The organism is Chitinolyticbacter meiyuanensis (assembly GCF_008033135.1).
GTDB lineage: Bacteria > Pseudomonadota > Gammaproteobacteria > Burkholderiales > Chitinibacteraceae > Chitinolyticbacter > Chitinolyticbacter meiyuanensis.
On the sequence record NZ_CP041335.1, the window covers coordinates 2,658,473 to 2,768,779 of the forward strand.

General features: G+C 64.7%; 117 protein-coding genes (1 of these 117 running past the window's edge). 66 read left to right on the forward strand and 51 right to left on the reverse strand.

Features of this window, described 5'->3' with window-relative positions; all coding sequences use genetic code 11:
• Window positions 1-1,167 carry the 5' portion of a carbohydrate-binding protein gene (locus FLM21_RS12600; RefSeq protein WP_187359887.1) on the reverse strand. Its footprint begins 516 nt before the window's first position, so only the first 1,167 of its 1,683 coding nucleotides appear in the window; it begins with the start codon at window positions 1,165-1,167; its stop codon lies beyond the left edge, outside the window.
• A 172-nt stretch (window positions 1,168-1,339) separates the two neighbouring features.
• The gene (locus FLM21_RS12610) at window positions 1,340-1,666 is read right to left on the reverse strand and encodes a hypothetical protein (RefSeq protein ID WP_148715899.1); all 327 of its coding nucleotides are present in this window, start codon (window positions 1,664-1,666) and stop codon (window positions 1,340-1,342) included.
• A 193-nt stretch (window positions 1,667-1,859) separates the two neighbouring features.
• Between FLM21_RS12610 and FLM21_RS12615 the strand changes: the two genes are divergently transcribed.
• Complete coding sequence (locus FLM21_RS12615) at window positions 1,860-2,090, forward strand: DUF2789 domain-containing protein (RefSeq protein ID WP_148715900.1); 231 nt, start codon at window positions 1,860-1,862, stop codon at window positions 2,088-2,090.
• A gap of 5 nt (window positions 2,091-2,095) precedes the next feature.
• Here FLM21_RS12615 and FLM21_RS12620 read toward each other — a convergent pair whose 3' ends face one another.
• Window positions 2,096-2,566: a hotdog fold domain-containing protein gene (locus tag FLM21_RS12620; RefSeq protein ID WP_148715901.1), complete on the reverse strand. Its 471-nt coding sequence runs from the start codon at window positions 2,564-2,566 to the stop codon at window positions 2,096-2,098.
• Window positions 2,567-2,752: 186 nt separating this feature from the next.
• Between FLM21_RS12620 and FLM21_RS12625 the strand changes: the two genes are divergently transcribed.
• The 3 genes from FLM21_RS12625 to FLM21_RS12635 are packed head-to-tail and all read left to right on the forward strand — an operon-like array spanning window position 2,753 to window position 4,730.
• Window positions 2,753-3,349: a LemA family protein gene (locus FLM21_RS12625; RefSeq protein WP_148715902.1), complete on the forward strand. Its 597-nt coding sequence runs from the start codon at window positions 2,753-2,755 to the stop codon at window positions 3,347-3,349.
• Window positions 3,349-4,233 (forward strand): TPM domain-containing protein, encoded by an 885-nt coding sequence (locus tag FLM21_RS12630; RefSeq protein ID WP_148715903.1) that lies wholly within the window; start codon window positions 3,349-3,351, stop codon window positions 4,231-4,233. The genes FLM21_RS12625 and FLM21_RS12630 overlap by 1 nt, the downstream gene beginning before the upstream one ends.
• Window positions 4,233-4,730 carry a TPM domain-containing protein gene (locus FLM21_RS12635; protein ID WP_187359888.1) on the forward strand — a complete coding sequence of 166 codons (498 nt, stop codon included), beginning with the start codon at window positions 4,233-4,235 and terminating at the stop codon, window positions 4,728-4,730. The genes FLM21_RS12630 and FLM21_RS12635 overlap by 1 nt, the downstream gene beginning before the upstream one ends.
• A gap of 1 nt (window position 4,731) precedes the next feature.
• Here the strand turns inward: FLM21_RS12635 and FLM21_RS12640 are convergent, their stop codons facing one another.
• On the reverse strand, window positions 4,732-5,022 hold the full coding sequence (locus tag FLM21_RS12640) for a hypothetical protein (RefSeq protein ID WP_148715905.1): 291 nt from the start codon (window positions 5,020-5,022) through the stop codon (window positions 4,732-4,734).
• Window positions 5,023-5,279: 257 nt separating this feature from the next.
• Between FLM21_RS12640 and FLM21_RS12650 the strand changes: the two genes are divergently transcribed.
• A complete protein-coding gene (locus FLM21_RS12650; RefSeq protein ID WP_246120721.1) occupies window positions 5,280-6,662 on the forward strand; it encodes a glycoside hydrolase family 19 protein in 1,383 nt (460 codons plus the stop codon).
• 56 nt (window positions 6,663-6,718) lie between these two features.
• Here the strand turns inward: FLM21_RS12650 and FLM21_RS12655 are convergent, their stop codons facing one another.
• Both FLM21_RS12655 and FLM21_RS12660 read right to left on the reverse strand, forming a co-directional pair.
• Window positions 6,719-6,949: a hypothetical protein gene (locus FLM21_RS12655; RefSeq protein ID WP_148715907.1), complete on the reverse strand. Its 231-nt coding sequence runs from the start codon at window positions 6,947-6,949 to the stop codon at window positions 6,719-6,721.
• A gap of 146 nt (window positions 6,950-7,095) precedes the next feature.
• Window positions 7,096-7,500, reverse strand: coding sequence for a hypothetical protein (locus tag FLM21_RS12660; protein WP_148715908.1), 405 nt, complete (start codon window positions 7,498-7,500; stop codon window positions 7,096-7,098).
• 152 nt (window positions 7,501-7,652) lie between these two features.
• Between FLM21_RS12660 and FLM21_RS12665 the strand changes: the two genes are divergently transcribed.
• The 4 genes from FLM21_RS12665 (at window position 7,653) to FLM21_RS12680 (ending at window position 10,594) form a co-directional block, all read left to right on the forward strand.
• Window positions 7,653-8,555, forward strand: coding sequence for a Gfo/Idh/MocA family oxidoreductase (locus FLM21_RS12665; RefSeq protein WP_148715909.1), 903 nt, complete (start codon window positions 7,653-7,655; stop codon window positions 8,553-8,555).
• Entirely contained in the window at window positions 8,552-9,520 is a 969-nt protein-coding gene (locus FLM21_RS12670) for a Gfo/Idh/MocA family protein (RefSeq protein WP_148715910.1), read from the forward strand. Before FLM21_RS12665 ends, FLM21_RS12670 begins: the two co-directional genes overlap by 4 nt.
• A 98-nt stretch (window positions 9,521-9,618) precedes the next feature.
• On the forward strand, window positions 9,619-9,795 hold the full coding sequence (locus tag FLM21_RS12675) for a DUF1328 domain-containing protein (RefSeq protein WP_148715911.1): 177 nt from the start codon (window positions 9,619-9,621) through the stop codon (window positions 9,793-9,795).
• Between the two features lie 172 nt (window positions 9,796-9,967).
• Window positions 9,968-10,594 carry a DUF2239 family protein gene (locus FLM21_RS12680; protein WP_148715912.1) on the forward strand — a complete coding sequence of 209 codons (627 nt, stop codon included), beginning with the start codon at window positions 9,968-9,970 and terminating at the stop codon, window positions 10,592-10,594.
• A gap of 41 nt (window positions 10,595-10,635) precedes the next feature.
• On the opposite strand, the gene FLM21_RS12685 is transcribed toward FLM21_RS12680, so the two are convergent.
• Window positions 10,636-10,899, reverse strand: coding sequence for a hypothetical protein (locus FLM21_RS12685; RefSeq protein WP_148715913.1), 264 nt, complete (start codon window positions 10,897-10,899; stop codon window positions 10,636-10,638).
• Window positions 10,896-11,816, reverse strand: a complete 921-nt coding sequence (locus FLM21_RS12690; RefSeq protein WP_148715914.1) for a LysR family transcriptional regulator — start codon at window positions 11,814-11,816, stop codon at window positions 10,896-10,898. Before FLM21_RS12690 ends, FLM21_RS12685 begins: the two co-directional genes overlap by 4 nt.
• 110 nt (window positions 11,817-11,926) lie before the next feature.
• Between FLM21_RS12690 and FLM21_RS12695 the strand changes: the two genes are divergently transcribed.
• Window positions 11,927-13,030: an aldo/keto reductase gene (locus FLM21_RS12695; RefSeq protein ID WP_148715915.1), complete on the forward strand. Its 1,104-nt coding sequence runs from the start codon at window positions 11,927-11,929 to the stop codon at window positions 13,028-13,030.
• A gap of 65 nt (window positions 13,031-13,095) precedes the next feature.
• On the opposite strand, the gene leuB is transcribed toward FLM21_RS12695, so the two are convergent.
• The 6 genes from leuB to leuC form a co-directional block, all read right to left on the reverse strand.
• Window positions 13,096-14,160, reverse strand: coding sequence for a 3-isopropylmalate dehydrogenase (leuB, locus tag FLM21_RS12700; protein WP_148715916.1), 1,065 nt, complete (start codon window positions 14,158-14,160; stop codon window positions 13,096-13,098).
• 46 nt (window positions 14,161-14,206) lie between these two features.
• Window positions 14,207-15,031 carry a hypothetical protein gene (locus FLM21_RS12705; RefSeq protein ID WP_148715917.1) on the reverse strand — a complete coding sequence of 275 codons (825 nt, stop codon included), beginning with the start codon at window positions 15,029-15,031 and terminating at the stop codon, window positions 14,207-14,209.
• Window positions 15,032-15,133: 102 nt separating this feature from the next.
• On the reverse strand, window positions 15,134-15,865 hold the full coding sequence (nagB, locus tag FLM21_RS12710) for a glucosamine-6-phosphate deaminase (protein WP_148715918.1): 732 nt from the start codon (window positions 15,863-15,865) through the stop codon (window positions 15,134-15,136).
• A 100-nt stretch (window positions 15,866-15,965) separates the two neighbouring features.
• Window positions 15,966-16,607, reverse strand: a complete 642-nt coding sequence (leuD, locus tag FLM21_RS12715) for a 3-isopropylmalate dehydratase small subunit (protein WP_148715919.1) — start codon at window positions 16,605-16,607, stop codon at window positions 15,966-15,968.
• 10 nt (window positions 16,608-16,617) lie between these two features.
• Window positions 16,618-16,749: an entericidin A/B family lipoprotein gene (locus tag FLM21_RS12720; RefSeq protein ID WP_148715920.1), complete on the reverse strand. Its 132-nt coding sequence runs from the start codon at window positions 16,747-16,749 to the stop codon at window positions 16,618-16,620.
• Window positions 16,750-16,759: 10 nt separating this feature from the next.
• Window positions 16,760-18,169, reverse strand: a complete 1,410-nt coding sequence (leuC, locus tag FLM21_RS12725) for a 3-isopropylmalate dehydratase large subunit (RefSeq protein WP_148715921.1) — start codon at window positions 18,167-18,169, stop codon at window positions 16,760-16,762.
• Between the two features lie 130 nt (window positions 18,170-18,299).
• Between leuC and FLM21_RS12730 the strand changes: the two genes are divergently transcribed.
• From FLM21_RS12730 to FLM21_RS12740, 3 genes are all read left to right on the forward strand, one after another.
• Window positions 18,300-19,079, forward strand: a complete 780-nt coding sequence (locus FLM21_RS12730) for a helix-turn-helix transcriptional regulator (protein WP_148715922.1) — start codon at window positions 18,300-18,302, stop codon at window positions 19,077-19,079.
• 58 nt (window positions 19,080-19,137) lie between these two features.
• Complete coding sequence (locus FLM21_RS12735; RefSeq protein ID WP_148715923.1) at window positions 19,138-19,563, forward strand: ribonuclease domain-containing protein; 426 nt, start codon at window positions 19,138-19,140, stop codon at window positions 19,561-19,563.
• 72 nt (window positions 19,564-19,635) lie between these two features.
• Entirely contained in the window at window positions 19,636-19,914 is a 279-nt protein-coding gene (locus tag FLM21_RS12740) for a barstar family protein (RefSeq protein ID WP_148715924.1), read from the forward strand.
• 39 nt (window positions 19,915-19,953) lie between these two features.
• On the opposite strand, the gene FLM21_RS21710 is transcribed toward FLM21_RS12740, so the two are convergent.
• Both FLM21_RS21710 and FLM21_RS12750 read right to left on the reverse strand, forming a co-directional pair.
• Window positions 19,954-20,283: a CPCC family cysteine-rich protein gene (locus tag FLM21_RS21710; RefSeq protein WP_148715925.1), complete on the reverse strand. Its 330-nt coding sequence runs from the start codon at window positions 20,281-20,283 to the stop codon at window positions 19,954-19,956.
• Window positions 20,284-20,291: 8 nt separating this feature from the next.
• Window positions 20,292-21,044 (reverse strand): ferritin-like domain-containing protein, encoded by a 753-nt coding sequence (locus tag FLM21_RS12750; RefSeq protein ID WP_246120722.1) that lies wholly within the window; start codon window positions 21,042-21,044, stop codon window positions 20,292-20,294.
• A gap of 213 nt (window positions 21,045-21,257) precedes the next feature.
• On the opposite strand from FLM21_RS12750, the gene FLM21_RS12755 reads away from it, so the two are divergent.
• Window positions 21,258-21,587 carry a helix-turn-helix domain-containing protein gene (locus tag FLM21_RS12755; RefSeq protein WP_148715927.1) on the forward strand — a complete coding sequence of 110 codons (330 nt, stop codon included), beginning with the start codon at window positions 21,258-21,260 and terminating at the stop codon, window positions 21,585-21,587.
• A 51-nt stretch (window positions 21,588-21,638) separates the two neighbouring features.
• On the opposite strand, the gene FLM21_RS12760 is transcribed toward FLM21_RS12755, so the two are convergent.
• Together FLM21_RS12760 and FLM21_RS12765 are read right to left on the reverse strand one after the other, a co-directional pair.
• Window positions 21,639-22,496: a radical SAM protein gene (locus tag FLM21_RS12760; RefSeq protein WP_187359889.1), complete on the reverse strand. Its 858-nt coding sequence runs from the start codon at window positions 22,494-22,496 to the stop codon at window positions 21,639-21,641.
• Window positions 22,486-22,941 carry a universal stress protein gene (locus tag FLM21_RS12765; protein ID WP_148715928.1) on the reverse strand — a complete coding sequence of 152 codons (456 nt, stop codon included), beginning with the start codon at window positions 22,939-22,941 and terminating at the stop codon, window positions 22,486-22,488. Before FLM21_RS12765 ends, FLM21_RS12760 begins: the two co-directional genes overlap by 11 nt.
• Window positions 22,942-23,052: 111 nt before the next feature.
• Here FLM21_RS12765 and FLM21_RS12770 point away from each other — a divergent pair, with 111 nt between their 5' ends.
• The 11 genes from FLM21_RS12770 to FLM21_RS12820 all read left to right on the forward strand — a co-directional run bounded on the left by FLM21_RS12770 (window position 23,053) and on the right by FLM21_RS12820 (window position 34,371).
• Window positions 23,053-23,520 (forward strand): acyl-CoA thioesterase, encoded by a 468-nt coding sequence (locus FLM21_RS12770; protein WP_148715929.1) that lies wholly within the window; start codon window positions 23,053-23,055, stop codon window positions 23,518-23,520.
• Entirely contained in the window at window positions 23,517-23,930 is a 414-nt protein-coding gene (locus tag FLM21_RS12775; RefSeq protein ID WP_148715930.1) for a tellurite resistance TerB family protein, read from the forward strand. Before FLM21_RS12770 ends, FLM21_RS12775 begins: the two co-directional genes overlap by 4 nt.
• A gap of 85 nt (window positions 23,931-24,015) precedes the next feature.
• Window positions 24,016-25,746, forward strand: coding sequence for a methyl-accepting chemotaxis protein (locus FLM21_RS12780; RefSeq protein ID WP_148715931.1), 1,731 nt, complete (start codon window positions 24,016-24,018; stop codon window positions 25,744-25,746).
• A 251-nt stretch (window positions 25,747-25,997) separates the two neighbouring features.
• Window positions 25,998-26,489, forward strand: a complete 492-nt coding sequence (locus FLM21_RS12785) for a DNA-deoxyinosine glycosylase (RefSeq protein ID WP_148715932.1) — start codon at window positions 25,998-26,000, stop codon at window positions 26,487-26,489.
• 48 nt (window positions 26,490-26,537) lie between these two features.
• Window positions 26,538-27,377 carry an SDR family NAD(P)-dependent oxidoreductase gene (locus FLM21_RS12790; protein WP_148715933.1) on the forward strand — a complete coding sequence of 280 codons (840 nt, stop codon included), beginning with the start codon at window positions 26,538-26,540 and terminating at the stop codon, window positions 27,375-27,377.
• A 94-nt stretch (window positions 27,378-27,471) separates the two neighbouring features.
• Window positions 27,472-28,557 carry a hypothetical protein gene (locus FLM21_RS12795; RefSeq protein ID WP_148715934.1) on the forward strand — a complete coding sequence of 362 codons (1,086 nt, stop codon included), beginning with the start codon at window positions 27,472-27,474 and terminating at the stop codon, window positions 28,555-28,557.
• Between the two features lie 295 nt (window positions 28,558-28,852).
• Window positions 28,853-29,506, forward strand: a complete 654-nt coding sequence (locus FLM21_RS12800) for a ceramidase domain-containing protein (RefSeq protein ID WP_148715935.1) — start codon at window positions 28,853-28,855, stop codon at window positions 29,504-29,506.
• A 28-nt stretch (window positions 29,507-29,534) separates the two neighbouring features.
• Window positions 29,535-30,620 (forward strand): DUF3616 domain-containing protein, encoded by a 1,086-nt coding sequence (locus tag FLM21_RS12805; RefSeq protein WP_148715936.1) that lies wholly within the window; start codon window positions 29,535-29,537, stop codon window positions 30,618-30,620.
• Between the two features lie 82 nt (window positions 30,621-30,702).
• The gene (locus tag FLM21_RS12810) at window positions 30,703-31,929 is read left to right on the forward strand and encodes an MFS transporter (RefSeq protein WP_148715937.1); all 1,227 of its coding nucleotides are present in this window, start codon (window positions 30,703-30,705) and stop codon (window positions 31,927-31,929) included.
• A gap of 29 nt (window positions 31,930-31,958) precedes the next feature.
• Window positions 31,959-33,842 (forward strand): bifunctional tRNA (5-methylaminomethyl-2-thiouridine)(34)-methyltransferase MnmC2/FAD-dependent 5-carboxymethylaminomethyl-2-thiouridine(34) oxidoreductase MnmC1, encoded by a 1,884-nt coding sequence (gene mnmC, locus FLM21_RS12815; RefSeq protein WP_148715938.1) that lies wholly within the window; start codon window positions 31,959-31,961, stop codon window positions 33,840-33,842.
• Between the two features lie 136 nt (window positions 33,843-33,978).
• Complete coding sequence (locus tag FLM21_RS12820) at window positions 33,979-34,371, forward strand: lysozyme inhibitor LprI family protein (RefSeq protein ID WP_148715939.1); 393 nt, start codon at window positions 33,979-33,981, stop codon at window positions 34,369-34,371.
• 153 nt (window positions 34,372-34,524) lie between these two features.
• On the opposite strand, the gene FLM21_RS12825 is transcribed toward FLM21_RS12820, so the two are convergent.
• Entirely contained in the window at window positions 34,525-36,045 is a 1,521-nt protein-coding gene (locus tag FLM21_RS12825) for a fumarate hydratase (RefSeq protein WP_148715940.1), read from the reverse strand.
• Between the two features lie 62 nt (window positions 36,046-36,107).
• A complete protein-coding gene (locus FLM21_RS12830; protein ID WP_148715941.1) occupies window positions 36,108-36,836 on the reverse strand; it encodes a substrate-binding periplasmic protein in 729 nt (242 codons plus the stop codon).
• Window positions 36,837-36,996: 160 nt separating this feature from the next.
• Between FLM21_RS12830 and phnF the strand changes: the two genes are divergently transcribed.
• Genes phnF through FLM21_RS12850 form a run of 4 tightly spaced genes read left to right on the forward strand, consistent with a single transcriptional unit; the run spans window position 36,997 to window position 39,595 of the window.
• Window positions 36,997-37,731, forward strand: coding sequence for a phosphonate metabolism transcriptional regulator PhnF (gene phnF / locus FLM21_RS12835; RefSeq protein ID WP_148715942.1), 735 nt, complete (start codon window positions 36,997-36,999; stop codon window positions 37,729-37,731).
• A gap of 6 nt (window positions 37,732-37,737) precedes the next feature.
• Window positions 37,738-38,538, forward strand: a complete 801-nt coding sequence (locus FLM21_RS12840; protein WP_148715943.1) for an NUDIX hydrolase — start codon at window positions 37,738-37,740, stop codon at window positions 38,536-38,538.
• Complete coding sequence (thpR, locus tag FLM21_RS12845; RefSeq protein WP_187359890.1) at window positions 38,528-39,103, forward strand: RNA 2',3'-cyclic phosphodiesterase; 576 nt, start codon at window positions 38,528-38,530, stop codon at window positions 39,101-39,103. Before FLM21_RS12840 ends, thpR begins: the two co-directional genes overlap by 11 nt.
• A complete protein-coding gene (locus FLM21_RS12850) occupies window positions 39,104-39,595 on the forward strand; it encodes a hypothetical protein (protein ID WP_148715945.1) in 492 nt (163 codons plus the stop codon).
• Window positions 39,596-39,598: 3 nt separating this feature from the next.
• Here FLM21_RS12850 and FLM21_RS12855 read toward each other — a convergent pair whose 3' ends face one another.
• Window positions 39,599-40,357, reverse strand: coding sequence for a sporulation protein (locus tag FLM21_RS12855; protein ID WP_148715946.1), 759 nt, complete (start codon window positions 40,355-40,357; stop codon window positions 39,599-39,601).
• A gap of 405 nt (window positions 40,358-40,762) precedes the next feature.
• Here FLM21_RS12855 and FLM21_RS12860 point away from each other — a divergent pair, with 405 nt between their 5' ends.
• From FLM21_RS12860 to FLM21_RS20850, 4 genes are all read left to right on the forward strand, one after another.
• A complete protein-coding gene (locus FLM21_RS12860) occupies window positions 40,763-41,968 on the forward strand; it encodes an RtcB family protein (RefSeq protein ID WP_148715947.1) in 1,206 nt (401 codons plus the stop codon).
• Window positions 41,969-41,995: 27 nt separating this feature from the next.
• Window positions 41,996-42,481, forward strand: coding sequence for an ASCH domain-containing protein (locus FLM21_RS12865; protein WP_148715948.1), 486 nt, complete (start codon window positions 41,996-41,998; stop codon window positions 42,479-42,481).
• Window positions 42,482-42,634: 153 nt separating this feature from the next.
• Window positions 42,635-43,534 (forward strand): hypothetical protein, encoded by a 900-nt coding sequence (locus FLM21_RS12870; protein ID WP_148715949.1) that lies wholly within the window; start codon window positions 42,635-42,637, stop codon window positions 43,532-43,534.
• Window positions 43,531-43,686 carry a hypothetical protein gene (locus FLM21_RS20850; protein WP_187359891.1) on the forward strand — a complete coding sequence of 52 codons (156 nt, stop codon included), beginning with the start codon at window positions 43,531-43,533 and terminating at the stop codon, window positions 43,684-43,686. The genes FLM21_RS12870 and FLM21_RS20850 overlap by 4 nt, the downstream gene beginning before the upstream one ends.
• A 101-nt stretch (window positions 43,687-43,787) precedes the next feature.
• Here the strand turns inward: FLM21_RS20850 and FLM21_RS12875 are convergent, their stop codons facing one another.
• From FLM21_RS12875 to ybaK, 6 genes are all read right to left on the reverse strand, one after another.
• Window positions 43,788-44,342 (reverse strand): cob(I)yrinic acid a,c-diamide adenosyltransferase, encoded by a 555-nt coding sequence (locus FLM21_RS12875; protein WP_148715950.1) that lies wholly within the window; start codon window positions 44,340-44,342, stop codon window positions 43,788-43,790.
• A gap of 52 nt (window positions 44,343-44,394) precedes the next feature.
• A complete protein-coding gene (locus FLM21_RS12880) occupies window positions 44,395-44,712 on the reverse strand; it encodes a hypothetical protein (protein WP_148715951.1) in 318 nt (105 codons plus the stop codon).
• A gap of 197 nt (window positions 44,713-44,909) precedes the next feature.
• A complete protein-coding gene (locus tag FLM21_RS12885; RefSeq protein ID WP_148715952.1) occupies window positions 44,910-45,143 on the reverse strand; it encodes a hypothetical protein in 234 nt (77 codons plus the stop codon).
• A 20-nt stretch (window positions 45,144-45,163) separates the two neighbouring features.
• The gene (locus tag FLM21_RS12890; RefSeq protein ID WP_148715953.1) at window positions 45,164-45,559 is read right to left on the reverse strand and encodes a hypothetical protein; all 396 of its coding nucleotides are present in this window, start codon (window positions 45,557-45,559) and stop codon (window positions 45,164-45,166) included.
• Entirely contained in the window at window positions 45,559-45,990 is a 432-nt protein-coding gene (locus FLM21_RS12895; protein WP_148715954.1) for a tetratricopeptide repeat protein, read from the reverse strand. The genes FLM21_RS12890 and FLM21_RS12895 overlap by 1 nt, the downstream gene beginning before the upstream one ends.
• A gap of 103 nt (window positions 45,991-46,093) precedes the next feature.
• On the reverse strand, window positions 46,094-46,582 hold the full coding sequence (ybaK, locus tag FLM21_RS12900; RefSeq protein ID WP_148715955.1) for a Cys-tRNA(Pro) deacylase: 489 nt from the start codon (window positions 46,580-46,582) through the stop codon (window positions 46,094-46,096).
• A gap of 104 nt (window positions 46,583-46,686) precedes the next feature.
• Here ybaK and FLM21_RS12905 point away from each other — a divergent pair, with 104 nt between their 5' ends.
• The 7 genes from FLM21_RS12905 (at window position 46,687) to FLM21_RS12935 (ending at window position 57,028) form a co-directional block, all read left to right on the forward strand.
• Window positions 46,687-48,138, forward strand: coding sequence for a protein adenylyltransferase SelO (locus FLM21_RS12905; protein ID WP_148715956.1), 1,452 nt, complete (start codon window positions 46,687-46,689; stop codon window positions 48,136-48,138).
• Between the two features lie 127 nt (window positions 48,139-48,265).
• Window positions 48,266-49,630 carry an efflux RND transporter periplasmic adaptor subunit gene (locus FLM21_RS12910; RefSeq protein ID WP_148715957.1) on the forward strand — a complete coding sequence of 455 codons (1,365 nt, stop codon included), beginning with the start codon at window positions 48,266-48,268 and terminating at the stop codon, window positions 49,628-49,630.
• Between the two features lie 2 nt (window positions 49,631-49,632).
• On the forward strand, window positions 49,633-51,582 hold the full coding sequence (locus FLM21_RS12915; RefSeq protein ID WP_148715958.1) for a MacB family efflux pump subunit: 1,950 nt from the start codon (window positions 49,633-49,635) through the stop codon (window positions 51,580-51,582).
• Between the two features lie 11 nt (window positions 51,583-51,593).
• Window positions 51,594-52,982 (forward strand): efflux transporter outer membrane subunit, encoded by a 1,389-nt coding sequence (locus FLM21_RS12920; protein WP_187359892.1) that lies wholly within the window; start codon window positions 51,594-51,596, stop codon window positions 52,980-52,982.
• 132 nt (window positions 52,983-53,114) lie between these two features.
• A complete protein-coding gene (locus tag FLM21_RS12925) occupies window positions 53,115-54,350 on the forward strand; it encodes a lipoprotein-releasing ABC transporter permease subunit (RefSeq protein WP_148715960.1) in 1,236 nt (411 codons plus the stop codon).
• Window positions 54,343-55,035 carry a lipoprotein-releasing ABC transporter ATP-binding protein LolD gene (lolD, locus tag FLM21_RS12930; RefSeq protein WP_148715961.1) on the forward strand — a complete coding sequence of 231 codons (693 nt, stop codon included), beginning with the start codon at window positions 54,343-54,345 and terminating at the stop codon, window positions 55,033-55,035. The genes FLM21_RS12925 and lolD overlap by 8 nt, the downstream gene beginning before the upstream one ends.
• 253 nt (window positions 55,036-55,288) lie before the next feature.
• The gene (locus FLM21_RS12935; RefSeq protein WP_148715962.1) at window positions 55,289-57,028 is read left to right on the forward strand and encodes a DEAD/DEAH box helicase; all 1,740 of its coding nucleotides are present in this window, start codon (window positions 55,289-55,291) and stop codon (window positions 57,026-57,028) included.
• A gap of 83 nt (window positions 57,029-57,111) precedes the next feature.
• On the opposite strand, the gene FLM21_RS12940 is transcribed toward FLM21_RS12935, so the two are convergent.
• Window positions 57,112-57,453 (reverse strand): YkgJ family cysteine cluster protein, encoded by a 342-nt coding sequence (locus FLM21_RS12940; RefSeq protein ID WP_148715963.1) that lies wholly within the window; start codon window positions 57,451-57,453, stop codon window positions 57,112-57,114.
• A gap of 104 nt (window positions 57,454-57,557) precedes the next feature.
• Between FLM21_RS12940 and FLM21_RS12945 the strand changes: the two genes are divergently transcribed.
• The 3 genes from FLM21_RS12945 (at window position 57,558) to FLM21_RS12955 (ending at window position 59,727) form a co-directional block, all read left to right on the forward strand.
• A complete protein-coding gene (locus FLM21_RS12945; RefSeq protein WP_148715964.1) occupies window positions 57,558-58,052 on the forward strand; it encodes a GNAT family N-acetyltransferase in 495 nt (164 codons plus the stop codon).
• Window positions 58,053-58,120: 68 nt separating this feature from the next.
• Window positions 58,121-58,498, forward strand: coding sequence for a nucleoside diphosphate kinase regulator (rnk, locus tag FLM21_RS12950; RefSeq protein ID WP_148715965.1), 378 nt, complete (start codon window positions 58,121-58,123; stop codon window positions 58,496-58,498).
• 50 nt (window positions 58,499-58,548) lie between these two features.
• On the forward strand, window positions 58,549-59,727 hold the full coding sequence (locus FLM21_RS12955; protein ID WP_148715966.1) for a DUF2863 family protein: 1,179 nt from the start codon (window positions 58,549-58,551) through the stop codon (window positions 59,725-59,727).
• 57 nt (window positions 59,728-59,784) lie between these two features.
• On the opposite strand, the gene FLM21_RS12960 is transcribed toward FLM21_RS12955, so the two are convergent.
• The 6 genes from FLM21_RS12960 to FLM21_RS12985 form a co-directional block, all read right to left on the reverse strand.
• Window positions 59,785-60,930, reverse strand: coding sequence for a Gfo/Idh/MocA family protein (locus FLM21_RS12960; RefSeq protein ID WP_148715967.1), 1,146 nt, complete (start codon window positions 60,928-60,930; stop codon window positions 59,785-59,787).
• A complete protein-coding gene (locus tag FLM21_RS12965; RefSeq protein ID WP_148715968.1) occupies window positions 60,927-61,991 on the reverse strand; it encodes a sugar phosphate isomerase/epimerase family protein in 1,065 nt (354 codons plus the stop codon). Before FLM21_RS12965 ends, FLM21_RS12960 begins: the two co-directional genes overlap by 4 nt.
• Before the next feature lie 203 nt (window positions 61,992-62,194).
• Window positions 62,195-63,148, reverse strand: a complete 954-nt coding sequence (locus FLM21_RS12970) for a substrate-binding domain-containing protein (protein WP_148715969.1) — start codon at window positions 63,146-63,148, stop codon at window positions 62,195-62,197.
• Window positions 63,149-63,243: 95 nt separating this feature from the next.
• Complete coding sequence (locus FLM21_RS12975) at window positions 63,244-64,245, reverse strand: ABC transporter permease (protein ID WP_148715970.1); 1,002 nt, start codon at window positions 64,243-64,245, stop codon at window positions 63,244-63,246.
• Entirely contained in the window at window positions 64,226-65,713 is a 1,488-nt protein-coding gene (locus FLM21_RS12980) for a sugar ABC transporter ATP-binding protein (RefSeq protein ID WP_148715971.1), read from the reverse strand. Before FLM21_RS12980 ends, FLM21_RS12975 begins: the two co-directional genes overlap by 20 nt.
• Entirely contained in the window at window positions 65,713-66,729 is a 1,017-nt protein-coding gene (locus tag FLM21_RS12985; RefSeq protein ID WP_148715972.1) for a LacI family DNA-binding transcriptional regulator, read from the reverse strand. Before FLM21_RS12985 ends, FLM21_RS12980 begins: the two co-directional genes overlap by 1 nt.
• A 378-nt stretch (window positions 66,730-67,107) precedes the next feature.
• Between FLM21_RS12985 and FLM21_RS12990 the strand changes: the two genes are divergently transcribed.
• The 3 genes from FLM21_RS12990 to ettA all read left to right on the forward strand — a co-directional run bounded on the left by FLM21_RS12990 (window position 67,108) and on the right by ettA (window position 73,024).
• Window positions 67,108-68,865 carry a sensor histidine kinase gene (locus tag FLM21_RS12990; RefSeq protein WP_148715973.1) on the forward strand — a complete coding sequence of 586 codons (1,758 nt, stop codon included), beginning with the start codon at window positions 67,108-67,110 and terminating at the stop codon, window positions 68,863-68,865.
• Window positions 68,862-71,276 carry a two-component system response regulator gene (locus tag FLM21_RS12995; protein WP_148715974.1) on the forward strand — a complete coding sequence of 805 codons (2,415 nt, stop codon included), beginning with the start codon at window positions 68,862-68,864 and terminating at the stop codon, window positions 71,274-71,276. The genes FLM21_RS12990 and FLM21_RS12995 overlap by 4 nt, the downstream gene beginning before the upstream one ends.
• 80 nt (window positions 71,277-71,356) lie before the next feature.
• A complete protein-coding gene (ettA, locus tag FLM21_RS13000; protein ID WP_148715975.1) occupies window positions 71,357-73,024 on the forward strand; it encodes an energy-dependent translational throttle protein EttA in 1,668 nt (555 codons plus the stop codon).
• 82 nt (window positions 73,025-73,106) lie between these two features.
• Here the strand turns inward: ettA and FLM21_RS13005 are convergent, their stop codons facing one another.
• A complete protein-coding gene (locus tag FLM21_RS13005; protein ID WP_187359893.1) occupies window positions 73,107-73,586 on the reverse strand; it encodes a DUF2314 domain-containing protein in 480 nt (159 codons plus the stop codon).
• Window positions 73,587-73,773: 187 nt separating this feature from the next.
• Here FLM21_RS13005 and FLM21_RS13010 point away from each other — a divergent pair, with 187 nt between their 5' ends.
• Window positions 73,774-74,958 carry an alkaline phosphatase family protein gene (locus FLM21_RS13010; protein ID WP_148715977.1) on the forward strand — a complete coding sequence of 395 codons (1,185 nt, stop codon included), beginning with the start codon at window positions 73,774-73,776 and terminating at the stop codon, window positions 74,956-74,958.
• A gap of 16 nt (window positions 74,959-74,974) precedes the next feature.
• On the opposite strand, the gene FLM21_RS13015 is transcribed toward FLM21_RS13010, so the two are convergent.
• From FLM21_RS13015 to coq7, 3 genes are all read right to left on the reverse strand, one after another.
• Window positions 74,975-75,589, reverse strand: a complete 615-nt coding sequence (locus tag FLM21_RS13015; RefSeq protein ID WP_148715978.1) for a histidine phosphatase family protein — start codon at window positions 75,587-75,589, stop codon at window positions 74,975-74,977.
• 63 nt (window positions 75,590-75,652) lie between these two features.
• Complete coding sequence (locus FLM21_RS13020) at window positions 75,653-76,516, reverse strand: formate/nitrite transporter family protein (protein ID WP_148715979.1); 864 nt, start codon at window positions 76,514-76,516, stop codon at window positions 75,653-75,655.
• Window positions 76,517-76,652: 136 nt separating this feature from the next.
• On the reverse strand, window positions 76,653-77,291 hold the full coding sequence (gene coq7, locus FLM21_RS13025; RefSeq protein WP_148715980.1) for a 2-polyprenyl-3-methyl-6-methoxy-1,4-benzoquinone monooxygenase: 639 nt from the start codon (window positions 77,289-77,291) through the stop codon (window positions 76,653-76,655).
• Window positions 77,292-77,374: 83 nt separating this feature from the next.
• Between coq7 and FLM21_RS13030 the strand changes: the two genes are divergently transcribed.
• From FLM21_RS13030 to FLM21_RS13040, 3 genes are read left to right on the forward strand one after another with little or no spacing between them, the layout of a single operon-like run.
• A complete protein-coding gene (locus FLM21_RS13030) occupies window positions 77,375-77,971 on the forward strand; it encodes a peptidylprolyl isomerase (RefSeq protein ID WP_148715981.1) in 597 nt (198 codons plus the stop codon).
• A gap of 18 nt (window positions 77,972-77,989) precedes the next feature.
• Complete coding sequence (locus FLM21_RS13035) at window positions 77,990-78,490, forward strand: peptidylprolyl isomerase (protein WP_148715982.1); 501 nt, start codon at window positions 77,990-77,992, stop codon at window positions 78,488-78,490.
• Window positions 78,491-78,550: 60 nt separating this feature from the next.
• Entirely contained in the window at window positions 78,551-79,318 is a 768-nt protein-coding gene (locus tag FLM21_RS13040) for a UDP-2,3-diacylglucosamine diphosphatase (RefSeq protein ID WP_148715983.1), read from the forward strand.
• Here the strand turns inward: FLM21_RS13040 and FLM21_RS13045 are convergent.
• The 4 genes from FLM21_RS13045 to gloB all read right to left on the reverse strand — a co-directional run bounded on the left by FLM21_RS13045 (window position 79,305) and on the right by gloB (window position 83,292).
• The gene (locus tag FLM21_RS13045) at window positions 79,305-80,144 is read right to left on the reverse strand and encodes a hypothetical protein (protein WP_148715984.1); all 840 of its coding nucleotides are present in this window, start codon (window positions 80,142-80,144) and stop codon (window positions 79,305-79,307) included. The genes FLM21_RS13040 and FLM21_RS13045 overlap by 14 nt on opposite strands.
• Window positions 80,141-80,779, reverse strand: a complete 639-nt coding sequence (locus FLM21_RS13050; protein ID WP_187359894.1) for a GAD-like domain-containing protein — start codon at window positions 80,777-80,779, stop codon at window positions 80,141-80,143. Before FLM21_RS13050 ends, FLM21_RS13045 begins: the two co-directional genes overlap by 4 nt.
• A gap of 123 nt (window positions 80,780-80,902) precedes the next feature.
• A complete protein-coding gene (locus FLM21_RS13055; RefSeq protein WP_148715986.1) occupies window positions 80,903-82,456 on the reverse strand; it encodes a lytic transglycosylase in 1,554 nt (517 codons plus the stop codon).
• Window positions 82,457-82,548: 92 nt separating this feature from the next.
• Window positions 82,549-83,292: a hydroxyacylglutathione hydrolase gene (gene gloB, locus FLM21_RS13060; RefSeq protein WP_148715987.1), complete on the reverse strand. Its 744-nt coding sequence runs from the start codon at window positions 83,290-83,292 to the stop codon at window positions 82,549-82,551.
• Between gloB and FLM21_RS13065 the strand changes: the two genes are divergently transcribed.
• Both FLM21_RS13065 and FLM21_RS13070 read left to right on the forward strand, forming a co-directional pair.
• Window positions 83,291-84,055 carry a class I SAM-dependent methyltransferase gene (locus FLM21_RS13065; RefSeq protein WP_148715988.1) on the forward strand — a complete coding sequence of 255 codons (765 nt, stop codon included), beginning with the start codon at window positions 83,291-83,293 and terminating at the stop codon, window positions 84,053-84,055. The genes gloB and FLM21_RS13065 overlap by 2 nt on opposite strands.
• On the forward strand, window positions 84,043-84,516 hold the full coding sequence (locus tag FLM21_RS13070) for a GNAT family N-acetyltransferase (protein ID WP_148715989.1): 474 nt from the start codon (window positions 84,043-84,045) through the stop codon (window positions 84,514-84,516). The genes FLM21_RS13065 and FLM21_RS13070 overlap by 13 nt, the downstream gene beginning before the upstream one ends.
• Here the strand turns inward: FLM21_RS13070 and FLM21_RS13075 are convergent.
• Window positions 84,509-84,814 (reverse strand): hypothetical protein, encoded by a 306-nt coding sequence (locus FLM21_RS13075; RefSeq protein WP_187359895.1) that lies wholly within the window; start codon window positions 84,812-84,814, stop codon window positions 84,509-84,511. The genes FLM21_RS13070 and FLM21_RS13075 overlap by 8 nt on opposite strands.
• A gap of 34 nt (window positions 84,815-84,848) precedes the next feature.
• A complete protein-coding gene (locus tag FLM21_RS13080) occupies window positions 84,849-85,292 on the reverse strand; it encodes a host attachment protein (protein WP_187359896.1) in 444 nt (147 codons plus the stop codon).
• Window positions 85,293-85,462: 170 nt separating this feature from the next.
• Here FLM21_RS13080 and rnhA point away from each other — a divergent pair, with 170 nt between their 5' ends.
• The 8 genes from rnhA to FLM21_RS13120 all read left to right on the forward strand — a co-directional run bounded on the left by rnhA (window position 85,463) and on the right by FLM21_RS13120 (window position 91,113).
• A complete protein-coding gene (gene rnhA, locus FLM21_RS13085) occupies window positions 85,463-85,915 on the forward strand; it encodes a ribonuclease HI (RefSeq protein WP_148715992.1) in 453 nt (150 codons plus the stop codon).
• A gap of 139 nt (window positions 85,916-86,054) precedes the next feature.
• Window positions 86,055-86,798, forward strand: coding sequence for a DNA polymerase III subunit epsilon (dnaQ, locus tag FLM21_RS13090; protein WP_148715993.1), 744 nt, complete (start codon window positions 86,055-86,057; stop codon window positions 86,796-86,798).
• Entirely contained in the window at window positions 86,795-87,493 is a 699-nt protein-coding gene (gene ispD / locus FLM21_RS13095) for a 2-C-methyl-D-erythritol 4-phosphate cytidylyltransferase (RefSeq protein WP_148715994.1), read from the forward strand. The genes dnaQ and ispD overlap by 4 nt, the downstream gene beginning before the upstream one ends.
• A 14-nt stretch (window positions 87,494-87,507) precedes the next feature.
• Complete coding sequence (gene ispF, locus FLM21_RS13100; RefSeq protein WP_148715995.1) at window positions 87,508-88,014, forward strand: 2-C-methyl-D-erythritol 2,4-cyclodiphosphate synthase; 507 nt, start codon at window positions 87,508-87,510, stop codon at window positions 88,012-88,014.
• Window positions 88,011-88,310: a hypothetical protein gene (locus tag FLM21_RS13105; protein ID WP_148715996.1), complete on the forward strand. Its 300-nt coding sequence runs from the start codon at window positions 88,011-88,013 to the stop codon at window positions 88,308-88,310. The genes ispF and FLM21_RS13105 overlap by 4 nt, the downstream gene beginning before the upstream one ends.
• Before the next feature lie 123 nt (window positions 88,311-88,433).
• A complete protein-coding gene (gene sstT / locus FLM21_RS13110) occupies window positions 88,434-89,648 on the forward strand; it encodes a serine/threonine transporter SstT (protein ID WP_148715997.1) in 1,215 nt (404 codons plus the stop codon).
• Window positions 89,649-89,741: 93 nt separating this feature from the next.
• A complete protein-coding gene (locus FLM21_RS13115; RefSeq protein ID WP_148715998.1) occupies window positions 89,742-90,518 on the forward strand; it encodes a hypothetical protein in 777 nt (258 codons plus the stop codon).
• Between the two features lie 13 nt (window positions 90,519-90,531).
• Window positions 90,532-91,113: an isochorismatase family protein gene (locus tag FLM21_RS13120; protein ID WP_148715999.1), complete on the forward strand. Its 582-nt coding sequence runs from the start codon at window positions 90,532-90,534 to the stop codon at window positions 91,111-91,113.
• A gap of 3 nt (window positions 91,114-91,116) precedes the next feature.
• Here the strand turns inward: FLM21_RS13120 and FLM21_RS13125 are convergent, their stop codons facing one another.
• Window positions 91,117-91,836, reverse strand: coding sequence for an LOG family protein (locus FLM21_RS13125; RefSeq protein WP_148716000.1), 720 nt, complete (start codon window positions 91,834-91,836; stop codon window positions 91,117-91,119).
• Window positions 91,837-91,965: 129 nt separating this feature from the next.
• Window positions 91,966-92,097 (reverse strand): hypothetical protein, encoded by a 132-nt coding sequence (locus FLM21_RS21535; RefSeq protein ID WP_281284946.1) that lies wholly within the window; start codon window positions 92,095-92,097, stop codon window positions 91,966-91,968.
• Between the two features lie 84 nt (window positions 92,098-92,181).
• On the opposite strand from FLM21_RS21535, the gene FLM21_RS13130 reads away from it, so the two are divergent.
• Entirely contained in the window at window positions 92,182-93,756 is a 1,575-nt protein-coding gene (locus tag FLM21_RS13130; protein ID WP_148716001.1) for a cellulase family glycosylhydrolase, read from the forward strand.
• Window positions 93,757-94,441: 685 nt separating this feature from the next.
• A complete protein-coding gene (locus FLM21_RS13135) occupies window positions 94,442-96,274 on the forward strand; it encodes a choice-of-anchor I family protein (RefSeq protein WP_148716002.1) in 1,833 nt (610 codons plus the stop codon).
• 63 nt (window positions 96,275-96,337) lie between these two features.
• Here the strand turns inward: FLM21_RS13135 and FLM21_RS13140 are convergent, their stop codons facing one another.
• Complete coding sequence (locus tag FLM21_RS13140) at window positions 96,338-96,766, reverse strand: nuclear transport factor 2 family protein (RefSeq protein WP_148716003.1); 429 nt, start codon at window positions 96,764-96,766, stop codon at window positions 96,338-96,340.
• A 126-nt stretch (window positions 96,767-96,892) separates the two neighbouring features.
• Between FLM21_RS13140 and FLM21_RS13145 the strand changes: the two genes are divergently transcribed.
• Complete coding sequence (locus FLM21_RS13145) at window positions 96,893-97,453, forward strand: TetR/AcrR family transcriptional regulator (protein ID WP_148716004.1); 561 nt, start codon at window positions 96,893-96,895, stop codon at window positions 97,451-97,453.
• Here FLM21_RS13145 and recD read toward each other — a convergent pair.
• The 4 genes from recD to FLM21_RS13165 form a co-directional block, all read right to left on the reverse strand.
• Window positions 97,440-99,470, reverse strand: a complete 2,031-nt coding sequence (gene recD / locus FLM21_RS13150) for an exodeoxyribonuclease V subunit alpha (protein ID WP_148716005.1) — start codon at window positions 99,468-99,470, stop codon at window positions 97,440-97,442. The two genes, FLM21_RS13145 and recD, sit on opposite strands and share 14 nt — an antisense overlap.
• The gene (gene recB / locus FLM21_RS13155; RefSeq protein ID WP_148716006.1) at window positions 99,467-103,084 is read right to left on the reverse strand and encodes an exodeoxyribonuclease V subunit beta; all 3,618 of its coding nucleotides are present in this window, start codon (window positions 103,082-103,084) and stop codon (window positions 99,467-99,469) included. The genes recD and recB overlap by 4 nt, the downstream gene beginning before the upstream one ends.
• A complete protein-coding gene (recC, locus tag FLM21_RS13160; RefSeq protein WP_148716007.1) occupies window positions 103,081-106,512 on the reverse strand; it encodes an exodeoxyribonuclease V subunit gamma in 3,432 nt (1,143 codons plus the stop codon). The genes recB and recC overlap by 4 nt, the downstream gene beginning before the upstream one ends.
• 70 nt (window positions 106,513-106,582) lie before the next feature.
• Window positions 106,583-107,329: a competence/damage-inducible protein A gene (locus FLM21_RS13165; protein ID WP_148716008.1), complete on the reverse strand. Its 747-nt coding sequence runs from the start codon at window positions 107,327-107,329 to the stop codon at window positions 106,583-106,585.
• A 126-nt stretch (window positions 107,330-107,455) separates the two neighbouring features.
• On the opposite strand from FLM21_RS13165, the gene FLM21_RS13170 reads away from it, so the two are divergent.
• The 3 genes from FLM21_RS13170 (at window position 107,456) to FLM21_RS13180 (ending at window position 110,274) form a co-directional block, all read left to right on the forward strand.
• Complete coding sequence (locus FLM21_RS13170) at window positions 107,456-108,283, forward strand: ferritin family protein (protein WP_148716009.1); 828 nt, start codon at window positions 107,456-107,458, stop codon at window positions 108,281-108,283.
• A 133-nt stretch (window positions 108,284-108,416) separates the two neighbouring features.
• Entirely contained in the window at window positions 108,417-108,908 is a 492-nt protein-coding gene (gene rfaE2, locus FLM21_RS13175) for a D-glycero-beta-D-manno-heptose 1-phosphate adenylyltransferase (RefSeq protein WP_148716010.1), read from the forward strand.
• A 13-nt stretch (window positions 108,909-108,921) separates the two neighbouring features.
• Window positions 108,922-110,274, forward strand: a complete 1,353-nt coding sequence (locus tag FLM21_RS13180; protein ID WP_148716011.1) for a mechanosensitive ion channel family protein — start codon at window positions 108,922-108,924, stop codon at window positions 110,272-110,274.
• Window positions 110,275-110,307: the final 33 nt, after the last annotated feature.

Consider the following 110,307-nt stretch of genomic DNA (forward strand, 5'->3'; position numbering starts at 1 on the left):
GTAGTACGCGCCCGTGGACCAGCCAGCGATCGAGATCTTCAACCCGGCATTGCGGTTGTGGATTTCGTTGTAGAGGCTGCTGATGATGTTGGCGATCTCGCCATCCTTGGAGCAGCTGAAGCTTGCTGCGTCGCCCTTGTTGCAATTGCTGCCGGACGATTCCCAATCGATGTCCACGCCCGAAGCGCCCAGGTCGACGGCCAGATCGACGATATGCGGTGCGTTGAAACTGTTCCACTGGCTGCCCTGGCTGTACGACCAGCCGCCCACCGAGATGAACACCTTGGTGCCGCGCGCCTTCAGTGCCGCGATGTTGTTGCGCAGATCCTGCGACTGCTGGGCCGTGAATTTCTTCTGGCCGTTCGGCGTGGCCGCCCCCTCGGCGAATTCGAAGCCGGCGATTTCCTGGTCGAACGCGTAGGAACCCTTGACGTACTTGGTATCCGGACGCACGAACGCGAGGTTCACGTGGGTGAAGTAGCTCGGGATGTTGGTGGTGGAGAGATCGTACAGGCTGGTGTTCCAGCTGCTGGCGTAGCCGACGTACATGCGCGGGCCGCTCGGGCTCGGTGTCACCGGGGTGACCGGCGTCGGCGACACCGGCGTCGGGCCAGGCGTGACCGGGGTCGGGGTATTGCCACCGCAGTTGTCGAGCTTCTTCCACGGGCCCCAATCACCGGATTGCGCCGGGTTGTCGCCTTGGGTCCACCAGCGGGCTTCGTAATTGACACCGTTATGGGTGACGCGGGTACCGCCGGTATAGACACCACCACTGGTCCAGGTGGCGTAGCAGGTGGATGGCGGCGGTGTAACTGGAACCGGAGTGACCGGTACAGGTGTGACGGGCACTGGCGTGACCGGCGTCGGCGTGTTGCTCACCGGCGTGGGTGTGGCGGTGGGGGTATTGCCGCAGCTGCCGCCAGCGCTCCACAGCGTTGGCGTGGCTGCCGGGTTCCAGTTGGTGCCAACATAGGCGGTGTGGGTGACCAGCGCGGTATAGCTCGCGCCGTTATAGCTCACCACAGTACCAGCGGCGTAGGTGACGCCTTCGGCCCAGGTGGCGCAGGCGGCTTGGGCACCTGCCATCGGCAGCGCATAGGCGCCGCCCGCGATCAGCGCTGCCGTCAGCCAGCTGGCCGGGCGACGCGTCAGTTGCTTGCGTTGCATCCTCTTGCTCCTCGTCTTGTTCTCGAAAGATCGGCCGGCCGACGTCATACCGGCACGACCGGGAGAATTTGAACTGCGGAACAAGGAGTTACAAGACACCCCCCACGGCACACCGGTGGAATCCAGACAAACGTCGCGCTAAGCCTGATGCAAGGACAGCGCTTTCATAAACTTACGCGACGATCGCATCGACCCGGTCGGAATTCGGCGCGATGGTGGGCGACTTCATGGTCCAGCGGGCTTCGCGTGCCAGCGGATCGAAGCGCTGGCTCCAGCCCTGGCCGCAGTCGACGCAACGATAGTGGCGATATTCCAGGCCAGCCTCGAAGTGGCGCGGTCGTTCCTGCTTGAGGCCTAGGTGTGCATCGAGCTGGCAAGGCTGGCGCAGCAGGCGCACGCATTGCAGGCACAGGTGAGCGCGTGCTTGATGCTGGGCAAGTGCGAGATGACGCAATGCTGCACGGTGCTGTTCGGGTCGGGACATGATGGCTTGCGACATGGTGAGGACTCCTGCGGTTGGCCCTTGAAAACATGACAGGAGCTTATGACTGACGCGTCGCGAGCCGAATCAGCGCTTCGCGCGAGCGATTGCCAGAATCCGCCTACACGGCGATTGACACCGGCAAAGTCGCCCTTGCCCTCCTCCCGGCGGCGGGCTATGCCCGTAGCAGGCACCACCCCGGAGCGCCATCATGGATACCACCCCGCATACCTTGACCACGCTGTTTGCCCAGCTCGGTCTGCCGATGGACAAGGATGGCATCGAGGCCTTTCTTGCCAGCCACAGCCTGCCCGCAGGCCAGAGCCTGCCCGATGCCAGCTTCTGGAACAGCAGCCAGGCGAGTTTCCTGCGCGAAGCACTGGCGGCCGATGCCGAATGGGCCGAGGACGTGGACGAGCTCGCCGCCCGCCTTACCCACTGAGCCGCTCAGCCGCGCTTGCGGCTGACCCACATGGTGATGACGGTGCGCAGCACCGGCTCGCCGTTGCGATCGAGCACCTCCACCGTCACCGGCAGATCGGCAGCGTCGTCGGGCCAGGTCGACGGCAATGTGGCCCGGGCATGCGCCACCAGATCGGTCTGTGCCTTCTTCAGGTATTCGACCTGCATGCCCTTAGGAATCCAGCGATGGCTGGCCGGAATGGAAATGTCGGTCATGGTGCCGGCGGCAAGCTCGGCGATATTGCACATCGCGATCGCATGCACGGTGCCGATGTGGTTCTGTACCGCACGGCGCTTCTTCATCGCCACCGCTGCATAGCCGGGCTGCAGTTCAACGAAAAGCGGCCGCACCGAACCGAAGTACGGCGCCTTGAAGCACACCAGCCGGGAAAACAGCCAGCGCCCCGCAGGCAGGTGGTGCAGTCGTTGCCAGGCGGCGGCAATCGCGTTGGACATAACGGCACTCCGATGAATTTACGTGCCGCCAGCTTGGCAGGGCGGCGCTGCACTCCCTATTGCGGCTAACCCGCAGCGCACCGTTTCAAGCGCAGCGCAACGCCTACGGCCATGCAATTTTCTGCAGGCTGACCCAGTCCCCCAATCCAGCTAACATGCGTGCATTCCCGCTCCAGGAGGTTCCCGATGAAACGACTGCTGATCCTATTCGTTCTGCTGTTCACCTTGTCCGGCTGTGGCTACAACACGCTGCAAGCGCAGGACGAAGCGGTCAACGCGGCTTGGTCCGAAGTGCTCAACCAGTATCAGCGCCGGGCCGACCTGGTGCCCAACCTCGTCAACGTGGTCAAGGGCTACGCCGCGCACGAGAAGGAAGTCCTGACCGAGGTGACCGAGGCCCGCGCCCGCGTCGGCAGCGTGCAGGCCACGCCGGAACTGGTGAACGATGAAGCCGCCTTTGCCAAGTACCAGGAAGCCCAGGCCGGCATGACCTCCGCGCTGTCGCGCCTGATGGTGGTGGTCGAGCGCTACCCGGATCTGAAGGCCAACGAGAACTTCCGCGATCTCGCCTCGCAGCTCGAGGGCACCGAGAACCGCATCACCGTGGCCCGCAACCGCTATATCGAGCGGGTTCGCGAGTATAACACCACCGTGCGCTCATTCCCGAGCAATCTCACCGCGATGGCATTCAGCCTCAAGGCCAAACCCAACTTCAGCGTGGAGAACGAGAAAGCCATCTCGACCGCGCCCAAGGTCGATTTCGGCAGCGGCAAAACCAAGTGATGCATCGCGCCTGCGCCCTGCTGTTGCTGCTCTGCTGCTGGCTGGTGCCAGCGTGGGCGGAGGTCGCCGTGCCGACGCTGACCGCCAGGGTCACCGACCAGACCGGTACGCTGCGCGCCGGCGAAATCGCCGCGCTGGAGGGCAAACTTGCTGCCTTCGAAGCGCGCAAGGGCAGCCAGATCGCCGTGCTGATCGTGCCGAGCACCCAGACCGAAAGCATCGAGCAATACGCGATCCGGGTAGTCGAGCGTTGGCGGCTGGGCCGCAAGGGCGTCGACGATGGCGTGCTGCTGCTGGTGGCGAAAGACGATCGCAAGGTGCGCATCGAAGTCGGTTACGGCCTGGAAGGCGCGCTGACCGACGCCCGCAGCAGCCGCATCATCCGCAACGTGATCCAGCCCGCATTTCGCGCCGGTGATTTCTACGGCGGCCTCGATGCGGCGGCGGACCAACTGATCGCTGTCATCGACGGCGAGCCGCTGCCGGAAGCGGAGCGGGATCGGGCTGCAGTCGGCCATGATCTCTCGCTGTTCGGCCTGCATCCCATCGTGCTGCTGGGCATCCTGTTCGGCGGGGTGATCCTGTCGAAGGTCGCCGGCAACTGGATTGGCAGCGGCGGCGTGGCGGGGGTCAGCGCGCTGGCCGCATTGAGCGGCGGTCAATCGCTGCTGGCGGCGGGCGGATTGATTGCGCTGATGGTGATCGCGCTGATGGTGGTACGCACGGGGCTCTTCATCGACCTTCTGGGCATGCTGTTCAGTCATAGCCGCAGCGGCACCCGCATCGGGGGCGGCGATGGCTTCGGCGGGGGTGGCTTCGGTGGTGGCGGGTTTTCCGGCGGTGGCGGCGGATTTGGTGGCGGCGGCGCCTCGGGAGGATGGTGATGGACCAGCGTCGACTTTGGTTGAACCTCAAACCCTGCCTCGCATCGCGGCATTTCGACGATACGTCGATGGCGCAATTGGAAGCCGCAATCGCCGCTGCGGAAAGCGGTCACCGTGGCGAACTGCGACTGGTGGTCGAGCGGCGGCTGCCACTGGCTGCAGCCTGGCATGGCCTGGCCGTGCGTGACCGCGCGGTGCAATGGTTTTCAGACCTGCACGTGTGGGATACCGAGTACAACACCGGCGTGCTGCTCTACTTGCTGCTGTCGGAGCGGCGCATCGAGCTGATTGCCGATCGCGGCATCGCCGGCGCAGTGCCGGACGCACAATGGCAAGCGATCTGCGCCGATCTGATCGGTGCCCTGGCAGCAAACCGTTACGTGGAAGGTGTGCAGCAGGCGATCAACCAGCTCGGCGGACTCCTGGCGACCCACCGCCCTTTGGAAGCGAATGCGGCCGATCGGGACGAGCTGCCCAATCGGCCGGTGATACGCTGATCTACCAGCGGTCGTCCGCCCGCCGGCCGACCGCTGCCCGGCGTTCGTTGCCGTTCAATACCATGTTCATCCAGCGCCACAATTCCTCGTCATTGGCCGGCGTCTCGCGTCGATCGTCGGTGCGGCGCTCGGCCTCCTGGCGCGCTTGCCCCAACGGGTTTTGCCTTTCGTCCATCGCTGTTGCCCTCGCGTTGTCGCCACCGGCCTGCATCCGGCAGCTCCTGAGGCCGGTGTAGCCGCCAGTGCTGCCCTTACCCTGCGGCTTACCATGGCTGGCGCGACGGACGGCCACCAGCGCCTCTTGTCGGCCACTTCCCGCGCTTCATCGACATGACATATTTCGTCAGAAAATCACTTACACCACGTCCGCATTGGCTTCCATTCATATCCCCGCCAACGCATCCAACGCAATTAAGAAAGCGCTTACATTGACGCGCCACGCCGCGTTAGCCAAGACTGCGGCATCGTCCGCACAATTCCGGTGCGGCGACGCGCCAGCTGTCGTGTGTTGGCAGCGGCGGTAACCATAAATCGGATGGAGAGTTCAACGTGGATGCACAAAAGAAGAACAGCCGCCGCGCGGCCGTTCCGGCACTGCTGCTTTGCGGCCTGCTGGGTGGCGCCGGTCTGATCGTCGCCCTGCCCGCCCACGCGGCGCCGGCCTGGGCCGAAGGCAACACCTACACCGCGGGCACCGTGGTGACCTACAACGGCAAGGACTACAAGGCGCTGGTCACCCACTCCGCCTATGTCGGCACCAATTGGAACCCGGCCGCAACACCGACGCTGTGGGCTCCGACCGGTGGCTCATCCCCTTCGCCTTCCAATCCGACCCCGGCTCCGAACCCGACCCCGGCGCCGAGCACGGGTGGCGGCGGCAGCTGCAGTGCCACTACCTGGGCCCGCGGCGTGAACTACAGCCTGGGCACCGTGGTGCGCTACACCAATGGCAACTACTACAAGGTGGTGAACGTTGGCGCCAACGGTAGCGATGGCACCGATCCGACCATCAGCACCTGGTACTGGCAACCCACCAGCTGCTCCGGCGGCGGTACCCCCAACCCGACCCCCGCACCGAACCCGACTCCGAGCCCCAGCGGCGGCTGCAATGCCGCCAATTGGTCCGCTGGCGTGAACTACAGCCTGGGCACCGTGGTGCGCTACACCAACGGCAATTACTACAAGGTGGTGAATGCCGGCGCCAACGGCAGCGATGGCACCGATCCGACCATCAGCACTTGGTACTGGCAGCCGACCAGCTGCTCCGGCGGCGGCACACCGAACCCGACACCGACCCCAGGTACCGGTGGCGGCAACTTCCTGCTCAGCGAGTCCGACTTCAACCGCATGTTCCCGGGCCGCAACTCGTTCTACACCTATCAAGGCCTGGTGAACGCGCTGTCCGCCTACCCGCAGTTTGCCAACACCGGCAGCGACACCACCAAGCGTCAGGAAGTCGCAGCCTTCCTGGCGAACATCGACCACGAAACCGGTGGCCTCGTCCACATCGAGGAAATCGCCAAGGGTGAGTACTGCGATCGTGGTGCTTGGGGCGCGCCTTACCCCTGCGCACCGGGCAAGCGTTACTACGGCCGTGGCCCGATGCAGCTGAGCTGGAATCCGAACTACGCCATGGCCGGTGCTGCACTGGGCCTGAACCTGCTGGCCGATCCGGACCTGGTTGCGCGCGACGCCACCGTGGCTTGGAAGACGGCGATCTGGTACTGGATGACCCAGTTCGGTCCGGGTAGCTCGCAGACTGCGCATACCGGTATCGTGAATGGCCTGGGCTTTGGCGCAACCATCCGCAGTATCAATGGCTCGGTCGAGTGCGATGGCAAGCGGCCTGACCAGGTGCAAAGCCGCATCACCAAGTATCTGAGCTTCACTCAGATCCTTGGCGTGACCTCGGGCAACAACCTCGGCTGCTGATCCCAGCCAACACGGAAACGGCCACCCTAGGGTGGCCGTTTTTGTTTGAGGTGATTTCAGCCCAGCTGCGCGTGGGCGTCCGGCAGATCAAGCAGCTCGATGAGTTGCTCCACCGAATAACCGCGTTCGGCCGCCAGCTGTACCAGCTGATCGCGCAGCTCGCGCTTCTTGCGCGTTACGGCGATCTTGTCCTGCGTTTCGCGCTCAGACTGGGCGCGCAGCATTTGCCAGTTTTCATCCTGGTTGACGAACAATTCGGAGGGATGGGAGTACGCCCCTTCAGTCATCGAGCAATCCTGTGCATTGGTATAGGTTCGGTTAGGCTGTAAGGTAAGGGTGAAAGCTTACCATTTCAAGTCCACCATCACTCTTATGCGTTGTCGCCCAAGATTGCAATGAGACAACGTGAATCTTTACCTGGCAGCGGCAACGCTCAATCATGCTTGCCCTTACCCTTACCGTGGCCTTTTCCATGGTGCCCATGATCCTCATCGTGAGGATCGCGGTCGGGATGGGCCTCGCGATAGCGCGGCACATATACATCGTTGTACCAACGGTCCTGCACGAAATAAACCGGGCGATTGCAGGCGTTGTAGTGGCCGCAGTGTTTTTTCCAGTTCTTGGCATGGCCCGGCGGCACGCGTAGGTAAATCGGCGTATAGCGCTGCGGTTGCTGCACCACCACGATAGGCTGCGGATAGATAAGCGCCGGGCTCGGGTAGTTGCCGATTTCGATGTGGCCGTAGAAATTCGGATCTCCCAATGTTACCGATACGCCCACTTCTGCTTGGGCCCATTGGCCGGCAAGCAATGCGCACACCATCCAGATTCGTTTCATGTTGATGCACTCCCGCCGCAGTTTCAGGGCGTCGCCCGCTGATATCCGTGCAATATTAGTATCCGATCGAACACTGAAATGGCAGTGCGATAGTTCACATTGCACACTCGGGTAATGGCAACGCAGCCCCCGACGAAACCAGGGAGAGAGGCATGAGCAATGCACTTCGTATCGGCATCATCGGCTGTGCTGACTACACCCACGGCAGGATGTGGGCTCGACAATGGCATCAGGAAGCTCAGCATGGCCTCGTTGCCGCGCGGGTGTGGGATGCGGATGCGAGTGTTGCCGTTGCACTGGCCAACGAGATCGGCGCCGAGGTGGTGTCCACGCCGCAGGCCGTGGCCGAAGGCTGCGATGGCGTGGTGATCGCCACGCTGCAGCCTGCCGACTATCTGGCACTGGCCGCGCCACATCTGGCTGCCGGACGACGTGTCTTCCTCAACCGGCCGCTTGCCGGCAGCGTGGCCGATGCCCGCTCGGTGTTCGCGCTGGCCGATGCACACAGCGCGGCGGTCTACTCTGCCTCAGCCCTGTTGCACACGCGGGCCGCTTCGCGCATCCGTGCCACCCTGGCCGAGATCGGTGCCTTGCGCTACTTCTCGCTGGTTGGTCCCACCGACACCGCGGACTGGTACCTGCCACATCTCTATGCCTGCCTCGCCAGCACGCTGGGCCCCGGATTGGCACGCGTGGTCCAAGCCGACCTGCCAAGCCTGTCGGGTGACCCGCACCGCCTGAGGGGCCCCGCCACGGTAATGGTCGAATACGCAGCCGACAGCCCGGTGGGCGCAGCCCGCGGCACGCTGACACTGCTCGGGCCCGGTAGTGACTGGTATGGTTTCACCCTCAAGCTGTACGGCAGCAGTGGGGTCTCGGCCGAACTCGATTTCGACGTTGGATACGAGTTGCTGTTCGCCGCAATGCGGCGCTTCTTCCTCGACGGCACGGCACCTACGCCACGTGCACTGATGCTGGAACAGGTTGCTGCTCACTACGCCACCTTGCAGGCTGCAGCAAGCGGGCAAGCCGTGGCGTTAGAGGCCGTGCGATGAACCCTGCCTCATTCGCCATTGGCCTGATCGGCTGCGGCCAGTTCGGCCGCTTCCTGGCCCAAGCCGCCATGGGAACCGGCCGCATAGGTCTCAAAGCAGTTTGCGACCAGGATCAGCAGCGCGCTGCTCACCTAGCCACCGAACTAGATGCCGAAGCATGCGACGGCGTTTCGGCACTCTGCGCTCGGCCGGACATCGAGGCGGTGCTGATCGCGACACCGCCTGCCCACCACGCGGCGCATGCAATCGCAGCGCTGCAAGCGGGCAAGCACGTGTTCCTGGAAAAGCCGATGGCGCTCAGTGAGGCCGATTGCACCACCATCAATCACGCATGCGCCGAATCGGGACGGCAACTGATGGTGGGTCACGTGCTGCGCTGGTTCGAGCCCTATCGTGCCATTGCTGCGGCCTACCATGCCGGGCTGCTGGGGCGAGCATTGCACGGCAGCTTCTGGCGGCTGGAACACGACTTTCTCAAGATCGCGCCGTGGAAGGGGCAGCGTGCCGGCAGCGGTGGCTATCTGTTCGAGGTCGCCGCCCACGAACTGGACTGGCTGCGCAGCGTGTTCGGTGAAGTGCAGTTCATTGCCGCCGGGATCGACAAGCGCCAGCCCTCAACGCATCAGCTGGAGGATCGGGTCGCCCTGCAACTGGGCTTCGCCGACGGATTCTGTGTGCATTACCTCGGCGGGACCGGCTTCCCAGCCAACAGCCACGGTTTCTGCTTGCGATTCGAGCATGCCACCATCGAAAGCGATGCAGCGTTCGATCCTGCACGGGTCCGCATCACTGAGCATGGTCCCCACCCGATCACACTCGCCTTCAGCGCCATTGATCCCTATCGGGCCGAGCTTGATGCCTGGCTGGACTGCCTGGCAACGCAGCAAACGATGCCAGTTACCGGCGAGGATGCCGCTGCCACCGTGGCGCTGATCGCCAGCACGTACCGGCACGCCGGCTGGTAAATGCCGGATTCAACCTACAGCACGGTGCAGCAGCGCCCGGACAGCGGTATATCAGGCTTGGGCTTAGGCTGGCTCTACCGCCTACCCGGAGAACCGCCATGCTGAAATGGGCCTTGATTTTCTTTGTCGTTTCGCTGATCGCCGGCCTCTTCGGCTTTACCGGCATCGCCAGCGGTGCCGCAGCAATCGCACAGGTGTTGTTCTACATCGCCATCGTCCTGTTCCTGATCTTCCTGGTGCTGGGGCTGACCGTGTTCAAGAGCATCACCAAGTAGCAGAGCACTCCCGAACGGCGGCCTTGGGCCGCCGTTTTTCCTGGACGCAGCTGCCGTATCGCCCTCGATGCGCTGGTACAAATAATTTTACAAATAATTTTACCCGTATTAAATTGACGATTAATTTTATCCGGGCAATAATCAGTCATCGCCTACGACTCGGACAACTGCCGTGCCAGACAACTCGCTCCCCACCTTCACCTGCTTTGATGGCCATCACCGTGTGGCCACCGGGACTATCCAGCTTGCAGCACACACGTTGAAAAGGCTGCAGATCGAAGCCGTACCGGGCCCGTTGCTGGTATTCGACGATACGACGGGGCGCACGATCGATATCGATACCCGTGGCAGCGACGAGCAAATGCTGGCGCACCTCATGCCGCATGTTCCCGCTTCTGCCAACAAGGAAACGGATACCTCCACAGCGCTCGATGAAGTCGCACCGACCGACGCTCGCGGCCGTGGTCGCCCCAGGCTCGGCGTCGTCGCCAAGGAGGTGACGCTATTGCCCCGGCATTGGGAATGGCTGGGGGCGCAACCAGGCGGCGCGTCCGTCGCCTTGCGCAAGCTGGTGGAAGAGGCGCGGCGCACCGGCGTGGAGAAGGAACACATGCGTCTGGCACACGAACGGGCCTACAACTTCATGTCCGCCATTGCCGGCGACTTCGCCGGCTTCGAAGAAGCAAGCCGGGCGTTGTTTGCGAACGACAGGCAGAAATTCGACAGCATCACGGCCGGCTGGCCTGCCGATGTGCGCCATCACGCCGTGTTACTCGGCTTTGGCGAGCCGATGCGATAACGATCCAGGGAACGGACTCGGGATAGCAAACGACTCGGCGACTAGTCGTAGACCTTGCCGCTGTAAAGCAGCATGGCGCAGCGTTTCCACGGCGAGGCATCGCGCAGGCCTTGGGTGCGACCAAGCTGGGTGGTCTCGCCCCAGGTCAGCGCCGCCTCGAGAAAGGCGGCGATGCCTTGGGCCTGCCAGCCGGTATTCTCGCCCTGCTCCTGGACCAGGCGGTCCGCATGCAGGGCGGCAACGAAGGCAAGGAAACTCGCCTCATCGGTGACAGCTTGCAGCTGGTCATACAGCGTTGCGCTCATGCTTGCTCCTGCAGTGAGGGCGGCGTGCGCTGCCATTCGCGCCAGAAGTCGATCAGGCAGCGCAACTTGGCCGGCAGTTGCCGCCGCGAAGGGTAATAGAGGTAGAAGCCCGGCCAAGTCGGGCAGGCCGCCTGCAACACCGGGATCAGCCGCCCCTGCGCCACTGCCGCTTCGACCAGACCGGAAAACGTGTAGGCTAAACCAAAGCCGTGTTCGGCGAGCCAGGGCATGGAGGCGCTATCGCTGACGGTGAGCGGCCCGTCGATCTCCACTTCCACCTCGCGCCCGTTGCGCAGCAGTTCCCAGCGATAGATGGCGCCGGTGGACTGAAAGCGGTAGCGGATGCAGCGATGCTGCCGCAGATCCTCGATGCGGCGGGGTGGCACATGCTGCGCGAAATAACCTGGGCTGCCGACGATGGCGACCTGCTGCGTCGCCATCAGCGGCATGGCCACCATATCCCCCTCGACCGATTCGCCGAGCCGGATGCCCGCATCGAAGCCCTGCGCTGCGATATCGACAAAACGATCCTCCTGGCTCAACTCCAGCCGGATCTGCGGATAACGCGCCATGAATTCGCGCAACCCTTCCGCCAGCAGCGGCAGCGTGCTGCGTGGCAAGGTCAGGCGCAGTGTGCCAGCTGGTTGATCACGAAACTCATCGAGTGCCACGCCAGCCGCCAGCACGTCGGCCATCGCCGGCGCCACCTGCGCATAGTAGCGCTCGCCCGCCTCAGTCAGCCCCACACTGCGGGTGGTTCGATGCAAGAGGCGCACGCCCAGCCGCGCCTCCAGCGATTTCACCGCCAGGCTGACCGCCGGTGGCGTCACCTCCAGCTGTGCCGCCGCCGCGGTGAAGCTGCGCTTTTGCGCCACGGTGACAAAAGCGACGATGCCATCGAGTTGATCCAGCCTCATTGATAAACACCGCTTAACAAGTTGAGAAGATTATGGCCATTTTTCCTCACAGTGTGGCGAACTAAGCTGCGCAGGTGTTCCAGCCCATCCAACTTTCCAGGAGCAACACCATGGCCATCGATCGTTACTACACCCTGGGCCGCACTGGCCTGCGCGTCAGCCGCCTCTCGCTCGGCGTCATGACTTTCGGCACCGAATGGGGCTGGGGGTCGGACAAGGCCGCAGCACAGCGTGTGTTCGATCTCTACCTCGATGCCGGCGGCAATTTCTTCGATACCGCCGATGCCTACACCAACGGCACCAGTGAATCCTGGCTCGGCGAATTCGTCGCCGCCCGCCAGGCACGCGATCAGGTGGTGCTGGCCAGCAAGTTCACCTTCAACCTGGGCGAGCGCAATGCGAACGGCGGCGGTAACGGTCGCAAGAACATCCTGCGCGCGGTGGAGGGCTCGCTGAAACGGCTCGGCACCGATTACCTCGATGTCTATTACCTGCATGCCTGGGATCAGATCACCCCGGCCGAGGAGGTAATCCGCACGCTGGACGACCTGGTCCGCTCGGGCAAAGTACGCCATATCGGTCTGTCGGATGTGCCAGCCTGGTACGCCGCGCGGATGCAGACACTGGCGGAATGGCGCGGTTACGAGCCGATTGCCGCGCTGCAGCTGCAATATTCGCTGGTGGAACGCAACCTCGAGCACGAATACACCCGGCTCGCTACCGAATTGGGCATGGGCATCACCGTGTGGAGCCCGCTGGCAAGCGGCCTCCTCTCGGGCAAGTATCGGCCCGGTGCGATTCCTGAAGGGCGACTCGCCGTGATGCAGGGCAACGGCAACCCGGCATTCCAGCACCTGACCGAGCGCAACTGGGCCATCGTTGCCAAGCTGGAGCAGGTGGCCAACGAGATCGACCGACCGATGAACCAGGTGGCGCTCAACTGGGTGGCCAACCGCCCTGGCATTGCCAGCGTGATCGCCGGAGCAAGCAAACCCGAGCAACTGCAATCGAACCTGCAGGCACTCGATTTCACGCTGCCAGCCGAGCTTGTCGCACGGCTCGACGCGATCAGCGCCCCCAACGTGCCCTTCCCTTACTACTTCTTCACCAATGCCATGCAAGGCATGATCTACGGCGGCGCCACGGTGGGTGACAAACCGGAAGGCTATCGCGCACCGGTGCTGGTGAGCGGCTCCGGCAGCGGCGTGAGCTGAAGCCATCGCCTCCAAGTAAAAACGGCACCGCTCACGCGGTGCCGTTTTATCGATGCCGACGTGGATTACAGCGCGGCAACCACGGCGTCGCCCATTGCCGAGCAGCTCACCTTCTCGGTGCCCGCCTCGTAGATGTCGGCCGTACGCAGGCCACGGGCCAGCACCGCCTTCACGGCGTTCTCCACCCGCACCGCCCGTGCCTCGTCGTTCAGGCTGTAACGCAGCAGCATCGCCAGCGACAGGATGGTCGCCAGCGGGTTGGCCACATCCTTGCCGGCGATATCGGGCGCCGAACCATGGCTGGGTTCGTACAGGCCCTTGTTGTTGGCGTCGAGCGACGCACTCGGCAACATACCGATCGAGCCGGTCAGCATCGAGGCCTCGTCCGACAGGATGTCACCGAAGATATTGCCGGTAACCATCACATCGAACTGCTTGGGCGCGCGCACCAGCTGCATTGCGGCGTTGTCGACGTACATATGACTGAGCTCGACGTCCGGGTATTCCTTCGCAACGTCGGTGACGATCTCCTTCCAGAACTCGGTGGTTTCCAGCACGTTGGCCTTGTCGACCGAGCACAGTTTCTTGCCACGCTTTTGTGCCGCCTGGAAAGCCACATGCGCAATGCGACGGATTTCCGATTCGGCGTAGAGCATGGTGTTGAAGCCTTCGCGCTCGCCGTTGTCGTTGACGCGCACGCCGCGCGGCTGGCCAAAATAGATGTCGCCGGTCAGTTCACGCACGATCAGGATATCGAGCCCGCTGACCACTTCCGGCTTCAGCGTCGAGGCATTGGCCAGTTCAGGGTAGAGAATGGCCGGGCGCAGATTGGCAAACAGGCCCAAATCCTTGCGGATGGCCAACAGGCCACGCTCCGGGCGCAGCGGCCGGTCGAGCTTGTCATACTGCGGACCGCCCACGGCGCCCAAGAGGATGGCATCGGCTTCACGCGCCAGCTTCTGGGTGAACTCCGGGTACGGCGCGCCATACGCGTCATAAGCTGCGCCGCCGAGCGGCGCTTCGCTGATCTCAACGGCCAGGCCTTCGGCAATCAGCTGGTTCAACACTTTCTTGGCTTGGGCGACGATTTCCGGGCCGATACCATCGCCGGGAAGAATAAGGACTTTCATAACTTATCTCTTAAATTGGAAATTCAATTGCACTAGTGACGGGGCTTTATTGCACCAAGGTCACCTCGCATTCGTAGCGCCTACCCGCAGAATTGCTCTGAACCGTCTTCGCAGATGTAATCACATTACGGTTGCGATCAATCACGATGGAAAACGCCAGCCTGATCGGATCATTGTGGCCATACAAACTATGCCCTTCCTCACGGCCCTTGGCCGAAATAGAGGTGATGGCGCCATTGTCCGAACGCTGGGTATAGCTGAGGCTCATCGCTACCTCTTCGCCATCCTTGCCCATAATCCTGCGTTTGTAGTCCGCCCTTCCGCTGCCGGCTTCAGACAAGACACGTGCGACATCAAGAACCCGATCACCCTGGCTCACGTCCGTCATTGCACCAAGCAAGCAATCGTGCACATCGGCACCGGAATTGATCAGGCTCCAACCGGTGCCATTCGGTCGCAATTTCACCTCGCCCTTGCTGTTACCCAAAGCACGAACTCGATAGCGGATCTCTGCAGAAGGCGACAACGTTGGAACAGGCGAAGGCGTGACCGTCGCCACTACGGCCTTCGTTGTCGGCTGCGGGACCACACTAGGCACAGGCGGTGGTGCAACGGCTGCTGCAGGCCGTTGCAAACGCGCAAGTTTGATCTTTGCCAGTTCGGAGTACACACCATCCGGATAGCGCTCCAGATAGGCACGAAACTCGGCCTCATCCTTGCTATCTTTGATCGTCTCCCAAAACAAGATCTGCGCCTCTTCCGAATCCCCTACACGTGAGGACTTTGGAGCGGCATAGCTGGACGTGACGAGACACAATCCGGCAAAAATTGCGATCAACGCTCTCAACACGCGCTCGAATGCAAACTTCATTCCGATATTCCACCAACACAGAACACTGCCTGAATGTTTAAGAGCAGCAGACATGATAAAAGAGGGGCAAGCCCCTCTTTACGAGATCAAGCACAGCTGAGTTTAGGGCTGGCTCTTGTATTCAACGTCGCAATCGGTCATCACGATCACGCGCGGGTGGGTTTGCAGCAGGGAGGCTGGCACCTGGGTGGTGATCGGGCCATTCAACGTACGGTCAAGGATCTCGGCCTTTTCCTGGCCCTTCACCACCAGCAGGATCGCGCGCGCCTGCATGATGGAGCCCATGCCCATGGTTACGGCGTGGGTCGGTACTTCGTCGATGCTGTTGAAGAAGCGCTTGTTCGCCTCGCGCGTCTCGGCCTTGAGCGTGACCTGATAAGTGAAGCGCGACAGCTCGGTATCCGGCTCGTTGAAACCGATATGGCCATTGTGGCCGATACCCAGCAGTTGCAGATCCACAGGACCTTGCTGGTACATCAGCTCATCGTAGCGACGGCATTCGGCGTCGACATCAGCGGCGTTGCCATTGGGCACATGGGTGTTTTCGGCCTTGATATCGATATGGTCGAACAGGTTGCGCTGCATGAAGGCGCGATAGCTTTCCGGGTGCGTTACCGGCAGGCCGACGTATTCATCGAGGTTGAAGGTGCGGGCTTCCTTGAAGCTCACGAGACCGGCCTGATAGGTCTTGACGATTTCCTTGTACAACCCGACCGGAGTGCCACCGGTGGCCATGCCGAGCACGGCATTGGGTTTGCTGCGCACCACCGAAATGATGAGGTCGGCGGCGGCGCGGTCGAGATCGCTTTGGTTCTTGAATTTATGCAGGATCATGTCTTGTACGCTTTCCAGGCTGGCTAGGTAATAAACCTTATTAGTATAAATGGGCTTGGGCAAGGCCGGTTGACCTTGCCCAAGAAACCGCTGGCTCGCCTTATTGGACGAACAGCCAGGGCTGCCGATCGCGATGCGCGGCTTCGAATGTCTTGATCTCGTCCGCGTGCTGCAAGGTCAAGCCGATCTCATCAAGGCCATTGAGCAGGCAATGCTTGCGATGGGCGGTGATGTCAAAACCGAACGATGCACCGGATGGCGTCATCACAGTCTGCGTAGCCAGATCGACGTTGAGCCGGTAGCCATCGTTCGCCGCACACTCGTTGAACAGCTGGTCGACCACTGCCGCGTCGAGCACGATGGGTAGCAGACCGTTCTTGAAGCAGTTGTTGAAGAAGATATCGGCAAAGCTCGGCGCGATCACGACGCGGAAACCGTAGTCGTCGATGGCCCACGGCGCGTGCTCGCGCGAAGAGCCGCAGCCAAAGTTCTCCCGTGCAAGCAGCACCTGCGCACCGGCATAGCGCGGGAAATTCAGCACGAACTCCGGATTGATCGGCCGGCCACTGTTGTCCATGCCCGGCTCGCCATGATCCAGATAGCGCCACTCGTCGAACAGGTTGGGCCCGAAGCCCGAGCGCTTGATCGACTTGAGGAATTGCTTGGGAATGATGGCATCGGTGTCGACGTTGGCCCGGTCGAGCGGACAGACAATGCCGTTGAGTTGGGTGAATGCTTTCATCTGTTTGCCTTTATTTCGCCGACTTTTCTTCGATCTGGTCGCCCAGTTTTTTGAGATCCTTGCCAAAACCGTTGACCGTGTTGCAGCCCGGCAGCGCTGCCAATGCGGCACACGCGGCCAGAATCAGGGCAAAACGCCTCATCGTCGTGCTCCTATTGCCATTGGCGCACGTCGACGAAATGACCTGCAATCGCCGCCGCCGCCGCCATCGCCGGACTGACCAAGTGAGTGCGACCACCCTGCCCTTGCCGGCCTTCGAAGTTGCGGTTGCTGGTCGAGGCACACCGCTCGCCCGGCTCCAGCCGGTCGGCATTCATCGCCAGGCACATCGAGCAACCCGGCTCGCGCCATTCGAAGCCAGCCTCGGTGAACACCTTGTCGAGGCCTTCGGCTTCGGCCTGCGCCTTCACCAGGCCAGAGCCCGGCACCACCAATGCCAATTTCACGTTGTCCGCTTTCTTGCGGCCGCGGGCAATCGCCGCCGCAGCGCGCAAGTCCTCGATCCGGCTATTGGTACAGGAGCCGATGAACACCTTGTCGATGGCGATCTCGGTGATCGGCGTCTCGGCAGTAAGGCCCATGTACTGCAACGCGCGCTCGGCGCTGTTCTTCTTCACCGCGTCGGATTCGGCTACCGGGTTCGGCACACGGGCACCTACCGCCACCACCTGCTCCGGGCTGGTACCCCAGGTGACCTGCGGCTCGATCTCGCTGGCAGCGAGCTCAACCACGGCATCGAATGTTGCGCCCTCGTCCGAGACCAGTGTCTTCCAGTACGCAACGGCGGCATCCCACGTCGCACCGGTCGGCGCAAATGGGCGGCCTTGCACATAGTCGATGGTGGTCTGGTCGACCGCCACCATGCCGGCACGGGCACCGGCCTCGATTGCCATATTGCACAGCGTCATCCGGCCTTCCATCGACAGCGAACGGATGGCGCTGCCGCCGAACTCGACCGCATAGCCGGTACCACCGGCGGTGCCGATCTTGCCGATGATGGCGAGCGCGACATCCTTGGCGGTGACGCCGTTGCCAAGCTTGCCTTCCACTTTGATCAGCATGGCCTTGGACTTCTTGGCAACCAGTGTCTGCGTGGCCAGCACATGCTCCACTTCGGAAGTGCCGATGCCATGAGCCAAGGCGCCGAAGGCACCATGGGTGGAGGTGTGACTGTCACCGCACACCACCGTCATGCCTGGCAGGGTGGCACCGTTTTCCGGGCCGACCACGTGCACGATGCCCTGTTTCTTGTCCTTGAACGGGAAATAGGCCAAGGCACCGAAGAACTTGATGTTGGCATCCAGCGTTTCCACCTGCTGGCGCGAGATTGGATCCTTGATGCCTTCGTCCCAGTGATCGGTCGGCGTATTGTGATCGGCCGTAGCCACCACCGAACTGACGCGCCACGGCTGGCGCTGCGCCAAGCGCAAGCCTTCGAACGCCTGCGGACTCGTGACCTCGTGGATCAGGTGGCGATCGATATAGATCAGACAGGTGCCGTCTTCTTCCTGACGCACCACATGCGAATTCCAGAGTTTGTCGTACAGCGTTTGCGCGCTCATGGCCGGTTTCCGTAGCTGAAAAGGGCGAGGTGCCTATGGGATGCGAGATTATGCGCAACGTGCCACGACAACAAGACCAGTGTTTATACTGGTATCAATAGTAATTGGTAACAGGATAATCGGATCATCCATGCCCACCATCCGCCGCAAGGAACTCGGTGATTTCCTCGCCGCTCAACGTCGCAAATGCGAGCCGGCCGCCTTCGGCTTTCCAGCAGGCATGCGGCGCCGTACTACCGGGTTGCGGCGCGAGGAAGTGGCACAACTCGCCGATATCAGCCCCACCTGGTATGCCTGGATCGAACAGGGGCGTGATATCAATGTGTCCAGCGATGCGCTCGACCGACTGGCCACCGCCCTGCGGCTCGACCGCACCCAGCGTGCCTACCTGTTCGAGCTCGCCGGTCGGGTGGATATTCGCGCCGTGCCATCCGAGCAGAGCCTGCCCACACCCTTGTTCGAGCAATTACTGGGCGACATCCACACGCCGGCCTACGTGCTCGGGCGCTTATGGGAAGTGGTGGCGTTCAATGCCCCGGCGGCCCAGCTATTCACCGGCTGGCTGGATCAGGATGGCCCGCACAACCTGCTCGACTACGTCTTCCTCAATCCCAGCGCCCGCGAGCTGGTCGAGGATTGGGAGGCACGGGCGCGGCGACTGGTTGCCGAGTTCCGTGCCGACCGCCGCAGTCACCTCGACGATCCGGCATTGCAGGAATTCGTTGCACGCCTGGCCGCAGCGAGCACACCGTTTGCCGAATTCTGGCGCCGCCACGACGTGCTCGAACGCCAGGGCGGGCTACGTGGCTTCAACCACCCCACGCTCGGCCAGCTCAGCTATCAGCAGCTCACCTTCCGCCTGGTCGACCATGAGGAGCTCAAGCTGGTGGTGCTGACCCGCGCTGGCTGACTCAGGAGTCGACATGCTGGCAGAATCCCCACCGCTATCGTTCACCGGGAAATCAGCCATGCGTACCTTTATCGCCCTGTTGCTCGCCGTTTGCGGCTCACCAGCAGTCGCCACGGATTGCCGCAACGTCGCTGATGAGCTCGCCACCCGCTACCGTTTGGACGGCAAGGAATTGACCGAGGTATTGCAAACGCTGGCTCGCGAACAGCGGCTGCCGGCGCACTTTGTCACCAAACAGCAGGCACGCAAGGCAGGCTGGCAACCGGGCCAGGATTTGTGGCGGGTGCTGCCCCGCCACAGCATCGGCGGCGACCGCTTTGGCAATCGCGAACGACGGCTACCGGCCGGGGAATATCGCGAAGCCGATCTCGACTACAAGGGCGGCAGGCGCAACGCCAAACGCCTCGTCTACCAACCAACGGGGCGTCGCTACCTGACCGTCGATCACTACGAGCGCTTCTTCGAGATTCCCGCCTGCCGTTGATGGCGCGAATCGCGTTACAGTAGCCCTGCCGGGCCATAGGCACCGGTCACAAAACGACAAGGAGGATGGAACATGGCTGAACCTCGCCGCGTGGTGCTGAACAACATCCGCAGCATGAACGATATCTACGACCAGTTGGCGCGCCAGCTGGATTTCCCGGCCGACTTCGGCCGCAACCTCGACGCCCTGCACGATGTGTTGACCGGCAGCCTGGAAGGTCCGGTGCAAATCGTCTGGCGCGGTTGTGTACAGACACTGCCATTATTGGGCCAGCAGCAGTTCGAGGCGCTGCTCGCCACCTTTAACGATGTGGCCGGCGAGCGCAGTGATATCGAGGTGATGATCGGCTAAGCCAACGCAAAACGCGCAACAGAAGTTGCGCGTTTTCACTTACTCGCCTTTCGAATCACACCGATAAACACATGTCTTATCAGGCACCGGGGAGCTTCTACGCCCGGTGTGCTTTTCTAGCTGCGCCATGCCGATCTCCTGCGGCAGCAAGGGGCGCCAGTTTCGTCCCCGTCGATATCCGTGCGCAAGTTCGATGAACGCGGCAGTTTGCGCTTGAGCCAGCGAGAGATGATTGGCCCCGCCTGCGACGGTTGGATGCGCAAGCTGCAAATCATCATCCTCCCAACCACAGACGGGGCAGATCGTGTAGCAGCCATAGGCTTCCTCGAACGTCAGAAAGCCGCAACACGGGCACGGCAATTCGAGCAAAATGGCCCTCAGCTTTCCTTCAATGATTCGATCAGCGCCAGCTCTTCCTCGCTGAAACCCGCCGCGCGCCGCGCCGGATAGTTGAGTCGCCCCTTGAGCCGAGGCGCTTCGTGCTCGCGCAGCAAACGCACGAACGTGGCAATGGGATCAAGACCGCGCAAGGTACAGCAGTAGTGGTACCAGCGATTGCCTACCCGCACGTGGCCTACTTCGTCTCGCAGGATTACATCGAGGATTTCGCAGGCGCGTGCATCGCCCGACTGCTTGAGCTTCTCGCGGATGCCCGGCGTGACATCCAGCCCGCGCGCCTCCAGGATGCGCGGCACCAGCGCCATGCGCACCATCACGTCGCCATCGGTCTTGACCGCCATCTCCCACAGACCGTTGTGCGCGGGAAAATCGCCATAGCGATAACCCATGCCGTAAAGGTGCTCGACCAACAGCGAAAAATGCAAAGCCTCCTCACGCGCGACCTGTAGCCAGTCACGGTAATACTCGTCCGGCATGCCCGCAAAGCGATAGATCGCATCAAGCGCCAGGTTGATCGCATTGAACTCGATGTGGGCGATGGCGTGCAGCAAGGCGGCACGACCTTCGATAGCCGTCGCATTGCGCTGCACCAACGCGGATGGCGCCACCAGCTCCGGCAGCTCCGGCCGGCCGGGAATCGGCACGGCCACCACATCGAGCTCGGTTTCCACAGGCGCCTGCGGCGCAATGGCCGCAACCATTGCCAGCTTGGACGCCGGATCATCCTGCATCAATGCGCTGCAGGCTGCTGCACGCAAGCCCGGCGCGAATGCCAAATCGATAGAAGTTCCCATGGGATGAGGTGCTGTTTACGTTTTTGCTGTGGGAATAGTCACGTGTGATTGACCTGTTCGCCCCGATAAGATGGCGGCATACGTTGTCACGCGCGGACCGGGAGCGTCCCGGATTGTAGCTGCAGCGGCAACACCCAGGAGTAAAGCCACATGACCGAAGAAACCCTCAACCCCCGCGAAATCCGCCGTCGTCTCGGCCTCAACCAGCAACAATTCTGGGGCCGCATCGGCGTGACCCAGAGTGGTGGCTCCCGTTACGAGAGCGGTCGCGCCATGCCCAAGCCGGTGCGCGAACTGCTGCGTGTGGTGCATGTCGAGGAAATCGACCTCGCCGACCTCACTCGAGAGGACATGCGCATTCTGCAGTACCTGCGCAAGCAGAAGCCGGAGCTCTACGAGACACTCAAGGCCGCCGCCCGTGAACAGGGCCATCCGGTGGAGAAAAGCGCCGCTGCCGGCAGCTACGCCCGCCAAGCCTGATCAGATAGAGCCGCATCATCGCGGCTCTTTCTTCATCTGCTACGCACCAGCCTAAAGGCTGAGCCTGACCGGCATGCCAGTCGCCTCGATCCTGGTTGCCAGTGCCTGCATCCATTCTGCGGGCGCCGGTGCCAATTCGGCCGCCTCTGGCTGCATCGACGGTCGCGCCAAGCCATAGAGCAACACCCCTTGGATCGCGACACCGCTCTCGCGCTGTTTTGCGAGAAATGCCAGATAGTCCGAGAGCTCAGATTCATCGGGCAGCCGGCCTTGCTGGGCAAACATGCAAGTCTGTAGCCAAGTCGGACAGGATGCAGCAGCGGCCGAGAGATTGCGTTCTACCGCCGTGCGTGACATCTGGACTTGATTGACCGACGAAAAGCCGTCCTTAGGCGCGCGATCAAGCTTGAACCACACCTCCCCACCAAACCCGCGCATCGCGGCCAATGCCTGCTGTACCCTGGGTTTGGCCACCTGGCTGCCATTGGTGATCAGTACCACCTTGATCTGACCAGTCAACGCGAAGCGGGCCAGCATCTGGCCGACAATCTCTACCGCGTCCGTAAACTCCGAAGCCATGGTTGGCTCGCCGTTGCCGGAAAATGCAATGTCATTCAGGCGCCGAGCGCCTTCAGGCACGCGCCGCTGCATAAAGTCGCCGTAGACCACATCGTGCAACATCGTATCCAGCTCGCCAGCCAGCTGATCGAGATCGATCGGTGGCGGGCCACCACGCTGCAGGTCCGGCACCTGGCAATACACGCAGCGCCAGTTACAGGCGTTGTTGGGGTTGAGGTTGATGCCGATCGATACGCCACCAGCCCGGCGTGATATCACCGGATAGACATAGGTAAAGCCAGCAGCATCGCGCGCGTGGTCCTCCACGCGCAACAGGGTCTTACTTGCCATGCGCGGGCGTTCTCACCAGCAATACCGGCACGACTGTCGACCGCATCACGCCTTCGGCCACGCTGCCAAGCAGCAGGTGCGTCAGCCCGCCAAAGCCGTGGGTGCCCATCGCGATCAGCTCGGCATTCCATTTCTTGGCGTCTTCGACGATGGTGTGCGCGAGATTGCCGCCCCAGGCCTCAAGCAGCTCCTGCTCGGGCGCCAGTCCCGCTGCACGCAGCGCCTCGGCGTGGCGCTCCAGCAGCTGTTTGCCGGAATTGCGCAAGGCCTCCTGCAATTGCGGCACATCAAGGAATTCGTTGGCACTCCAGGCGAACTGGGCCAGATCGATCACGTGGACGAGCCGGATCACGGCGCGCTGTTCGCAGGCAAATCGCGTGGCTTCCTGCACGGCAGCGGCGCTGGTCTCGCTGTCGTCGACCGGAACGAGGATGCGCTGGTACATGGCAATCTCCCAGATGGCGATACCTGCAGTCTAGCAGATGCCCCAGGCGGGCCACGCAGCCAAGGCGCGCCGCAGCCGGTAATATCGGCGTTTTTGCGCCCCATCAAACCCATGCCCCGGATCAAGCTCGCCCTGCCCGCGCGCAGCGATTACACCCTTTCGCTCACAGTCCGTGCCACCGATCTCAACTATGGTGGTCACGTCGGCAACGATCGCCTCCTGGCCTACCTGCAGGAGGCAAGGCTTGGCTTCCTGAACGAGTTCGGCCTGAGCGAGCTCGGCAGCGACGACCATCCTGGCATCATTCTGGCCGATGCCACCGTCAGCTTTCTTGGCGAGGCCTTCTTCGGCCAGGCACTTGTGATCGATGTGTGTGTCCAGGAACGGGTCCGCTCCCAGTTCGAGCTGCACTACGGCATCAGGGAAATCGCGGACGGCAAGCCGGTGGCTGCAGCGAAGACGACCTGTCTGTTTTTCGATTACCATAGCCGCAAGATCGCATCGGCCCCGAGCCAAGTCGCGGCGCAATGGGATGCACTCATCGCCGCGTCAGCCCAAGAGAAGGACAGCCCCCAATGAAAAAATACGCCAATAACAGCCCCGAAGCGCTGGCCCGCATCCTGGTTCTGCAGATGATGTGCGATGGTAGTTTCGACCCCGAAGAAATCGACGAGCTGGAGCACCTGCGCGTCTACGAAGCGCTCGACATCAGCCGCAAGGGCTTCATCCAGGTGCTGCACGACTACTGCAACGACCTCTCCGACGAAGCCGACGAGGCCGGCAATATCCGGCTGATCGACCGCGAACGTATCGAGGCGCTGCTGGATACAGTGGACGAGCCGAAGAAGCGTTTGCAGGTCGCCGCCATTGCGCTCGACCTCGCCAAGAGCGATAACGATTTCAACGATGCCGAACTTGCGGTGTTCCGCCACATGCTGCACTACTGGCACCTGCAGCTGGAAGATCTGCAAGCCGCGTTCGCCGCCTGAGGACCGGTTCGGGCCGTTCAAGCCGGCCCGCCCCACGCCGATATAACAGCACAGCCCGCAGCACAGCGGGCGTTGGAGACACGGCATGGCCACATCGCACGGGTTTCACAGCGCGCTCGAGCGCACATTGCTGCCCACGCTTGCCCGCAAGTTCGCCTTCCTCTACCTGTTCGTGCTGCCCCCGCTGGTACTGGCGTTGATCGCCCACGCCAGCGCGGCACCAACCACCGTCATCACTTGGGCTTGGATCATCACGGTCGGTAGCGCGGTGCTGGTTACCGTGCAGATCGGTTACTTTCATTTCTGGATCACCCGTCCGGTCAACCGGGTCACCAAGGCATTCGAAAAAGCGGCCAGCGGCGAAGGGGACCTGTCGAGCAATGTGCCAGTCACCACCAGCGACGAAATCGCCGCACTCGGCCATGCGTGCAATGCCTTCCTTGCCAAGCAGCGCGACATCATCGCCAGCGTACAGTCGATGACTGTGGGCATCGCGCTCGAGGCGGCCAAGTCGATGAAGAACATCCGCGACTCGGCCACCTCCACTCACCAACAGGACCAGCTGGCGCAGAAGGTCGTCGACGCCAGCAACACCACCACGGTGGGCATCAACGATGTGTCGCATCGTACCCAGGCGATCTCCAGCACCACCGCGCAGAACCTGGAAATGGCGCACGGCAGCTATGCCGAGCTGCAGGACGTGACCAAGCGCATCAACGCGATCACCGGCAAGATCGAAACCTTCAACCGCACTGTCGAAGGCCTGAACCAGCGCTCCTCCAGCATCAAAAGCATCGTCGACCTGATCCGTGAGATCTCAGGCCAGACCAATCTGCTGGCGCTGAACGCCGCGATCGAGGCGGCGCGCGCCGGTGAAGCAGGCCGTGGCTTCGCCGTGGTGGCCGACGAAGTGCGCAAGCTCGCCGAGAAAGTCGGAGTCGCCACCGACGAGATTTCGTCCGACATCGAGAACATGCTGTCGCAAGTGTCGGAAACGCAGCAGGAAACCCAGCAGATCACGCACGATGCCAAACTCACGCACGAGGTCGTCGAGAAGGCATCCGGCCAGTTCGCGCGGATGATGGGCGATTTCGAGCGCACCAGCCAGGCGCTGACTGACATTGCCAGCACGCTGGAACGCTTCACCGAAGCCAACAACGTGGTCAATGCCAACGTCGCCGAGATCCACCAGCTGTCGCTGGCGGTGAACGAGCGCATGGCCAAATCCGCGGAATCGTCGCAGGACCTGTCGCTCTCGGCCGAGCGGGTGCAGGAGCTCATCGGCCGCTACATCGTCGGTCAGGGCGAGCTCGATGCCACCATCCAGCTCGCCGGTAAGGTCCGCGACGAGGTACAGACCAAGCTGGAAGCGATGCTCAAGCGTGGCGTCAACGTCTTCGACCGCAACTACCAGCCGGTGCCGAACACGCAGCCGCAGAAGTACCGGACCTGCTACGTGGCCGAGTTCGAGCGTGAAATGCAACCGCTCTACGACCGGCTGGCCAAGGAAGCCATTGGCGGCAAGTTCTCACTGGCGGTCGATGTGAATGGCTATGGCGCCACCCACAACAGCTGGTATTCGAAGGCGCCGACTGGCGACAAGGCCGTCGACTTGGTCAATAGCCGCAATATGCGGCTGTTCAACGATCCGGCCGGCTCACGCGCTGCGCAAGTGCGTCAGCGCTTCCTGATCCAGACCTATCTGCGCGACACCGGCGAGATCATGACCGAGCTTGACCTGCCGATCACCGTCGATGGCAAGGCATGGGGCGGGCTACGGCTGGGCTTCGATGCGAACGCGATGATCAAGAATTGATGTCTGGACCATGCAAACGACAACGCCACCTTGCGGTGGCGTTGTCGTTTGATGGAATCAGTGGAACAGATATTGGTAGCGTACGTTCAGCATCTGTTCGCTTTTACGGATTAGGGTGCGTAGCAACTGTTTCATGACCAACATCTCCATGTAGTTTTATTACACAACCATGATAACAATGGCAAACCGAGGCATGGCGTGAAAACTCGCTATTTCATAAATGCACTATTTGCACTTCATGGGTTTGTAGTTTGACTACAAAAAAATCCAGCTTTCCCGCCATCACCGCGCCGAATGCAAGGGTGCTGATTCTCGGCAGCCTGCCGGGCGAAGCCTCACTCGCCGCCGGCCACTACTACGCGCACCCGCGCAACGCGTTCTGGCCTATCGTCAGCCAACTGCTCGGCATCGATCTGCTCGCACTTGATTGGCCTGTTCGCTATACGGCGTTACAAAAGCATGGCATCGCCTTGTGGGATGTCGTCGGCCGGGCTGAGCGTGCAGGCAGCCTTGATGCAGCATTGCGCAACGTCGCTGCCAATCCACTGGGCCAGCTGGTGGCGACGCTGCCCGAGTTGCGCTGCGTCGCATTTAACGGCGGTACAGCCGCTCGCATCGGTCAGCGCCAACTGCTTGATCATCCAGTCGCCAAGCTGGCATTGCCGTCGACCAGTCCGGCGCATACGCTGCCATTCGCCAGCAAGTTCGCAAGCTGGTCAGCGCTTAGCGACTACCTGCGCTGATCACTGCCGCGTGGCATCATCCACCCTTCCCTCGTCCAGACCTTCGCCATGACCGCGTCCCGCTCCATCCTGATTACCGGCTGTTCCAGTGGCATCGGCCTGCATGCAGCACAGACATTGCGGGATGGCGGCTGGCAGGTCTACGCCACCGCGCGCAAGCCTGAGGATGTGGCGCAACTGATCGAACAAGGTTTCACCGCAACCGCGCTCGACATCGCCGACGACGACTCGATTGCCGCCGCGATCATCTGGCTGGAGACACGCACCGGCGGCAAGCTCGATGCGCTGTTCAACAACGCCGGCTTCGGCGTGCCGGGTGCCGTCGAGGACCTGAACCGCGCGGCGATCCGCCATCAGTTCGAAACCAATGTCTTCGGCACGATGGCGGTGACCAATGCGCTGCTGCCATGGATGCGCCGGCAGGGCCATGGCCGCGTGCTGGTGAACAGCTCCGTGCTGGGTTTCGCTGCCATGCCAATGCGCGGTGCCTACAACGCCAGCAAGTACGCGCTGGAAGGCTTCTGCGACACGTTGCGGCTGGAGCTCGCCGGCAGCAACATCCACGTGGTACTGATCGAGCCAGGTCCCATCGCCAGCCGATTCCGGCTCAATGCCGCACGCGAGTTCGCCACCTGGGTGGCGCCTTTCCAGAAGGGGCGCAATGCGGCGCTATACGAGGCCATACATGCGCGCTTGGCCAAGGAAGGCCCAACGACCGCATTCACGCTCGGCCCAGAGGCCACCAGTGCCGCCGTCGTTGCGGCCTTGGAGAGCCGGCATCCCAAGGCTCGCTACCAAGTGACTGCACCGACCAAGGCATTCTGGTATCTGAAACGGCTGCTGCCTACCCGCTGGCTGGATGCGTTGCTGCTGAAAGCAGGCGCTTGAAAGCGCCGTCATCAATCCGACACCGCTTCGTCATTCCCCTGGCATGGGCGCTTGCTAGCGTTGCGCGCTTCCTTCCCAGAAGCCGGAGCATCGCATGCGCGCAAACCTTTCCGTCCTGGCCGCAACGGCCCTGACCATCATCGCCACGGCCCCCAGCCTCGCGGCCAGCCACGACGAGCTTGCCTACCGTCATGCCCCGGTACACTACCAGGACACCGACAACAGCGACTACGCATCGGAATACCTGACCGCCTTCGATTACGACGGCGACTGGAATGGCGCCAATAACTGGGATCGCCGCGGTAACGGCCTCTGGCCAGCCACCGTTTACTACTCGGTGGTGGAAAGCTGCAGCCACCATTTCATCAGCTACGCCTTCTATCATCCGCGGGACTGGTCCGACACAGCGTTCGACAACGAGCACGAGAACGACCTGGAAGGCGCCATCATCGCTGTGCGCAAGGACGGCTCCACCTGGGGCCGGGTCGAGGGCATGATCACCGTATTCCATAACGATTTCTACGCCTACACACCTGTTGGCAGTCCACTCGTCAATGGCAACGAATCCATCGACGGCACACTGTCACTCGAGCAGCATAATGGCGTGCCCCGCCCTAAAACGGCACAGGAAGCCAAGGGGCACGGCCTCAAGGCCTGGCCGTACATCACGAATTTCACCGGTGCGGCCAACCAGGATGGCGTGATCTATTATCCGACCCAAGGCAACCCCGAAGTACCGGCCTCCGGCAATGACCGCGCAGTGGCATATCGACTGGTCAGCATGTTCGCTCCAGGCGGCCTCTGGCCCCGCGCCTTGCAGGAAGCCGGCCTGCCAGCAGCCCAGGCTCAAACCTATGCCAGCTGGGGCAGCTTCAAGGGAGATGGCAGTGGCGGCTGCGGCTCGGGTCTGAAAAGCTGCAGCAACAACGCCGCCAATGCCCCCTGGGGCTGGGATGACCGCGACGATGGCGCCAGCTACCGCGGCGAATTCGCACTCGATCCGGCGCGCCTGTTCGCGCACTACTTCAAGGGTGCTTCGTTCAGCCAGCAATATCCCAACAACCGCTTCCTCAGCGAACTGCGGGCAGCAGGGTGGAGCAGCGCACACCTACCGGCAGGGTTTGATGGCAAGCTCAATCTTGACGCCGCCCATGCCCGCCTGATCCAGCGTTGCGAGTGATCGAGCGATGAGGAGAACCGCTACCTTATCTAGCCACCCTCAGGGATGATCCACCTCTATGCAGCTCGGCGAAAGCATCGCTGCGTTCTCACTCCCTGTCAGCGGCGGAGCGGTAGTTACCCTGTGGTATAGCCAATCACACCGCCGGACGTCAGAGAGAAACGGGCGTCTTGTGGCGCGACAGCAAACCGCCAGATCCATTGATCAATACGTCACGTATGGTGGCAGGACGGCTACGGCTCGATCACACCGACGACACTGCTACAAGTGCTACTGGACCTAACTAGACTGCCGCATGGCCTATCTCGACCATTACTGCGAACGCGCAGCTGCTGGACTACTGGGCGAGCCGCTCAACACGCTGACCAATCTGGCCTTCATCGCCGGTGCGATCTACGTGTGGCGATGCTGGTCGCGGAGCGGGCTGACTGCGCGGCAAGCGTCGGACATCCTGCTGCTGATCGTCCTGATGGCCGCGATTGGGTTCGGCAGTGCCGCCTGGCACGCCACGGCCTGGCCTTGGGCAATCTGGCTCGATGTCGTGCCCATCCTGCTGTTCATCAACGTGGCCTTGCTTGCCTTGCTGCGTCGTGGACTGGGCTGGACGTGGCCAGCAGTCGTCGGCGGCTGGCTGGGCTATCAGGCGCTCAACCAATGGGTGGCCCAAACCGTGCCAGCACACGTGCTCAACGGCTCGGTGTTCTACCTGCCCACTTGGGCCACGCTGGGTCTGCTGGCGCTGGCAACCCGCCGTCGCTTCGGCACGACGCTCAGCGTGGCATGGGCCTGGTTCTCGGTGTCGCTACTGGCCCGCACCGGTGATGCCATGGCGTGCGTAGTGCTGCCCACCGGTACGCATTTTCTCTGGCATCTGCTCAATGCAGCCGTGCTGGTGCTGATCGCACTTGGCCTGCTGCGCGCCGCTCAGGTACATGGCGCGCCGGTATAATCAGGGCTTTCTTTGACGGATACCTGTCATGCCGAGTCAAATCAAGACCCATGCAGTGCGGCTGGAATTCGAGGCTGGCACACTTGTGCATTCCAACCTCTCCGGCGCCGCCTTCATCGGGCAGGATCTTTGGGTGGCTGGTGACGAAGCCTGCGGCCTCGACCGGTTGCGGTCACTCCCGGTGGTTGGCAAGGAAACGCTACGCTACGGCGCGCCACAGAACTTCCCGCTCGCCGACTACCTCGATCTGCCGGATGCTGCCGATATTGAAGCCGATATCGAGGGGCTGGCGCTGCATGACGGCTATCTGTACCTCGTCGGCTCGCATGGCCTGAAACGCAAGAACCCCAAGGCCGATCGCAGCGCCAAGGACAACCTCAAGCGCCTGGCGACGGTCTCGCACGACGGCAACCGTTGCCTGCTGGCGCGTATTCCAGTGGTAATCGAGGATGGTGTCTCCACGCTGAAGCGGGAAACGGCAGATGGCCGTCGCGCCGCGCGCCTGCGCGGTGACGATCTCGCCAACGAATTGACGCGTGCCCTGAAGGACGATGTCCACCTCGCGGCCTATCTCGCCATTCCAGGCAAGGACAACGGTTTTGACGTGGAAGGCCTGGCCATCAGCGCCGACCGGGTGCTGATCGGCCTGCGCGGCCCGGTGCTGCGCGGTTGGTCCGCGCTGCTGGAGCTGCGCCTCGTTGAGAAAAAGGGCGAGCTGCGGCTCGCCGAGATCGGCGAATCAGGCGCGTTGTATCGCAAGCACTTCATCAAGCTCGCGGGCCTTGGCGTGCGCGACCTTTATTGGGAAGGCAACGATCTCTACCTGCTTGCCGGGCCAACCATGGTGCTCGACGGTGCGATCCGGGTATTTCACTGGGCCGGTGCCGCGGCCGCGCTCGCGGGCGTTGAATCCCAGGCGGATGCGGTGCTGTGGGAAAGCGGTCCGGCGGAAACACTGTCGCTGCCGTTTGGCGCGGGCCAGGATAGGGCCGAGGCCATCACCCGCGTACCCGACGAGGTCGCCAAGCAGCAATGGTTGGTGCTGTACGACGCCCCATCGGCGGCGAGGCAGGCCGGTGATTACGTGGTATTTGGCGATTTGCTCAAGCGCTGACGTTGCCCGCTATGGGTGAAAACTCGCGGCGCCTCCGCGCGTATGCTTTGGCATACTGCCGGGTTACCGCTACGGATCACCCATGACCCGCCCTGCCTTCGCTCCGCACGACACGCTGACCCGCGCCACGCTGCTGTTTCCGCTGTTTCTGGTGCTCTACGAATTCGCCACTTATATCGCCAACGACATGATCCTGCCAGGCATGCCACTGGTGGTGCGTGAATTCGGCGTCGGCGAGGCATGGGTGCCGACGGGGATGTCGGCCTACCTCGCTGGCGGCGCGGCACTGCAATGGCTGCTGGGACCGCTGTCGGACCGGATCGGCCGGCGGCCAGTGCTGCTGGCCGGCATCGTCTTCTTCACGCTGGCGTGCCTCGGCACGCTGCTGGTCGATGCGATTTGGCCGTTCGTGGCGTTGCGCTTCATCCAGGGCTTCGGGCTGTGCTTCGTTGTGGCGGTCGGTTACGCCGCCATCCAGGAGGCCTTTACCGAAGCCAGTGCGGTGAAGGTGACCGCGCTGATGGCCAATGTGGCGCTGGTCTCCCCGCTGATCGGCCCGCTCGCAGGCGCGGTGATGATCGAATACGCGCCCTGGCGCTGGATTTTCGTCACCATCGCGGCCATTGCCTTCATTGCGTTGATCGGTTTATGGCGGGTCATGCCGGAAACCGCGCCGGCCAGCAGCACGCCGCTGCGGCTCAGCACCATGTGGCGCGACTACCGTGCCGTGCTGGCCAACCGCCGCTTCCTGCTCGGCGCACTGGCGCTGTCGTTCGGTGGCATGCCGCTCTTGGCCTGGATCGGGCAAAGCCCGGTGATCCTGATCGAACGCGCGGCGATGAGCCCGCTCGACTTCGGCCTGTGGCAGATTCCAGTATTCGCCGCGCTGATCGCCGGCAACCTGGTGCTGGCCCGCTACGCTGATCGTGTACCGGTCACCCGGCTGGTGTGGCTGGCACTGCCACCGCTGCTGGTCGGCCTGATCGTCGCCTGCGGCGTGCTGCTGCAACCACGGGCTTGGGGCTGGCTGGTGGCCGGCATCAGCATCTACGCCTTCGGGCTGGGGCTGGCCAACGCGGTGCTCTACCGGCTGACGCTGTTCGCCAGCGACATCAGCAAGGGTACGGTATCCGCCACGCTTGGCATGATCACGCTGGTGTCCTACTCGCTCGCCATCGAATTCGTGAAGGCCGGCTACGGCTGGGGCGGCAACGTGTGGTTCGCCCTGGTGTCACTTGCCACCGGCGTGCTGTTCGCCGTGGTGGTGCGCGCCTTCCTGCGCGATTCGGAATCGGCGCAAAGCCGCTAGAATCCTCCCTTTCATCGCAGCATCTCGTCATGAACCGCCTCACTCCCGCTACGCTGGATCTCACGGAGGCCGGCGTGCCCTATTCCGCCGCCTTCGACGATGTCTACCACTCGGCCGACGGCGGCCTGGGCCAGGCGCGGCATGTGTTCATGACAGGCAACGACCTGCCGGCAGCATGGGCCGGGCGTGACGCCTACACCATCGTCGAGACCGGCTTCGGCCAGGGGCTCAACTTCCTGGCCACCTGGCAGGCCTGGCGAAGCGATGCCGCACGCTGCCAGCGGCTGCACTTCGTGTCGGTCGAACAGTTTCCGTTCACCCGCGATGACCTCGCGGTGCTGCATGCCCGTTATCCGGAACTCGCGACAGTCTCGGCCGAGCTGCGCGCATATTGGCCGGACCTCACCCAGGGTGTGCACCGCATCTGGCTCGACCAGGGCCGGGTCAGCCTCACCCTGCTGCTGGGCGATGCACAAACCTTGTTGCCGCAACTGCAGGCCGTCGCCGACGCCATCTATCTCGACGGTTTCTCCCCGGCCAAGAATCCCGAGCTGTGGTGCCTGCCCATCTACAAGGCGCTGTGGCGGCTGAGCCATGTCGGCACCACGCTGGCCACCTATACGGTGGCCGGCGAGGTGCGGCGTGGGCTCGCGGAAGCAGGCTTCGCGGTCGAGCGTGTCAATGGTTTCGGCGGCAAGCGGCAGATGCTGCAGGGCCGTGTGGCCCGCGCGCCACGCCGTGAGCCTGCGTCTCAAGGCCAGCGGCATGCGCTGGTGATCGGTGCCGGGCTCGCCGGCTGCAGCGTGGCCGAACGGCTGGCGGTGCGCGGTTGGCAGGTCACGGTGCTGGAGGCCGCGAACGACATCGCCACCGGCTCTTCCGGCAATGCCGCCGGGCTGATGCACGCCTACTACTCGCGCGACGACAACCTGCAGGCGCGCCTGACTCGCGCCGGCTGCGCCCTCACCCGCCAACATCTGACCGCACTTGCCGATGCCGGCTTCCCGGTAGCGCATGATGCCGGCGGCATTCTGCAGCTCGCCAAGACCGATGCGCAGGCCGTGCTGATGCGCGAAATCGCCGAGCATGGCCGATGGCCAGCGCTGCGCTATCTGGACGCCGATGCCGCCGGCCGGCTCGCCGGCACCACGCTGGCACGCGGTGGCTGGTGGTTCACTGACGGCCTGACCATCGCACCGCCCAGCCTGTGCCGGGCCAATCTGGCACGTCATGCCGAGCGGATCAGCTTGCGCATCGGCTGCCGCGTCGAGGCGCTACGACAACACGCAGGTGGCTGGCAAGCGCTGGCTGCCGACGGCAGCGTTGTGGCCGCCGCAGCGGTGCTGGTCCTCGCCAACGCCACGGCAGCCGCGCAACTGTTACCTAAGGCCATGCTGCCGTTGCAGGATGCCCAGCGCGTCGCCACTCGCATCAATGCCGCCACGCTCACCGTTCCCCGGGTAGCACTGGCAGGCGACGGCTATGTCACCGCCGCGCTGGATGGCGTACGCGTCATCGGCGCCGCCGATTTCGACGACAATCTCGCAGCCGCCGAGGCAAGCAACCTGGCCGAGCTGGCCGCCCTCGTACCTGGCCTGGCTCCGCCATCGGTGATCGCCAGCCGTATTTGCGCTCGCCCCGCCTCGCCCGATCGCCTCCCCCTGATCGGCCAGCTCGCCATCACGCCACCGCCAGAGCAGCCGGTACACCAGCTCTACCACCTGCCACGGCTTGCCGGCGCCTACGCCGTACTCGGCCTCGGCGCCCGCGGCTTGTCCTACTCGACGCTGGCCGGCGAGCTCATCGCGGCTCAACTGAACGGCGAGCCGTTACCGCTGGAGCGCAAGCTGCTCGAGGCCATCGATCCCGGCCGTTTCCTGCTGCGGCAGCGGCGCGGCATGCAACCAGGCTGAGCACCTACTCCAATACACTGCACACGGTCAGCGCTTCGCACGCCAATCGCGCAGCAGAACGCGTCCAGGTAATCGATCCCGCTTGCGCTACACTGCGAGGCGCTACCTGACAATCATTCCAAGCGGGGAATACACCATGAAGAAGTTTGCACTGACCTTGTCCGCCACGCTGCTCGGCACCGCCCTGTTCGCCGGGCATGCCCAGGCCGCCGGCTGCGGCAAGCCGCGCAATGCCTTCGATACCGTCTACTGTGCCGGCAACCTGTTTACACAAACCGACAAGACGTTGAACCAGACCTATACCGAGCTGCGCAAGCAATTGAACAGCGCCCAACAGAACGCGCTGAAGCAATCGCAGCTGGCTTGGATCAAGCAGCGCGATGCGCAATGCAGCCGCGAAGACAGCACCGGGTATTTCGTCAATCTCGATTGCGCCAACACCATGACGCAAGAGCGGCTGGACTTCCTGAAGGAGCGCCAGCGCGAGTGCAGCAGCACCGGCTGCGAAACCAGCAAGCTGGCACAGTAAGACCAAGTCCTTCCGGTGACGCTGTAGTCATTGGCCCTGCGCGTGTACTGACTACGTTTCGCGCTTCCACGGGAGCTGCGCCACGATCAACTGGCCGGCATGTCCCAATAAAAACGCCCCGTCCTTGCGGGGCGTTTTTATTGGTTTTGGCGATCAGGCCGTAGCGACCGGGATCTTGCCGATCTTGGCCTGCCACTGCTTCGGTGCCACTGCGTGCACCGAGGTACCGCCCGAATCAACGGCCACCGTCACCGGCATGTCGACCACGTCGAACTCGTAGATCGCCTCCATGCCGAGATCCTCGAAGCCCACCACGCGTGAGCCCTTGATCGCCTTGGACACGAGATACGCCGCACCGCCCACCGCCATCAGGTACACCGACTGGTGCTGCTTGATCGCCTCACAGGCCGCCGGGCCGCGCTCGGCCTTGCCGATCATGCCCAAGAGGCCGGTCTGCGCCAGCACCTGCTCGGTAAACTTGTCCATGCGGGTGGCCGTGGTCGGGCCGGCCGGGCCAACCACCTCGTCGCGCACCGGGTCGACCGGGCCGACGTAATAAATGAAGCGATCGGCAAAATCGACCGGCAGCTGCTCGCCCTTGTTCAGCATGTCGACGATACGCTTGTGCGCGGCATCGCGGCCGGTCAGCATCTTGCCGTTCAGCAGCAGCGTCTGCCCCGGCTGCCACGATGCGACTTCCTCGCGGGTAACGGTGTTCAGATCCACCCGGGTCGCGGCGGCGGACGGGGTCCAGGTCACGGCCGGCCAGTCTTCCAGCTTGGGCGCTTCGAGCACCGCGGGGCCGGAGCCGTCGAGGATGAAATGGACGTGGCGAGTGGCGGCGCAGTTCGGGATCATCGCCACCGGCAGGCTGGCGGCGTGGGTCGGGTAATCCTTGATCTTCACGTCGAGCACGGTGGCAAGCCCGCCGAGGCCCTGTGCACCGATGCCGAGCGCGTTCACCTTCTCGTAGAGCTCAAGGCGCAGCTCCTCGACCCGGTTCTGCGGACCACGGGCGATCAACTCATGGATGTCGATCTCTTCCATCAGCGCTTCCTTGGCCATCACCATGGCCTTCTCGGCGGTGCCGCCGATGCCGATGCCGAGCATGCCGGGCGGGCACCAGCCGGCGCCCATCAGCGGCACGGTCTTGAGCACCCAGTCGACGATGGAATCGGATGGATTCAGCATCACGAACTTGGTCTTGTTCTCCGAGCCACCGCCCTTGGCGGCGATGTCGATCTCGACGGTATCCCCCGGCACGATCTCGTAGTGGATCACCGCCGGGGTGTTGTCCTTCGTATTCTTGCGACCACCGGCCGGGTCCATCAGGATGGACGCGCGCAGCTTGTTGTCCGGGTGCAGGTAGGCGCGGCGCACGCCTTCGTTGATCATGTCAGTCACCCCCATCGTCGCGCCGGCCCACTGCACATTCATGCCGACGCGCACAAAACAGGTGACGATGCCGGTGTCCTGGCAGATCGGGCGGTGGCCTTCTGCGCACATGCGGCTGTTGGTCAGGATCTGCGCGATCGCATCCTTGGCGGCCGGGCTTTCCTCGGCCTCGTATGCCTTGCCAAGCGCCTGGATATAGTCTTTCGGGTGGTAGTAGCTGATGTACTGCAGCGCATCGGCAATGCTGTCGATCAGATCGTCCTGGCGGATCACGGCCATCTGGGGCTCCGGGAAGCGGCAAAAGCGGCAATTATACCGCGCCGACCGGGTGGCCGAAGCGTTCAGGGACCGGGGACTTCGGCAGTGGCGCGGGCGGCCGGCAAGGCATTCCACAGTTGTTCGAAGCGCTGCGGATCGGCCCGGTATCGCTTCAACGAGAAAACCAGGTAATAGGCCCGCTCGAATAGCGGTGGCTGCACCCGCTCGATGACTGCCGCGTAATCCGGATGCTGGCGCAACAGGCGCGCGCCGTCGTCACTCAACAGGGCGACAGCATCGAGCCGACCGGCCGCCAGCTTGCGCAGGCACTGGTCTCCCCTCGTGGTGCTGGCATCCACCCGCAGACCGTGCTCACGCAGCCAGTTGACGATGGAATAGCCGGTTTGCGCGCCCACCATGCCGTCTATTCCGGCGAATTGCTCACCATCCCAGCTCACTGTACTGCCGCGCAGCCGAAACAGGCTGTAACCATCCTGCCGCAAGCGGCGCTCCGGATCAGGCAACCCCTGCCACATTGGGTAGGCCGCGAGGCGTGCCCTGTCGGCCCGGTAGCTGGCCGCCACCACCCCGTCCCACAGCCCGCGCATCAACCCGGCCCAGCAACGGTTCCACACCCGTTCCACGTACTCGAACTGCACGCCGGTGTTGCGGCTCAATTGTTCCAGCACCACGAAGCTGCCGAGTTGACTGCCGGATTTCTCCGCCGTGTCGTAGCACAGGCGCAGGGTTTCGGCCCGCAGCGACGGCATGACCAGCGCAAAGGCGAAGGCAAACGGCAACAGTCGGCGCATGACGCAGGCTCCGGCAACGGCTGCTTGTATGTTAGGGCCTGTTCCCGGCCACAGCCACGCAAGACACAGACTCTCATCGGATGTCCTGCGGCCTGAGTACAATCATCTAGATGAAATGCGCAGCGTGTACACTGTGCCGCATCACTTCCCGGACCCTGCCATGAACAACGTGATCGAACGCGGTGCCGGCGTCTCGCTGTGGCGCCAGATCGAGGAAGCGCTGGCCGACGACATCGGCGCCAAGCGCCTGACCGACCGGCTGCCCAACGAGCTGGAGCTCGCCGAGCGCTTCGGCGTGAATCGCCACACCATCCGCCGCGCGGTGCAGGCGCTGGAATCGCGCGGCCTCGTGCGCATCGAGCAAGGCCGCGGCACCTTCGTGCAGGAAGACCTGATCGACTATCGGCTGGGCCGGCGCCAGCGTTTTTCGCACAGCCTGGAAAACCAGCGCCTGTCCGGCCAGAGCCGCATCGTGCAGACCCGCGTGCAGGTGGCGCGCGATGACATCTGCCGCATGCTCGCCCTGCCTGCCGGTAGCGAGGTGCTGCAGATCGACGCGCTCGACGTGGTCGAGGACCGCATTGTCGGCGTATGCACCGAATACCTGCCGATGCCGCGCTTTGCCGGCTTCGACGCACTGTTGAAAGCGCACGGCACCATGAGCGCCGCGCTGCGTGCCTTTGGTATCACCGAGTTTTCACGCAAGCTGTCGCGCGTGACCGCGCGCATGCCGCGCGCCGAAGTCGCCACCCAATTGGCCCAGCCCAAGACCCAGCCGATTCTCTACGTGGAAAGCGTGTACCAGGATGGCAACGGCCAGGTGATCGAATACGGCGTCACCCGCTTTGCCGGCGACGCGGTGCAACTGGTATTCGAGCCGGACCAGGCTGCCTGAGGGCACATGATGCCAAACGCGGTTTCCGCCTATCTCGCGCGCCAGCCGGTGTTCGATCCGGCAGGCTTGACGCGTTTTTTCGTGCTCGGCCTGCCGCTGGGCTGGCTGGAAGCGCCCACCGCGCGCTTTCTCGCGCACTTCGATGCAGCCTTCGTGCCACTGGGCGACGCCGGGCTGACGCTGACCGCCGAGACCACGATCCAGGCCGAGGCAGTGCTTGCACGCGCCGCGCTCGCGATGCGCGAGAACGGTTTGGTACGTGGCTGGCGCAATGAGCGCTACACGGTGTTCGTGCCGGGCCCGGATGGCGCGCCCGATCTCACGCAACCGCTGTTCTCGCTGGAGCGCGCCGCGTTTCGCCGTTTCGGTTTCACCAGCCGCGCCGTGCACGTTAATGGTCATACCGCGGCCGGCGCGCTGTGGATAGGCCGCCGCGCCGCCAGCAAGAGCATCGACCCTGGCCGGCTCGACAATCTGGCCGCCGGCGGCCTGCCGGAGCGCGAGGACGAGTTCGCCTGCGTGATCCGCGAGCTCGCCGAAGAAGCCGGCGTGCCGGAAAACCTGGCGCGGCATGCAATCAAAACCGATGCCCTGCGCGTGACCCGCAAAGAAACGGACGGTACGCACGACGAATGGTTGTACGGCTACGATCTGCTGCTGCCGAGCGACTTCACGCCGCGCAACACCGATGGCGAAGTGGCGAGTTTTACGCTGATGCGTGCCGACGAAGTGATCGCACGGCTCGATGACTTCACTTGGGATGCCGGCGCCATCAGTTGTGGCTGGCTGCAGCGCCATGGCCACTGACCACGAACGGCTGTTCATCGCGCTCTCGCCGCCCAACCGGGTACGGCAAGCGCTGGCCAAACTGCGCGATACGCTGCTGCGCGAGCATGGCGGGCGCGGCATGGTTACGGACAACCTGCACCTCACGCTTGCCTTCCTCGGCGCGACGCCCAGCCATCGCATCGCCGAGCTGCTGGCACTGCTGGCCGCGCTGCCGCCAGCGCAATTCAGCCTCACGCTCGATTGCTACGGCAGCTTCAAGGCGCAAAGCCCCAAGGGCGGCATCGTCTGGGCCGGCTGCGAAACCCCGCTGGCGCTAACCGAGCTGGTCGACGCGCTCTGGCAGCGCCTCGTCGAGGCCGGCTTCGCCTTCGATGCCAAGCGCTTCGTGCCGCACGTCACGCTGCTGCGCGATGCCCGCGCCGGCGCAGGCAGCTGCACGCCCATCGTCTGGCATGCCGGCGCGCCGGTGCTGTTCCGTTCCGAGGCCACCGCCAAGGGGCCGCGTTACCACGTGATCCCGGGCTTGGCAGCGGCGGGCAAAGATGCTGCAATGCCGCCGTCACCTTTGGATTCGGGCCGTTGAATGTCGCTCCAGCACATCGTCGATGAACTCGTGCACAGCCACCAACTGGCGGAGCATGACCTTTACCTGCTGAACCTTGTGCCCATCATCGAGTTGATGTGGGCCGACGGCAAGGTACAGCCGGCTGAGACCAGCCTGCTCTACGAATACGCCATCAGCTGGGTGGCACACCTGTCGAGCGAGGCCGGCGGCGAGGTCATCGTCTCTGCCGACGATGTGAATCGCTTCATCCTGCGCTTTCTGGAACAGCGACCGGACCCGGTATTGCTGGCCCGGCTGTCTGAGCTGGCGCTGGAATGGCTGAACGCCTCCCCCGGCTTGATCCGCAACAACGGCCGCGACCGCGAGCTGATCGAATATTGCCTCGATATCACCGCAGCGGCGGTCGCCAATTATCCGTACGAGAAACGCGAACGCATCATCGAGGCGGAAAAGGCCCTGCTGCTGAAACTGATCCAGCAGCTGGGCTTCTCCGCACAGCGCGCCGCCTGATCCTCAGCCGAGCATGCGCTGCAGCTCGGCTTCCCAGTTTACCGATTGCCAGTTCGGCCCGATGGTCAGGCTGAGATAGCCGTCGCCGCGGAAGCGGCGGTCGATCTCGATCAGCACCGCGATATCGTGGGCACCGGGCAGGAAGGTCACCTCCACCTCGGCAATGCTCCAGCTGCCACCCGCCGGCTTGAATTCGAATTCCTGGTAGCAGCCCAGCGTGCTGCTGCGGTTGGCCGCACGTGCCGTGCCCTGCTCAATGTCGACCCGCACCAGCGTGAAGCCGATGTTGTCCATGGCGGCGAGGAAGCGCTGCATGGCCGGCGTCGGCTGCACGGAGAGAAAGTCGCGGTCGGTCGCATCGACCGCACGCTCGATCGCCAGATCGGTCTCCACCCATACCGGTGCCTTGATATGCGGCTGGTAGCCGCTGCGCGACGGAAAGCCCGCATTGAGCGGCAGCTCCAGCGGCAGCGTGAACGAGAACGGCAGGCGGATCTCCTGCCCCGGCTGCACTTCCTGCCGGCCAGCGACACGCACGCTGCCCAGGCTGTGGCTGCTGCGGTATTCGTTGTCGCCGCGCTCCACTTCCACCTCGGTCATCAGCACCAGCGCCACGTGCTCGATGACCTGGGCGACATCGCCGCCGCGGATCACCACCTCGCCGGACAGCGGCCCACCGGGCTGGACCGTGCTCTGGTGCAGGCGGGTATCGACGCTGGCGCCCCCGACGCCGAGCGACGCAAACAGTTTCTTGAACATCATTGCTCCTTGTTGAATGCGGCGCTGGGACCGGCCGGCCGGCCGGGGGTTCCCAGCACGTACGCGAAGTTCTCGCAAAGCGGTGCGCACATCGTTCTGACAACGAGATGACGTTGCATGTACGCAACACCGCTCTCAGTACCCGACCGTTTGCTTGACACAACCCGGCCTTAGCCTTTGAAATCGCCACTTCCGTCAACCCGCAACCGAGAGGAGTACCCCCGCATGACCCACCAACACGCTCCGCAAACTCTGCGCTGACCCCCATTCCTTACACCGGCGTGGGGAAGTGCCCCACGCCGGTGTGCGAAAAGCCCCGGCCATCCCGGGGCTTTTTCATGCCCGCTCGCCGCGCACCTGGCCCACGAAGCCAGGCGTCAGCAGCGACGGGCCCAAAGGAAGACCATCATGCCTGTCATGAAAAACCTGGCCGGCCGCGTGCCGGTCAAAGTCTGGACCGACGAGATCGAATCGGCCGCGATCCAGCAACTGAAGAATGTGGCCCAACTGCCCATCGTCCACGGCCATGTGGCCGCGATGCCCGATGTGCATCTGGGCATCGGCGCCACCGTCGGCTCGGTGATCCCAACCCGCGGCGCCATCATCCCGGCCGCCGTCGGCGTTGACATCGGCTGCGGCATGAACGCGGTACGCACCTCGCTCACCGCCGCCGACCTGCCGGACAACCTGGCGAGGTTGCGCAGCAACATCGAAGCCGGCGTGCCGGTGGGCTTCAATCAGCATGCCTGGGACAAGGTGCGTGGCTCGGCCCACCAGCGCGCCGCACGGCCGCTCGACGACCGGCTCGACCGCATCGTCGGCAAGCATCCTGGCCTGATGAAAATGCAGCGCCAGTTCGCCCAGGCCTGGATCTGCCAGATCGGCACGCTGGGTGGCGGCAACCACTTCATCGAGCTGTGCCTCGACGAAGCGGACCGGGTGTGGATCATGCTGCACTCGGGCAGCCGCGGCACCGGCAACGTGATCGGCCGCTATTTCATCGAAGCGGCGAAGAAGGACATGCGCCGCCACAAAGTGAATCTGCCCGATCGCGACCTCGCCTACCTGAGCGAAGGCTCGACGCTGTTCGACGATTACGTCGAGGCACTGGAGTGGGCGCAGGACTACGCGCTGGTGAATCGCCGCGAAATGATGCGACTGGTGGTCGAAGCCATGCGCCCGCAACTGCCAGCGTTCACGCTGACCGACGAGGCCATCAACTGCCACCACAACTACGTGGCACGCGAGGAACACGACGGCGAAAGGCTGTTCATCACCCGCAAGGGTGCGATCGCCGCGCACGCCGGCCAGCTCGGCATCATTCCCGGCTCGATGGGCGCGAAGAGCTACATCGTGCGTGGCCTAGGCAACAGCGAATCGTTCTGCTCGTGCTCGCACGGTGCGGGACGCCGGATGAGCCGCAGCGAAGCCAAGCGCCGCTTCAATCGCTTCGATCTTGCCGCCCAGACCGAGGGCGTGGAATGCCGCAAGGATGGCGGCGTGGTCGACGAGATCCCCGGCGCCTACAAGGACATCGACGCGGTGATGGCGCAGCAGACCGATCTCGTCGAAATCGTTCACACCCTCAAGCAAGTGCTGTGCATCAAGGGCTGATCGCCCGCAACCATCAGGAGCCCCACCATGGAACAGACCCAAGCGGTGATCCCGCAGCCGGTTGCCTCGTTCTGGCAAGCCTTTCTGGCCCAGGCCGGATTGCCGGAACACACCCCGCTGTATGAGACCTTCGCCTTTGGCGACAACGAAGCCGACAGCAGCGCACTGGCCGCGCTGGTACTGGCTGGGCGCAAGACCGCCACCGCCTCGCTGGCGTGGGAATACGGCCCCGACCGGCCACTGCCACGTGCTGGCGACTACAGCCTCGTCATCGATTGGCAGGGTAAGCCGCTGTGTGTGATCGAAACGCTGCGGATCGATCTCAAGCCGTTCGATCACGTCGACAGCGCCTTTGCCGCCGCCGAAGGCGAAGCGGACGGCACGCTGGCGAGCTGGCGCGAGCTGCACTGGCAGTATTTCGAACGTGTCTGCACCCGGCTGGGCCGGCAAGCGTCGCCCGGCATGATCGTCGTCTGCGAGCGTTTCAGCCGCCGCTGGCCGGCATTGCCGTGAATCGCGCCCAGCCCCCTGCTTAACCATCCGATGGCATCGCCGCACGGCGGGGCCCGACATGAGGAAAAACCAAAATGAGTCAGCCACTTCTGCGCCCCGACCCTGTCCATCCCTTTGTCGCCGCGCCCGCTGGGCGCGGCCTGGAGCCCTTCCATGGAAGCCCAACTGATCGACGACATCGTCGCCATCCTGCCGCACGGCCGGACGCGATTTGACTACTACCCCGAACGCTATGCCTGGCTGCTGTTGCGCCACGCCGTCGGCAACGGCTGCAACATTGCCGAGCTGCGGCAATCGCCGTACGCCGGCCTGCTCCACAAGCCGCGCGTCAAAGCCTGGCTCGCGCAGCTCGGCGGCCCGCGCCTGCGACCGGACGACGTGCTCGCCGCCGATGGCGACGCCACGCCGCTGCATTTCACGCTGACGCTGGATCGCTGGCAAGGCCAGCAGACCACGCGCGGCAATGCCAATCTGGTGCTGCAGCTCAACTTCGACCGAGAACATGATCGGCACTACCAAAATCTGATCGCGCCGACCCAGCGCTATGGCCCGTTCGTATGCGCCAGCCATCCGGTATGCGAAGGTGGGCGCAACACGCTGGCCTGGGCAAGACTGGATATCGATCTCGAAACCGGCGAAGTGCTGATCGAGGAAATCCAGAACGATTGGCTGCGCCGCGTCACGCATTGTCTGAAATACCCGCGCTACTTGCAGCGCCGCGGCGCCAACCCGGATGGCCTGGCGGAATACGCCGCCTGGCTACTCCCGCGCTACCAGCGCATCTGGGCCGAGGCCATGCTGGCAGCCACCGTCTGGTTCGTGCGCGAGGAGCTGGGCATTGCCCGCATGTTCTACCACTCGCCCGAATCGAACCTCCGACTGAAGGACCTGGACGCCGATTGGGCGCCGCCGCGCTCGCTCTATACCGATCTGCCGCGCCAGTTCTGCTTTCGCCAGCAGGGCACGGTGCCGCACTTCCTGCGGCACAAGCGCGCCAAGCTGGCGCGCCGCGCACCGCTGTTCGAGCTCGACCTGGGGAGGAAGGCCGCATGAAAATCAAACTCACCCTGCCCAAACCGCGCAACCCGGTCGCGCTGGCTGCCCGCCAGCGCCACGCCGGGGTGCATGATCGCGGACACAAGGCCAAACGGCAGCAGGACCGGCAAGCGCTGCAGCGCAAACTGCAACGCGATACCGAGTGGTAAACGGTGTGAACGCTAGAAGGTCGCGGTCATCGGCAACGCCAGTACCGGCGTTTTACCGGTGTGTCGACGGCGAGGTGCCAAGCACCCTGGCCAGTAGGCGGTTACTGCGCATGCTGGCCAGGTTGCCACAGCACGTCCGGCACGCCGACTTCGGCATTGGCCACGCGCGCCAGCACAAACAGCAGATCGGAAAGGCGGTTGAGGTAGCGCGCGCCCGGCGCCAGCTCGCCGCCATCGCGCGCCAACGGCGTCAGCGCGCGCTCGGCACGACGGCAGACACAACGCGCCACATGTAGCAGCGCTGCGGCGCGGCTGCCACCCGGCAGGATGAACTCCTTGAGCGGTGCCAGCGCAGCATTGAACGTAGTCACTTCCTCTTCCAGCCGTGCCAGCTGCACATCGGTGATCGCGCGGTGGCCGGGAATGGCAAGCTCGCCGCCGAGGTCGAACAGATCGTTCTGCACCCGCGCGAGGCAATCGCGGATGGCTGCGGACAGCGGTTCGCACAGCACCACGCCGAGCGAGGAATTGAGTTCATCGACTTCGCCGAGCGCGTGGATGCGCGGGTGATCCTTGGCGACGCGGGTGCCGTCGGCAAGGCCGGTGCTGCCGTCGTCGCCGGTTCGGGTGGTGATCTTGCTGAGGCGGTGGCCCATGGTATTGCCCTGGTGATGAAAAAGCGCAGTGGCTGCCGCCGCCGCGAGGGCGCTAATTTACCAAGGTCAGCACCGTTATGGGTTTGTCACCATCGTTATCGCAGCTGCGCACGGTCACGCGCACGGCGCTGTGGTTCTGCAAGGCGAGCAGCACCAGATCGTAATAGGCGCGGCCGGCAGCGGTGTTGACGTCGAATACGAAGCCCCAGCCAGAATTGGCACTGTTGCAATTGTCACCACGGATGCGGATCACGCCGCTGCCGTTTTCGCGCAAGCGCAGCGAGGCGATCTGGCCGGCGACATCGGCGGCTGGTACCGCGCTGCTGAGGCAGGCAGCGGCAAGGGTGAGCAGGAAAGGTCGCTTCATCATCGAGCCCTCGATCGGATGAGAGAGCGCTCAATGTCGCACGCGGCGCCAAAGGCCCCGTGGTGAAGATGATGCTGGACAAACTGCGCGAATCGGCGCTGGCGCTCAGTTCTGCAGCTTGAGCGACAGCACGTCCTTGTCGCCGCCGACGTTGCAGTTGCGCACTTCAACGGTGACGCTGCTGCGGTTGCGGGTGGCGATCAGCAACAGCTCGTAATACGCGGCGCCGGGGTGGTGCCCAGGCTGAACACGTAACCGCTGCCCGACGAGAGGCTGTTGCAGTTGTCGTTGCGCAATCGGAACTTCACCTGGCCGCCATCGATGACCCGGATCGACTCGACTTCGGCGGTGATGTCGGCCGCCTGCGCCGACAGCGGCAGCAGTGCGACAAGCAGCAAGGGCAAGGTCGACAACTTGACCATCACATGGGGCATGGCAGGCTCCATTGCGGCCCTCAGGCCGGTTCGCTCTGACTGCGGTAGGGGGTGTCGCCAGGATTCCAGATGCCCAGCCGGCCGTTCGGCGCGACATCGAACCGGCCGCCCAGTGCTTCGACCAGCTGGCGCGCGGCGGCCGCATCGTTCACGGCGACGAACTGGAACGCCTGCACATCGGCGATCACGTCGCCATAGTGCTTTTCGGTGAATGCCCGTGCCGCCTCGGCCGTCATCGGCGTGGCCTGGTGATGGACGTGGATGTCGAAGTCGACACCGAAGGTCCGCACCCGCCAGGCTTCCTGCTCATCCAGCCACCACTGCACGGTATCGACGTCGTTGCCGTCGGCCTCGTACTCGATGTTCTCCAGGTAGCTGCTCACCACCTGCAGCCGGCACACCAGCAGCGTCGCCATTACAGCACCAGCCCGACGCGCTGCTTGAGGAAGTCGAGATAGCGCTCGTCCTCATCCTCGAACACCTCGACGCCGCCGGTCTCGAACGCCTGCGCCAGCTGATCCGCCGCGCGCGCCTCGTTGCCGAGCTCCAGGGCGCACTGCCCCAGCCGCAGGTGAATGAACGGGTTGCCCTCACCCTCCGGGCAGCGCAGCGCTAGGATCAAGGTCTCGGAAGCCGCGTTGAAATCGCCCAGCTGGAATTGCGTATCGCCGATCGCGGTCAGCACGATGGTGCTTGCCTCGAAGCGCTCGCGCTCCGTGGGCAGCAGCACTTCCGCCTCGCGGTATTTGGCGAGCGCCTGAGCGTCGCGCCCCTTCTCGAAGTGCTTGTCGCCCTCGTCGAGCAAGGCGGTGATCTGTTCGTGCAGGATGGCGGGCAGGATGGTCATATTCGGATTCTTGGTTGGACGGAAGACTCAGCGGCCTACGAAGTATGAAAGCGTGCCATCTCTTGCGCCAGCCCCCTGTTGATCGGATCTGGCGCAGGGCGGGTCAATCGTGGGGGATCGCCACGTCCACCAGCACGGGCTTGAGGATGGGCAACAGGTCGGCGGGCGCCAGCCCGACCAGGAAGCCGCGCTTGCCGCCGTTGAGATAGATGCGATCGAGCGCCGTGATGCTGCGCTCCAGATAGACCGGCATCGCCTTTCGGGTACCCAGCGGCGAAGTACCGCCGACCAGATAGCCACTGTGCTTGTTGGCGACCTCCGGCGTGCACGGGTGGATGGCCTTCTTGCCGATCAGCCGTGCCAGGTTCTTGGTCGAGGTCTCGCAATCGCCATGCATCAGCACGATCAGCGGCTGCTTGTTCTCGTCCTCCATCACCAGCGTCTTGATCACCGCGTGCTCGGGCACGCCCAGCTCCCGCGAAGACACGGTGGTGCCGCCCTTTTCCTCGTAGTCGTACAGGTGTTCGGTGAAGGCCACCTTGTGTTGGCGCAGCACGCGGATGGCGGCAGTAACGGGGGCTTTTTCGCTCATGGGATGGGGCGGGTACAATACCCGACTATTGAACTCAACTATGGGGACCACACCTAGACCGGTGTATCCCGTAACCAAGGTCCGCGGCACAGCTGCCGCAAAACATGAAGCATACCTTTCCCGCCCTGCCGCTGGCACGCCGATTCGCCGCGCTGCCGCCTCGCTACTACACCGCCACGCCGTCCACGCCGTTGCCCGAGCCACACCTCGTGGCGTTCAATGCGGCGCTTGCCGACACGCTGGGCTTGGCGAGCGACGCCGCTGCGCAGCAGGCATTGACCGAGTTCCTCGCCGGCAACAGTGCGCTATCCGGCTACCCGCAGCTCGCCTCGGTGTATTCCGGACACCAGTTCGGCGTCTGGGCAGGGCAACTGGGTGATGGCCGCGCGCTGCTGGTGGCAGAGATCGATACGCCCACCGGCATCCGCGAGCTGCAACTCAAGGGCGCCGGGCGCACCCCCTATTCGCGCATGGGCGACGGCCGCGCGGTGCTGCGCTCGTCGATCCGCGAATACCTCGCCTCCGAAGCCATGCATGCGCTCGGCATTCCCACCACCCGTGCGCTGGCGCTGGTGGCGAGCCCGCAAACGGTGTGGCGCGAAACGCGCGAAACCGCAGCGGTGGTCACCCGGGTGGCACCCAGCTTCCTGCGCTTCGGCCATTTCGAGCATTTCTACTATCGCGGCGAGTTGGACGCCGTGGCCGAGCTTGCCGACTTCGCGATCGGCCACTTCTTTCCCGAATGTGCCGATGCCGCGCAGCCGTATCTCGCGCTGCTCGACAGCGTGGTGGCGCGCACGGCCGAGCTGATCGCGCACTGGCAGGCGGTCGGCTTCTGTCACGGCGTGATGAACTCGGACAACATGTCGCTGCTCGGCCTCACGCTCGACTACGGCCCTTACGGCTTCCTGGACGGCTTCGATGCGCACCACATCTGCAACCACTCGGACGAGTCCGGCCGCTATGCCTACGACCAACAGCCAGCGATCGCGCTGTGGAACCTGCATTGCTTCGCCCAGACCCTCCTCAAGCTGATCAGCAAGGACGAGGCACTGGATGCCCTGCGCCGTTTCCAGCCGCTGTTCGAGGACGCCTTCGCCGAGCAGTTGCGCGGCAAGCTGGGGCTGATCGCCTGGCAGGAGGATGACTGGACGCTCTTCACCGACCTGCTGGAACTGATGCAGGCGGCGCACACCGACTGGACGATCTTCTGGCGCCGGCTTGCCCGGCAGCACAAAGACGCCGCGCTGCGTGACCTGTTCCTCGATCGCCACGCCTTCGATGGCTGGCTCGAGCGTTACCGCGCGCGGCTGGCGGACGACGGCCGCACGCACGGCGAGCGCATCCGCGCGATGGATGCGGTCAATCCGCGCATCGTGCTCCGCAATCACCTGGCCGAGACGGCGATCCGCGCGGCCGAAGCGGGCGACTACAGCGAGCTGCACCGGCTCGCCGCCGCGCTCGCCTGCCCGTTCGACGATGTGGCAGCGTACGACGACTACGCAACGCTGCCGCCCGACTGGGCAAGTCAGCTGTCGGTATCATGCTCGTCCTGACTTTGTAACAGCAGGCCGATTCGCCGAACGCGGATGGCTGTCAACCGGTCACAATCACGGCGCGTTATGATCGCCCGCCAGTCGTCGACCCTGACGGCCTGGCGCAGAACAAAACAGGACCTATCCGATGTCTACCCCTTCCCGCAGCCGGCTTTCCTGGCTGAAACGCTACCGCCTGTGGCTGGTTCTCGTGGTCATTGCCATTGCCGCCGTCGTCTGGTGGCGCCTCTCGGCCGCCAAGCCCGATGCCCCCGAGGTGCTGACGTCTCCCGTCACCCGCGGCAATATCGAAGTCTCGGTGCTCGCCAGCGGCAAGATCGAGGCCTCCAAGCAGGTGGATGTCGGTGCGCAGGCTTCTGGTCAGGTACAGAAGCTGCATGTGGAACTGGGCGATACCGTGAAGAAGGGTGATCTGCTGGCCGAGATCGACCCCACCGTTACCCGCAACGAGTTCGACGAAGCCCAGGCCAGCATCGACAACCTGCTGGCCCAGCAGGAGGCCGCCAAGCTCGACCTGCAGCTGGCCGAACGCGAAAACCAGCGCCAGGCGGACATGCTGGCCGCCGACGCCACGCCGAAGAAGACCGCCGAGGACGCTGCCATCGCCGTGCGTTCGGCCCGCGCCAAGCTCGCGCAGATCGCCGCGCAGATCAAGCAATCGCAGATCCGCCTCGACACCGCGCGCGCCAATCTCGGCTACACCCGCATCCTTGCGCCGATCGATGGCCAGGTGGTCAGCATCACCACCAAGGAAGGCCAGACCGTGAACGCCGCGCAATCGGCGCCGACCATCCTCACGTTGGCGCAGATGGATCCGATCACCGTGCGCGCCCAGGTGGCCGAGGCCGATGTCACCCGTCTCAGCGCCGGCATGCCGGTCTACTTCACCGTGCTCGGCGCGCCGGATCGGCAGATCGAGGCCATGCTGCGCACCATCGAGCCGACGCCGCAGACCATCAACGACGCCATCTTCTACAACGCGCTGTTCGATGTACCGAATACCCGCGGCCGCCTGCGCCTGCAGATGACCACCCAGGTGTCCTTCGTGATCGATCGCGTAGAGAACGTGCTGACCATTCCGGTGACCGCACTGGTAGGCAAGGGTGATTCGGCCGCTGGCGGCGGCAACGGCGATGGCCAGCGCAATGCCGCGGAAGGTGCACGCCGCAGCGGCGGCGATGCCTCCGCGACCGGCGAACGCAAGCCACGAACGGGCAATGGCGATGCCGGGGCGCGTGGCGAGCGCCGTGCCAAGCGTGACCGCGGCGAAGCGGGCGAACGCGAGAGCGGCCGCCCCAAGCTGCGCACGGTGCGGGTGAAGCTCGCGGACGGCTCGATCGCCGAGCGCCAGGTCGAGATCGGCCTCAACAACAATGTGGTGGTCGAAGTGAAATCCGGTCTGAAGGAAGGCGATGAGGTCGTCACCGGCGGCGGGCTGGGCAATACCCGCCAGCGCGAAGGCGGCAACCGCCGCCCGGGGCCGGGCTTCTGAGCATGAGCGATGCATTGATCGAACTCTCGGGCCTCTATCGCCGCTTCCCGGCGGGCGAAACCGAGGTCACCATCCTCGACGACGTGAATCTGGTGATTGCACTTGGCGAGATGGTGGCCATCATGGGCCAGTCCGGCTCGGGCAAGTCCACGCTGATGAACATCCTCGGCGGGCTCGACAGCCCCAGTAGCGGCTCGTTCCGCTTCGCCGGGGTGGAAGTGGGCTCGCTCGACGCCGATGGCCTGGCCGCCTTGCGCCGCGAGCACTTCGGCTTCATCTTCCAGCGCTATCACCTGATCCCGGCGCTCAATGCCGAGGAAAACGTGGCCATGCCGGCCATCTACGCCGGCATGGACCGCAGCGATCGCGCCGAACGCGCACGCCAGCTGCTCGGCCGGCTGGGGCTTGCCGAACGCACGCATCATCGACCAAGCCAGTTGTCCGGCGGCCAGCAGCAGCGGGTGTCGATCGCCCGGGCCTTGATGAACGGCGGCGAGGTGATCCTGGCCGATGAGCCGACCGGCGCGCTCGACTCCCGCAGTGGCGAGGAGGTGCTGAAGACGCTGAAGGAGCTGCACGCCCGTGGTCACACGGTGATCCTGGTCACTCACGATGCCCATGTGGCGGCGCAGGCCGAGCGCGTGATCGAGATCCGCGACGGCCGCATTGTGGCCGACCGGCGCAACGATGCCGGCCGCGACGAGGAGGCCGCGCCCGACCGCCCCGCCCCACCAGTCCATCCCAAGGGCTGGGCAGCCAACTGGGGCCGCTTCGCCGAAGCGTTCAGCATGGCGTGGCGCTCGCTGGTGGCCAACCGGCTGCGCACCCTGCTGACCATGCTCGGCATCATCATCGGCATCGCCTCGGTGGTCTCCATCGTCGCGCTGGGCGAAGGCATGCAGCAATCGGTGCTCGCCAACATGTCGTCGCTGGGCGCCACCAACATCGACATCATGCCGGGCTCGGGCCTCTCGGACGATCGCAGCGGTGGCGTGCGCACGCTGCGCGAGCCGGATCTGGCTGCAATCGCCGCCGAGCCCTATGTCGAGGCCGTTACGCCGCTGAACCAGAAAAGCCTGCGCGTGCGCTATCGCAACAGCGACGCCAACGCCACCGTCTACGGCGTGGCGCCGAGCTATTTCGACGTGCGCGGCCAGGCCATCAGCATCGGCAGCAACTTCAGCGACCAGGATGTGCGGCGTCAGGCGCAGGTGGCGGTGATTGGCGAGAGCACCCGCAAGACCCTGTTCGGCGAGGGCAATGGCCTCGGTGAAATCATCCTGGTCGGCAACGTGCCGTTGCAGGTGATCGGCGTGGCCGAGGCCAAGTCGAGCGGCTGGGGCGGCGACAGTCTGGAAGTGTGGATGCCCTACTCCACCGCGGCGAGCCGCGTGTTGGGCCAGCAGCATTTCCGTCGCATCACGGTGAAGGTGAAGGAGGGCGTGCCGATGAAGGCAGCCGAGGAAGCGCTGACGCAGCGGCTGACACTGGCGCATGGCAAGCAGGATTTCTACACCCGCAACATGCAGGACATCCTCGACTCGGTGGAGTCGTCCACGCGCAACATCAAGCTGTTCCTCACCATGATCGGCGTGATCTCGCTGGTGGTCGGCGGCATCGGCGTGATGAACATCATGCTGGTGTCGGTGACCGAGCGCACCCACGAGATCGGCATCCGCATGGCGGTCGGTGCGCGGCAGAGCGACATCATGCGCCAGTTCCTGATCGAGGCCATCGTGGTGTGCATGCTGGGCGGCGCCATCGGCATCGCCATCTCGCTCGGCATCGGCGCGCTGGTCAGCCATTTCCTCACCGATTTCTCGATGATCTTCTCCGCGCAATCCATCCTCACCGCCGTGCTGTGCGCCACCGCCGTCGGTGTGGTGTTCGGCTTCCTGCCCGCCCGCCGCGCAGCGCGGCTGGCCCCGATCGAGGCACTGGCACGCGAATGAAGCCCCTGAACATGAAAACGATTCCTCCCTTTGCCCTGCGGCGCATGCTCGTCGTCGCCCTGCTGCCGCTGTTTGCCGCCTGCGCCAGCACCTCCCAGCCACAAACGGTCGTCTCCGTACCGGCCGCCTGGCAAAACCCGGCCGACGGCGGCACCGTCGCCGAAGCCGATGCCTTCTGGGCCGGCTTTGGCGACAGCGCGCTGGATGCACTGATCCGTGACGCACGCACGCGCAACGCGGACCTCGCCACCGCCGTGCTCAAGCTCAAGGCCGCGAGCTATGCGCTCGGCCAGGCGGAGCTTGATCGCCGCCCGGATGTCAGCGTGTCCGGCCGTGTCGGCACCAGCCGCGACCTGCGGCAGAACCAGGCGCTCGGCGAAAGCTACAACCTTGCTGCTTCGCTGTCGTGGGAGCTTGACCTGTGGGGCAAGCTCGCCGACCAGGAAGCCGCCGCCCGCTGGCGCCGCGATGCCAGCGCCGCCGATCTCGATGGCGTGCGCGTCGCACTCGAGGCCAACGTCGCCACGCTGTACTGGCAGCTGGCGCTGAACGATGCCCAGGTGACGCTGGCGCAGTCAGATCTCGACACCGCGCGCAGAACCTTTGCGCTGGTGGAAGCGCGCTACCAGGCCGGCACCGTGTCCGGGCTGGACGTGGCTCAAGCACGGCGCTCGGTCAGCCAGAACGAGAGCGCACTGGAATCGGCCCGCCTTACCCGCGGCACCACCCAGCGTGCGCTCAACCTGCTGTTCGATGCGCCGCCGCAGCAAGATGCGATCGGCGCAGCCCAGCTGCCGACGCAGCAGCCGGCGGTGCCAGCCGGGCTGCCGAGCGAGCTGCTGGCCCGCCGGCCGGATCTGGCGGCGAGCAGCGCACGTCTCGCTGCCTCGTTCGCCGATAGCGAGGCCACCCGCAAGAGCTGGCTGCCGACCTTCTCGCTGACCGGCAGCGTGGGCAGCACCAGCAGCACGCTGGTCGACGTACTGTCCAACCCGGTCGCCTCGCTGGGACTGGGCCTTGCACTGCCCTTCATCCAGTGGAACGAGCGTGAGCTGGCGCTCAAAGTGAGCCAGAACCAGTACGAACAGGCCGTGATCGTGCATCGCCAGACCATCTATACCGCGTTTTCCGAGGTGGAGAACGGGCTGGCAACGCGCACCCAGCTCGCGGGCGAAACGGAGCGACTGACCGCGCAGCGCGACGATGCCGCCACTGCCGAACGCCTGACTGCCGTGCGTTACAAAGCAGGCGCGGTCGATTTCGAAACCTGGCTCAACGCGCAGAACACGCTGCGTGCCGCCGAGCGCAGCCTGCTGCAGCACCGCTACCAGCAGGCCGCCAATCTCGCCACGCTGTACAAGGCTCTGGGCGGCGCCGCCCCGGTCGTCACGGCGCAATAGCCATCCCATCGCGGCCGGCAACGGCCGTGATGGAAACGGGGAACCTGGCGAGCACTGCGCACCCCAAGCATTCACGCGGCCGCATCGTGGCTGCGTGCTAAACTCGCCGCGCTTCACTCCACCTGGGCAGCCATGTACGAACTGCTGATCGGCCTGCGCTACGCGCGCGCCAAGCGCCGCAACGGCTTCATCTCCTTTATCTCGCTGATCTCCATCGTCGGCATCGCGCTCGGCGTGGCCGCACTCATCATCGTGCTCTCGGTGATGAACGGCTTCCAGGAGGAGGTACGCAACCGCATTCTCGGCATGGCCGCGCACGTGCAGCTCACCGGCGGTGACGGCACGCTGCACAACTGGCAGGACGTGGCGAGCCCCGTGCTCAAGACCGAGCACGTGCGCGCCGCCGCACCTTATGTGCTGGGCCAGGGCCTGCTCAACTACAGCGGCCAGGTGAAGGGCACGCTGGTACGCGGCATCGATCCGGAACTGGAGCCGGGCGTCTCGGACGTCACCAAGAAGATCATCGGCGGCTCGCTGGACCAGCTGCGCCCCGGTGAATTCAATATCATCCTCGGCTGGCAGATCGCCGCCGAACTGGGGGCGCAGATCGGCGACAAGGTCACGCTGATCACGCCGCAGGGCCAGGTCACCCCCGCCGGACTGGTGCCGCGCTTTCGCCAGTTCAAGGTCATCGGCGTGTTCAAGGCCGACTACTACCCTTACGATGCCGGGCTCGGCCTGATCGCGCTCGCGGATGCGCAAAAGCTGTTTCGCACCGGCGACGCGGTAACGGGACTGCGGCTGCGGCTTGACGATCTTTTCAATGCGCGCGGCGTGGCGATGCAGATCACCCGCCAGCAAAGCGGCGTGATCGCCAGCGACTGGACCCAGGAAAACCCCACCTACTTCCGGGCAGTAGAGATCGAGAAGCGGATGATGTTCATCATCCTGACGTTGATCGTGGCGGTGGCGGCATTCAATCTCGTTTCCACGCTGGTGATGGTGGTGACCGACAAACAGGCCGATATCGCCATCCTGCGCACGCTGGGCGCCACGCCCGGCTCGGTGATGAAGATCTTCGTGGTGCAGGGTGCGATTTCCGGCTTCGTCGGCACGCTGACCGGCGTGCTTGGCGGCGTGCTGATCGCACTCAACCTGGGCACCATCGTGCCCTTCATCGAGCGCATCATCGGCACGCACATCCTCTCGCCCGACGTCTACCTGATCACCGAGCTGCCTTCCCGCGTCGAGTTCTCCGATGTCGGCAGCATCGCCGCCATCTCGCTGCTGCTGGCGCTGGTCGCCACGCTATACCCGTCCTGGCGCGCCTCGCGCATCAATCCGGTGGAGGCCCTGCGCTATGAATAACGCCCCCCTCGCCACGCCGGTGATCGAGGCCGCCGGTGTCTCCAAGACCTACCGCAGCGGCAAGCTCGATACCCCGGTGCTGCACGATATCCACCTCGTGCTGCAACCGGGCGAGACCGTCGCCATCGTCGGGGCTTCGGGCTCGGGCAAATCGACGCTGCTGCATTGCCTCGGCGCGCTCGATACGCCATCCACCGGCAGCGTCAGCCTGCTGGGCCGCGATCCGTTCGCCGTTGGCGAAGCCGAGCGCGGACGGCTGCGCAACCAGCACCTCGGCTTCGTCTACCAGTTCCACCACCTGCTGCCCGAGTTCACCGCCGTCGAGAACGTGGCGATGCCGCTGCTGATCCGTCGCCAGGATCGCACCGCCGCCTTCGCCGCAGCGCGCGAGATGCTGGCGCGCGTGGGCCTGGGCCATCGGCTGGAGCACAAGCCAGGCGAGCTTTCTGGCGGCGAGCGCCAGCGCGCCGCCATCGCCCGCGCCCTCGTCACCCGGCCGGCGTGCATCCTGGCCGACGAGCCTACCGGCAACCTCGACCGCGGCACCGCCGATGCGGTGTTCGCGCTGATGATGGAACTCAACACTGAGCTCGCCACAGCCTTCGTCATCGTCACCCACGATCCCGATCTGGCCGCGCGCTGCCAGCGCGTGCTGCATATCCAGGACGGCCGCTTGCAACAATAGTGAGTTCGTAGTCGATCAGCGGCTACTACTTTTCACGAAAAATCAAAAACTTGTTGCGCCCCCGGGCGATCTGTGGATAATCCGCAACCTTCGAGCCACGGCCATTGACGCCGTGGTCATACGTTTCATCGCCTCTAGCCTCCCCGCGGTTTTTAAGCGCCCTTGTCAGATCAGAGGGCAGCAGTTCGAGTTGCGGTAGTTCCGGTTAGCGTCGATGCCCTGCGCCAAGAGCGCCTAACCGAGGATTTACTGCATGACTCAGCCTATCGAGGCGAGCAGCGGCTTTGCTGCGCTCGGCCTTTCCCCCGAACTCGTCCGCGAACTCACCAAGCACGGCATCACCGAGCCCACGCCGATCCAGGCCCAGGCCATTCCGGTACTGCAAGCCGGCCAGGACATCATGGCCTCGGCGCAGACCGGTACCGGCAAGACCGCCGCTTTCCTGCTGCCCGCCCTCAATCGCCTGTCGCGTCAGCCCACCCATCACGGCAAGGGCCCGCGCATCCTGGTGCTGACCCCGACCCGCGAACTCGCCGAACAGGTATCCAAGGTCGCCATCACCTTCGCCCGCAGCACCCAGCGTTGCAAGGTCGTGACCATCACCGGCGGCGTGCCCTACCCGGTGCAGCATCGCGAACTGGCCCTGCCGGTTGAAGTGCTGGTGGCCACCCCGGGCCGCCTGACCGACCTGATGCAATCGGGCCGTATCGATTTCCGCCGCCTGGAAATGCTGGTGCTCGACGAAGCCGACCGCATGCTGGACATGGGCTTCATTGACGAAGTGGAAGCCATCGTCGCCAAGCTGCCGGCCGAGCGCCAGACGGCACTGTTCTCCGCCACGCTGTCGGACGCCGTGCAGCGCTTCGCTGCCCCGATGCTGAAGGAGCCGCAGAAGGTGGAACTGGCACCGCAAGGCCTGCCGACCGCCAACGTCGAGCAATCCGTGCACTATGCCGACGGCTACGAACACAAGCAGAAGCTCACTTGTGCGCTGCTCAAGGCTGCGCCGGAAACCCAATCCATCGTCTTCGTCGCCACCAAGGCCGACGCCGACAGCATGGCCGACTGGCTGCGTCTGGAAGGCATCCGCGCCGATGCCATGCATGGTGACCTGCAGCAGCGCGTACGCCGCAAGGTGCTCGATCGCCTGCGCCGCAGCGAGATCGACGTGCTGGTCGCCACCGACGTGGCTGCCCGCGGCATCGACGTGGCCGGCATCGGCCAGGTGATCAACTTCGACCTGCCCAAGTTCGCCGAGGATTACATCCACCGCATCGGCCGTACCGGCCGTGCCGGTCGCAAGGGTCGCGCCGTTTCGCTGGTGACCAAGAACGACTTCGGTGCCTACACCCGTATCCGTCGTCGCTACGAGATCGAATTCGAGCAGCTGACGCTGGAAGGACTGGAAGCCCGCTTCCGCCCGGGCCAGGGTCGTCCGCAAGGCGGCGGTGAGCGCAAGAGCTACGGCGGCAAGCCGCGCAGCGGTGGCTATGGCGGCAACGGCGGTTACGCCGGTCGTCGTGAAGGCGGCTATGAAGGCCGCGCACCGCGCGAAGGCGGTTACGACAATCGTGCGCCGCGTGAAGGCAGCGAGCAACGTGCTCCGCGTGAAGGCTACGGCCAGCGCGCACCGCGCGAGGGCGGTTACGAGAACCGTGCACCACGCGAAGGTAGTGGCTATGCCGACCGCGCGCCGCGCAACTATGGTGATCGTCCGGCCTATGGCGACCGTGCCCCGCGTGAAGGCAGCCCGTTCGAGCGCGCTCCGCGCCCGTACGCCGACCGTGCTCCGCGTCCGCAAGGCGAGCGTGGCGACCGTCCGCAACGCAACTTCGACGAGCGCGCACCGCGTAGCTTCGATCGTCGTGATGGCGGCAACGAGCGCAGCTTCGACCGTGCGCCGCGTGAAGGCGGCTACAAGCGCGAAGGCGCGCGCCGCGATGGCGACTACGCCCGCGCACCGCGCAATGGCGGCAATCGCTACGAGAACTGATCGCCTCGGCGACCGATGAAAAACGGCGCGGATTCCGCGCCGTTTTTTTATTGTGGCCAAACCGCTGATCTACGACGGAGCGGCTAGGCGGGATCAACCGCCAGCGGCGGCAAACCATGCCGCGCTCGGGCTCGGTTGCAGGCCTCGGCGAACTGGCCGATCTCCGCGAGCGGTGCGAACTCGCGACACGGTCCGGGTCGCTCGCGATAGATGCCGCAGCGCACCTCGCGACCGATCTCGCCAATCAGCGCCACGCAGCGTGGCCGGGCGTAATCGGTGCCGCGCAGTCGTGCCAGTGTCGCGTTCTCTCGATCGGCAAGGCCGTCGGGCACGCAGCCGCCTTCGCTCTCGAGTTCGGAGATGTCGAAACTGACGCGGAACGCAGCGCAACAGGCGCCGCAGCTGAGACAGGGATTGGCACTCACCTTGCCGACTCATCACAAAACCCGCGATTTTACCGGCAGCCCCGGATTGCCGCGAGCCAGCCATCCGGGCTAACCTGCCGCCATCATCAGGAAACAATATCCCCATGCAGATTCGGCTGCTCACCGAACCCGATCTTGACGCCGTGCTCGACATCCAGCGCCAGTGCTACCCGCCGGCGTGGCTGGAAGGCCGAGCCACGTTCGCGCGCAAGCTCGCGCTGTCGCCACACTCGAACTGGATCGCCGTCGACGAGCATGACGTACTCGGCTATTTCTTCACCCATCCGTGGGCAGGAGACGGCTTGCCTGCGCTCGATGCCGCCGAGCTGACACTGCCCGCACGTGCCAGCTGCCATTTCCTGCACGACCTTGCCGTGCATCCACGCAGCCGTGGCCACGGCGTGGCCGCCCGGCTGGTGGCACATGCACTGGCCTGGGGCGTGGCGCAAGGGTTGGCGGAAGCGCGGTTGATCGCCGTGCTCGGTGCCGAGCGTTTCTGGCACGGCCTCGGCTTTGCCCCGCAGGCGCAGCGCGATGCCCGACTCGCGGCCTACGGCGCGGACGCCGTGGTCATGCAGCGCGCGCTCTCATCCCCCTGAACCGAACACACCAACGTTCAGGGGCCGGCCACCACGCCGGCCCTTTTTCTTGCCCAAGGAGGCTTACCATGCAACCCACCATCATCCTCAGCGAACACCACCTGGAACGACTGGAAACGCTGATCGCCCGCCAGCAACCGCGCACCGCCGCGATCGAAGCGCTGGAAGAGGAACTCGCCCGTGCCGAAATCGTGCCGGAAACAGCGCTGCCCGCCGATGTGATCGTGCCGGGCCGCAGCGCCCGCTTCGTCGAGACCGGCAGCGGCCGCGAATACAGCTATACACTGGTCTACCCGCATGAGGCGGACCTGGCGCAGGGCCGCATCTCGGTGCTGCTGCCCGCCGGCAGCGCGCTGCTCGGGCTGCGCGTCGGCCAATCGATCGACTGGCCCTTGACCGACGGCAAGGCATTGCACCTCACGGTGCTGGCGGTGGAAGAAGCCTGAGCGTCGCATGCGCTACAATCGCGCCTAACCCGCAACCTTCAGGAAAGTTCATGATCAAGCGCAATCGCCCGGCCCGCCGCGGGCGCAGCACCGCCGACGAAGCCGATCTGGTCCGGCTGGCCGAAGGACTCGCCGATTCGTCGAGCCGGATCGAAGACGCCTTCTGGAACGCGCGCCTCGCCACTGTCGTCGCCCGGTTGCTTGCCGATCGGGACGAAGACACGCTGAACGCCGCGCTCGACCAACTGAGCCAGCACGATCCAGAGGCCTACAACGCGCTCGCCGACGTGGTGGAGGCGGCCAGCGAATCGGCGCGCATCGAGCGCAACGGTGCCGCCTGGGACGTGTTGCTGTTCACCGCGCCGGTGCTGGCCTGGTCGCGCTGGCAGATCCCGAGCGAGCGCATCACCGGCACCCGGCTGCAGAATCTCAAGGTGCAACTGGGTGCGCATATCTTCGCGCGCGACGTGAAGCTGGGCTTCGCCGACGTGCTGTTCAGCCCAGACCAGCTGCCACGCGGTTTCGTCTCGACCGCCGAGCTGACGCAGGCGCTGGCTGAAGCAGCATTCGACAACGGCCAGCTGGAGATCGACGCGGCCGAGCTACCGGAAACCAAGCAGTTCCTGTCGGACACCCGCTACGTGATCGGTGCCGCAGTGGTGCCCGCCGGTGGCGCGATCTTCCGCTGGCAGGAAGACGACGGCGATCGTGAGGACAGCCTCAACCAGTGGCAGAAACAGGGCGGTGCCGTGCTGCAATCGCTGATGCCCGGTTGTGCCACCGAGCCCTGCCTGCCCGGCGCCTACCACGCCGCCTGGCGCGAAGCCGACCGCGCCTCGCGCGCCTATTCGCTGCAAGCCACTGTCTCCTTCCTGATGCTGGCGCTGAACCTGCAGCCCAGCCAGCTGCAGGCCACGGTCGGCCCCTTCGTCGGCCGCCGGCTGGAGGAATATCGGGTCGGCTTCGTCAAGCGCGGCGACGACCAGGTGCTGCACGGCGTGGTCTGGCCACTGCTGGATGGCGAGGACGAGCACACCGACATCGTCGGCGAGATCGAAGCGGTGCTAAAAGAACTCGGCGTGACCGACCTGCGCGTGCTGGAGCACGACCTGCCGCTCGACTACTGCGACGATTGCGGCGCGCCGTTCTATCCCAATCCGGATGGCGAGCTGCTGCACGCCGAACTGCCGGAAGAGGAAACACCGGACCAGCCGCAGCACCTGCATTGATCCGGCTACGCGCCAGCCACCACACGCCGCCCTTGGGCGGCGTGATCGTTGTCGACGTCAGCCCAGCAGCGTCCAGGTACCACCGGCATCATGGCTGGCCAGTGCCGCCTCGATGAAGCGCATGCCCGCCACGCCCTCAATCACCGTGGTCAGATCCCGCGCCGACGGCGGCAGTGGCGTGCCCGCCTCCAAGGCATGGATGATCAGGGCCGCATCGGTGTAGAGCTGGGCAAAGGCTTCCAGATAGCCTTCCGGATGTCCGGCCGGCACGCGGGTGGCCTGGGCTGCGGCACGGCCATCCACGCGACCTCGCGTCAGCCGCTGCGCTTCGCCGCCTACCGGGGTGAACCACAGCACGTTGGGTTCCTCCTGGCTGAACACCAGACTCGCATGCGTGCCATAGACGCGCAGCACCAGGCGGTTTTCCTCGCCGCTGGCCACCTGGCTCGCCACCAGCGAGCCGCGTGCGCCGTTGGCATAGCGCAACCACACCTGCACATGGTCATCCACGCGCCGGCCCGGCACGAAGGTGTTGAGCTCCGCGGCCAGTGCGCTCGGCTGCTGGCCGCTGACGAAGGCAGCGAGCTGCCAGGCATGCGTGCCGATGTCACCGAGGCACCCCGCCCTCCCGGCGCGCGCCGGATCGGTACGCCAGTCGGCCTGCTTGTTGCCGCTGTCCTCGACCGGTTCGGCCAGCCAATCTTGCAGGTATTCGACCTGCACGTAGCGCAGCTCGCCCAGCTCGCCGGCCGCCACCAGCTCGCGCGCGTGGCGCACCATCGGGTAGCCGGAGTAGGTATGCGTCAACGCGAACAGTCGCTGCTGTCGCTGCGCCAGCTCGGCCAGCGCCTCGCCCTCCACAACGCTCAGCGCCAGCGGCTTGTCACAGATCACGTGGATGCCGGCCTCCAGAAAGGCCGTCGCCACCGGTGCATGCAGGTGATTCGGCGTGACGATGGCAACCACGTCGATGCCATCTGGCCGCGCGGCCTCGGTACGCGCCATCTCGCGGTAATCGGTGTAGCAGCGCGCCACATCGAGCCGCAGCGCGGCGGCGCTGGCAACAGCGCGGTCCGGATCGCTGGACAGCGCGCCGGCCACCAGCTCGTAGTGATCATCAAGACGCGCCGCCAGCCGGTGCACGGCGCCGATGAAGGCGCCGTGGCCGCCGCCGACCATCCCGAGGCGCAATCGTCGTGTCATCGTCCGCCCCCGGTGCCCAGCAGTGACTTGAGCTGCGCCGCGTCGACGCCGCTGCCGGCAAAGTCGTCGAAGGCGCGTTCGGCCACGCGGATGATATGACCGCGGATGAAGTCCGCGCCTTCTGCGGCGCCGTCCTCCGGATGCTTGAGCGCGCATTCCCACTCCAGCACCGCCCAGCCGGGGTAATCGTATTGCGCCAGCTTGGAGAAGATGCCGACGAAATCGATCTGCCCGTCGCCCAGCGAGCGAAAGCGTCCGGCGCGCTCCACCCAGCCGCTGTAGCCGCCATACACGCCCTGACGGCCGTCGGGACGGAACTCGGCATCCTTCACGTGGAAGGCCTTGATCCTTGCGTGGTAAAGGTCGATGAACGCAAGATAATCCAGCTGCTGCAACACGAAATGACTGGGGTCGTAGAGGATGCTGGCGCGCGGATGCTCGCCCACTGCAGCCAGGAAGCGCTCGAACGTCACGCCATCGTGCAGGTCCTCGCCAGGATGCAGCTCATAGCACAGGTCGACCCCGGCCTCGTCGAACGCATCGAGGATGGGGCGCCAGCGCCGCGCCAGCTCGGCGAACGCCTCCTCGACCAGCCCCGCCGGTCGCTGCGGCCAGGGATAGAGGTAAGGCCAGGCCAGCGCGCCACTGAAGGTGACATGCGCAGCAAGCCCCAGCCGCTGCGATGCCTTCGCGGCGGCCTTCACCTGGCTGATCGCCCACTCGGTGCGCGCCGCCGGCCTGCCGCGTACCTCGGGTGCGGCAAAGCCATCAAACAAGGCGTCGTAGGCCGGATGTACCGCCACCAGCTGGCCTTGCAAGTGAGTGGAGAGCTCAGTGATCGCAAGACCGTGGCGGGACAGCAGCCCGGCGATCTCGTCGCAATAGGTCTGGCTATCGGCCGCGCGCGCCACGTCGAACAGCCTCGGATCGTTGGTCGGCAACTGCACGCCCTCGAAGCCAAGGCCCGCGGCCCAGCCGGCCAGCCCGTCCAGCGTATCGAAGGGTGGCGCATCACCGACGAACTGCGCCAGAAAGATCGCCGGCCCCTTGATGGTTTGCATGTTGAACTCCTTGTGAGGGGAAAGCACCGCTGCGGGCCGTGATCGTGCCGCCTTTCGACAAGCCGGAACGGCGCCTCGTTTCGAGCAAAGCGAGGGCGGCGGGAGTGAATTCAATCGGGGAGTGCCGATACCGGCATCCCTCCAGTCGGCAAGCACACCGCCTCTTCACTCCCAACCGATCGCGAATCGGTTCAAACAGGCGCTCAGAACGGTGAATCCGGGAAGTAGAAGTCCTTGGCGTTCTGCTTGGTGATCAGCACCGACGGGATGATGGTGTTGGCAGGCAGCTTCTTGCCGGCAAGGCGCGCTTCGGCGGTGAGCTTGATCGCGTCGTACATGAACTTGGGCGAGTACGACACGTTGGCCTGGATGCGCGGATCGCTGCCATCCATCAGGGTCTTGACTGCGCCCTTGGCACCGGCGCCGCCGAACACCACCTTGATGTCGCGGCGCTTGGCCTGGTCGATGGCCTTGAGCACGCCCACCGCCATGTCGTCATCGGCCGCCCACACCGCGTCGATCTGCTTGAAGCGGGTCAGGTAGTCCTGCATCACCTTGAACGCGTCATCGCGGTTCCAGTTCCCATACTTGGCATCGAGGATCTTGATGCCCGGGTGCTGCTTCATCACGCTGGTGAAAGCATCGTAGCGCTCGTTGTCGAGCGTGGTCGGGATGCCGCGCAGCGCCACGATGTTGCCCTTGCCGCCCATGGCCTTGGCCAGGTACTCGGCCGGCAACTTGCCGAAGGCAGTGTTGTCACCGGCCACGTAGGCATCCTGTGCGCTGGTGTCGGTGAGGCCGCGATCAACCACCGTCACGTACACGCCCTTGCCCTTCACTTGCGCCACCGGCTTGGTCAGCGAGGCCGATTCGAAGGGGAAGATCACCAGCGTGTTGATCTTGTTCACCGTCAGCAGATCCTGCAACTGGTTGGCCTGCTCAGGCGCGTTGGCGGCTGTCTTCACAATCACCTTGAGGCCGGGATTGGCCTTTTCCAGATCGGCCTTGGCCTTGTTCGCCCACCAGACGATGCCGGCGGTGAAGCTGTGGGTGGCCGCGGGGATCGATACGCCCAGGGTCACTTTCTCCGCGGCCCAGCTGCTGCCGACGGTCAGTGCCAGCACGCCGGCACTGATTGCACGAATCACGCTGTTCATGGTGTTGCCTCCAGTCTATCGGGCTTGTGCCCGTGGGGTCCGTCATCTTGTAAACGATTACAAAAATGGGCCGATGTCGCCGCCGGCCCGCTCGATCACCGCCCGCGCTGCATAAAGGCGACGATGATGATCACCACGCCCTGGACCGCGGCGTTGAGGTAGACGCTGATGATGCTGGTGAGGTTGAGGATGTTGCTGATCACCGAGAGCAGGATGGCGCCGATCACGGTGCCGACGATGCGCCCTTCCCCACCCTTCAGCGCCGTACCGCCCACCACCACGGCAGCGATGGCTTCGAGCTCCCAGAGCAGGCCAGTGGTCGGCGAAGCCGAACCCAACCGCGGCACGTAGAGCAGCGTGGCGACGCCAACGCACAGGCCCAGCAATGCATAGGTCAGCAGTTTGATCAGATCGACGCGGATCGCCGCATAGCGCGCCACCTGCTCGTTGGAGCCGATGGCCTGTACGTGACGGCCAAACGCGGTGCGATTGAGCAGCACACCGCCGGCCAGCGCCACCGCCGCAAACACCCACACCGGGATGGGAATGCCGAGCAGGCTGCCGTAGTAAACCGGGCTGTACAGATCGGACAGCGTGCCATCGAGCGTCAGCGCACCGCCGTCGGCAAGGTAGGTGAGATAGGCGCGGAAGATGCCGAGCGTGCCCAGCGTGACGATAAAGGGCTCGATCCGCCCCTTGGTGATCAAAAAGCCGTGCGCGGCGCCGAACACGCTGCCGAGCACCAGTGCGAGCACGATGCCCAGCACCACCGCCAGCATCGGGCTGGCAGCGAACGGCGTGCCCGCAGCAACGCCATTCATGAACAGGATCATGCAGCCGGCGATCAGCGCAGCCATCGAGCCGACCGACAGATCGATCCCGCCGGACATGATGACGAAGGTCATACCCACTGCGATGATGCCGATGAAGGCGGTGCGGGTAAGCACGTTCATCAGGTTGTCGACGGTGGCGAAATCGGGGTTCAGCATCGCGCCGGCGATGCAGAGCGCGATCAGCCCCAGCAGGGGGCCGAAGCCCGACAGGTGGGACAGCGCGCGGCGCCAGCTGGGGATGGCGTCAGTGGGTACCGGTGGCATGGGCGATCAATTCCTCTTCGGTCAGGTATTCGGCAGACAGCACCGCCTGCAGCCGGCCGGCCCGCAGCACCGCGACGCGGTGGCACAGGCCGATCAGCTCAATCAGTTCGCTGGAAATCACGATCACCGCGCGGCCTTCGGCAGCCAGGCGCTGGATCAGGAAATAGATGTCGCGCTTGGCACCGACGTCGACGCCACGGGTCGGCTCGTCGAGCACGATCACGCGTGGGTCCGGGTGCAGGAATTTGGCGAGCGCCAGCTTCTGCTGGTTGCCGCCGGACAGCATGCGCGCCCGCGCAGCCAGATCACCGGTGCGGATGCCGAACTCGGCCACCGCCTGGCCGAGGGCGGCATGCTCGGCGGTGTGGCTGAGCCACGGCGTGGCATAGCGCTCCAGCGTCATCAAGGTCAGGTTCTCGGTCAGGCCCAGGTTCACGTGCAGGCCCTTGCCCTTGCGGTCTTCCGACAGATAGGTGAGCCCACGGCGCATTGCAGCGCGCGGATTATTCAACTGCACCCGCTCGCCGCCCAGCATCACCGTGCCGCCACGGCGTGGCCGCAAGCCGATGATGGCCTCGAACGCCTCGGTACGCCCCGCGCCGACGAGGCCAGCAAAGCCGTAGATCTCGCCAGCGCGCACCTCGAAGCTCAGATCATCCACCCAGCCCGGCACCACGAGGCTTTGCACCGCGAGTGCGACTGGCGCATCGTCCGCCGGGGGCTGCTTGGCTGGGAACATGTCGGACATGTCACGCCCCACCATCAGGTTGGCCATCTGCTGCCGCGTCAGGCTGGCCGTGGCTTCACGGGTGACGAAGCGGCCATCGCGCATCACCACCACCTCGTCGGTGATGCGCTCGACCTCGTCGAGCTTGTGCGAGATGTAAACGATGGTGACGCCATCAGCCTTCAGCTTGCCGATCAGCGCAAACAGCCGCTCGGTCTCGCCCGGCGTCAGCGTGGCGGTGGGCTCGTCCATGATCAGGAGGCGCGCATTGCGCGACAGCGCCTTGGCGATTTCCACCAGCTGCTTTTCGGCCACGATCAAGCGCCGCACCGGCACGTCCGGCGAAACCGCGAGCCCGACCGCCTCCAGATAGCCGGCTGCCGCCTTGCGCATGGCGGCCTCGTCCAGCAGCCAGCCGCGTTTGCGCTCATGACCCAAGAAGATGTTCTGCGCGATGGTCAGGTGCTCGGCGAGGTTGAATTCCTGGTGGATCAACACCACGCCAGCCTGCTCCGCCTCGCGCGACGAGGCGAAACGCCGCGCCGCGCCGCCGATGCGCACCTCGCCCTCGCTGACCCGCTCGTAGCCGGACAGTATCTTCATCAGCGTGGACTTGCCGGCGCCGTTCTCGCCCAGAAGGCCATACACCTTGCCCGGCGCCAGTGCGAAATCGACGCCATGCAGCACCCGCACCGGGCCGAAGTCCTTGCATACGCCGGCGAATTCGACAGACAGGCTCATCAGGCGCTCCCCCGCTCGATCAGCCGATGCGGCAACAACACGCCCGGCACAGCGGCCTTGGGCTGCGCCAGCCGCTGCAACAACAGGCGCGCCGCGGTTTCACCCAGCTCACGCATCGGCTGGGCGATGGTGGTAAGCGGCGGATCGATCTGCGCCGCCATGGCAATATCGTCGAAGCCGACCACGGCCACATCGCGCGGCACAGCAAAGCCGGCATCGCGCAGCCCGCGGATCACGCCGATCGCCAAGGTATCGGAAACGGCAAAGATGGCCGTCGGCGCCTCGTCGCGCGACATCAGCTGCCGCGCGGCTTCGGCACCGGCAGCGAAATCGAGGCCATCCACCGTCACATGCCAAGCCGGCGGCAGGGCAAGGCCGGCCTCGGCCAGCGCGTCGCGCAGGCCGGCTTCGCGCTGGCGCGCATAGAGATAGCGGGCATCGGAATTGATCAGCGCAATGCGGGTGTGGCCACGGGCGATCAGGTGGCGCACCGCTTCGGCGGCAGCGGCTCGGTTGTCGATGCCGACATAGGGCACGGCCACATCGGGATCGAACTCGCAGCACGCCACCCACGGCACATCACCCATCTCCTCGGCCAGCGCATGCTGCACGGTATCCGGGTCGAGGCAGATCGCACCATCGGCCCGGCGAGTACGCAGCAGATCGAAGTAGCTGCGCTCTCGCCCCGGATCGGCACCGGTATCGCACAGCAGCACGTAGTAGCCCTGCTGGCGCGCCACGCTGTCGATGCCGCGCACGATCTCTGCGTAGAACGGGTTGCCCACGTCCGGCACCATCGTCAGCAGCATGCGACTCTCCGCCGTGCGCAGATTGCGCGCCAAGTGGTTCATCCGGTAGCCCAGCACGTCGACCGCGGCCAGCACCTTGTCGCGGGTGGCCGGCTTCACCGTGCCCTGCCCGTTCATGACCCGCGATACGGTCGCGACCGACACGCCGGCATATTCCGCCACCGCCGTGATCGAGACTGCACCACTGGATGCACTGCTTTCGACCATCTGCTGCACCAAAAAATGTAATCGATTACATATTGAGTGCAAGGCGGAAAAAAATGCAAGAAAAATGTAGGAAGTTCGATCGAACTACACGTTAGGCACATGCGCCGTAGCTGCACATGTGCCGTGGCCCGGCACATTGCTTGCCCGCTCTTGGCCAAGCGCCTTCCAGCTCAGCGCCTGCCCCGTAATAACAACGGTCTGACTACGTGACGGCGGCATGCACGCGCGACAGCCTTGGCGGGGATGCCGAGGGAATGAGCATGCACCTTCGATTGCAGCACCCGTTCGTCATGACAGGGAACGAGAAACAAACAATATCGCTTCTCTACAAAAAACTGACTGATCTAAAAAGGAAGATACCTCACCCTCGGGAAGCCCATGTCCTCCTTGCCGACTTTGCCCACCGCCTCGGTGCCGGACCTGCTGGCCGCGCTGGGCGACGATTGCCCACAAGCGCTGGCCGTGATCGACAGCGCTCACCGGGTGATCTGCGCCAACGCGCGCCTGGGGCAACTATTGGGGCAAGCACCTACGGCACTGCAGGACCAGTTGGTTCACGGGCTGCATCCCGCACTCGCGGCAGTAGCCAATGGCGCGTTGTTGCCCCGTGGCAGCTTTCCCGGCGCTCCCGACATGGCATGGCAGCTGACGATACGGCCGTTGCCTGCGGATGATGAACGCGAGCTGGCCCTGCTCTGCCTTACGCCGCAGCTCGACCTGCCAACCTTGCCTGGCGGCGTACCGTTGCGCAGCGTGCTCGACAGCCTGTTTGCCTTTGTCGGCGTGCTCGATGTCGATGGCACCGTACTGGAAACCAACCGCGCCCCGCTGGAAGCGGCCGGCATATCGCTGGCCGACGTGCGCGGTCGCAAGTTCTGGGATTGCTACTGGTGGAATCACGATCCCTTGCTGCAGCAGCTGCTGCGCAGCGATATCGCAGCGGCGCGGCAAGGGCGCACCGTGCGGCGCGATGTGACCTTGCGCATGGCTGCGGACAGCCGGATGGAGGTGGACTTCATGCTGGCGCCACTTGCCGATGCCGGCGGCCATATCACCCACCTGATCCCGTCTGGCATCGACATCAGCCGGCGCCGCGAAAGCGAAGCCGCAATGCGGCTATCTGAGGAGCGTTTCCGCCACGTGGTGGAAACGGCCCCCGAGGGGCTGGTGATGGTGGACCCGGAAGGCACCATGCTGTTGGTGAACGCGGGGTTGGAGCGCATGTTCGGCTACTCGCGCGCCGAGCTGCTGGGCCGCAGCATCATGCTGCTGATCCCTGAGCGCTACCAGGCGCGGCATCCGGCGTTGATGGCCAGCTTCATGCGCGATCCCGCTGTACGCGACATGGCAGGCCGCCGGGAGCTCTACGCCCAGCGCAAGGATGGCAGCGAGTTTCCGGTGGAGATCGGCCTCAACCCCATCCCCAGCAACGAGGGATTGCGGGTGCTCGCCACCATCCATGACGTGACGCAGCGCAAGGCCGAGCAGCAGACGCTGCAGCGCGCACTCGACGAAAAGACCGCGCTGCTCAAGGAAGTGCACCACCGGGTGAAGAACAACCTGCAGGTGATCTCCAGCCTGCTCAACCTGCAATCGCGCCACGCCAGTGCCGATGCACAGCGTGCACTCGCGGAAAGCCAGGGCCGGGTGAAGGCGATGGCCCTGATCCACCAGCTGCTGTACGAGCGCAACAATTTCTCCCACGTCGACATCGCAGCCTATCTGGGCCGGCTGTGCCGGCTGCTGCAGGAGACGCAAGGCCGCGGCCCGGTGCAGGTGTCGCTGCAGCTCAACGTGGAAGTGGAGCACGCCTGGCTCGATCTGCAACGCGCCGTCCCCTGTGGCCTGCTGATCAACGAACTGGTCTCGAATGCCTACAAGCATGCGTTCGCTACCCGTGAAGAGGGCACGATCACGGTGCGCTACGGCGAGATCGACGGCGGCCGGCACCAGCTGGTGGTGGACGACGATGGCATCGGTCTGCCGGAAGGCATCGAGGCCGGCAGCAGCCTGACGCTGGGCTTCCAGCTGATCCCCCTGCTGGTCGAACAACTGGACGGCACCATGACGGTGTCGCGGGATGGCGGCACCCGCTTCCTGATCGAATTCGAGCCCGACGTGGAGCCTGTGCCATGAAGCAGCGGCTGATGATCGTCGAGGACGAGCGCATCGTGGCGCTCGACCTCAAGCACAACCTGGAATACCTCGGCTACGAGGTCGTCGCCGTCAGCGCGCGTGGCTTGGATGCGATCGCGCTCGCCGGTGAGCTGCGGCCCGATCTGGTGCTGATGGACATCAACCTGGGCGAAGGCATGGATGGCACCGAGGCAGCCCAGGAGATCTGCGATCGCTACCGCATCCCGGTGGTGTTCCTCACCGCCTATGCCGAGGAAAAGACGCTGGCGCGTGCCGAGGCCACCCAGCCCTATGGCTACCTGCTCAAGCCGTTCGAACTGCGCGAACTGGAGGCCACCATCCGCATGGCGCTGGCCCGGCGCCAGGCCGAGCTCGGCACCGAGCGTGCCGAAGCCCGGCTGCGCCTCGCGGTCGATGCGGCCACGCTGGGCGTGTGGGAATGGTGGCCCGAGCGCGACGAGCTGCACTGCTATGGCCACCTCGAACACATCCTCGGCATCGCCCCCAACCACCTCCACGACGATGGCCTGCTCGCGCTGGTCAACCCGGCCGATCGCGGCGAGCTGGCGCGGCGACTGGAGCAGGACGACGCCGTCGATACCACGGTGCAGGCACAACGCCCGGACGGCACGCCGCTGTGGCTCGATCTGCACGCCAAATTCCATCACAACGACGGCGGTCCGCGCGTGATCGGCGTGGTACGCGATGTGACCGAGCGGCGTCTGAACGAAGAACGGCTGCGTCAGGCAGCTGTGGTGTTCCAGAGCACGCCGCAGTGCATCATCGTCACCGACGCCGCGCGCCGGGTGATCAGCGTGAACCCGGCCTTCAGCGAGCTGACCGGGCACAGCGTCGACAGCGTGCTTGGCGCCGACCCGGACGAATTCCTGCATCTGCGCCGGCACAGCGACCAGTTCTACCCTCGCCTGCTGGCCAACCCTGACGGCTACTGGCATGGCGAGATTGCCTGTCGGCGCGCCGACGGCACCAGCTTTCCCGCGTGGGAGCACGTCTGCGTGGTGCTCGACGACGACAAGCTGCCAAGCAACTACATCCTGAGCTTTTCCGATATCAGCCCCATTCGCGAGGCCGAGGCGCAGATCAGCCAGCTGGCCTATCACGACGCGCTGACCGGCCTCGGCAACCGCCACCAACTCGACGACCGGCTGGAAATCGAGATCGAGCGCGCCAGCCTGGCCCGGCATCGCTTGGCAGTGCTGTTCATCGATCTGGATGGCTTCAAGCTCATCAACGACACCCTGGGCCACGCGGTCGGCGACCAACTACTGCAGACGGTGGCCCGCCGCCTCAAGCGGGTGCTGCGCCGCACCGACATCGCCATCCGCATGGGCGGCGACGAATTCGTGGTGATCGCCGCCGAGCTGTCGCGGCTGGAGGATTGCGCGGTGCTGGCCGAGAAACTGCTCGACACCATCCGCGAGCCGATCGAGCTGGAACGGCAACGGCTCAGTGTCTCTGCCAGCCTGGGCATTGCCATCTATCCGGAGAACGGCACCACCACCGCATCGTTGCTCGCTGCAGCGGACAGCGCCATGTACGAGGCCAAGGCGCGCGGCCGCAACCGTTACGCCTTCTATTCGCCGGACATGGCCGAGCATGCGCGCGAGCGCATGGTGATGGAACAAGGGCTGCTGCAGGCGCTGACACGGCAGGAGCTGCTGCTGCATTACCAACCGGTGATCGCGCTCGACCATGGCCACCTGATCGGCGTGGAAGCGCTGGTGCGCTGGCAGCATCCGGAACTCGGACTGGTGCCACCGGCACGCTTCATCCCGGTGGCCGAGGACAGCGGCTTGATCGAGCGCATCGGTGCCTGGGTGCTGCGGACGGCCTGCGAGCAGGCCCAAGCCTGGCGCGACGCCGGCCTGCCGCCGCTACGCATGGCGGTGAATGTGGCGGTGCGCCAGTTGATGTCCGATACCTTCGTCGATCTGGTCGCCCGCACCATCGAAGAGACCGGCATCGATCCCGCATCGCTGGAGCTGGAGATCACCGAATCGGCCATTCTCTCGGTCGAGCACAGCCGGGACTTGCTGCTGCGGCTGAAGGCACTCGGCCTCAGCATCGCCATCGACGACTTCGGCACCGGCTTCTCGTCGCTGTCGCTGCTCAAGCACCTGCCGGTGGACCGGATCAAGATCGATCGATCCTTCGTGATGGACCTGCCGCAGGACCAGAACGATGTGGCCATCACCCATGCCATCGTCGCGCTCGCCAAGAGCATGGGTCTGGCGCTCACTGCCGAAGGCATCGAGACCGTCGAGCAGCATGCCTTCCTGCGCCAGCTGCAGGTGGAGGATGGCCAGGGTTATCTCTTCAGCAAGCCGCAACCGCCGGATGCGCTGCAACCCTTGCTGGAGCGTAGCGGCAACGGCCAGACGGCGGGCTGAACAACAGCGGCAGGCTCGCCGAAACGGCGCACTCGCTCTACACTCTCGCCCATCGTTGCAACCCCGCAGGCTCCATACCCATGGCCCAGTACGTGATGTCCATGCTCCGCGTGAGCAAAATCGTTCCGCCCAAACGCCAGATCATCAAGGATATTTCGCTGTCCTTCTTCCCCGGCGCCAAGATCGGCCTGCTGGGCCTGAACGGCGCCGGTAAATCCACGGTGCTGCGCATCATGGCCGGCGCCGACAAGGAATTCGACGGCGAGGTGCAGCACCTTGCCGGGGTCAAGATCGGCTATCTGGAACAGGAACCCAAGCTCAACAACGAAGCGACCGTGCGCGAGGAAGTGGAAAGCGGCATGGGCGAAGTGATGGCCGCGCAGAAACGGCTGGAAGAGGTCTACGCCGAATACGCGCTGGAAGACGCCGATTTCGACGCGCTGGCCGAAGAGCAGGCGCGGCTGGAAGCCATCATTTCCGCGGGCGCAGGCGACAACACCGAGCTGCAGCTGGAACTCGCCGCCGACGCGCTGCGCCTGCCGCCGTGGGATGCACTGGTCGGCAACCTCTCCGGCGGCGAGAAGCGCCGCGTGGCGCTATGCAAGCTGCTGCTCTCCAAGCCCGACATGCTGCTGCTGGACGAGCCGACCAACCACCTGGATGCCGAATCGGTCGAATGGCTGGAGGAATTTCTGGTGCGCTTCCCCGGCACCGTGGTCGCCGTCACCCACGATCGCTACTTCCTCGACAACGCCGCCGAGTGGATCCTGGAACTGGATCGCGGCCACGGCATCCCCTGGAAGGGCAACTACTCGAGCTGGCTGGAGCAGAAGGAAGCGCGCCTCAAGCAGGAGGAATCGCAGGAATCGGCCCGGCAGAAGGCGCTGAACAAGGAGCTGGAATGGGTGCGCCAGAACCCCAAGGCGCGCCAGGCCAAATCCAAGGCACGGATTGCCCGCTTCGAGGAACTCTCCAGCTTCGAGCACCAGAAGCGCAACGAGACGCAGGAAATCTTCATCCCGGTGGCCGAGCGCCTCGGCGACAAGGTGATCGAGTTCAAGGGCGTTTCGAAGAGCTTCGGCGATCGCCTGTTGATGGACAACTTCAGTTTCGCCGCGCCCGCCGGCGCCATCGTCGGCATCATCGGCCCCAACGGCGCCGGTAAATCGACGCTGTTCAAGATGATTGCTGGCAAGGAGCAGCCGGACTGCGGCGAAGTCGAGATCGGCACCACCGTGCAGATGGCCTTCGTCGAGCAGAGCCGCGAAGGGCTGGAAGGCGACAAGACCGTGTTCGACGATGTCTCGGGCGGGCATGACATCATCAACGTCGGCAAATTCGAGATGAGCAGCCGCGCCTACCTTGGCCGTTTCAACTTCAAGGGTGGGGATCAGCAGAAGAAGGTCGGCATGCTCTCCGGCGGCGAGCGTGGCCGGCTGCATCTGGCCAAGACCCTACTCAAGGGCGGCAACGTACTGCTGCTGGATGAGCCTTCCAACGATCTGGACGTGGAAACGCTGCGGGCGCTGGAAGACGCGCTGCTGGAATTCGCCGGCACCGTATTCGTGATCTCGCACGATCGCTGGTTCCTCGACCGTATCGCCACCCACATCATCGCCGCCGAAGGCGATAGCCAGTGGACCTTCTTCGACGGCAACTATCAGGAATACGAAGCCGACAAGAAGAAGCGCCTGGGTGAGGAAGGCGCCAAGCCCAAGCGCATCCGCTACAAGCCGGTTACGCGCTGAGCGTATCTGTCTTCGAAAATAAACCGGCCTTTCGGCCGGTTTATTTTTTTCTCAACAAAAGCAAGATCCAGCAATTCGATAATCAAGCATATCGTTCCACGCCAACGTGTTCGTCGAATGCCGCAATTTCGTTGGCATTCAACTTGGATCTGCTGTATCTCAGCGAATAGCCGCCATAAAGCGTGCCTTTGTCGTTGATCATCCAGTCCTGAATAGTCGCATCCGGAATGCTGAGCTGCTGCCCCACGACGTGATGTTCGAAATCGTTCGGCAATTCGAATATCTCGCCGGTAAAACCAGAAGCTTCGTCGGAGATCACCAGAAGCCACATATAGGCTTGGAACTGCGGCTCCGACAACAAGACCCTCACAAGTGGAAAAGCATCGTCATCGGCTCTTTCTGCGATTAAAGCACGGAAGTAGTCCAGCGTACTTCGGGCAGCAACGATCGTTTCCTGAAAATCATCGTCTTCGGTTGTGACATAGGAAAACCGGGCACCAGGCTCCACTTTTAACCATGATGACAGCCGAACTGTCTCTGATTCCAAGCACTTCTTCTTCATCCAGCGGGGCCCCTTTTTCATCTTCGGCTCTTAGCAAGACCGCGCTCAATGGCGGGATAAACAAAGGAACCAGATCGCTCGCCATCTCTCATCTCCTGCAATATTTCAACAGAAATGCCGGTTGCCAGTTGTCGCACAGGCCAGCATGCTTGCTCATGGAATGTACCAATAACCAATCAGCTGCAGAATGCACTTATCGAGTCTGAACCTGCCTACCGCTTATTGGCCTGATTACGCCGGCAACAGCCTGCTCAACCTGATGAGCACGCTGAGCCGCGAACTCACCGGCCCCGCACTCGGGCATGCGCCACTGAGCCATCCACTGCTAGACGGCATAGGCCGACGTCGCCACGTGGCGATGATCCTGATCGATGGGCTGGGCGAGGCGCAACTTGATCGGCTGGGCGCTGGCGGCTGGCTGCACGCCGCACCACGCACGGTGATCGACAGCGTGTTTCCGCCCACCACGGCGGCGGCCGTGACCACGATCCTGACCGGGCGCTCGCCGGCCGAGCATGGTTTGATCGGCTGGCACCAGCTTCATGGCGAGGAAATCATTGCGCCGTTGCCACTCTACGTGCGCCACCCTGCCGCATCGCCCAGCATGCCCGAAGCCTTGGCTGCATCGCTCTATGCAGCACCGCCGCTGTTCGATCGTCTTGACCGGTCAGCCACCTTGCTGATGCCGGATTTCATCTGCGATTCGCCGTGCAGCGGCCATCATGGTGGCCAAGCCGCGCGCCTGCCCTACCGCGATTTCGACGATGCCTTCGCCCAGTTGACCGCGCGGCTGGCGCAGGCTGAGCCGACCTTCCAATACCTCTACCTGCCGCAACTCGATACGCTGATGCACGAGCGCGGCCCCACATCCGTCGAAGCCGCAGCGCTGTTCGCCGAACTGGAAGCGCACCTTGTGCGATTGGCAGAGCACGCCAGCCGGCACGATGCCGCCATCGTCATCACCGCCGATCACGGCTTCGTGCACGCACCAGCCGAGCAATGGATCGACATCGACCGCATCGCGCCGCTGGCAGAACTGCTGATCCGGCCATTGTCCGGTGAAACTCGGCTTGCCTATTGCCACCTGCAACCGGGCAGCATCGAACGATTCATGGCGCTGGCGCAGGCCCACGTCGGCCACGCCTGCTGGCCCGTCGAGAGCTGCCGGTTGCTCGAAGCCGGTGTGTTCGGCCCCGGCTCGCCGCACCCGGAGCTGGCACGCCGCTGCGGCGACGTGACCCTGATTGCCAAGCCAGGCTGGAACCTGCGCGATACGCTGCCCGGAGAGCGGCGGCTGCAGCTGGCGGGCGTGCATGCAGGGGTGACGGCGGAGGAAATACGGATTCCGCTGATCGTGCTGCGGCCACGCTAGCAGCGCCGCAACGGAATCAGACGCTGATGCTGGTCGGCTCGTCAGCCACGCAGGCAATCCGGCCAACTTGCCCGCCGTGCAGGTGGAACACGGCATCCTGCGGCATGTCCTGCTGCCACATCGCCGCCGGTTCAATACCGAGGTAGACGCCGCGTAACACACGGCCGAGCATGCCGTGCGCAATCACGATCAGGCGCTCGGGCCGTTCAGCGTCGTCGAGAAAATCCATCACCCGGGCGGCGACATCGGTATAAGGTTCGCCGCCGGGCGACGCAAAGTGCCAGTCCGGCCGCACTGCAAGCTCTGGCTGCTCGGAGTGCAATGTGGGCACGTGCAAGGTTTCCCATTCACCGAAGCCCACTTCCATCAGCCGTGGCTCGGCGCGAACGGCGTCGGGCGCCAAGCCCAGTTGCTCGCTCACCAGCCTGGCCGTCTGCATGGCCCGGCCCAGCGGGCTGGCCCACACCTGCCAACCGCCAGCGCCGCCCAATTCCCGACGCAGCGTGGCGCCCATGGCGCGAGCCTGGGCAATACCCAGCTCGGTCAGTGGGGAATCGCACTGGCCTTGCAGCCGGCGATCGCGGTTGTATTCGGTCTGGCCATGGCGCAGCAGGTATAGGGTACGGTGCATCGGTCGAACTGGATCGGGAAAAGACGACAGTGTAATGGTCGGCCCTTGCCGCGCCAACGCAGCTTACTGTACCGCGCTTGCCGGATCGGCCATCGGCGCCGACGCGGTACGTGCATTGCCCGCTGGCTGCTTGGCCGGATAGAGCACTGCATAGGCCAGACCAAATACCACTGCGCCGCCAACGAGGTTGCCCAGCGTTGCGGGAACCAGGTTGGCCCAGATGAACTGGCCCCAGCTCACGTCGAGCCCGGCCAGCATTGCGGCGGGGATGAAGAACATGTTGGCGATGCTGTGCTCCAGCCCCAGCGCGACAAAGGCCATCACCGGCAGCCAGATCGCCACCATGCGGCCCAGCGTGTCACGTGCGCTGTAGCCTTGCCAGGCGGCGAGGCACACCAGCAGGTTGGCGAGTACGCCCTTCATGAAGGTCATCCAGAACGGGTGCGACAGCTTGCCCTGCGCCAGCTTCAGCAGATAAGCGGTCCAGGGCTCGCCCGGCACCAGAATGCCGGTCAGCCAGCCGAAGCACAGCGCGGCGAGCAGGGCACCGACGAAATTGCCGGCGTACGACACGCCCAGCACCCGCGCCATGTCCGCCCCACCGATCTCGCGGCGCCAGGCAGCCACCGTCTGCGTGGCGCAGTTGGAGGTAAAGAGATCGACGCCGGTAAGCACTACAGCGATGAAGCCCAGCGGGAATACCGCGCCGAACACCAGTTTGACAAGGCCGGGATCGCTGCTTGCCAACCCGGTCATCCCGCCGGCCACCACCAGCGCCAACAGGCCACCCAGCGCGATGTAGATGCCGCCCAGTACCGCCATCAGCCCGAGTCGTGGCAGCGGCAATGCCGCCTTGTCGACAGCGCCATGCGCTACGTAGTCGACGATTTCGGCAGGAGAGCGCAGGTTGGAAGCGGAATCAGACATGGCGATAAACCGGGCTATTGCAATGCCATCGTTATACCGCCGCCCTTCACGCCCGGGATGTGGCAAATGAACAAAGCGCCGTGAAATGCGGTGCTTTGCTGATCCAGATCAAACGCGGCCTGCTAGCGCACAGCGATCACAGCCGGTAAGCCAGCGAGGTCATCACTTTGGAGGTGGCCTGCATCAGCGATTTCACCGGCAACGGCAGCTCGGCCGCGCCCAGCTCCACTGCGAGCTCGGCGTGTTCGGTTTCATCGGTGTGCATCTGGCTGACGATGGCGCGGCTCTTGGTATCCTGCGCCGGCAACTCCTGCAGATGGCCCTGCAGGTGGGCACCGACCTGACGCTCGGTTTCCGCCAGAAAACCCAGGTTCCACTTGTCGCCGATCAGCCCGGCCGTTACGCCGATCGCCAGGCTGCCGGCATAACACAGCGGATTGAGCACGCTGACGTGACCGCCAAGCTCGCGGATGCGGCGCTCGGTCCAGGCGAGGTGCTCCACCTCCTCGTGCGCGGCTTCGCGCAGCGCCTCGCGGGTGGCCGGATCACGCGCGGTGAGCGATTGCCCCTGATACAACGCCTGTGCACACACCTCGCCGCAATGATTCACGCGCATCAGGCCGGCGGCATGTGCCTTGTCGCCAGCGGAGAGCGCTGCCTCATCGATGATGTGTGCATCGGGATGCGGCCGGGCACTGCTGGCGCTGGCGGCCAGCGTGCGCAAGGCAAGGTCGAATTCGGTGATCAGGGTGTCGATCGAAGGCAGTTTCAGCATGGATGGATCTCTGGCGGAACGCGGATTCCGGCGGGGGTGCGTGCTATGATACCCGCCATTTCCCCACACCGAGTCACACGTCGATGAAATCGCTGCTTTGCGCCGCTCTGCTCTTCGTTGCTGGTACCGCCCTGGCTGCCGACCCGCAGGTCGAACTCGTCACCAACAAGGGCAAGATCGTGCTGGAGCTGTACCCCGAGAAAGCGCCGGCCACCGTGGCCAACTTCCTGCAGTACGTAAAGGACAAGCACTACGATGGCACCGTGTTCCACCGCGTGGTGCGTGATTTCGTGATCCAGGGCGGCGGCTTCGATACCAAGGGCAATCAGAAGGCCACCCGCCCGCCAGTGAAGAACGAAGCCAAGGCTACCGTCGAGGCTGGCCTCAAGAATGATCGCGGTACTGTGGCGATGGCCCGCACCAACGATCCGCATTCGGCCACCAGCCAGTTCTACGTGAACCTGAAGAACAATGATTCGCTGAACTGGCCGTCATTCGACGGCTGGGGCTATACCGTATTCGGCAAGGTCATCGCCGGCATGGACGTGGTCGACAAGATCGGCCAGGTACAGGTGATGCCGGGCGATGCGCCGGCCGACGAGATCGTGATCCAGAGCGCGCGCGAACTGCCCGCCAAGGAAACGGCCAAGGCCCCGAAGAAAGACAGCAAGAGCAAGTAACCAGAGGAAGAACCACCCATGACCCAAGTCAAGCTCACCACCAGCCTCGGCGAGATCGTGCTGGAGCTCGATGAAGCCAAGGCGCCCAAGACCGTCGCCAACTTCGTGCAATATGTGAACGACGGCCACTACGACGGTACCGTGTTCCACCGCGTGATCAATGGCTTCATGATCCAGGGCGGCGGTTTCGAGCCCGGCCTCAAGCAAAAGCCGACCCGCGACACCATCGAGAACGAAGCTGCCAACGGTCTGAAGAACGATGCCTACACCATCGCCATGGCACGCACGCCCGATCCGCATTCGGCAAGCTCGCAGTTCTTCATCAACGTGGCCAACAACGACTTCCTGAACTTCCAGCTGCCTACCCCGCAAGGCTTCGGCTACTGCGTGTTCGGCAAGGTCAGCAGCGGCCAGGACGTGGTCGACGCGATCAAGGGCGTGAAGACCGGCAGCCGCGGCTTCCACCAGGATGTGCCGAACGAGGACGTGTCCATCGTCAAGGCCGAAGTGCTGGCCTGATTGCGTTTCAACGCAGTTAAAAACGCGGCTTCATGCCGCGTTTTTCTTTAACATCGCCCCATGCCTCGCCGCACGTTATTCATCTCCGATCTGCATCTGTCGCCAGCCGACCCGGCCACGGCCCAGGCCTTCGCACGGTTCCTTGCGGATACCGCGCGCGAAGCAGATGCACTCTACATCCTGGGCGACCTGTTCGAGGTCTGGGTCGGTGATGATCAGCTGGACGAACCGTTCTACGCCAACGTGGCCCGCCAGCTCAAGGCACTCGCCGACCATGGCGTGGCGGTGTACTTCATGGCGGGCAACCGCGATTTTCTCTGCGGCGATCGCTTTGCCCGCGAGGCAGGGCTGACTGTGCTCGCCGACCCGTCGGTAGTCACTACAGCCGGCCAGCGCCTGCTGCTGGCGCACGGTGACGCACTCTGCACCGACGATGCAGGCTACCAGCGCTTTCGCCGCATCGTGCGCCACCCGCTCACCCAATGGTTGTGGCTGCGGCTGCCCTATCGCTGGCGCAACCGCAAGGCCGCGCAGATCCGCGATCAGTCGAGCAGCATGAACCGCAGCAAGGCGGCCTACATCATGGACGTGAACCCGGATGCGGTCGTACAACTGATGCGGGATAACCAGTGCGACACACTGATCCACGGCCACACCCACCGGCCCACCAAGCACACCGTGGCCAGCGGCACCCGCTGGGTGCTGCCAGACTGGCATGCCGGTGTTGGCGGCTATTTGCGCGTGAACGAACGGGAGCTGACGTTGCTGAAGTTGGATGGACAGCGCTGGCCGATATCGACCGCGGCAAAAGAGTTCACTGCCGGTTGATATCGAAAGGTTGAATGCCCGAAAGCGCCGCCGGTTCAGGAGCCCGGCGTGCCGCCTGCAGCACCGACGTACACAGCCACGCCGGCAACAGCAGGTTGAGCAAAGGCACCAACAGCAATAGCGGGAACAGCAGCCCAAGGCATAGCAATACCCGGCGCTGGTGAGCATTGGGTGCAGGCAAGACCAGTCCGTCCCGCTGCATATGTCTGCGCACGGCTGCGTACAGGCTGCAGACGTTCGTGTAGCAAAGAGCGGCCCACACCAGCAGGCCGGCAACCACGGGGATGCACAGTCCGATCAATACGGCGCCCAGCCATACCCAGTAGCGGGGCTTTGTCGGCTGCGTCAACGGATGCTCGAACGGCGTGATCGGTAGCCTCGTCATCGCGCGGCGCAGCAACAGCGGTACCGCCACCAGGCGTACGCTGAGCAGCACGGCGATCAGGTAGCCGAGCACGAACAGCGCCCCGGCAGCGAGGGCCGTCAATGCGGCCAGTTGTGCCGTCTGCAGCAACCCGGCGCCCATCTGCCCCATCGCCACCACGCTACCGGAACTGGTAGCTGGTGCGCCCCACAGCGTCAAGCTGCCGCCCAGCAGCAGGCCACCGATCCATAGTATTGCCGCACTCAACGAAGCCAGCGCCAGTGCCTTGCTGAAGTGGATGTAGGCCCACAGGCAAAGGCCGGCAAGCAGCACGCTCCAGCAGGCCGAGCGCCAGATCAGGCCCGGCGAACAGGCGTCGATCAGCCCCTTGCCAAGGCAGACCAGCGCCGTCCGGCCGGCCATGCCCCATGCACGGAATCCGCGTTGCAGCGCGGCGTTCATTCGGCGTTGGCCAGCTGCAGCAGCAGATCAAGCTGGACTGCCGCATCGCCGATCTCGAGCAGCTCCGGCACCTTGGCACCACCGAGGGCAAGCGCCGGAACGAAGCAGTAGCTTTGGCCCGTTTTCAAGGGCCCGAGCCGGGCGAATGCAGCGGCAAACAATTCGGCGTCGAGTAGCTCCGCCTGCGTCTCAGTGCTGCATAGCACATCGTTGAACGCGGCCTCGAGCGACCAGGCCAGTACGCCCGCCTCTCTCAGGTTCGGATCGATGTAGGCGACGTCTGCGGCATCCTCGTCCAGGCGCCGGTAATAGATCAGTAAACCAAATGCGGTCACCGCAATCGGCAGCCGCGATGGATTCTCCTCGTCGTACATCAGCCAGCCATACAGCGGGTGCTTGTAGTCATCGGGATTCACCAGCGTGATCAGGCCATTGCCATAGCGCCCCAGCCCCACTCGCTGCCAGAGCGTGAGCAGCGGTTCGGGCAGCAGGCCGCGATAACGCGCCACCAGCTCGGTCGAGGCAGGGCGAACGTCCGTCGGCGCATGGCACTCGAGAAAGGGCTGCAAGGACAGCGCCTCGGTGCCGGGCGCAGCCGCCGGGCGCCGTAACAGCCGTGACCACCAGGAAGACATGGAACACTCCGCAGCGCAAAGCCCGGTTTTTAACATGCCGAGTCCGCGCCTGCCAGAACGCGCCGCGCCGGAGTCGCCAACAAAAAGCCCGCCGTCAGGCGGGCTTTCCGGTTCGCATCCGCGTCAATCGGCCGGATCGATCACCACTTTCATCCCTGGCCGCAGCGGCTTGGGATTCCATCGCTTCAGATCGGCCAGCGCCACGTCATAGCGGCGGGCGATGTCGGACAGCGTATCGCCGCGCTTGGCGGTGTAGGTGCGCGGCTGCTTGCGGCTGCTGCGCTTGCCTTCCTTCTGCGCCACCTTGGCATCGCCCGACACCTTGAGCTGCTGGCCGGCGCGGATCTGGTTGTTGCGGATGCGGTTGAGTGCCTTCAGCTCATCCACCGTCATGTCAAAGCGCTGCGCCACGCTGTAGAGCGTGTCGCCGCGCTTCACGCGATAGCGGTCGGTCTTCTTCGGCACCGGCTTGGGCGCGTCCTGCTCGCCGGTATCGACCGGATCGGCTTCCTTGTTCACCTTGAGCGCAGCAAGTGCCGTGCGCTCACGCAGGTCCATGCCCGGTGTCAGCGGCACCAGAATGGTCTGGCCGCGCGCCACGCGGTCGCCCCCGGTCAGATCGTTGATTTCCAGCAGTTCGGACAAGGCGATGCCATGGCGCTCGGCCAGCTCGCCGAAGGTCTCGCCGGACTGGGTCACATAGGGTTGCCAGTTCAGCAGTGGCTTGTCGTAGCTGGCGAGGTTGCTCTGGAATACGTCCAGTTTTTCTGCCGGCAGCACCAGCTTGCGCTCGTCCTTGTGGGCGATTACCGGGCGGATGAAGCCGGGATTGAGCTTGAGCAGCTCGTCGACCGGAATCTCTGCGAGCTCCGCGGCGATCTGCACATCCATGTGCCGGCCGGTAGTGATGCCGACAAAGTACGGATCGTTGTTCAGCGCCGACAGGTGCACGCCGAAGGCGTCGGGATCGGCGATGATATTGCGCACCGCCAAGAGCTTGGGCACGTAGTTTTCGGTCTCGACCGGCTTGCGCAGGTCCGAGTAGGTGAGCGGCAGGCCCGCGGCGCGGTTCTTCTCCAGCGCGCGGCCCACGGCACCCTCACCCCAGTTGTACGAGGCCAGCACCAGCTCCCAGTCGCCGAACATGCCGTACAGCACCTGCAGGTAATCGAGTGCGGCGCTGGTCGCGGCGATCACGTCACGACGGCCGTCGTACCACCAGGTGCGCTCCAGGCCATAGTGCTTGCCGGTGGCGGGCATGAACTGCCACATGCCGCCGGCGCCCACCACCGACACGGCCTTGGGGTTGTACGCCGACTCGATCATGGGCAGCAGCGCGATCTCCATCGGCATGCCGCGTTTTTCCACTTCGGTGGCGACGTAATAGAGGTAGCGCGAGCCGCGCTCGACGATACGGTTCAGGTAGTCGGGCCGGCTGGCATAGTAGTTTTCCCATTTCTCGACCAGCGGACTATCGAGCTCGTTCATGGCAAAGCCGGCGCGGATGCGGTCCCACAGGCTGGGGTATTGCGCGCGGTTGGCATCGCCGAACAGGTATTCGGTCACCATGGGATCGGCCGGCTCGGTGACGAGATCGGTCTCGGACAGTGCGACGGGATCGTTGGCGAAAGCGAGGACGGGAAACAGCAGGCACGCGGCGATCAGGCGGAATTTCATGGTGCGCGTACGCGAGATGGCGGGAACAAGGCTGCGATGGTGCCGCCCATGTTGCAGCGTGTCAACGCAAGCCGACCGCTGCCCGGACCCGGCTAGCGAAAGCCGTTGCGGCGTTCACGCAGCGCAGTAAACGTCGCCAGCATATCGCCCGGCGTACCGGTCGCCCGCTGCAGCGCCGGCTCGCCTGCGCGCAGGAAGGGATTGGTGGCGCGTTCCTCGTCGATGCGGCCAGGCAATGTCGGCTCATCCCGCACGCGTCGCGCGCTGTCGCGTGCCCAGCGCGCCTGCAGCGCGGCATTGTCGGGTTCAACTTCACGGGCAAAGCGCAGGTTGGTCAGCGTGTATTCATGGGTGCAGCAGACCAGGGTGTCGTCCGGCAAGGCAGCGAGCCGGCCGAGCGAGCCGTGCATCTGCGCGGGCGAACCTTCGAATAGCCGGCCGCAACCGGCGCCGAACAAAGTGTCGCCACAAAACAGCCACGGCGCGGCGTGATAGGCGAGATGGTCGAGCGTGTGGCCGGGCACCGACAATACCGCGAAATGAAGCCCGAGCGCGTCCACGGTTTCGCCACCGGACAAGGGCCGATTCACCTGTGGCACCCGGGCCGGGCCGAAGATCGGCAATCCAGGCGCAGCAGCTGCGAGAACCGGCAGGCCCTCGACGTGGTCCCAGTGGTGATGCGTGACCAGCACCGCACACAGCGTCAACCGGCGCTCGGCCAGCCAGCGCAACAATGGCTCGCCGCGGCCGGGATCGACTGCCAGCGCCTGCCGGTCATCGTGCAAAACCCAGATATAATTGTCTTCCAGTATCGGCAAGGCTTCGAGTTGCAGCATGACATCCTCTGAGGGCAACAACAGCGCCACCCCGTTTCGGCATTTTGCCGACTGGCTCGCCACGCCGCTAGGCAGTTACTTGGCGGCGGAGGAGGCGGCCTGGTACGCGCGTACCGCCACCGACATCTTCGGCTACAAGGCCGTGCAGCTGGAACTGCCGGAGATCGACTGCCTGCGGACCAACCGCATGCCTTGGCGTGCCTGCGGCGGCGTAGCGCATGGCTGCACGCTGTACTGCAGCCCGGAAGCACTGCCTTTCGCCAACCAGAGCCTCGATCTCATCGCCCTGCCCCACGTCCTCGATTTCTGCGCCGATCCGCACCAGGTGCTGCGCGAGGTGGAGCGGGTACTGGTGCCGGAAGGCCGGCTGCTGATCACCGGCTTCAACCCCTGGAGCCTGTGGGGCTTGAAGAAGCTGCGGCGCGGCAGCGAACAGCCGTGGGATGGCCACTTCGTCGCCCTGCCCCGACTCAAGGACTGGCTCTCGCTACTGGGCCTGGAAATGCGCCAGAGCGAATTCGTCTGCTACCGCCCGCCCGTGCAGCGCCATCGCTGGCTGGAACGCACCCGCTTCCTGGAAACCGCCGGCGATCGCTGGTGGCCCGCGGCCGGCGGGGTGTATTGCATCGACGTGGTCAAGCGGGTGGTCGGCACCCGCATCATCGAGCCGCAATGGCGCCGGGTGTCTCCGGCCAAGGCCACCGCCGCCTCTGCGGTGGAAAAGATGAAGCTGCAGGCCGCCAAAGACAAATGCAAACCCTGACGTTGCGCACCTTCCAGCCGGCGGATGCGCCAGCTTTGCGCGCCGTGTTTCACGCTTCGGTCCATCAGCTCGCCAGTCGTGATTACAGCGCCGAGCAATGCCGAGCCTGGGCGCCTGAACACTACGATGCGGCCGCTTGGGCAGCGCGCTTTGCCGGGCTGACCACCTGGATCGCAGAAATCAGCGGCCGGGTTGCCGGCTTCGCCAGCCTGCGTGACGACGGATACGTCGATTTGTTCTTCGTTGCGCCCGATTTTGCCGGACAAGGCGTCGGCCGCGACCTCATGCATGTGGTGCTCGAACGTGGGAGCAAGCTCGCTGTCGACCAACTCTGGGCAGACGTCAGCGAAACCGCGCGGCCCTTCTTCATCCGCCACGGCTTCGTGCCGCAAGCACGGCAGGCGGTGAAGCGCCTCGGCGTGCAGCTGCATAATTACCGGATGACGCGCCGGTTTACTTGACGGACGCGTCGCAGCGTTTGGCTGCAGCTTCCAGTGCGCTCACCACCGCCCGGCCTTCTTCCCGGTTCTTCACCGGCATTACCACGTCGTGACCGCTGCCGAGATTGCCGCCGCCAAAGGCGATGCGTACCGATTCGTCACCAATCTCGATGTACTGCACCACCGTCAGGTTGATATAGCGCTCAGTCTTGGTCTCGCCGGGAATCTTCCACGGGCAGAATGGCGCGGACCACGCTGGCGCGCTGAGCAGGAACAGGATCAGGCCGCGTTTCATGATGGTCTCGGTGCGTTGGGGCAAGGCAAGCAGCATACGCCGCCTCGCCCCGGCACGCTCAATGCAACACGTGCGTCTCGAAATACTGCTCGATCGCGTGCGCATCGAGCTTGGAGACATCGCGTGGCAGCTCCTCGTCGATCAACGCCTGCGCCGATTTGCTGAGCTGCTGGCGCATCAGGCCAAGGAACTTTGGTGGCGCCACCACCTTGAGCCGGTCGAAGCGATGTTCCTGCCGCGCCCTTTCCAGATACAGCCCGAGCTCCTTGGAAAAACGCTGCGCCTCATGCTCCGTCGCTTCCACTGCAGGCTGCGTGGTATGACCACGCTTGCCCTGCCCGCCGCCCGCATAGCGGCCGTAGGCATCGGTATTGAGTTCGCGGTTCTGCAACTGTGTCGCCTCGTGGGAAAAGTGCTCGACTTCCGTTGCATGATGTTGCGCATCGATCTCGAAGATATGGGCTCGGCTCGAGTCCGCAGCCAGAATCCAGGTCACCGGCATGGCACGCTCCTGTTGCACTGTGGAACAGGTGCGACCACTCCGCCCACCCTGAGTTCGGGCCATTCGGCGGTCGGGTTCCGCGGCCACCGCAACACACAGCCTCTGCCAAGTAGATATACTCAGCCCCCGAATTCGCGCCCGGCCACCAGCCGGCCGCCTCCAGGAACACCATGGCTACACTCGAGATCTATACCGACGGCGCCTGCAAGGGCAATCCCGGCCCCGGCGGCTGGGGTGCGCTGATGCGCTACCGCAGTGGCGATACGCTGCAGGAGAAGGAACTGTTCGGTGGCGAGCGCGATACCACCAACAACCGCATGGAATTGCTGGCGGTGATCGAAGCACTGGCCGCGCTCAAGCGTCCCTGCGCGCTGACGCTGTTCACCGATTCGCAATATGTGAAGAACGGCATCGAAACCTGGATCCACAACTGGAAGCGCAACGGCTGGAAGACGGCCGACAAGAAGCCGGTGAAGAATGCCGACCTGTGGCAACGGCTAGACACCGAGGTGGTCAAGCATCAGGTCACCTGGCGCTGGGTGAAGGGCCACGCCGGTCATGAATTCAACGAGCGCGCCGATCAACTGGCCAATCGCGGGGTCGACCTGGCACTGGGGCGCTGAGCCCGAGCCCGCCTGCTGCCTCTGCCGGGGCTCGCTCCGGTACTGCGGCACGCCTGCCATGGCGCCGGCGATGCGCGGGCACTTTGCCAGCCTCGCCGGCTCGGCCGATAATCGCGGCTTTGCCTTTGCCTCTCCTGCCATGCGCCAGATCATTCTCGATACCGAAACCACCGGCCTTAGGGTCGAAGACGGCAACCGCATCCTCGAAATCGCCGCGGTCGAAATGATCGACCGCAAGCTGTCTGCACCCGAGCGCCACCTGCACCGCTATATCAATCCGGGTCGTGATTCCGAGGAAGGCGCGCTCAACGTGCACGGGCTGACCAGCGAGTTTCTCGCCGACAAGCCCAAGTTCGCCGACATCGTCGATGACTTCCTCGCGTTCGTGCACGGGGCCGAGCTGATCATCCACAACGCGCCCTTCGACGTCGGCTACCTCAACATGGAGCTGGAGCGGCTGGGCCGTGGCAAGATCACCGATTACGTCAGCAACATCATCGACACATTGCGCGAAGCCAAGGACATGTTTCCCGGCAAGCGCAACAGCCTGGATGCCCTGTGCGATCGCTTCGAGATCGACCGTAGCAACCGGGTATTGCACGGCGCGTTGATCGACTGCGAGCTGCTGTCCGAGGTCTACCTCGCGATGACGCGAGGCCAGGACAGCCTGCTGATCGATTTCCATGCCGATGCCGCCGGCAACGGCGCCAGCGCCGCCGACCTGTCGCGCCGCGCGCTGCGCAAGCCGCTGATCATCGCCACACCGAGCGCCGAGGAACTCGCGGCCCATGAGGTCTACTTGGCCGAGCTGGACAAGGCAGTTAAGGGTGAATGCCTGTGGCGGCAATACGAGCCCAAGGCCGTGGAATCAGCGCAGGCATGAACCCCATCGCGCTGCTTCCCGCCGCCGGCAGCGGTAGCCGCATGGGCTCTGCCACGCCCAAGCAGTATCTGGATCTTCTGGGCAAGCCGCTGATCTGGCACACGCTGGCGGCACTGGCGCGGGTGCCGGCCCTGTCGCGCATCATCGTCGTGCTCTCGCCGGAGGACGAATGGTGGGATGGCTACGACTGGTCCGCCTTCCCCACGCTGCAAGTGCTGCGGGTTGGTGGGGCCAGCCGTGCGGAATCGGTGTTGAACGGGTTGCAGGCACTGTCGACGCAGGTTCCGGCAGATACCTGGGTGCTGGTGCATGATGCAGCCCGGCCATGCCTGGCACCCGCGCAGGTCTCGGGCATGATCGAGGCGCTGCAGCACGATGCCGTCGGCGGCATCCTTGCCGTACCGGTCGCCGATACGCTGAAGTTCGCTGCACCGAGCCAGACCATTGCGCACACGCATCCGCGCGACGGGCTGTGGCAAGCGCAGACGCCACAGATGTTCCGCCTGGCTGATCTGGCTGGCGCGCTGGAAACCGGCATGGGCCCGGATATCACCGACGAGGCAAGCGCAATGGAGAAACTGGGCCTCGCTCCGCGACTGGTGCGCGGCAGCCCGTGGAACCTCAAGGTCACCTATCCGCAGGATCTGGCGTTGGCCGCACTGATCCTGCAAGCGGGTGACGCGCTCGCCGATTGATGAAGGATAAGACGATGACTCTCCCCTTTCGTGTAGGCCAGGGCTGGGACGTGCACCGGCTAGTGCCCGATCGCAAACTGATCCTGGGCGGCGTCGAGATCGAGTTCGAACTCGGCCTGCTCGGTCATTCGGATGCCGATGCGCTGCTGCATGCGATCACCGATGCCGTGCTCGGCGCTGCCGGGCTTGGCGACATCGGCCGCCACTTCCCCGATACCGCCGAAGCCTTCCGAGGCGCCGATAGCCGGGTACTGTTGCGCGAGGCGGTGCGCCGGGTCCGCGAAACCGGTTGGACAGTCGGCAACATCGACGCCAGCATCCTGATCCAGCGGCCCAAGATGGCGCCGCACATCCCGGCCATGGTTGCCAACATCGCCGCCGACCTTGGCGTTGCGCCAGAACAGGTGAACGTGAAGGCCAAGACCTACGAGAAACTGGGTCCAGTGGGTGCATCGGAATCGGTCGAGGCGCAGGCGGTGGCACTGTTGCTGCCGGCTCAAGCCAATACAACACCAGCATGACTTTCGAAGCCATAGCTCAAGTTGTACTGAATTACCCCTCAAGTGCGCTTCCGCCCGCGTCACCTGTAGCTTCCTATGGTTTCATCGTGGAGTTGGAAGATGTTGCATTTTCAGCTGCGGTGATCCCTACAGGCTCAGGCAATTTGATTCCGGGGCAAGAGACAGAAGTGCGGTTGCGGTTTCTAGTCGACGAAGCTCAAACCGCATTCAGCCCTGGAACCAGATTCACTTTCTTCGAACAACAACGTCTTGGCTCGGGAATGATTGTTGCCATAGTGGGTAGCGCTGCTTTTTGACATAGATTGATCCTGGTCAATCGCCAAAACTGTGCAGCACCACAAGTACCGAAGTCGCGCACAGACAAGCAACAGGGCGCAACGGACAATGCAGGGTGAATGCATCTTTTGCGAGCGCTGCCCATGAAATTTCTCAACGATCTCATCCAACGCCTGCTTGCCGGCAACATCGTGCTGCAGATCCTGGTCGGCATGATCGTCGGCGTCCTGTTCGCCCTTGCCTTGCCCGCCGGCGGGCAGGCAGTCGGCTTGTTGGGGGAGCTGTTCGTCTCCGCGCTGAAAGCGGTGGCGCCGCTCCTGGTGTTCGTGCTGGTGGCCGCTTCCATTGCCAACAAGCAGCGCAACACCACAACGCACATGCGGGGCGTGCTGCTGCTCTACCTGATCGGCACCTTCGCCGCCGCCATCGTCGGCGTGGCGGCGAGCTTTTTGTTCCCCTCCACGCTGCACCTGATCGCCCCCGCCACCAATCAGGGCGCGCCGGGCGGGATTCTGGAAGTGCTGCGCGTCCTGCTGTTCCAGGTGTTCGACAATCCGGTACATGCGCTGTCCACCGGCAACTACATGGGCATCCTGGCGTGGGCGGTGGCGCTGGGCCTGGCGCTGCACCATGCATCGGACAGCACCCGCTCCCTGTTGGCCGATAGCGCCGACGCGCTCGGCCGCATTGTCCACTTGGTGATCCGCTTTGCGCCGATGGGTGTATTCGGCTTGGTGGCGCATTCGGTGGCGAGCACCGGTTTCTCCGCCCTTGCCGGCTATAGCCACCTGCTCGCCGTGCTGATCGGCGCCATGCTGGTGGTGGCCTTGGTGGTGAACCCTGTCATCGTCTATGCCGTTACCCGTCGCAATCCGTTTCCGCTGGTGTTCACCTGCCTGCGCGAAAGCGGCGTGACCGCGTTCTTCACCCGCAGTTCTGCCGCCAACATCCCGGTGAACCTGGAACTGGCGGAACGGCTGGGGCTCGATGAAAACACCTACTCGGTGTCGATTCCGCTCGGCGCCACCATCAACATGGCCGGCGCCGCTGTCACCATCAGCGTGCTGACGCTGGCGGCGGCGCACACGCTGGGCATTCCGGTGGATTTGCCGACGGCCTTGCTGCTGTGCGTGGTCGCCAGCCTCGCCGCCTGCGGCACCTCGGGCGTGGCCGGTGGCTCGCTGCTGCTGATCCCCATGGCATGCAGCCTGTTTGGCATCAGCAACGACGTGGCCATGCAGGTGGTGGCCATCGGCTTCATCATCAGCGTACTGCAGGATTCGGCCGAGACCGCGCTCAACAGCTCCACCGACGTGCTGTTCACCGCAGCGGCCTGCCGGGCGCGACAACCGGCCTGACCGGCCATCAGGGCAAGCCAGTGTGAACCGTACCGCCGCGAGGCGGTACGGCACGGCGTATGCTGCAAGAACCGCCTTCCCGGACAGCCCGCCATGCGCCTAACTGCCTTCCTGCTGACCCTGCTGCTGTCATTGCCCGCGCTGGCCGATCGGGTCGACGTGGTGGAACTGCGCCACCGCAGCGCCAACGAAGTGGCCCCGGTGATCCGCGACTCGCTGCCCGCCGTGAAGATCCAGGCCTTCAACAACCAGCTCATCGTCAACAGCCCGGACAACGCCAGCTATGAACAGGTGCTCGCACTGGTCGACCAGCTCGATACCGCCCAGCGCAACCTGGTGGTTACCGTGGAGCAGCGTCAGGGCCAGAGTCGCAGCGGCAGCGCGCTGGCGCTCGATGGTGTGGTGATCTCCAATCGTGGCATTGGCGCCGGCATCCGGCTATTCGGCGGTGGCAGCAACAGCAGCAGCGGCGGCACGCAAAGCGTGCGGGTGCTCGACGGCGGTCAGGCGTTCATCCGCCTGGGCAGCAGCCGCTTCTACCCGAGCATCGGCTTCGGTTACCGCGATGGCTACGCGATCGCGCTGAGCGGTGGCAGCTGGGAGGAAACCGGCACCGGCTTCTGGGCGCAGCCGCGGCTGATCGGTGGCGACGTGGTACTCACGCTCTACCCGGAAACCAGCCGCTTCGAACGCGACGGCAGTATCGCCAGCAATAGCGTACACAGCGAAGTGCGCGGACGACTGGGGGAATGGCTACCGGTAGGGAACAGCTCCCTGTCCGGGCAGGCCAGCAGCAGCGGCACCGTGAGCGGTAGCACTACCCGAGCCAGCAGCTATACGGTGTGGGTAAAGGTCGACGAAGCCCGCTGAACCAGAAGCCACCATGCCCGTCACCCGTATCGATCCACGCAGCGCCCTGGTCGTGATCGACCTGCAACGCGGCATCCTCGCCATGCCGACGCAGGTGCTCGGCGACGAAATCGTCCGGCGTGTGGCCCTGCTCGCCGATGCCTTCCATGCCGGCGGCCTGCCGGTTATCTATGTCCATCTCGTCAACGCCGCCGATGGCAGCGATGCGCCGCCCGGCCGCGTCGATCGCGCAGCGCCCATGGGCGCGCAAGCGGCGGATTTCAGTGAGCTCGATCCGCGGCTACCGCGCGCCGAGGGCGACCTGGTCATTGCCAAAAAGCAATGGGGCGCGTTCTACGGCACCGACCTCGACCTGCAGCTGAGACGGCGCGGCATCACCCAGCTGGTGCTGGCCGGGATTTCGACATCGATCGGCGTGGAAACGACGGCGCGCAACGCCTGGGAGCACGGCTATCACGTGACCATCGCGCGCGACGCGGTCACTGACCTGAATGCCGAGGCGGAGCAACGCAGCCTCGACCTCATCCTGCCACGGCTGGCGGAAGTGGACGACAGCGCGGCCATCATCGCCCTGCTCCCGCCTCGCAGCGGCTAGGCCTCAGCCCAGCGCCTTGTCGTCCGCCTGCCAGCGGCCATGGTGCTCACGGATCAGGTGTACGGCGTCTTCCACGGTATCGACCACCACCGGGATCTGCATGTCCACCGGGCTCGCAAGGCCAGCGCCGTTGTCCACCATATGGCGGCGCGCCCAGTCGACCATCTCGTGCCACATCTCGCCGACCAGGATCAGCGGTGTGTCGTAGAGCTTGCGTACCTGCAACAGCTGCCACACCAGCATCAGCTCCAGCGCCGTGCCGATCCCGCCCGGGGTGACGATGAAGGCATTCGAGCGCTGCACGAAGTGGTGCAGGCGGGAGAAGAAGGTCTTGTGCTCGTACGCACGGCCGACGAAATCGTTCACATGCTGTTCGAAATCGAGATCGACCCGGATGCCGACCGAGGCATCGGGATTATCCGGCGCCGCCTGGGCTGCGCCTTCGTTGGCCGCCTGCATCAGGCCCGGACCACCGCCGGTGACGATGCGGCACCCCATGGCGGCAAGCTCGGCCGCCAGGTATTTCACCGACTGATAAGCCGGCGTGTTTTCCTGGATGCGGGCGGAGCCGAAAATGGTCACATGGTAGTGCGGCGTATGTGCCGGCCGCAGGCGGGACAGGTCGTCCACCGTATCCCATAGCTTGAGCACCGCATCGGCCACGATGCGCAGCGCTTCGTCGTCATCGACCACGCCTATGGGTTTGTTCTTGGGATTGATCACGGTCGTTCTCGTCGAGCGGGAAAAGGCGTGAGGGTAGCGGCGTGCGCCGCCCAAGTCCAACGGTCGCAGCGCGCCCCGCTTGGCGGCAGATGCGCCAGACCACATGGCGCAATGGCGCAAACCGCGACGTCATCCGTGAAATGCGCCACCTGGGAAATGGCACACATCCCGTTGATTCAAATGAATATTCAGGCAAAACCGTGAAACCGCGCCGCTATCCATATAGGCAAGCGCCTGCGCGGCACCGATGATGAGCGCCATGGCAAAAAGACGGCAACCGTTTGCGCAATCCCGATCCAGCCGCATTGCCATGCCAACCCGAACATTCGGATGGAGGAGACCCCCATGAAGCAGTTCAACCGGGCCATCAAGCCCATCGCCGCGATCCTGGCCGGCTGCACGCTGCTGGCCAGCGCGGCCTTCGCGGCCCCTGCCTGGCAGGAAGGCAGCACCTACAGCAGTGGCACCGTGGTGACCTACAACGGCAACGACTACCGTGCGCTGGTCACCCACACCGCCTACGTCGGCGCCAACTGGAATCCGGCCTCGACCCCGACGCTGTGGACACTGGTCGGCCCCGCCACCGGCGAACCCACGCCAACGGCTGTGCCGGCCACGCCGACACCACGACCGGCCACGCCGACGCCGCAAGCTGCAACCCCCACGCCACGCCCGGCAACACCGACACCGCAAGCCGCCACACCGACCCCTGCCCCCGCCAGCTGCTATGCCGCCTGGAACGCCGGGAGCGTGTATACCGGCGGCCAGCGCGTAACCCACCTGGGCGTGAACTACGAAGCGCGCTGGTGGACGCAAGGCGACAACCCGGCCCAATCCGGCGACTGGGGCGTATGGAAGCAGATCAGCCAATGCGGCTCGACCACGCCGGTTCCGGCCACGCCGACACCGCGGCCTGCCACCCCGACGCCGCAAACCGCCACACCGACCCCGGTACCGGCCACGCCCACGCCGGTAACCCCGGCCCCGAGCGGCACGCCGACCGAACGCAATGGCCAGCTCAAGGTCTGCGCCAACAACCTCAACCTGTGCAATGAGCGCAACGAAGCGGTGCAGCTGCGCGGCATGAGCACCCACGGCATCCAGTGGTATGGCTGGGGCAACTGCCTCACCACCGGCTCGCTCGACGCGCTGGCCAACGACTGGAAGGCCGACGTGCTGCGCATCTCGCTGTACGTGCAGGAAGGCGGCTACGAGAGCAACCCGGACGGCTACACCGCCCAAGTGGAGCGCCTGATCGACGAAGCCACCCGCCGCGGCATGTATGCGCTCGTCGATTGGCACCAGCTCGATCCGGGTGATCCCAACTACAACCTGGAACGCGCCAAGACCTTCTTCACCCGGATTGCCACCAAGTACGGCAACCAGAAGAACATCATCTACGACGTGGCCAACGAGCCGAACAACGTGAGCTGGACCAAGATCCGCGAGTATGGCGAAAAGATCATCCCGGTGATCCGCGCCATCGATCCGGATTCGCTGGTGCTGATCGGCACACACGGTTGGGGCTCGTTCGGCGTCTCGGATGGCCGCTCGGTCGACGACATCATCAACGACCCGGTGCGCTATTCCAACGTGATGTACACCTTCCACTTCTACGCGGCCTCGCACGGGGATCAATACCTGAACGAGCTGAAGAAGGGCGCCGCGCGGCTGCCGGTGTTCATCACCGAGTGGGGCTCACAGACCGCCAGCGGCGACGGCACCAACAACTTCACCATGACCCAGAAATACCTGGACTTCCTGGCGGAGAAGAAGATCAGCTGGACCAACTGGAACTACTCGGACGACTTCCGCTCCGGCGCGGTGTGGAAGACCGGTACCTGCTCCAGCGGCAACTGGGCGGCCTCCAGCCTCAAGCCAGCCGGCGAGTTCGTGCGCAACGCCATCCGTAATCGCTGATCGCGGTCACGGTAGATCACAAACGGGGCCGACCAGCCCCGTTTGTGCTTGCCCCCGATCCACCGTGGCGCAGTCGCGGCCGATCTGGCAGAATGCGCCGCTTGGAGCGCCCGTGGCGAAATTGGTAGACGCAAGGGACTTATGTGATTTGAGCACCGGGATGGCGAAAGCGCCCGCGTGAATGGCGTCAAATTCAGCGAACCCCCTGCCCCACGGCGAGGCAACGCTGAGCGAAGCCCGAGCCCAGAGCTCGGGAACGTGCAGAGACTTGACGGCGCCGACCTACAGCCTGGCCACCGCCAGTGCCATGGTCAAGGCAAAGTCCAGACCACAAACACCGCCCGGTGGCGGCGAAAGCCGAAGTGGTAAGAAAATCCCTCGACATTGTCGTGCCGGTTCGACCCCGGCCGGGCGCACCACCCCCCCCTTTTTCTCGCAGCCAACCGTACGTTGCACTTGCAATACGACGGAACCCAGCGACCCTCCTGTTCGGCCTGCTGCGATTCAGCTGCCCCCAAAATTCCGATACGCGCTCCCGTATCGCGGCCCCCTGTCCAACTTTTCAGCACCTCCTTGCGACTTCATCGCAATCCCTTCGCCATCAAAAAGCAACAAATCCGACACGGAACCGCAACGCACGCTGACTAAGCTCTGCCGATTCTTACGACAAGACAGGGAGAGACTCATGAAGCTTTGGCAAATCGCGGGTGCATCGACACTGGCCGTGGCCGCGTTGACCAGCTGTGACGGGGATAGCATCGGCACCCCCTCGGTCACGCCGACCCCGGCACCAACGCCTGTACCCACACCGGTGCCGGAAGCCACACCCAAGGCCATCTCGCTGTCATTGCTCGGCCGCTTTGCCACCGGCGTGTTCGCCGAAGGCGCCTCCGAGATCCCGGCCTTCGATGCCGCGAGCAAGCGCGCTTTCATCGTCAACGCCAAGAAGGGCGTGGTCGAGGTACTGGATCTGGCCGACCCGGCCAATCCGCTGCTGATCGGCGAGCTGAGCGCCCAGGGCATTGTTGCGGGTGCTGAAGTGAACAGCGTGGCAGTGAACAACGGCATCGTCGCGCTGGCGGTGCAGGCGCCGGTCAAGACCGACACCGGTTACGCCGCCTTCTTCCGCGCCAGCGATCTTGCCAAACTCAGCCATGTGGCGATCGGTGCGCAACCGGACATGATCACCTTCACGCCGGATGGCAAGACGGTGCTGGTTGCCAATGAGGGTGAGCCGTCGGACGACTACCAGATCGATCCTGAAGGCTCGATCAGCGTGATCGACGTGACCGATCCGACCAAGCCCACCGCCCGCACCGCCGGCTTCGCAGCCTGGAATGGCAAGGAAGCCGAGCTGCGTGCCACCGGCGTGCGCATCTACGGTCCAGGTGCCAACACCAGCAAGGATTTCGAGCCCGAATACATCGCGATTTCCGCCGATGGCAAGACCGCCTGGGTAACGCTGCAGGAGAACAACGCCTTCGCCAAGCTGGATATCGCCACCGCCACGGTGACTGGCATCGTGCCGCTGGGCTACAAGGACCACGGTGTGGCCGGCAACGGCTTCGATGCCTCCGACGCCGATGGCACCGGCGGCGTGGGCAAGATCAACATCGCCCTGCATCCGGGCGTGCGTGGCCTCTACCTGCCCGATTCCATCGCCAGCTACACCGTCGGCGACAAGACCTACCTTGTGACTGCCAACGAGGGCGATTCGCGTGCTTGGTTCAGCGATGAGACTGCCTACTTCAACGGCGACACCAGCAAGGGCTTCGTCGAGGAGTTCCGCGTGAAGCACCTGGTGCACAAGAACGGCTTCGATCGCCGCAAGGGCGACGACCTGCCGGCGCAGCTGCGCCTCCTGGCACCGGGCGCCACGCTGAATCCGACCGTGTTCGGCTATTGCGGCGCCACGGCCACCGATCCAGGTGCCTGCGCCAGCGATGCGGAACTCGGCCGCCTGAACGTCACGTGGACCCTGGGCTACCAGACCAACGCCGACGGCACCCCCAAGCTCAATGGCGCCGGCAAGCTGGTCTACGATGCGCTCTATGCCTTCGGTGGTCGGTCGTTCTCGATCTGGGATGAAACCGGCAAGCTGGTGTGGGATTCGGGCGATGCCTTCGAGCAGAAGCTCGCCACGCTGATCCCGGCTCACTTCAATACCGACCACGAAGCGACCGGGTTCGACGACCGCAGTGACAACAAGGGCCCGGAACCGGAAGGCGTGGCCATCGGCAGGATCGGCAACAAGACCTTCGCCTTCATCGGACTGGAGCGTATCGGTGGCGTGATGGCCTACGACGTGACCGATCCGAAGGCTCCCGTGTTCATGCACTACTTCAACAGCCGCAACTTCGCTGCCACCGACAACACCAAGCCCGAAGCCGGCGATCTCGGCCCCGAAGGCCTGGTGTTCGTGCCAGCCGCCAAGTCGCCCAATGGCAAGCCGTTGCTGATCGTGGGCCACGAAGTGAGCGGCACCACCGCGGTCTACCAGATCGATCAGCAGTTCTGATCTGCTACGCCACCTGAACAGCACGCCCCGGCACCGGGGCGTGTTTGTTTTTGCCGCAGGCTCCTAGCGCAAGCCGGAGTTGAGGAAACCTTCCACGCGCCGCAGCCGGCCATCGCTGGCAAAGGAGATGGCATCGACGCCATAGAACAGCGGATCGCCCTGGGCGCTGACGATTTTCCATTCGAACAGCGCGGCATTGCCGGCCTGGCGCAGATACCCGACCATTTCGCCGCGCAGGTCCGGGTATTGCGCCTGCAGACCGGCGATCACGCCGGCCAGCTCCTGCCGATTGGTGGCACGCGAATAGGCATCGAGGTACTGCACATCATCGGTCACCGACTGTTCCAGCAGCTTGAGGCGCGCTTGCGGATCGGCCTCCTGCCAGGCGCGTACGTACTGCGCCACGGTGGTGGCAGGGCTTGGCGCAGCATGCGCCGGGGAAAACGGGACGACAAAGGCGAAGGCAAGCAAGGCGGCAAGGGACTTGGGCATGGCGAACTCCTGGCTCGTTAGGTGGACGATCAATTCTGTACCGATCGTTAGGTAAAGATTGCCGGTCCAGCCAAGCCCCGTCAAGTACAATGCCGCTGTGCAAACAGCCAGCGGCCGGGAGGGCACGTGAGCAAGCAACGTGAAGCGCTGATCGACACCCTGCGCGATGTGTTCCACCGATACGGTTACGACGGCGCCACGCTCAGCCGTGTGGCCGAAGCCACCGGCTTGGGCAAGGGCAGCCTGTATCACCACTTTCCGGGCGGCAAGACGGAAATGGCGGTCGCCGTGCTCCAGGCCGAAGGCGAGTGGTTCCATGCGGCGCTTGCCGCGCTTCAAGCACCGGGCGACCCGGCTGGGCGGCTTGCGGCCTTCGCCGAGCAGCTGCGGCTCAACGACCGGCAGAAGGCGCTGGCGAGCACGCTTGACGTGTACACCATGGGAGAGGCGCGCGCGCAGTTCGGCGCGGAGATGGGACTGGCCGTGCAGCAGTGGCAGCAGGCACTGCAGATGGTGATGACCGACGCCGGCCTACCGGACGCGCTGGCGAGCGAGCGGGCCGCCGAGACCATCGCCTTGCTGGAGGGCGTGCGGCTGATGTGCCGGTGCCTCGACGACTGGCAGCGCTACGACGCACTGCTCAACGCCCTGCCGCAACGGCTGCTGGCGCCGGCTAGCCGGACGTGATCTGTGCCAGCAGGCCGCTGGCACGCTGCACTCGCCGCGCAATCGCTTCCTCCAGCACGCCGGCGCGTGCCTCGATCAGTGTGAAATGCCGGCTGGCACGGGTGATGCCGGTGTAGACCAGCTCCTTGGTGACGATGGGGCTGGCCGTGGCTGGCAGCACCAGGGCGGTATGGGCGAACTCCGAGCCCTGCGACTTGTGTACCGTCATCGCGAACACCGTCTCGATGTCAGCCAGTCGGCTGGGCAGCACCAGCTGCACGCTACCCGAGCCATCGTTGCGGGCAAAGGCCACCCGCAACTGCCTGCCACCGTGCCCATCCGGTACCGCCAGCGTGATGCCGATATCGCCGTTCATCAGCCCCAGACCATAGTCGTTCCGGGTGACCATCACCGGGCGTCCCTCGTACCAGCCATCCAGCGCTGGCAGCAGGCCAGCCAGGCACAGCGCTTCGGCGATCTGCCGGTTCAGCGCCTCCACGCCCCACTGGCCGCGCCGTACCGCGCACAGCAGGCGGAACGCGTCGAAGGCCTGCAGCACCACCTGCGCCCAGGCCTGGTGGTCCGCGTCGTCATCGCCCGCCGGCCGCGCCGACTGCAGCATACTCAGGTAATGGCGATACCCTGCGGCAGCACCGCGCCCCACGGTGGCAAGCGCGATCAGCGGTGCGACATCGCCATAACGCAGCGTCAGCGCAGCCAGATCCGGCGGCGGCGATTGCAGCAAGGCCCGTGCCTCGGCAGCGGACTGGCTGTTCACCGCGTTCGCCAGCGCGCCGATGCCGCTGCCGGCGTCAAAGCGCCGTGAGCGGCGCAGCATCACGGTCTGCTGTGCCAGCGGCCAGTGCACTGCATCGCCGGGAGTCAGTCCCGCCAGCGGTGCGCCGGCCAGGTTTTCCAGCCACGCCTGCGTGGCTGCATCGTAGTGGCCGCGCTCGGCATCGCGGCAGAGCTCGCCGAGCACTGCGCCGGCCTCGACCGACGCGAGTTGATCCTTGTCGCCCAACAGCACCAGCCGAGCATGTGCAGGCAGCGCCGCGAGCAGACTGGCCATGGTTTCCAGGTCGATCATCGAGGCCTCGTCGACGATCAGCACATCCAGCGGCAGCGGGTTGCCGGCGTGATGGCGGAAATGGCGGGTATCGGGCCGGCTGCCAAGCAGCCGGTGCACGGTGCCGACCTCGGTGGGGATGGCGGCGCGCACCGTCTCCATCACCTCCAGCGCACTGACCTGCGCGGCGATCGAGCCGGACAGCCGCGCCGCCGCCTTGCCGGTGGGGGCCGCCAGCCGGATGCGCAGCGCGGCACCGGCCTCGACGGCCGCACCTTGCAGCAGCGCCAGCAGTCGTACCACCGTGGTGGTCTTGCCGGTACCGGGCCCGCCGGTGATCAACGTGAACGCGCCGCGTGCCGCCAGCGCGCAGGCCAGCATCTGCCAGTCCGGCCCCGCTTCGCGTTGCGGGAATAGCGCGGCCAGCCGCTCGGCCAGACCATCCGGTGGCAGCAGGTTGGCGGCGAGACGTTGCCGCAGCGCCTGGGCAACATCGTGTTCGTACTGCCAGTAGCGGCGCAGATAAAGCCGACCCGCCTGCAGTATCAGCGGCGTATTGCCGTCGCCACGGATATCGACGAGCGTGCTGGCGGCCAGCGCAGCCTGCCATTGGGCCAACGTAAGCGCTGCCAGCAATTGCGATGGTCGCAGCGTCGGCACGTCCTCCTCGCCGTCGGGGGGCAGCGACAGCGTGTCGTCGGGGCTCGTCAGCGCCTGCGCCAGATCGAGGCAGGCGTGGCCGTGGCCGAGCTGGTGGCTGGTGAGCGCCACGGCCAGCAGCACCGGCGGCGTGGCATCCGGCGCCAGCAGCGCACACTGGCTGACCAGCGCGGCATCGAGCGCACGCAGCCAGCCGCGCGCCACCCAGGCATCGAGCAACAGCGTGAGGTGTGCGGCCTGCGCCAACGGTGAAAAGTCGTCCGGCAACGGCGCCTGGGTGGCCGCGAGGCGATCGGCCAGCCGGCTCATGAGCGGTCTCCACGGAACAGCGCGTCAAGCGCGTCGATCAGCGCACGGCTCGGCCGGGCGCGATGGATGCCATGGCCATCCGCATGCTGACCACGCAGGAACACATAGGCAATGCCGCCCACATGGCGCTCGTAGTCGTAATCAGGCAGCCGTGCACGCAGCTGGCGATGCAGCGCCAGCGTGTACAGCGTGTACTGCAGGTCGTAGCGATGGCTCAGCATGGCCTCGCGCATCGCAGCCGGGGTGTAGGCATCGTCGTGCTCGCCCAGCCAGTTGGATTTGTAATCGACCACGTAATAGCGCCCGGCATGCTCGAACACCAGATCGATGAAGCCCTTGAACATGCCGTTCAGTTGCTGGCGCCCACAAGGCGGGCGCGGTGCGCCGGCCTCGGTGCCTGCGCTGACCAGCGCGTCGAGCGCCGTCACATCGACCCGCTGCGCGGCGAACCAGAACTCCAGCTCCACCTGGTAGCGCGTCAAGGTGCGCAGCGCCGTGCCGTACTCCAGCAACGGTAGCACCAGCCACTCGCCGAGTGCGCCAGCAAGTGGATCGATCCAGCCCTGCCAGCCGCGCGGCGCGGCGCGGCGGGCGATCAGGTCGCGGGCAAGCGCAGGCTCTGTGGCGATGCGCGCAAAGCCCTCGCGACCGGCCCACTCGAGCAGGCCATGCAAAAAGCTGCCGGGGCCGGGGCCGCGAGCGAAGCGGTGCAGCCGGCTATCGCCCAGCGGTGGCGGCGCGGTCAAGCGCATGCCCGGCAACCGTTCCTCCTCGCCCAACCTTGCTCCCCAGCCTTCGACCAGCTCGATCCGTTCGTCATTGCTAGCCACCTCAGTGAGGCGCAGTGCGGAATAGCTGGCAATCCACCAGTGCTCACGCGCAGCCCGCAGCGGTTGACGCGCTGCCAGTGCCGGCGCGAAGGCCAGCGCCATCTGCAGCGGTGCCTGGTCCGGCCGCGGCGCTGGTGCCACGGCGATCACACCGGGCTGAGCCCAGGCCTGCAGCGCGTCGCCCAGCGCCACCGGGCTGGCCAGTGGCTCGCCGCCGGTCAGCAGGTAGCCGATGGCCGAGCGATGCAGTTGCGATCCGCGACCGCGCCCCTGCGTCAGGTCTGCCAGCCCCAGCCAGCAACCATGCCGCGCACGGGTCAATGCCACGTACATCAGCCGCACATCCTCGGCCAGGCGCTCATCGTCGGCGCGGGCCACGTCGTCCACCGAGGGCTTGAAGCGCAGCGCGCGCCGCCCGTCCTCGCGCACCCACAGCGGCTTGTCGCCATCCACCGGCCGCAGGCTGCAGGCAAAGGGCAGGAACACCAGCGGGTATTCCAGTCCCTTGGACTTGTGCACGGTCACCACCCGCAGCAGCCCTTCATCGCTTTCCAGCCGCAGCACCTGCTCGTCCGCCGCCGCGCTGTGCTCGGCAATGCTGTCGGCCAGATGGCGCACCAGCGCGAGCTCACCATCCAGCGTCGCCGCGGCCTGCTGCAGCAGCTCGGCCAGATGCAGCAGGTTGGTCAGCGCCCGCTCGCCGTCATCACGGGAAAGCAGTCGTTGCGGCAGCGCGAAATCGCCCATCAGCTGGCGCAACATGGCGAGCACGCCGGCCTGCTGCCAGCGCGCGTGGTAATCGCGGAACTGCAGCACCCGCGCCTCCCAATGACGCTCATCGTCATTGAGCCGGGCAAGATCGGCCAGCGGCAGCGCCAGCGTGCGGCAGGCCAAGGCCGCGCGCAATGCGCGGTCCTGGCCGGGTTCGGCGCAGGCGCGCAGCAGGAACAGCAGGTCGCGCGCCTCGGCGCTGGCGTACACGCTGTCCTTGTCCGACAGGTAGACACTCTTCACCTGGCGCACCGCCAGCGCGGCGCGGATTGCCTGCGCTTCGCGACCATTGCGCACCAGCACCGCGATATCGCCAGGCCGCAGCGGCGTGAGCTGGCCGTCCCGGGTGAAGCCGGCCTTGCCATCCTGGCCCAGCTGCAGCAAGCGGACGATCGCGCTGGCGCAGGCCTCGGCATAGGTTGCGACATAGCGCCCGCCTGGCAGCGGCGCTTCGCTGGCCTGGTGCCACAGTGTCAGCGCCGGTGCGGCCTTGCCGTTCACCAGCCAGCGCTCGGCGCGGCCGCGTGCCTTCACCGGCAGGAACGGCAGCGGATTGCCGTCTGCCTGTTTGAACAGGAAAGCGCCGCGCGGGTGCTGCTCTGCGCTGGCGAACACCCGGTTCACCGCGTCGACCATGGCGTGGCTCGAGCGGAAATTGGTGTCGAGGCTGGCGTGCCGGCCGGCAGTTGCCATGCGGGCAGCAAGATAGGTGTGGATGTCGGCGCCGCGAAAGCCGTAGATGGCCTGCTTCGGATCGCCGATCAGCAGCAGCGCCGTATCCGGGCGATTGTCGGCCACCTGGTAGATCGCATCGAAGATGCGGTATTGCAGCGGGTCGGTATCCTGGAATTCGTCGATCAGCGCCACCGGGAACTGGCGGCGGATCACCGCCGCGAGCTGCGGATTGCGCGTGAGTGCCGCATCGAGCCGGGTCAGCATGTCGTCAAAGCCCAGCTCGGCGCGGCGCAGCTTCTCGCGCGCCATCCGCGCGCTCACCCAGCTGGACGCGTGCGTCAGCGCATCCGCCGCTGGATCGGGCAACGCCGCGAGTGCGGACGGCAATTCGGTCAAGGCCGCCAGCGCCGCATCTAGCCAGCCATGCTGCGGCGGCGCGCCGTTCCAGTTCTCCGGCCAGTTTGCCAGCGCGAAGCGGTCGTAGGCGGACTGGCTCAGCTCGGGGAAGGCCAGCTCGGCGTCGGCCGCCCAAGTGCGTAGCGCGGCCAGCCAGGGCTGGTAGTAGCGGGGCTGGATCTTGCGGCCGTTCACCTTTTTGCTGGCAACGGCATCGTCCAGCAGCGCTTCGAGCTGATCGCTCCATGCCGACCACGGCGCCTTCAGTGCGGCCAGTGCCGTGCTGCGCCCGGCCAGCGGGGTGCTCAGTACCTCGGCCAGGGTCCGGTCGGCGCCAGCATTGTCACCCAGCGGTAGCAGTTGCCGCGCCAACGTGTCCGGGTCGCGCCAGCGGCTGGCCACCCAGGCAAGCGCATCACCGGTGAGCGGATAGCAGTGCATGCGCCAGTAATCCCGCACCGCCTCGGCGCGCAAGGCGGATTCGTCGGTACGCAGGGTCTGGGTGAACAGGCTGCCGCTGTCGAAGGCATGTTCGCGCAGCATGCGCTGGCTCCAGCCATGGATGGTGGCGACCGCCGCCTCGTCCATCCACTGCGCGGCGATCTCCAGCCGGCGCGCGCACTGCGGCCAATCGGCTTCCGGGTAATCGGCGCGCAGTGCGGCGAGCACTGCATCGGGCGGCTGTTCGTCGCGGAACACATGCGCGGCCTCGACCAGTCGCGCACGGATGCGGTCGCGCAGTTCCTGCGTCGCCGCCTCGGTGAAGGTGACGACGAGGATATCCGGTGGCAACAGCGGCCGGGCATGGGCCAGCTCGCCGCCGTGCCCCAGCACCAGCCGCAAATAGAGCGCCGAGATGGTGTAGGTCTTGCCGGTACCGGCGCTGGCCTCGATCAGCCGGCTGCCGGAGAGCGGCAGGGTGAGTGCGAGTGGCCGGCTCATGCCAACACCTGCGGCGACGCATCCAGCAGCGGCTGGTAGAGCTGCGTCGCCCAGCGGCCGAACTCGCCATCCTGGGTCAACGCGGCGAAATCCGGGTATTGCCGCGCCAGCGCGGCACTTTTTGCCACTTCGCCGGCACTGAAATCGTCGCCATCATAGATCTTGCCAGCCGCATCCCAGGCGCCAGCGACCTCCTTGCCCTTGTCGCGGGCCTTGCGGTCTTCCTCCAGCCAGCGCAGCGCCGTCTGCATGGCCACCGGCAGCGGGCGTTGCATGCCGGTGCGCCAGCCATCGAGCAGGCTGCGCAGCACGGCGGCGGCATGATCGCCTGGCAGCGGCGGCCACAGCAGCGTGACATCAGCGCCGACCGCGTACACCTGCAGCGGCTCGCCGCAGGCATTGGCCATCAAGCCGGTAAACCAGGCATCGAGCAAGCGATGCCACTTGGGCTTGCCCTCGCGCAGCAGATCGCCGGTGAGCGGCAACAGCAGCGCCGGCTCGCCCAGCACATTGCGACGCACACTGCCCTGCCAGGTTTCCAGCACGATGTCGCCGTGGACGAACTGCAGCGCCAGTGGTGAGGGATCTGCCTGCGGCCATTCCGCCTGCAAGGCGCGATAGCGCGCCACCTGCGCAGCCAGTGGCGCGGACAATGCCTGTTCGGCCAGCGCACCAAAGCCCCCCACCGGCAAGGCGCCGGCCAGCCGCAGCCGCGCGGCGCCGCGTGCGATCGCCGCCTCGGCCTCGTCCATCTGCAGCGCCTCACTCAGCATGGCCTCGGCCAATTGGTGGCGCGCAAGGCCATCGAGCGCGAACGGCTCATCGTCGCTGTCATCGTGCGCCACCTCGTCGAGCACCACCTTCAGCCGCTCGGCGAAGAAAGCCTCGACCGGGTTGCGCAGGAAGCGCCGCAAGGTGGCGAGGTTGAGCGCGGCATCGGGCTGGAACGGCGGCAGTGGTCCGGCCACCGCTTCCGGCGCTGCTTCATGGGCGCTCAGCCATTCGCGGGCATAGCTGACCAGGCCATGCTCGCCATCGAAATAGCGTGGGCTGAATGGCTGCAACGGGTGCTCGGTGGTCAGCGCATGCAGCAACTCGCTGCCGTCGGCGCTGCGCCAGCCACTTGCCAGATGGTCGCGCAGCTGGCCGACCAGCACCGAGGCGGCGCGTTCGCTGTTGTCGCGCGCGCTGCGGCCCACCCAGCTGATGTAGAGCACGTCACGCGCCGACAGCAGCGCCTCCAGCCACAGGTAGCGGTCGTCGTCGCGCCGCGAGCGATCGCCCGGCCGGTAGTCGCGCGCCATCAGATCGAAATCGAGCGGAGGCTGGATGCGCGGATAGTCGCCGTCGTTCATGCCCAAGAGGCACACCACCTTGAACGGGATTGCCCGCATCGGCATCAGCGTGCAGCAGTTCACCGCGCCGGCAAGAAAGCGCTGCGACAAGCCGCCGGCATCGAGCCCGGCGAGCCAGGCCTCGCGCACCACCGTCAGTGGCAGCAACTCGGTGAGTGCGGCGGCTTCGCACAGCGCCAGCCAGTCATCGAGCAGTTGCTGCAGCTGCGCGACCAGTGCCTGCTCCTCGTCATCCCCCGCTTCGAAGAACAGCGGCAGCAGCGCCATCAGCCGTTCGCCCCAACCGGTGGGCGTGGCCGGTATGGCCAGCTCGTCGCGGGCCAGTGCCAGCGCTTCCACCAGCGCATGCAAGGGGCCGACCAGTGCGGCGTCCAGCCCGGCGATCTCGTCGTAGGGAGCGATCTGGTCCAGCGGCTCGGCGCTGCCGACCGCGTAGCCGAGCAGCATGCGTGCAAGGCCAAAGCGCCAGCTGTTCTGCGTCACGCCGCCCGGCAGGCCGAGAGTGGCGCGTTGCGCAGCGTCTAGCCCCCAGCGGATGCCGCTGCCGGTGATCCAGCGCTGCAGCGTGGGCAGGTCAGACTCGGCGATGCCGAAGCGCCGTCGCAGCGCGGGCACTTCCAGCAAGTCCAGCACTTCGCTGGCGGCGAAGCGGCTTTCGGGCAGTTGCAGCAGGTGCTCCAGCGCAATCAGCAGCGGGGCGCGGCCGCGCTGGCCCTGGTCGGCCAGCGTGTAGGGGATGTAGCGTGCGTCGCTCGGTGCGATCTGGCCGAACACGGCAGCGATGTGCGGGGCATAGGCGTTGATGTCCGGCACCATCACAATCACGTCGCGCGGCCGCAGCGTGGGATCGGCGGAAAAGTGCGCCAGTAACTGGTCATGCAGGATTTCCACCTCGCGCTGCGCGCTGTGCGCCACGTGGAAGCGGATCGAGGCATCGCGCGCGGTGTCGATGGCTGGCCAGCGCGCGCGCGTTTCGTTGAGCGGCCGCAGCTCCAGGATGTCGTGCTGCAGCTGACCCAGCAGCGTGGCAGTACCGGGCTCGGTGAAAAGGTCGATACGCTCGCCGGACAGCGCGCGAAACAAGTCACGGTACGTGGCGGTGTCGTCGAACTGGTCGAGCAGATTGATATAGTCGCGGCCCTGCTTGCCCCAGGCTGCCAGCAGTGGCTGTGCATGCTGGTGGACCAGCGCCTCGTCGAGCAGCGCGAGCCCGGGCTTGGCGGCATGGCGATGGCGGGTGCGCAGCAGCGCCTTGTCCTCGACGATGTCGCCCCAGTAGTAGCGGCAGGGATTGTGCACCGCCAGCAGCACCTGGCAGTGGCGCGACAGCGCGGCCAGCGCCTCGACGGCCTGGGCAGGCAGGGAAGAGAGGCCGAACACCACCACGCGGCGTGGCAGGCCGGGCGGCACGGTGTCGTGCCCTGCCAGCGCGGCGACAAACGCCTGGTGCACACCGGCACGGCCGCTACCGATCTCGCCCAGGTCCGCCAGCAGCATCCGCCACAGCGCAGCCTGCCAGCGCTCGTCCTCCGTCAGCGCGCGCAGGCCAGCGCGGGTAGCAATCTCATCGTGGCCATGGGCCCAGGCCGCCAGCCAGTCGGCGCGGTAGACCTGGTACTGGTCGAACAAGTCGGCCAGCCGCTCGGCCAATTGGTGGCGGTGACGCAGATCGGCATCGTCTTCCAGGAAGCGCGCCAGCGCCGCGAACTCGGGCCGATCGCACAGCGCGGGCAGCAGCCGCATCAGGCGCCAGGTGAGCGGTGCCTTGTCGAGCGGTGACGATTCGGGCACCGCGTCGCGGCCGAGCACGGTGCGATACGCCTGCCACAAAAAGCGCGCCGGCAACTGGATATCCAGTGCGGCGGCAATGCCGCAGCCGCCGGCTTCCGGATCTTCCGCCAGCGCCAGTTTCAGCCACTGCGCGATGCCGTTGCTGAACACCAGCACCACTTCGTTTTCCAGCGGCGCCAGCGGATAGGCGCGCAGCCAAGACACAGCAAGCGCACGCAGCTCTTCCAGCCGATTGCCATGGACGATCATCAGGCCGGGAGTGAGCGGAGCGCTGGCGGGCATCGGATAGTCGGGAAGCGTGGGGGCCGTAGTCTAGGTGAGGGCGCGCGGACGGGAAAGCCTGTGCATGCGATCAAGGCCCAGGCACATAGGGTGCATAGCCACGGCTGGTGAGCTCGCCGGCCAGCCAGTCTGCGGCGCGCGCGGCCTCCTGCGCATCGCCGGTCAGCGTGAATTCGAGGTGCACGCCGGCGTGACGGGCATTGCCGAACGACGGCAGGCAGGAGAAGCGCAAGGCGGGATGGTTGTCCACCAGTTGCTCCATCAGCGCGATCAGGTCGCCCTCGCGGGCATCGGGTACGATCAGGCTACGCTTTTGCGGGGCTTCACCGGGCCGGTAGAGGTGATCGAGCACCCACTCCAGCATGGGCCACGCCATTTCCGGGAAGCCGGGCAGCAGGTGATGGTGGCGATAGCTGCAGCCCGCCACCTGGTTCACCGGATTCGGGATCAATTGCGCGCCGAGCGGGAATTCCGCCATGCGGATGCGGTGCGGATAGGCGGCATCGCCGCTGCGTGCCACGATGAAGGCGGCCGCCTCGGCATGCAGCTCCAGCGCTACGTTGGCGGCGAGCGCCAGTGCCTGACGGGTGTGATCGTCCGGCGTGGCACCAATGCCGCCGCAGGAAATCACATGTGCGCCGACGGACAGCGTCTCGGCAAAGGCTGCGGTCAACCCGTCGCGATCATCGGGCAGATAGCGTACGCCAGCGAGGCCGTGACCGCGCGCCAGCAGGCGTTCGAGCACCGCGGAAAAGTGCTTGTCCTGACGCCGACCTTCCAGAATCTCGTCGCCAATGATAAAGAGCTGGAAATTCATTGTGAAATCTCCATGACATGGAAGATTTTGGCTTGCCCTGCCCCTATGCAACGGTTCTAATACCGGCACTTTTCAAGCCTGTTACCGGTTTCCATCATAAACCCGGGAGCCGAAGGAGCTGCACCGATGTTGTACCCCCAACTGTTCGCCGACCTGGAAAAGGCGCGCTGGAACATGGCCAACGATATTCCCTGGGGCGAGTTCGATGCCAGCCTGCTCTCCGAGGAACAGGCGATGACGATCAAGATGAACGCCATCACCGAATGGTCGGCGCTGCCCGCCACTGAGATGTTCCTGCGCGACAACCGCGACGATTCGGACTTCTCCGCCTTCATGTCGATCTGGTTCTACGAGGAGCAGAAGCACTCGCTGGTGCTGATGGAATACCTGCGCCGCTTCCGCCCGGAACTCGCCCCGACCGAGGAGGAGCTGCACGCGGTGCGCTTCGACTTCGACCCGGCCCCGCCGCTGGAAACCCTGATGCTGCACTTCTGCGGCGAAGTGCGCCTTACCCAGTGGTATCGCCGCGCCTCCGAGTGGCACACCGAACCGGTGATCAAGGCGATCTACAAGACGCTGTCCACCGACGAAGCCCGCCACGGCGGCGCCTACCTGAAATACATGAAGCGCGCGATCGAACACTGCGGTGACGAAGCGCGTGCCGCATTCGCCAAGATCGGCTTCCTGATGGCTTCCAGCGGTCGTTCAGGCAAGCCGTTGCATCCGACCAACCTGCATGTGAACAAGACGCTGTTCCCCAACGACACGGTGCAAAGCCGCCTGCCGGATCCCGAGTGGCTGGAGCGCTGGCTGGACCAGCAGATCCAGTTCGGCAAGGAGTGGGAAGCGCGCGTGGTCGGCGGCATTTTGCGCAACCTGTCCAGCCTGTTTGGCGTGGCACTGGAGACGATTTCCGATCTCAACCGCTACCGCAAGCAACTGGTCACCGCCTGACCGGGCCCGCTCGCGACGGCGCCTCCGGCATCGGCCGGCGGCGCCGTTGTCATTTTCACGAACCGCACACCGTGGTTTGGCGCGAACGCGCCAGCATGTTAAAACCCACCGATCAGCCACCCGGACCGCCGCCATGCACTATCCGCTGCCCGATTTCGAAGCGCACTGCGCCTCACCCGAATCACTGGCCGAGCGCATCGCCACCTTGCCGCGACCGCTGGTATTCACCAACGGCTGCTTCGACATCCTGCACCGCGGCCATGTCACCTACCTCGCCCAGGCGCGGGCACTGGGTGCATCGCTGGTGGTGGCACTCAATACCGATGCGTCGGTGAAGCGCCAGGGCAAGGGCGACGATCGGCCGATCAACGCGCTGGAAAACCGCGCCGCCGTGATGGCCTCGCTTGCCAGTGTCGATCTCGTGACCTGGTTTGACGCCGATACGCCGTATGAGCTCATCCTCGCGGTGAAGCCGGATGTGCTGGTCAAGGGCGGCGACTGGTCGATCGAACGCATCGTCGGTAGCCGCGAGGTGCTGGATTGGGGGGGCGAAGTCCACTCCATCCCGTTCCTGCACCAGACGTCCACCACCCAGACACTGCAGAAAATCCGTGCCCTCGGCTGATCTCCCGCTCACGATGAACGAACGGCATAACCTCGTCGTCTCGCTGCTCGCCGACATCAACCAGTTCGGCCTGACGCATCCACACATGTTGGCGCAGGCCGGCGCGCTGCTGCTCGCCATGGTGATGGCGCTGCTGGGCAACCGCTACCTCAAGCCGCGGCTCGGGCTGGAAAACAGCCGCTGGAAGCACGGCGGCGAAGGGCTGATGCGGATCTTCTTCCCACTGAATGCGCTACTGCTGCTGTGGCTGTTCAATTTCCTGCTGCGCTTTGCCTGGCCAGCACCGCACAAGCTGATCGATGTCGCCATCGTGCTGCTGATGGCGATGGTCAACATCCGCGTGCTGGTCTACGTGCTGCGCAACGCGTTCAACAACCCGCAGTGGCTGCAGCGCGGCGAGCGCTATATCGCCGGCCTGATCTGGCTGCTGTATGCGTTGCACGTGGTCGGCATCCTGCCCGAACTCGCGCAGGAGCTGAATGCGATCAAGTTCGCGATCGGCAAGACGTCGATCTCGCTGCTGGGCATCATCAACGGCGTGCTGTCGGTGGCGGGCACCCTGGTGGTGGCCATGTGGCTGGGGCGCCTCTTCGAAGCGCGGATGATGGCAGCCAGCCTCATCGACATGAACGTGCGCGTGGTCTCGGTGAAGATCGCACAGTCGCTGCTGGTGGTGCTGGCAGTGATCGTGGCATTGTCGCTGGTCGGCATCGATCTCACCGTGCTGTCGGTGTTCGGCGGCGCACTGGGTGTGGGCCTTGGTTTCGGCCTGCAGAAGATCGCGTCCAATTATGTGTCGGGCTTCATCATCCTGCTCGATCGCTCGGTGAAGCTCGGTGACCTGATCCAGGTGGACAACCGCCAGGGCGTGATCACCGGCCTGACCTCGCGTTACGTGGTGGTGAAGGGCGCGGACGGCACCGAAGCACTGGTGCCGAACGAGACGCTGATCACCTCTACCGTGGTCAACCAGTCGTACAACGCGCGCGACGTGTGGATCAAGATGCCGGTGTCCGTCGCCTACGAATCGGATCTGGGCCTCGTGATGAAGCTGCTGGTCGACGCCACCCAAGGCTTCGAGCGCATCAAGGCCGATCCTGCACCGCGTGCCTTCATCGAGAATTTCGCTGCTAGCGGCGTCGACATGTCGCTGGGCTTCTGGGTGAAAGATCCCGAGAACGGAACGCTCGGATTGCGGTCCGACATCAACCAGCGCATCTGGGAAGCCTTCCGGGTGCACCGCATCAGCATTCCCTTCAACCGGCTCGATGTGGTGCATTTCCGGCCCGCCGCCAGAATGGCAGGAGACGGCAACCTGCAGGGGCTGGTACCGGACGAGGTGCCCGACGGGAACCCGGATCGCTGACCACCGATCCAAATGTCCGGGCAAGATGCTGAA

Bases quoted from the DNA above. Each gene is read 5' to 3' on its own strand.
- FLM21_RS13030 (WP_148715981.1), top strand. From the start codon at position 77,375: ATGAAATCGCTGCTTTGCGCCGCTCTGCTCTTCGTTGCTGGTACCGCC.
- FLM21_RS21535 (WP_281284946.1), bottom strand. From the start codon at position 92,097: ATGGCGCTCATCATCGGTGCCGCGCAGGCGCTTGCCTATATGGATAGC.
- FLM21_RS12740 (WP_148715924.1), top strand. From the start codon at position 19,636: ATGGCTGAACCTCGCCGCGTGGTGCTGAACAACATCCGCAGCATGAAC.
- dnaQ (WP_148715993.1), top strand. From the start codon at position 86,055: ATGCGCCAGATCATTCTCGATACCGAAACCACCGGCCTTAGGGTCGAA.
- recD (WP_148716005.1), bottom strand. From the start codon at position 99,470: ATGAGCCGGCTGGCCGATCGCCTCGCGGCCACCCAGGCGCCGTTGCCG.
- lolD (WP_148715961.1), top strand. From the start codon at position 54,343: ATGAATAACGCCCCCCTCGCCACGCCGGTGATCGAGGCCGCCGGTGTC.
- FLM21_RS12990 (WP_148715973.1), top strand. From the start codon at position 67,108: ATGTCCTCCTTGCCGACTTTGCCCACCGCCTCGGTGCCGGACCTGCTG.
- FLM21_RS12850 (WP_148715945.1), top strand. From the start codon at position 39,104: ATGTCGCTCCAGCACATCGTCGATGAACTCGTGCACAGCCACCAACTG.
- FLM21_RS13120 (WP_148715999.1), top strand. From the start codon at position 90,532: ATGCCCGTCACCCGTATCGATCCACGCAGCGCCCTGGTCGTGATCGAC.
- FLM21_RS12630 (WP_148715903.1), top strand. From the start codon at position 3,349: ATGCATCGCGCCTGCGCCCTGCTGTTGCTGCTCTGCTGCTGGCTGGTG.
- FLM21_RS13055 (WP_148715986.1), bottom strand. From the start codon at position 82,456: ATGAAATTCCGCCTGATCGCCGCGTGCCTGCTGTTTCCCGTCCTCGCT.
- leuB (WP_148715916.1), bottom strand. From the start codon at position 14,160: ATGAAAGTCCTTATTCTTCCCGGCGATGGTATCGGCCCGGAAATCGTC.
- recC (WP_148716007.1), bottom strand. From the start codon at position 106,512: ATGCCCGCCAGCGCTCCGCTCACTCCCGGCCTGATGATCGTCCATGGC.
- FLM21_RS13130 (WP_148716001.1), top strand. From the start codon at position 92,182: ATGAAGCAGTTCAACCGGGCCATCAAGCCCATCGCCGCGATCCTGGCC.
- FLM21_RS12915 (WP_148715958.1), top strand. From the start codon at position 49,633: ATGAGCGATGCATTGATCGAACTCTCGGGCCTCTATCGCCGCTTCCCG.
- FLM21_RS12970 (WP_148715969.1), bottom strand. From the start codon at position 63,148: ATGAACAGCGTGATTCGTGCAATCAGTGCCGGCGTGCTGGCACTGACC.
- FLM21_RS13170 (WP_148716009.1), top strand. From the start codon at position 107,456: ATGTTGTACCCCCAACTGTTCGCCGACCTGGAAAAGGCGCGCTGGAAC.
- gloB (WP_148715987.1), bottom strand. From the start codon at position 83,292: ATGCTGCAACTCGAAGCCTTGCCGATACTGGAAGACAATTATATCTGG.
- FLM21_RS12685 (WP_148715913.1), bottom strand. From the start codon at position 10,899: ATGAGCGCAACGCTGTATGACCAGCTGCAAGCTGTCACCGATGAGGCG.
- FLM21_RS13180 (WP_148716011.1), top strand. From the start codon at position 108,922: ATGAACGAACGGCATAACCTCGTCGTCTCGCTGCTCGCCGACATCAAC.
- FLM21_RS12780 (WP_148715931.1), top strand. From the start codon at position 24,016: ATGGCCACATCGCACGGGTTTCACAGCGCGCTCGAGCGCACATTGCTG.
- FLM21_RS12865 (WP_148715948.1), top strand. From the start codon at position 41,996: ATGGAACAGACCCAAGCGGTGATCCCGCAGCCGGTTGCCTCGTTCTGG.
- FLM21_RS12690 (WP_148715914.1), bottom strand. From the start codon at position 11,816: ATGAGGCTGGATCAACTCGATGGCATCGTCGCTTTTGTCACCGTGGCG.
- FLM21_RS12965 (WP_148715968.1), bottom strand. From the start codon at position 61,991: ATGCAAACCATCAAGGGGCCGGCGATCTTTCTGGCGCAGTTCGTCGGT.
- FLM21_RS12880 (WP_148715951.1), bottom strand. From the start codon at position 44,712: ATGATGAAGCGACCTTTCCTGCTCACCCTTGCCGCTGCCTGCCTCAGC.
- FLM21_RS13065 (WP_148715988.1), top strand. From the start codon at position 83,291: ATGACATCCTCTGAGGGCAACAACAGCGCCACCCCGTTTCGGCATTTT.
- coq7 (WP_148715980.1), bottom strand. From the start codon at position 77,291: ATGCTGAAACTGCCTTCGATCGACACCCTGATCACCGAATTCGACCTT.
- FLM21_RS20850 (WP_187359891.1), top strand. From the start codon at position 43,531: ATGAAAATCAAACTCACCCTGCCCAAACCGCGCAACCCGGTCGCGCTG.
- FLM21_RS12875 (WP_148715950.1), bottom strand. From the start codon at position 44,342: ATGGGCCACCGCCTCAGCAAGATCACCACCCGAACCGGCGACGACGGC.
- FLM21_RS12980 (WP_148715971.1), bottom strand. From the start codon at position 65,713: ATGAGCCTGTCTGTCGAATTCGCCGGCGTATGCAAGGACTTCGGCCCG.
- recB (WP_148716006.1), bottom strand. From the start codon at position 103,084: ATGAGCCGGCCACTCGCACTCACCCTGCCGCTCTCCGGCAGCCGGCTG.
- FLM21_RS12925 (WP_148715960.1), top strand. From the start codon at position 53,115: ATGTACGAACTGCTGATCGGCCTGCGCTACGCGCGCGCCAAGCGCCGC.
- rnhA (WP_148715992.1), top strand. From the start codon at position 85,463: ATGGCTACACTCGAGATCTATACCGACGGCGCCTGCAAGGGCAATCCC.
- FLM21_RS12830 (WP_148715941.1), bottom strand. From the start codon at position 36,836: ATGCGCCGACTGTTGCCGTTTGCCTTCGCCTTTGCGCTGGTCATGCCG.
- FLM21_RS12610 (WP_148715899.1), bottom strand. From the start codon at position 1,666: ATGTCGCAAGCCATCATGTCCCGACCCGAACAGCACCGTGCAGCATTG.
- FLM21_RS13080 (WP_187359896.1), bottom strand. From the start codon at position 85,292: ATGCCGGTGACCTGGATTCTGGCTGCGGACTCGAGCCGAGCCCATATC.
- FLM21_RS12855 (WP_148715946.1), bottom strand. From the start codon at position 40,357: ATGATGTTCAAGAAACTGTTTGCGTCGCTCGGCGTCGGGGGCGCCAGC.
- FLM21_RS12885 (WP_148715952.1), bottom strand. From the start codon at position 45,143: ATGCCCCATGTGATGGTCAAGTTGTCGACCTTGCCCTTGCTGCTTGTC.
- FLM21_RS12905 (WP_148715956.1), top strand. From the start codon at position 46,687: ATGAAGCATACCTTTCCCGCCCTGCCGCTGGCACGCCGATTCGCCGCG.
- FLM21_RS13115 (WP_148715998.1), top strand. From the start codon at position 89,742: ATGCGCCTAACTGCCTTCCTGCTGACCCTGCTGCTGTCATTGCCCGCG.
- FLM21_RS12795 (WP_148715934.1), top strand. From the start codon at position 27,472: ATGCGCGCAAACCTTTCCGTCCTGGCCGCAACGGCCCTGACCATCATC.
- FLM21_RS12975 (WP_148715970.1), bottom strand. From the start codon at position 64,245: ATGCCACCGGTACCCACTGACGCCATCCCCAGCTGGCGCCGCGCGCTG.
- FLM21_RS12825 (WP_148715940.1), bottom strand. From the start codon at position 36,045: ATGGCCGTGATCCGCCAGGACGATCTGATCGACAGCATTGCCGATGCG.
- FLM21_RS12675 (WP_148715911.1), top strand. From the start codon at position 9,619: ATGCTGAAATGGGCCTTGATTTTCTTTGTCGTTTCGCTGATCGCCGGC.
- FLM21_RS13020 (WP_148715979.1), bottom strand. From the start codon at position 76,516: ATGTCTGATTCCGCTTCCAACCTGCGCTCTCCTGCCGAAATCGTCGAC.
- FLM21_RS12960 (WP_148715967.1), bottom strand. From the start codon at position 60,930: ATGACACGACGATTGCGCCTCGGGATGGTCGGCGGCGGCCACGGCGCC.
- thpR (WP_187359890.1), top strand. From the start codon at position 38,528: ATGGCCACTGACCACGAACGGCTGTTCATCGCGCTCTCGCCGCCCAAC.
- FLM21_RS12765 (WP_148715928.1), bottom strand. From the start codon at position 22,941: ATGTACCAGCGCATCCTCGTTCCGGTCGACGACAGCGAGACCAGCGCC.
- ispD (WP_148715994.1), top strand. From the start codon at position 86,795: ATGAACCCCATCGCGCTGCTTCCCGCCGCCGGCAGCGGTAGCCGCATG.
- FLM21_RS12935 (WP_148715962.1), top strand. From the start codon at position 55,289: ATGACTCAGCCTATCGAGGCGAGCAGCGGCTTTGCTGCGCTCGGCCTT.
- FLM21_RS12755 (WP_148715927.1), top strand. From the start codon at position 21,258: ATGACCGAAGAAACCCTCAACCCCCGCGAAATCCGCCGTCGTCTCGGC.
- FLM21_RS12665 (WP_148715909.1), top strand. From the start codon at position 7,653: ATGAGCAATGCACTTCGTATCGGCATCATCGGCTGTGCTGACTACACC.
- FLM21_RS13035 (WP_148715982.1), top strand. From the start codon at position 77,990: ATGACCCAAGTCAAGCTCACCACCAGCCTCGGCGAGATCGTGCTGGAG.
- FLM21_RS12860 (WP_148715947.1), top strand. From the start codon at position 40,763: ATGCCTGTCATGAAAAACCTGGCCGGCCGCGTGCCGGTCAAAGTCTGG.
- phnF (WP_148715942.1), top strand. From the start codon at position 36,997: ATGAACAACGTGATCGAACGCGGTGCCGGCGTCTCGCTGTGGCGCCAG.
- FLM21_RS13050 (WP_187359894.1), bottom strand. From the start codon at position 80,779: ATGTCTTCCTGGTGGTCACGGCTGTTACGGCGCCCGGCGGCTGCGCCC.
- FLM21_RS12625 (WP_148715902.1), top strand. From the start codon at position 2,753: ATGAAACGACTGCTGATCCTATTCGTTCTGCTGTTCACCTTGTCCGGC.
- FLM21_RS13045 (WP_148715984.1), bottom strand. From the start codon at position 80,144: ATGAACGCCGCGCTGCAACGCGGATTCCGTGCATGGGGCATGGCCGGC.
- FLM21_RS13005 (WP_187359893.1), bottom strand. From the start codon at position 73,586: ATGAAGAAGAAGTGCTTGGAATCAGAGACAGTTCGGCTGTCATCATGG.
- FLM21_RS12730 (WP_148715922.1), top strand. From the start codon at position 18,300: ATGCCCACCATCCGCCGCAAGGAACTCGGTGATTTCCTCGCCGCTCAA.
- FLM21_RS12620 (WP_148715901.1), bottom strand. From the start codon at position 2,566: ATGTCCAACGCGATTGCCGCCGCCTGGCAACGACTGCACCACCTGCCT.
- leuC (WP_148715921.1), bottom strand. From the start codon at position 18,169: ATGAGCGCGCAAACGCTGTACGACAAACTCTGGAATTCGCATGTGGTG.
- FLM21_RS13165 (WP_148716008.1), bottom strand. From the start codon at position 107,329: ATGAATTTCCAGCTCTTTATCATTGGCGACGAGATTCTGGAAGGTCGG.
- FLM21_RS13135 (WP_148716002.1), top strand. From the start codon at position 94,442: ATGAAGCTTTGGCAAATCGCGGGTGCATCGACACTGGCCGTGGCCGCG.
- FLM21_RS12805 (WP_148715936.1), top strand. From the start codon at position 29,535: ATGCCGAGTCAAATCAAGACCCATGCAGTGCGGCTGGAATTCGAGGCT.
- FLM21_RS12800 (WP_148715935.1), top strand. From the start codon at position 28,853: ATGGCCTATCTCGACCATTACTGCGAACGCGCAGCTGCTGGACTACTG.
- FLM21_RS12635 (WP_187359888.1), top strand. From the start codon at position 4,233: ATGGACCAGCGTCGACTTTGGTTGAACCTCAAACCCTGCCTCGCATCG.
- FLM21_RS12670 (WP_148715910.1), top strand. From the start codon at position 8,552: ATGAACCCTGCCTCATTCGCCATTGGCCTGATCGGCTGCGGCCAGTTC.
- FLM21_RS12945 (WP_148715964.1), top strand. From the start codon at position 57,558: ATGCAGATTCGGCTGCTCACCGAACCCGATCTTGACGCCGTGCTCGAC.
- FLM21_RS12720 (WP_148715920.1), bottom strand. From the start codon at position 16,749: ATGAGGCGTTTTGCCCTGATTCTGGCCGCGTGTGCCGCATTGGCAGCG.
- FLM21_RS12790 (WP_148715933.1), top strand. From the start codon at position 26,538: ATGACCGCGTCCCGCTCCATCCTGATTACCGGCTGTTCCAGTGGCATC.
- rnk (WP_148715965.1), top strand. From the start codon at position 58,121: ATGCAACCCACCATCATCCTCAGCGAACACCACCTGGAACGACTGGAA.
- FLM21_RS12770 (WP_148715929.1), top strand. From the start codon at position 23,053: ATGCCCCGGATCAAGCTCGCCCTGCCCGCGCGCAGCGATTACACCCTT.
- FLM21_RS13010 (WP_148715977.1), top strand. From the start codon at position 73,774: ATGCACTTATCGAGTCTGAACCTGCCTACCGCTTATTGGCCTGATTAC.
- FLM21_RS12760 (WP_187359889.1), bottom strand. From the start codon at position 22,496: ATGGCAAGTAAGACCCTGTTGCGCGTGGAGGACCACGCGCGCGATGCT.
- FLM21_RS12810 (WP_148715937.1), top strand. From the start codon at position 30,703: ATGACCCGCCCTGCCTTCGCTCCGCACGACACGCTGACCCGCGCCACG.
- FLM21_RS12775 (WP_148715930.1), top strand. From the start codon at position 23,517: ATGAAAAAATACGCCAATAACAGCCCCGAAGCGCTGGCCCGCATCCTG.
- FLM21_RS12840 (WP_148715943.1), top strand. From the start codon at position 37,738: ATGATGCCAAACGCGGTTTCCGCCTATCTCGCGCGCCAGCCGGTGTTC.
- FLM21_RS12995 (WP_148715974.1), top strand. From the start codon at position 68,862: ATGAAGCAGCGGCTGATGATCGTCGAGGACGAGCGCATCGTGGCGCTC.
- mnmC (WP_148715938.1), top strand. From the start codon at position 31,959: ATGAACCGCCTCACTCCCGCTACGCTGGATCTCACGGAGGCCGGCGTG.
- ispF (WP_148715995.1), top strand. From the start codon at position 87,508: ATGACTCTCCCCTTTCGTGTAGGCCAGGGCTGGGACGTGCACCGGCTA.
- FLM21_RS12750 (WP_246120722.1), bottom strand. From the start codon at position 21,044: ATGCAGGATGATCCGGCGTCCAAGCTGGCAATGGTTGCGGCCATTGCG.
- nagB (WP_148715918.1), bottom strand. From the start codon at position 15,865: ATGATCCTGCATAAATTCAAGAACCAAAGCGATCTCGACCGCGCCGCC.
- ybaK (WP_148715955.1), bottom strand. From the start codon at position 46,582: ATGAGCGAAAAAGCCCCCGTTACTGCCGCCATCCGCGTGCTGCGCCAA.
- FLM21_RS12655 (WP_148715907.1), bottom strand. From the start codon at position 6,949: ATGACTGAAGGGGCGTACTCCCATCCCTCCGAATTGTTCGTCAACCAG.
- FLM21_RS12870 (WP_148715949.1), top strand. From the start codon at position 42,635: ATGGAAGCCCAACTGATCGACGACATCGTCGCCATCCTGCCGCACGGC.
- FLM21_RS12955 (WP_148715966.1), top strand. From the start codon at position 58,549: ATGATCAAGCGCAATCGCCCGGCCCGCCGCGGGCGCAGCACCGCCGAC.
- FLM21_RS12895 (WP_148715954.1), bottom strand. From the start codon at position 45,990: ATGACCATCCTGCCCGCCATCCTGCACGAACAGATCACCGCCTTGCTC.
- FLM21_RS12985 (WP_148715972.1), bottom strand. From the start codon at position 66,729: ATGGTCGAAAGCAGTGCATCCAGTGGTGCAGTCTCGATCACGGCGGTG.
- leuD (WP_148715919.1), bottom strand. From the start codon at position 16,607: ATGAAAGCATTCACCCAACTCAACGGCATTGTCTGTCCGCTCGACCGG.
- FLM21_RS13140 (WP_148716003.1), bottom strand. From the start codon at position 96,766: ATGCCCAAGTCCCTTGCCGCCTTGCTTGCCTTCGCCTTTGTCGTCCCG.
- FLM21_RS12705 (WP_148715917.1), bottom strand. From the start codon at position 15,031: ATGAAGTTTGCATTCGAGCGCGTGTTGAGAGCGTTGATCGCAATTTTT.
- FLM21_RS13105 (WP_148715996.1), top strand. From the start codon at position 88,011: ATGACTTTCGAAGCCATAGCTCAAGTTGTACTGAATTACCCCTCAAGT.
- FLM21_RS12735 (WP_148715923.1), top strand. From the start codon at position 19,138: ATGCGTACCTTTATCGCCCTGTTGCTCGCCGTTTGCGGCTCACCAGCA.
- FLM21_RS12695 (WP_148715915.1), top strand. From the start codon at position 11,927: ATGGCCATCGATCGTTACTACACCCTGGGCCGCACTGGCCTGCGCGTC.
- FLM21_RS12890 (WP_148715953.1), bottom strand. From the start codon at position 45,559: ATGGCGACGCTGCTGGTGTGCCGGCTGCAGGTGGTGAGCAGCTACCTG.
- sstT (WP_148715997.1), top strand. From the start codon at position 88,434: ATGAAATTTCTCAACGATCTCATCCAACGCCTGCTTGCCGGCAACATC.
- FLM21_RS13070 (WP_148715989.1), top strand. From the start codon at position 84,043: ATGCAAACCCTGACGTTGCGCACCTTCCAGCCGGCGGATGCGCCAGCT.
- FLM21_RS13040 (WP_148715983.1), top strand. From the start codon at position 78,551: ATGCCTCGCCGCACGTTATTCATCTCCGATCTGCATCTGTCGCCAGCC.
- FLM21_RS12910 (WP_148715957.1), top strand. From the start codon at position 48,266: ATGTCTACCCCTTCCCGCAGCCGGCTTTCCTGGCTGAAACGCTACCGC.
- FLM21_RS12615 (WP_148715900.1), top strand. From the start codon at position 1,860: ATGGATACCACCCCGCATACCTTGACCACGCTGTTTGCCCAGCTCGGT.
- FLM21_RS12920 (WP_187359892.1), top strand. From the start codon at position 51,594: ATGAAAACGATTCCTCCCTTTGCCCTGCGGCGCATGCTCGTCGTCGCC.
- rfaE2 (WP_148716010.1), top strand. From the start codon at position 108,417: ATGCACTATCCGCTGCCCGATTTCGAAGCGCACTGCGCCTCACCCGAA.
- FLM21_RS13015 (WP_148715978.1), bottom strand. From the start codon at position 75,589: ATGCACCGTACCCTATACCTGCTGCGCCATGGCCAGACCGAATACAAC.
- FLM21_RS12660 (WP_148715908.1), bottom strand. From the start codon at position 7,500: ATGAAACGAATCTGGATGGTGTGCGCATTGCTTGCCGGCCAATGGGCC.
- FLM21_RS12820 (WP_148715939.1), top strand. From the start codon at position 33,979: ATGAAGAAGTTTGCACTGACCTTGTCCGCCACGCTGCTCGGCACCGCC.
- ettA (WP_148715975.1), top strand. From the start codon at position 71,357: ATGGCCCAGTACGTGATGTCCATGCTCCGCGTGAGCAAAATCGTTCCG.